Below are 111,974 nucleotides of genomic sequence, written 5' to 3' on the forward strand. Positions count from 1 at the left end.
CTGCAGCAGCGCCTTCGTCGCCGCGTCCACTGAATTCAGGGAACCGTTGATGAGGACGACAGGACTTCCGACCGCTCCGGCCGCCGCCGAAGCGGAGAGGGCGTCCGGGAATCCTGTCCCCGTCGCGACGTAGGCTGTTGCAGCGCCGGTCCCGCCGTTGTCCAGGAATGCGTATCTCACGACCAGACGGGCGGTCTCATACCTGTCCGCCCCGCCCAGCCGGATCGTCTTGCCCGGCGGCACGAGAGCGGAAAGCGCGGTGAACACGGCCGGCTTGATGACGCCGGTGCCCCCGACGACGACGATCTTGGCCGGGTTCAGCCGCTGAATCTCGGCCGTGACGATGGGGGTCAGTACGTTGCTGTCGGTCAGCAGCAGTGGGCCGCCCTCCTCGACGGCCGCTGGAGCAGCAGCGAGGGCGTCGGGATAGTTGGCGCCCTGCGCCACATAGACCACAGGGATTCCGGCGCCGGGCGTCGGAAACGCCTTCTTCGAGACCTCGACAGCGGTGGCGTACCGGTCGGCTCCGGCGATCCGCTGCGTGTCCGGCAGGCTGTTTCGCGTGACGGTGAGAACGGCACCTCCCCCTGACACTCCCGTGAAGTTCACGGAGAGACCGCCACTCGGCGTGTGGAACACGTCGCCTGCCTTCATGGCGAGCATTTTGACCGGGTCACCCGGCTGCTTCAGCAGGGCGAGTGCGACCGTGTGGTTCCCCGGCAATGTCCCGCGCAGCTTCAGAATGCGAACGCCGGGGCGCAGGCTCGCGACAATCGGTGGAGCTCCAGCGGGGAAGGACTTCGTGTAGAACGCCCCCGAATCCATTCCCGTACCGGCGCGATATTCGACGAAGTAGGTGTCGCCCGTGGTGGGGTCTGCCACCTGCACTCCGCGAATGCCGCTAGAGGCGGATGCCGGTGCCAGCGCCACGGACGTGCTGTGCGCCGTGACGACGCTGAGGTCGCCGGAGGGAAGGAAACCCAACTTCACCTTGTCTGTCACGTTGAGCGCTGCAAGCTGGTTCGTGTTGCCGATGCCCGGGTACTCGAATCCCATGGACATGACGTCGTACAGATCCTCGTACTCGTAATCCTTGCAACCCTGCGCTGACGTCCCCTCGACGAGCAGGTCGTTCGCGCACTCGTGCACGTCCGCGTGGCCGAGACCCAGATTGTGTCCGAACTCGTGGGCGATCGTCTGAAGGTCGATGGAATGCGCGATATTGGCGATGACGATGCCACCGCCGTTGACGCCACCGCCGACACTGCCGATGCCCTCACTGCAATAGTTGGTGGACGACGAGGGAGGGACGTTGGCGAGCACGATCAGGTGACGACCCGACGCACTGAAGTAGTCGCCGATCGTCTTCCCGAACTTGGCGGCAGCCTCGGCCCAAACGTCGTTCTGCCACTGCGAGTCGGACTGGCATGCGTCGAGGAATGGGGAGGTATAGCGCTGCACTGCGCCCGGCCGGGTCACACTCGTGATCGCACCGCTCGACTGCCCCGTCCAGAACGTATTGAGTCCTGCGACGTTCGTGTCGACATCGGTGTCGCTGAAGGCTGCGCCATTGAGGACGGCGACATCCACGGTGTGCGCCGCCGTACCGATCGAAATACTCGCCAGTGTGATGCTCGCCGTCACGACCTGAAGCGGTTCGGTCTCGGTCTGGGCGAGCACGAGAAGCTGTGATCCCTCGACGGCGGTGGCGCTGATCGGCGCGAGGGCCGAGCCCTTGATACGCGATTTCATCCACCCGGATGCCCGGTCGGTGAGCGAGGCTGGAAGCGCGACAGTACCGGTGAAGGTGCTACCACCGGTGAGCACGTCCACATCGCCGCCGATGCGGACGGTGCCCGATTCGGTGGCGACTGAGTATTCGGTGCGCGAGTCGGTCCCGCTGTCGATTGCGACAACCAGCACCGTCCCTTCGATACTGAGCTGTGGCTGGTCTGCGAGCGCCGGATTGCCGATGTGGATGACCTGCGGGGACTGTGCGGCCCATGGCGCGGGAACGTCCAGTGCATTCGCCGACTGCAGTCCCCCGAGAACGACCGAGAAGCTCGCGAGTAACGCCAATACCCCAAGGTGTGCGCGGCGCGTCCGCGCTGTCGCCTGTTTCATCATCATGAGTTCCCCCGAACGCCCACATCATTCTTAGCGGATCTGTGCCCGGATCGCGATCCCCCAACGGGGGATCCCGGCTACCGTGAACCGACCGACACCCCTACTGCGGGAGAAGGGGCCCCAAACCGGTCCACACCTCCGGCGCCAGCTCCTTCGCAAAAGTGGCGGTCAAGTGGTGGGAGTCCCGATAGACGAGTGTCGATCCGATGATCACGCCACACTGTTGTTGCGTGCACAGAAAGTCGTTCACATCGAGCACGGTGGCACCAGCGCTTTCCGACGCAGCTTTCTCGGCCGCAGCACGATTCTCATCGAGTGCGTCCGCGCGCGGTCTGGAACAGGCGTCGGCGTCATTCAAGTGCACGGACAAGCACAGGGCTGGCGTTCCGGTGAAGGCCGGCGTATCCGAGATCACGAGAATGTGCGAACTCGGCGGCAATGTGCGGACGGTCGTGGTCAACCCCGACGTCCAGAGTTCGGTGGCAATGCCGCCGGGTCCCTGGTCCGGATAATCACCGAGGTTCGACAACACGATCACGTCCGGCTGTTCAACCTTGAGGTGGTCGATAACGGCGGCGCGCCACTGGTCGCAGGCACTGTAGGGAACCCCATTCTCGAGAATTTCGACGGTGAACGATGGGCAGGATGATTTGGTATAGACCTCAAGTCGGAAACTGTGTTGCTGGGCGAGCTCGAGCAATGCGGGAAACCATTGTGCGGCGTGGGAGTCCCCGAACAGTGCAACTGTCGTAGTCGACTGAGAGTCCCCGTACACGCAATTCTGAACGGTGGTCTTCGAGACGTCGTAGTGACAGCCGTCGCCGTAGATGAGCGGGATGTCGGTGCTCGCCGCGGCGATTGACGGCACCATGTTCGTCGGTACGAAATCCGTGAATGTCGGATTCGCGATGAGCGAGGTTGGATCCTGAGCTTTCTGATCGGAGCTCGACGGGGCATTCCGCGCCGCCGCGCCGACACCCAAAGCGAGCACGACCGCAAACAGCGAGACACTGGCTGCCGCGAAGAGAGTGACTCGAGGTCTGCGTTTCGTGAGCGCCTTCGATTGGCGGAACGGATTCTCCACCCATCGGTACATCGCCCAGGCGAGCACGACGGCCAGTACCGCGAGGAACCCGGTCACAAACCACGGAAGCGTTACTGACTGTCCGCCCAGCTGAGTGGGAAGGATGAGCAACGGCCAGTGCACCAGATACAGGGAATAGGAGATCGTCCCAAGGAACTGCATGGGACGAGTGCTCAGGAGGACGCCCGGGCCCTGTCTACCAGCCTGCTCGCCGCACAAGACGGCGAGCCCAGCACCCGCGACGGGAAGGATCGCCGCGAATCCTGGGAACGCCGTCGTGGAGTTCAGAATGAATCCGCTCCCGACAATCGCCGCGAGTCCAATCCAACCCAGTATCGCCGCCGGCATCCCGCCCAGCCGCGCAAGGAGTCGCGGTCCCACGATGGCGACGAGTGCTCCCGTCCCGAGCTCCCAGGCACGGGAGGGCAGGGAGAAGAATGCCCACGGTTGGGATTGGTAGGTGAGAATGACGCCCAGCACCAACGACGCCACGACGAGAACGGAAACGCACCCGACGAGAACCTTCTTCGATCGGCGGGTGAGCAGCCACAGTGCGACGAGAGCGAGCGGCCAGAGGAGGTAGAACTGCTCCTCGACCCCGAGCGACCAATAGTGCTGGAACAGCGACGGTGCCGTCTCGGCGAGATAGTTCGTTCCGTCGATCGCGAAGAGGATGTTCGGAAAGTACAGTGCAGTGGCGATGGCGTCCCGGACCATCCCTGCGACGAGTGCGGGAGGAAGCAGAAAATGCGCGACGATGACCGTCAGGATCAACACCAGGAATGACGCCGGAAGGATCCGGCGGGCACGGCGCGCATAGAACCTCGCGAAGTCGAGGCGACCGGTTGCGGAGATCTCTGCGAGAAGGTGGTTGGTGATGAGGAAGCCGGAGATCACGAAGAACACGTCGACGCCGACGAACCCTCCTGGCACGGCGAAACCTGCGTGGTAGACGAGCACGAGAAGCACCGCAACGGCACGCAGGCCCTGGATGTCAGTGCGGAAGTGGGCCCGTGCGATGGTGGTCCCACGAGTCCGCACCGCCGTAGGCATCGCACGCTCCCGAACTCGTGGCTGATCCCATGGCCTAGACATCAGCCGGCGGCGCCCCCAGGAACCAACCGAGCACCTGCGCCGAGACGCGTCCATCATGAACGGCTTCCACGAAACGAATACCCGCCGCAGCCGTCTCGAGATAGGGCGCGGGAGCCGCGACGATGTCTCGGAGGACCGACTCGAGACTGTCCGCCGTTGCCTCGACAACGGGCAGATCAGCTCCCATCGCTCTGGCGACGTACTCGCGAACCTGCTCACTCACGTGGGAGACGACGATGCGGCCCGCCGCCATCGCTTCGCATGCGGCGACGCCGTAAATGCCCAGTCGCAATTGGTCAATCACGATGTCTGCATTGCGATAGACATCCGGCATGTCGCGTGACGCCACACCCTGGATGCGGCGGTAGCGCACAAGGCCTTCGTTCTCGAGCGCCTCGAGAACCGGGTCAATGAGATCGGAGCCTTTGAGGCTGGCGCGACTCGGTGCATGAGCGACGACGGGCGGACCGTCGTGGGCAAATGGCTGGGTCGGGGCACGCCACGCCGCGACTTCGACGACGACGGGAAGCCATTGAGCCTCCGGCAGGTCGACGAGCAGATCGGGAGTCGACACGAACACGGGAACCTTGAGCTTCTCTACCAACGTCGCGTTGACGAGTGCTCTGGCCTCAAGCACCGTCGTCGAAGAGTCGAGCCCGGCGACGAACGGTGACCACGCGACTCGCTCGGCGTGGCGGCTGGGAAGACGGATGTCGCTGCCGTGGAACAGCAGCGCCACTCCGAGTCCGCGTCGCTGGCAGAGTCGGATGTCGTCCGCGGCCGAACGGCCGAGAGCGTCGCCGAAGAGAGGGGTTCCAGATTCCACGATCACGTGAGTGTAGTTGTCGAGCACGGCCGAAAGCTGGGCGCGCCGCCAGCCGGTAGACCATCGGTACACGTAGAACGGAACGCGCTGGTCGACCTCGAAGGCGAACCCAGTGGCGCGTGGGCCGGACATCGACACTGCGCCGACGCCCACCAAAAATCGCTCCGCTGCGCGAGCCCAGCGAAAACCTTGTCCCGCCAGATTGCCAGGGCCGATGAACAGGCGCACCGGTGTCGACGGTGGAGATGGGTTGCGAGGAACGCTCCCGCGTTCATATCGTTCCGACCGCGGGACGATACGCCTTGCGATCTCTTCGGGAAGCGCTGCATACAGCGGGCGGACAACTCGCTTTGCCGTGGCCTTCGCCGCAGCCGCCAGTGAGGTCAACTGGACTCATCCTGATGGGTTGTTGGTTGCGGAGCCGTGACCAGGGCAACTTGTCGCGACAGCTCCGTGACGTCGTGCTCGAGGTTGCGGAAGCGCCGGTAGGTCGACGCGACGAACCCGAGGAAGGTGAGCACAAGGAAGTACAGAAGCAGGTCCGCACCGCGCCCGATGCCGATCAGGTGCGCGGCCCAGGTCCACACCTGCGGGAAAAATACCGACGATGCCGCCGCCACGATGAACAGCAGCATCAGGATGCGTCGGATGGCCTGGTGCCTGGCCCCGCCTCCCCGCAACATGAAGAAAGCTGCGATGAGGATGACCACGACGGCGAGGATTTGGAATATGAGCGTCACGGTGATCACCTGAAGAGAAGCTCGACGAGGATGTTGATCGAGTTCAGCACGGATTGGCCTTTCGCTTTGGAGTATTCACTGTAGACAATGTGGGTGGGATACTCCGCCCAGCGCGCATTGCTGCCGCCGATCTGGTCGATCAGCTCCGAAGCGTGCGCCATCCGGTTCTGATGCAAGTGGATGCGGGTCAGGAGGTCGCGACCCAGGACGCGCAAGCCGTTGTGCGCATCCGTGAGTGCGACGCCGGTCGTGGCGCGCGTGTACCAGGCAGCCAGTCGAAGTGTTCCACGCTTGAGCCGCGTCATCTGGGTACGGCCGTCGAGGAATCGCGACCCGATGACCACGTCGAGGCCATCCGACCGCAGCTGTGCAACCATGCCGACGGCATCCGCCACCTGGTGCTGCCCGTCGGCATCGAAAGTGACCACGTCGGTCATGAGCGGATCGAGGAGTGCGTAGTCGAAACCGGTCTGCAGGCTCGCCCCCTGGCCGAGGTTGATCGGATGGGTGACCACAACCGCGCCGGCGGCCCTGGCTGCGGCGACCGAGTCGTCGGCGGAACCGTCGTCGACGCACACGACGAACTCGAAGTGCTCGCGAAGCTCGGAGACGACCGAGCCGATCATGCTGCCCTCGTTGTACATCGGGACAATTACCCAGGTCCGGCCCATGACCCATAGTTTCTCACGGCGGCAAGTAATTTTCCCCCGAGCAGCCGCGGGCGTGATGGCGGGAGTGCCCGGCTAGGCTTGACTCGCCATGTCCAGCCAATCCAAGACCGCGCTATTGATCAGTTATTCCGATCTGTTCAGCGATCCGCGTGTACGGCTGCAGATCGAATGGCTCGCGTCCGACGGGTGGGCCGTCGACACGCTCGGATTGGGTCGGCATCCATCTCCATCCGTCAGGGAACACTTCGCACTCGGCCCTCTCGCCTCCTGGACGAAAAGCCTGTGGGGCCGACTGATCACCTACGGAGTCCTACCCCGGGCCGCCCGTTTTCGGCACCTCATGGCCGAACGGATTCCGCGCGAAGTCCTCGATCGCGTTGGCTCGTCGGAGTACGACTTGATTGTTTTCGAGGACTACGATTTCCTCCCGCTGCTCACGATGAGCCACATTTTTCCGCCCACGGCCCGGCGCGGTCGGATTCATCTCGACTTGCATGAGTACCGAGACCCGCGACTCCCCCTCGTGTCGATTCGCCGCGTTCTCGGCGACCGTTACTATCGCTGGCGGCGTTCGCTGATCGGACATCCCACGATCGATTCGAGGACCACCGTCGCGACACGGCTCGCGGACATGTACGCCCGAGATTTCGGCTTCACGCTTCCCGTCATCGTGCGCAACATCCCTCCGTTCATCGCGCAGAATCCTCGTCCCGTCGAGCCGGATCGGATTCGTCTGGTCTACCACGGCATGGCCAGCTGGAGCCGTGGTTTACGCCAGATCGTGGATGCCCTGCCTTCCATCGACGATCGATTCACGATGACCTTCATTCTCACGGACGTCCCCCACGTCGTCGCCGAGCTCACCGCCCTGACCGCGCCGTTGGAGGGGCGTGTGCAGATCCTTCCGGCCATTCCGATGACGGAGATCAGCGCGACGATCAACGAATACGACCTCGAGGTCATGTTCTTCCCACCGACGACGCCGAATCTCCGGTTCGCGTTGCCCAACAAGTTGTTCGAGGCGATACAGGGGCGGCTCGGACTGGTCATCGGCGACAGTCCCATGATGGCCGAGATCGTGCGCGAGTATGGTAACGGGGTCGTGATCGAGGGGTGGAGTGCCCAGGACCTGGCGCGAACGATCGGCGACCTCACCGTTGAGGACGTCACGCGTTTCAAGCAGGCCTCGGACCGGGCAGCGCATGACCTCAATGCCGAAGCGGAGGGCTCGATCTTTCTGGCTGCAATCTCGGCGGCCAGGCGAACCGGTCCACTGTGAACGACCGCACCCTGACCGGCGCGACGACTCCCCGCCGGGCGACCATCGCGACTCGTGTATACGAACCAGAGGCCGCGGCTGCCGCTTATCGGCTCGGTAATCTCACCCGCGCCCTCGAGCGCCTCGGCTACCGCGTGACGGTGCTCACAACGAAGTCACCAGGTGCTCGACGCAGTTCGACCCGGGTTCGCCGCTGGCCGGTTCTGCGTGATCGGTCCGGCGCTGTGCGCGGCTACCTGCAATACCTGAGTTTTGACGTCCCACTCCTGTTCCGGCTTCTCTTCGGCCCCCGCGCCGATGTAGTCGTCGCCGAGCCGCCGCCGACCACGGGCGTCGTCACCCGCATAGCCTGCGCGATGCGCCGTGTGCCCTACGTCTATTTCTCGGCCGACGTCATGTCCTCGGCGCTCACGGCGGTCAAGGTCAGCGGCATCGTGCGGCGCGCGGTCACGGCGATGGAGCGATGGGCCCTGCGGGGTGCCGCCGAGATTCTCGCCATCTCCGACGGAGTGCGGAACGAACTCGAACAGCTCGGAACCGACCCGGCAAAGATCTCGGTCATCGGCACTGGCATCGATACCGCACTGTTCAGTCCGGACGGCGAGGCCGAAGACGCCGAGCCGCCGTACTTCCTCTACGCCGGGACGATGTCGGAATTTCAGGGTGCCGCGGTGTTCGTCGACGCGTTCGAACTCGTGGCGGCGGAGCATCCGGATGCCCGACTCGTCATGTTCGGCGGCGGTGTCGACATCGACTTACTCACGGCCAAAGCCGCCCCTCTTGGCAACCGGGTGGCCTTTCCCGGCTTTGTCGACGCCGAGGTGGTCGCACGATGGACTCGGGGCGCGACCGCGAGCCTGGCCTCGGTGCGTCCGGGGCAGGGATATGACTTCGCGTTCCCCACCAAGACCCTCGCCAGTGTCAGCTGCGGGACTCCTGTCGTGTTCGCCGGAGTAGGGCCTCTGCGCGAACTCGTCACGGATCACAATCTCGGCTGGTCGGTAGATTGGGATGCCCGGCAGGTTGCCGGGGCCATGCTCGACGCGTTGCGGGCGCCCCGCCGCAGGCTCGGCCGCTCCACCCTCGACTGGCTCGACGCGAATTATTCTTTGCGCGGCGCTGCCGATCGCGGGGCTGCAGCGGTGGACGCAGTGGTCGGCCTCCGATCGACGGTGCCGAGCGACAACTAGACTGCTACGAGATTTCTCGACCAAACGGAGACGACCGGTGAACGCCATGTTGAAGCTCTACCGCGACGTCCTGACTCTCCTACCACCGGCCTCACAGCGCTTCCTCGTCATCTACTCGATGTCGCTGTCGTTGCTCTCGATCCTCGACGCATCCGCGCTCGGACTGCTCGCCGTCGTCATCACCCCGATCATCAGTGGGGCGCCGCTCGTCCTTCCCGTCTTCGGCCGAATCTCCGACCTCGGCCTCATCATCATGCTCGGGCTCGTCTGCCTGCTCATCATCGTCAAGGGAGTGCTCTCCGTCGCAGTCATCTGGAGGGCGACGCGTACCTTCGCGAGGTTCGAACTCGAGATCGGATCGCGCCTCTTCGACTCGTACATCGCCTCGAGCTGGGTGGAACGGCTCAAACGCAACTCTGCGGATGTCGTGCGTCTCACCGACAGCAGCGTCTCAGCAACAGTGTCGAGTTTCCTCCGCCCCCTCACGACGCTGCCCGGCGAGATCTTCAGCTTCGTCACCGTCGTCGCCGTTCTCGCGGTAGTACAACCGCTCGTAGCGCTCATGACGGTCGTCTACCTGGGGCTGCTCGGCGCCGTCATGTTCTTCTGGATCACCCGGCGATCGCGAGAGGCCGGGCGGGTGGCGCTTCGTTACTCGCTGCGAAGCTCCCGGCTCATCACCGAGATGGTCGGCGCACTGAAGGAAGTCACTCTCCGAAACAAGGCCGGGGAGGCGGCCGCCGTCGTCCGCCGGAATCGAACGCACACGACGCGGGCTCGATCCAACGCGCAGTTCCTCAATCAAGTGCCCCGATACGTCCTCGAATCGGGGCTCGTCGGCGGCTTCATCCTCGTCGGCATCACGGGGTACCTGGTTGGCAGCTTCGCCGGTGCCGCGACCGCCGTAGCCCTGTTCGGCCTCGCGGGCTTCCGGATGGCGCCCTCTGTCGTACGGATGCAGTCAATTGCCTCTCAGGTCGCTGTGAGTACGCCCGACGTGCGCAGGGTCCTCGATGAAATCCGGCGATCAGAGGAGTCGAGCGCAGAAAGCGTCGCTCGCGTGCAGCACCCGCTACCCGAGAACCCGCGCCGGATCACGGCCGAGAACCTCTGCTTCCGTTACCGGCCTGACGCTCCCGACGCCGTTCGAGGGGTGAATCTCTCGATCGAGTTCGGGTCGACAGTCTCGTTCGTGGGCGTCTCCGGTGCCGGGAAGTCGACCATGGTCGACATCCTCCTCGGTCTCGTCGAGCCCACCGAGGGAACGATCGAGATCGACGGGGTGCCGCTCGCCGATGTCTCGCGAGCGTGGCGTTCCCGCGTCGCCTATGTGCCCCAGGACGTTTCGCTTTTCGATGCATCCGTCGCGCAGAACGTCGCGCTCACCTGGGCCGACGGCTTCGATCCCGATCGCGTACGGCGGGCACTTGACAAGGCTCAGCTCCTCGACATCATCGAGGCGCGCGAGGGTGGAATCAACTCCCCCATCGGCGAGCGCGGCCTGTCCCTTTCCGGCGGGCAGCGCCAACGACTCGGAATCGCGCGCGCCCTCTACGCGGAGCCTCTCGTACTCGTCATGGATGAGGCGACAAGTGCGCTCGACACGGCAACCGAAGCCGCCGTCACCGACGCCATCCGCCACCTTCGCGGTTCGATGACAATCGTGACGGTGGCGCATCGCCTCGCCACCGTGAAGGCGTCGGATCAGATCTTCTTCATGCGCGACGCCGAGATCGCGGCGTCGGGCACCTTCGAGGAACTGATCAAGACGGTTCCCGACTTTGCCAACCAGGCGAAACTAGCCGGCCTCGCGGGCGACTGACTCAGGGCGCGTGGGCCAGCAGAGCGTCGACGACCTGCTCCGCCGCGTGGCCGTCCCCATACGGCGCCGCATCGGTCGGTGCGGGGGTTGAGCGCTCGGCGGTCTCTCGCAGCACGCTGAGATCCTCGCTCACGAGGCGATTCCACCCGAGTTCGACCGTCTCCACCCACTCGGTCTCCGGCCGAATCGTCGTGCAGGGAACCCGGAGCAGGAACGCCTCCTTCTGGAGCCCCCCCGAGTCGGTCACGACGCCTGCGCTCTGCAGCACCGCCGACACCAGGTCGGGATAGGCGAGCGGCGGGATCGGCCGGATCGATCCGGACTCCAGGGGGATGCCGTACTCGGCCGCGAGGTGCACGAGACGCGGATGCGCAGCGAGCAGCACGGGCATCTCGAGTGCGGCGAGTTGTTCGAGGATCTCAGAGAGCCGCTTTGGGTCATCGGTGTTGTCTGGGCGGTGCAGGGTCGCGACGTGGAATCGACCGCGTTCGACACCAGCGGGGAGCGGCGGCGGATCGGCGAGCACGCGCCCGCGAACGCGATAGAGGACATCCGTCATGACATCGCCGACGAGCACACTTCGCTCGGCGAGTCCCTCGGTTGCGAGGTGATCCATGGCGACTTTCGTCGGGGCAAGGAGCAGGTCTGCAGCATGGTCTGTGAGCACCCGATTGTGTTCTTCAGGCATCCGTCGATTGAACGAGCGCAGACCCGCCTCGAGGTGTGCCACCGGGACGTGAAGTTTGACGGCGGCGATGGCGGCGGCGAGCGTCGAGTTGGTGTCGCCGTAGACGAGCACCCAGTCCGGCTGGTACTGCTCGATCAACGGCTCCAGTCCGGCAAGCATCGCGCCGGTTTGCTGCCCATGCTTGCCCGAGCCGATGGCGAGGTTGGCGTCGGGATCGGGGATGCCCAGATCGCGAAAGAACACGTCCGACATGAGCTCGTCGTAGTGCTGGCCCGTATGCACCACCACGTGATCGATGCGACCGCTCATCGCCGTCGAGATCGGAGCCAGCTTCACGAACTGCGGGCGCGCGCCCACGACACTCAATACCAGCATGCTGCAATCCTAGGTGGCTGCCGATCTCCCCCGGCCGGAATCCCGGATGGCGTCGCCTAAACTGAAAGCGATGACCGATCTTCCCGTTGCGGCCGGCCTGCCGGACGCCCGCCCGCACGTTCTCTACGTCGCTTGGGGCTATCCGCCCTCGCGCGGCGCCGGAATGTATCGCGCTCTCGCGACCGCGAACGGCTTCGCGCGGGAAGGCTGGCGGGTGACCGTTCTCACGGCCACGCGGGAGACCTTCGAGCGCCTCAACGGCACCGATCCGGAGGCGGAGACCTCCATTCATCCGGACATCAAGGTTGTTCGCATCCCGTTCGACCCCGACCGCGGCGAGGGCGACCTCGCGAAGTGGTCCCGGCTGCGAATCTTCTCGCCGTTGCTGTGGAACGGGTTGCGCTGGCTGCGCGCGCTCGCAGGCTTTCCCGAGGTCGCGTACGGGTCATGGCGGAGACCACTCGCCGCCGCCGCCCAGTCGATCCACGAAGCCGATCCCGTGTCGCTCGTGGTCGGAACGGCCAATCCAAACGTGGACTTTGTGCCCGGCGATCACCTCTATCGCCGGTTCGGCGTGCCCTACGTGATGGATCACCGCGACGCATGGCATTTGAACGTCTACACCGGGAAGCGGGTCGGGTCACGGCGGAGTCGCTCCAATCGACTGGAACGACGGATGCTCGATCATGCGATCGAGGCCTGGTTCGTCAACGCGCCGATCCGCGACTGGCACGCCCAGAATCATCCGGAGCGTGCGAATCGCTTCCACGTGGTGGCGAACGGATTCGACCCGGCATTCCTCGATCGTTCGAAGATCGAGAAGCGCACGCGACCTGCCGACCTCACCGTCGGCTACCTGGGGACAATCTACGGCCCGATACCCCTCCGAGAAACGCTCGAAGGGTGGCGGCTCGCGAGGCAGCGGTCGTCGGTGCTCGCCTCGGCTTCCCTCGTCTTCCGCGGCCGACTCGGCCACTTCGCTGAACCGGATCCAGAGGCGGCCGCCCTGCTGGATGAGTTCCGGGACGATCGGGTGATCTATGCCGGCCCGGTCTCCAAGACCCAGGTGTCGGCGGTCTACAGCGAATTCGATCTTCTCCTCCTCATCATCAGCAGGAGTCGCTACGTGACGAGCGGAAAGGTGTTCGAGTATGCGGCCACCGGTCTTCCGATCGCGGCCCTGCATGACCCCATTTCCGCGGCGACGAGCGTGCTCGACGGTTACCCGTCACTCTTTGCCGCCGACGAGGTATCCGCTGAGGCGTTCGCGCACGCGATCGTCGCGGCGTCCGAATTCGCAGCCACCATGACGAACCACGAGATCCTGGCGGCCCAGGAGTGGGCGCAGCACCTGGCCCGCGATGAGCAGCTCCTACCGAGAATCACGGCGCTGAGCGAGCTCATCGGGAACGGAGTTGGAGCATGATCAGGTCGATCGTTGTCATCATCGGTTCGCGTCACGACGCCTCTCAGCTCTCGGCGCTCGCCGGCGAACCGTCCCGGCTTCAGCAACTCATCGAGTCGTCAACCGACGGTGTCTCGGTCACGCTCATCTCGAACGGCCTCGACCGTCCGATCCCCGGACTGGCCGCCCACGTCAACCTGGCAGCGACGCAGCCAAGTGCGATCGACCGAGTCCTGAGTCGCCTCGGGGCCACGGCGCTGTTTCGGCGACTCGCGACCTTCCCGATCGGGCGGCTCCTCAACTCGATGGGGCCCGTGGATGCCGGACGAGTCTTCTGGCGCACGGTGCGGGGTAGCCGGGACGCAATGGAAGCACTGGCTGCAGCCGACATCGCGATCGCCGCCGACATGCCGGCGGTGAGGACGGCCTGGAAGGCGCTCCGTGCCCAGAGAGTGACGGAGGCCTATTACGACCATCGCGCCACGTCGTTGGGGATCACCTTCGGGATTCCGACGGCCAGGAACTGACTCAGCGCAGGTATTCCGCGAGAATTCCAGCCGACCGGCGGCCGTCGTGTATCTCGGTCACGAAGTCGACAGCCTGTCTCGCGACCTCGCGGTACCGCTGCCGATCCGTCACAATACCGCGAACGACCTCGTCGAGCCGAGCCGCTGTCGCTTCGACGACCGGCACCTCGAACCCGGTGGCTCCGAGAACCTGAGAGCGTGCATGTGGACTCACATGGCTCACGACAACGCGCCCCGCTGCCATCGCTTCGAGCGCAACGACGCCGTAGTCGCCGAAACTGATCTGGTCGACGACGATGTCGGAGTCGGCGTACAAACCGGGCATCTCGGAGAATGGCACACCGAAGACGCGACGATAGCTGATCACTCCTTCGGCATCCAGCCTCGAAAGGATCGGATCGATCTGTTGGGAACCTTTCGTCGCCGCTGAGCTGGGGGCGTGAACGACGACGGGACGGGTCCGCTGCAACACTCCTGACGCGGTCGCCCAGCGCTCCGGCTCGATGATCGACGGAAGCCAGTGCGCGTACGGCACATCGAGGATGAGGTCGGGCGTCGTGACAAGCACGGGAAGCCCGAGTTCGTCGAGAAGCCTCCGATTGCGTGCGGCGACCCGTTCGAGTGACGGCGCCGCCTCGGCCAGCGAGCCCAGGAACGGTGAGTCAGGGTTCGCCGCCGCATGCCGGCTCGGAAGGCGGATGTCGGTTCCGTGACACAGCATGACGACCCCCACGCCATGACGAATCAAGCGCCGCACCTGGGACGACACTGTCTCGTCCAGGACGGCACCGAACGGATGCCGTTCGGCCTCGACGAGAACGTGCGTGAAGCCCCGCGAGACGATGTCTCGCTCGCGCCGCTGCCACCGGCGGGAGGCCGTGTAGAACCCGAGCGGGACCGAGTAGTCGGTCGGGTGCGCGAAGCCGTCGCCCGAACGCACCGCCATATTGACGGCCGCGGCATCCGGCACATGCTCGGTGATCGCGTGAGCCCATTGCCAACCCTGTCCGGCGAAGTTCGCCGGAGTGATGTAAAGCCTTCGAGGTGCCGCGGGGGCCTGCGGTGCGGGAGGCAGTTCCCTCGGATCGAACCGGTACGCACGCGGCAGCACCTGGCCGAGGAGTCGCTCAGGAACGAGCCTCATGATCCGCCCGCAAAGCCATCGCACCAGCCTCACCGCGTCACGACCGTCGCCACCTGACCAGTCTCTCCTATCCTCGGAGATTTCCGGAACGCCGATAGACTACTGATCCCCGTAACAACGGCCGATGGGACTGAGCGCAACGGTGAGAATCGCAGTCACGACAGGAGCTCTCAAGGTGCCGCCGACTTATTTCGTGGTCGATCACGCCCAGAGGCTTCGCACCGAGCACGAGTTCGAGGTCTTCGCCCTCGTCGCGGATGTATCCGATCCGGCGATCACCATTCCGGTACACGGCGTCGTCCCGCTGCGCGGCGCTTCGTTCGAACGACGGATGCCGGCCGCGCCGCTCGGGATTCCCCTCCTCGGGGGCAGGATTCGGCGCTTTCAGCCCGACCTTATCCATCAGCACTTCGCCACCTGGTCCGGCCCGGCGATCAGCGCGGGCAGGAAGGGAGCGAAGCCCATCTTGACGACGGTGCATGGCTACGACATCCTGCTGGCTCGGCGCAACAACCGGAGCCTTCGCGATCGGTGGAACCTCGCAAACGTCGCGAATGCTCGGGACCACAGCAACCGGGTGCTCGCGGTCAGCGAGTTCCTCGCTGGCGAAGCCGTTGCGGCCGGATTCGACCCGACCCGACTCGAGGTTCATTACCAGGGGGTGGACACCGAGTACTTCACTCCTCTGCCCGGTACCCAGCATGCGGATTCCGTCCCGGTCGTCGCATTCGTCGGGGCCCTTGCCGAGCGCAAGGGGATCATGGATCTGATCGCCGCTTCGAACGCGCTCATCGGTGCCGTCGACCACCGCCTCGTCATCATGGGCGGCGGGCCACTTGCCTCAGCGATTCAGGCTGAAGCCGCCCGAACGTCTCACATCGACGTGCTCGGAACACTGCCGCGCGCCGAGATCCGCGCGCAGTTGAGACGCGCCACTCTCATGGCCCTGCCCACTCAAGAGCACGACGGCTGGCGCGAGGCTGCAGGGCTCGTCCTGGTCGAGGCGCAGGCCTGCGGTACACCGGTCGTCGCCTACCGCAGCGGTGGAACGCCTGAAATGGTCGATGAAAATCGCAGCGGCCTGCTCGTAGCGGAGAAGGATGTCGCAGCACTCACCTCAGCGATCCGCGATGTACTCGCACTCGGTAGCGAGGACTATCTGCGAATGCGCCATGCAGCACGAGAATTCGCTCACGAGCATCGCAGCCTCGATCGCAGCTGTCGGGAACTCCTCGCGCACTACGCGGAGCTCACCTGACGGCCGGGCCAGGAGACTTCCCTCACAACGATGTAGACCGTTGCGGCAAACGCGAGCGAGCCGATCGCCCACACTGTCATGGGCGAGAACGGGATGTGCCACCACCACTCGGCACCGGCGTCCAGGTTCCATCCGGCCGCGTCGATACCGGTGACGTAGCGCCGGATGTTCATGTGCAGCGCAATCAGGTTCGCGATCGACAGGGTGGCGATGACGAGAATGAGTTGCGGCCGGCTCAGCGAATAGCCACGATCCTTCCGCGTGAGCATGACGAGCCCGATCAGAAGGAGGATGAGCGGCAGCATGTACCGCGGCTGCACCTGCTCGCCGACAATGTCGCCTCCTGCCGTGAGCACGTAGACGGGGAGAATCCAGAGCGTCGCCCCTGCGGCCAGCACGACGACGAGCTTCCTTCCCCACATGCTGCGCAGGGCAACGAATCCCACCGCGACAAGACTCGCGATCGTTCCGTACGACACGATGGCCGGCATCGACGTGTCGAGCCAACCGAGCCCCCACTGGCCAAAATTGCCGGCCCAGAGGAACGGGATATTCAGGAAGTTGTAGGCGAAGCGACCGAACCCGTTGAGATCGGCTGTCGCAGCCCCCGGCGCGAGCGAACCGCCGGTGCCTCCCGAGAATCCGCCCAACCCGGCTGCCGTCTGCCGTGCCGTGAGGAAGAGCAGGGCAGCAGCGATCACGAGGACAACAGGGAGGATGGCGTCCAGCGCATACCTCTTCCAGCCTCGCCTGCCCCGCGGAACAGTCAGGAGGAAGACCGCCCCGATCCCCATGATCGCGTACACTGCCGCATCCCCGCGTGAGCCCGCGGCAAGCACGGTGGCGATAGCCGCCACGCCGCCGAGGCTCCATTTTCGCCATCCGGATGTCTCGAGGTAGCCGAGCAAAGCGAGCCAGCCGGTGCCAACGCCCATGATCGCCCAGGCGCTCGGATTATTCGACGCGAGGAGGAACATGCCCATCGGAACCGAGCCGATCACCCACGGCCAGATGAGTGTTGGGCGTCGTTCGGGAGGAAGAAGAAGGAACAGCCCGGTGATCAGTCCCACGAAGATCAGGATGTTGACGAAGCGCATCACGAGCGCAGACACCTCAACGTCGTGCCCCACGAACGTGTGCATGACGGCGTAGTACACCGGTGGGTAGCCGCCGCTGAAGTTTCCGCGCTTTGTGACGGTGTTGGCGGTCCCGGTGAAGTCGATGCCGTCCTGGCAGGATGCGCTCACCTCCGGTTTCTGCGCGTAACAGATCGAATCGACGAGCGCTTCTGGAACGCTTCGGGTTGCCGCCGACGTGCCAGCTGCGCATTCCGTTCCGTCCACCACAGCGCACCACGTGCTCACGAGGTGGTAATCGTCATCCGGTGCTGCGCCGATGGGCGACGCGAACGCCCAGGCGAGCAGCGCGACGATCGCAAACGCCGGTGCGAAATGGATGGCTCTGAGCTTGCGCACTATCCCTCGCCCACCGATGTTTGATCGGATATAGCCGGCTCCTCGTCGAACGACATGAGCTTCACGTATTCGGCGACCATCGGAACGCTCTTTTGCACCGCCTTGAAGTCTCCGGAGGCGATGACGCGCCCGGCCTCGATGACGTGGACGACATCGGCATGCTGCACGGTGGAAAGCCGGTGGGCGATGACGATGACTGTTACGGTGCCCGCGAGCGCCCGGAGACTGTCCCCGATGATCGCCTCGGAGCTTGCATCGAGCCCGCTCGTCGCCTCATCGAGGATGAGAAGCCTCGGCCGCACATACAGTGCCCGCGCAAGACCGATGCGCTGCACTTGCCCTCCGCTCAGGGCATCCACTTGCTTGCCCACTGAGGTGTCGACTCCGTCGGGGAGGGTTTCGATGAAGTCGGTGAGGTAGGCAGACTTGATGACCTCGGCGAGGCGGACTTGGTCGATGTTCTCCGGTTCGACGCCGAGCGCGATGTTTTCAGCAATCGTTCCGGACACCATGCCGGGCTTCTGCGGGACGTAGGACACCATGCCCGGGGCGATCGTACGTAGGTCGTTGGGTTCAACTCCTCCGATCCGCACCCGACCGGAGTCGGGCCGGATGAGCCCAAGGATCAAGTCGACGAGCGTCGTCTTCCCCGAACCGGATGGGCCGATGATCGCGCTGTATCCCCCGGGGGAGAACTGCAGGCTGATGTCATCGATCGTGTCGTTCGAGTCGGACGAATACCGGTACCGCGCATCGCTGATGACGACCCCCAGGCCGCCATCCGTCACGCGATCCACGGTGTCGGTGGCTGGCTCCATTTCGTGCGGAAGCCGCGCCGGTAATTCGGCCAGGAGGTCGAGTGCAGAGCGGGATCTCTCCGCGTTGATCTTGAGCGCGGCCACCGCGGTCTGGAGCGGGAGGAGTGATCCCATGATTCGCACGCCGCCGGCAAGAAAAATTCCCAGCGTTGCGAGCCCTGAAGCGAGGTCGCCGCTTAACAGCTGCAGCCCGACGAAGACGACGACCCCAAGGATCAGAGCAGTCTCCACGACGTAGCGTGGCATCCCACCAAGGAACTGAAGAACTGCGCCACTTTTTGCAATGCGCCGCCGCGACAGGTGAATGCGGTTCAGGAACAGTTCTTGCCGGCCGAGGACCGAGATCTCGCGAAACGTGTCGAGCGTGTCGCTGATCGCATTCGTCGCATCGATCGTGCCATCTGCCGCATCGTTTCCAGCGCGCTTGAGGCTTCGGCCGATGAAGTACTGCATCCCAACGACGGTGATGCCGAAATAGGCGAGAGCAAACAGCGCAGCGATGGGGTCGACGACAAGAAACGCGATCGCGACGACAAGAAGCAGGAAGGACTCGGTGATGATTGCCGCAACGTTGTTCAGGATGCCGGTGAACGCCCAGTTCGAGCCCGCGGTGATCGCGTACTGAAACTCCGCTTTCGAGTAGCGTTTCGCATTCGCGAGCGACCCGCGCAGGAGGTAGTCGATGAGCCGGTCCGCGTTCCTCGCCTCAACGCGCGAAATGAACTTCGCAATCGACCAGCTGAGGAGGATGGCCAGAACTGCCTTGACGACGAAGACTGCGAGCACGCCGGAGACGAGGATCAACAGCCCGGTTGAGTCCAGTCGAGGGATCGTGAATCCGAGGAGAACGGTGTCCCCACCGTCGGGGTTCAGCTGAGTCGCCCCGATGCTCGCAATCAGGCCGACGAGGATGATGCCAAAGACGTCGAGGATGCCGATCAACGACCGCAACGCGACGAGGGAGAAATAGACCACCCGTTCGCGCTTCGACAGGAACGACAGCGACTGTCGTGCGGCGGCTAGCATTCGTCCAGAGTATCCTCTCGGCCCTCTCTCGCTCAGCGGCGACGAAACAGTCGGCGAGCGAGTTTTGCCATGGTTGCGCGCGGCCCTGAGTGCCGGAGGTGGTGCCACGCCATCGAGAGGTCGTGCCGAAATCCGTATGGTTTCGATCCGCCGGTGAGCGAGCGCGTGTTGAGCGAGCCGGTGTTCTTCCGGTTGGCCGGGTAATCCGCGGCGTGGTGCGGATCGCGGACGAACTCAGCGAGCGGCGCGAGCGTTCTTGCCCACGTGAATGTCTCGGCCACCCGTGCCAGATTCTTCCGCGCCGACTCGGCGAAACTTTCATCGAACAGCACGCGTTCCAACGCCTCGGACAGGGCCACGACGTCGCCGGCCGGCACGACAACCCCGAGATTCTCTCTCGCCACCAGTTCGGCGAAGCTGTCGCCATCGGTGACGACCATCGGCAAGTGCGCCCAGAGGTAGTCGAGGATGCGGGTGCGAAATGAGAACGTCGTCTCAATGTGCGCGAAATGCGTGCTCACTCCCGCATCCGCTTCAACGAGGAAGTTCTCGCGGTCCGCGTAGTCCACCCAGTCCGCATTGAAGAACACGGCTGAGTCGAGAACCCCCTCATCCCGCGCGAGGGCAACCGATTCGCCGACGATACCCATTGTGTCGACCCCCGGGTGCCTGGTTCCAAGGAAGTAGAGGCGCACACCATCCCTGCGCTTCACAAGATCCGCGACAGCCCGGATGAGAGTCTTCGGGTCGAACCAGTTGTAGAGCCCGCCGCCCCACAGAATGACCTTGTCTGTGACTGCAACACCCGGGACTACACCTTTGAGCGCCGGGTGACGGTGCTCGGGGGCCACAGCATTCAGGCCGAACGGCGCAACGGCGATCAACCGCTCCAAATCAGGATCGGTGTCGTACGTGCTCGGGTTGATTCGGCCGAGGGAAGCGAGTTGCCCGAGATAGAACATCCGCTGCCGCTCCGAGGCGCACAGGAAGAAGTCGGCGAAAGCCAATTGCTGGTTGAGCACGCGCGTTGCAGTGGACACTCGCATCTGCCACGTGGCGCGAGGCAGCTCTCGCCCCTGCTCGAGCATCTCGAGGTGCATCGGGTCGTAGATATCGGCAACGATGATGGTGCTCGTGGTGCGCAGGACCTCGAATTGGTCCATCGCGTGGCCCTGGAACACAATGACCTCGGCCCACCGCTCGAGTTCGTTGAACTGGGCGTTATCGCCCGGTGCGACACGGCGCACCTGAAACGGAGCCTCCACCGACTCGAGGTTCGTTGTCGTCAGGAGAACGACGTCATTGTCGGTGGCGAGGTGAAGCGCCATGTTCCAGGCCCGGATGGCCGGCCCAGCCATGCGCGCACCGATCGGGTCGCCGGTAATGATGAGGACGCGCGTCACACGCGATCCTCCAGTAGCCCGAGAAGGTAGGTGCCGTATCCGCTCTTCAGCAGCGGCTCGGCAACGGCGGCGAGTTGCGCGTCATCGATCCAGCCCGCGCGCCACGCGACCTCCTCGATGCAGCCGATCTTGAAACCCTGTCGATCCTCGACGACTCGAACGAACTCGGTCGCTTGCATCATCGAATTGAACGTTCCCGTGTCGAGCCACGCCGTGCCACGGTCGAGCACCTGCACTTGCAATCGTCTTTCAGCGAGGTAGTGCTCATTGACGGCCGAGATCTCCAGTTCGCCGCGCGCACTCGGCCGGATCGATTTCGCCACTTCGACGACCGAGTTGTCGTAGAAATACAGCCCCGGCACGGCATACCTGCTCTTCGGCTCCGCCGGCTTCTCCTCAATGGAGATTGCGCGGAACTCGGAATCGAACTCGACGACCCCGTACGCAGCCGGGTCGGCCACCTGATACGCGAAAATCAGTGCGCCATCGATGTCGTGCAACCGGCGCAGGCTCGCACCGAGCCCGGTCCCGTAAAAAATGTTGTCCCCGAGCACAAGAGCGACGCTGTCACCGGCGAGAAACTCTTCGCCGATGAGGAATGCCTGGGCGAGCCCCTCCGGGTGCGGCTGAACCGCATACTGCAACTCGATCCCCAGTGTGCTCCCGTCGCCCAGCAGTCGCTGGAACTGCGCCTGGTCGTCGGGGGTCGTGATGATGAGAATCTGCCGGATGCCGGCGCGCATGAGCGTCGACAGGGGGTAATAGATCATGGGCTTGTCGTAGACAGGCATGAGTTGCTTGGAGACGCCCTTGGTGATGGGCCAGAGCCGCGTGCCGGTGCCCCCGGCCAGGACAATGCCCTTCACCGTGACCCCGAGACCGCGTCGAGCGTCGCAGTGAACGCGAGGCAGTCCTCGTATGACGGGAGCAGCCCTTGCTCCATCGCCTCGGCCAACGTCGGTGCTACAGCATCCTTGTCCGAGAGGATCGGTTCTGGGGTCCCTTCGGGAAATACCAAGCCGATCGCGGGGTCGAGCGGGGTGATCCCGTGCTCGCTGCCCGGGCGATAAATGTCCGACACGAGGTAGCTCACCGTCGCGTCGAGGGTGAGCGCAAGAAACGCGTGTCCGAGGCCCTCTGAGAGGTAGATGGCGCGGTGATCAGTCGCATCCAGCAGCACGCTGTCCCACTCGCCGAATGTCGGTGACCCGGTACGGATGTCGACGACGAAGTCGAGGACTGCGCCGCTCGCCGCCGTGACGTATTTCGCCTGCCCGAGCGGGACATCCGCAAAGTGGATTCCCCTCAGGACTCCACGCTTCGACACGGAAAGATTTGCCTGGCGCAGCACGAGCGGATGACCGACGGTCTCTTCGAGCGCATCGAATCGGTACCACTCGAGGAATCGTCCTCGGTCGTCAGAGCGCACAACAGGCGTCACCTCAAAGGAGCCGGGGACCGAAAGTTCGCGGATCTGCACCGCCCCATCCTACCGTCGCGCTCTTGGCCCCCAGCGGAAGCCCCGAGCGTCAGCCGCCCGGCGTCACCGCGGCTGGAACAGGTCCCGCGGAATGTCGTATCGGGCTCTGCCATACCTCCCGTACCTGCCCGTTGCCGCCTCGAGAACGACTGGGCCAAGCCTCAGAAATCGGGATCGCGGATAACCGCTGCGCGCGTACTCGTGCGCGAGCTTCGCCTCGGCGCCCCTGACAAGTTCACGATCCACCCCGCCCATGGCTGCCAGCCGCCCGGCGAACGCGCGCGCACGCCCCAGCAACCGCTTGTTACGCGCCGTCCCCGGCTCCCGCAATCGCCCGACCAGCTCCGCGCCGCTCGGGCTGCCGGCACCGATGTGATTCTTCCCGTGCTGCCGGTAGTCCACGAGCGCGTCAGGGAGGAAATCGATGCGTCCCACAACGGCCGCCATGATCGCAAGCCACTCGTCGTGCACCCACTCCGCGGGAAAAGGTACTGCACTCTCCAGGAGAGACCGGCGGAATACTGTCGTCGCCCCGGTGACCACGTTCCGCCTCAACAGCGTGTCCAGGGCCCGGCCCCCGTGCACTTCCCGTTTCTCGCGAGCGCTGAACCCGATGGCCTCGAACAGGTTCTCGCCGAGCGGTTCACCCTCGGCATTCACGAGGCGGGCGTCGCTGAACAGCAACAGGAGGCCGGGTTCGGCCATGAATCGTGCGGTGGCTGCCGCGAGCCGCTCAGGCACCCATGAGTCGTCCTGATCGCACAGAGCGATGAATTCTCCAGTGCAGGCCAGAACTGCTTGCTCGAAATTGGCAGTCACGCCGAGGGGAGCAGCGTTCTCCAACAGGGTCAATGCGACCCCTTCTGTTGGTCGTTCTGCCCTGAATCGCGACATGATGTCTTTCACCGCTGAGACAGTTCCATCGCTAGACGCGTCATCCGACACCACGAGCTGCGCGGGCGGCTGCGACTGGTGAAGGATGCTGCGAAGTTGCTCGCGAACGAACGGCATCCCATTGTGCGTGCAGAGAGCAACGGAGACGGTGGGCGCTGGCACCCCTCCAGTGTAGGTATACCGACCCTTGCCTCAACCGGGCAAACTAGGATTGGGGGCCTATGGGTCCTCGGCAATCTACTCCCGGCTCGCCGCGCGTCGCGGCCGTGACGGTCAGTTATGGCTCCGAACGGGTGCTGCCCCCGTTTTTGGCGTCGGTGCCGGCATCGAGCAGCTCCCCCATCTCCGTCGTCATCGCGGACAACCGACCAGAATCGGGCACTGTTGCGCAGATCGCCGCGAGCGCTGGCGCCCAATACCTCGCAATGCCCCGCAACCTCGGTTACGGTTCGGCGATGAACGCCGGTGTCGCTGTGCTCCCCGCAACGGTCGAGTGGGTGCTGCTCAGCAATCCGGATGTCGTGCTCGCCCCCGGTGCTCTCGACCGCCTGGTTGCCGCGGGCGAGGCCGACTCCCGCATCGGATCCGTCGGCCCGGCCATCCTCAATTCCGATGGAAGCGTGTACCCTTCAGCGCGTGCCGTGCCGTCCCTGCGCACCGGAATCGGGCACGCCATGTTCGCCAACCTGTGGCCGAGCAACCCGTGGAGCCAGCGCTACCGCAACGACTCCACCGTGCCGGGGCGCGGACGAGACGCCGGATGGCTCTCCGGGGCATGCCTGCTCGTGCGGCGGAGTGCATTCGATGACGTGGGCGGCTTCGACGAATCGTTCTTCATGTACTTCGAAGACGTGGACCTGGGCTATCGCCTCGGAAAGAAGGGCTATCGCAACGTCTACGAGCCGGCCGCGCGCGCAGCACACGCTGGTGCCCACGCGACCACCACCGACTCGGTGAAGATGATCGCGGCCCATCACGAGAGTGCACGAAAGTTCCTGGCGAAGAAGTATTCCGGCGTCGCGCTGTGGCCGTTGCGCGCGATGCTCACCGTCGGCCTCAACATTCGCTCCGCTCTCGCAGCGAGACGCGTTACACAGCAAGGACACTGACCCATGAAGATCCTCGTCACCGGGGGCGCCGGTTTCATCGGCTCCAATTTTGTTCGCCGTACGATCGAAGACCGACTGCCTGGCCTCGAAGGGGCCGAGGTCATCGTGCTCGACGCACTTACTTACTCCGGCAATCTCGCGAACCTCGCCCCTATCGCCGCGTCGCCGCACTACCGCTTCGTGCACGGCGACATCCGGGATTCCGGCCTTCTCGACACACTCCTTCCGGACGTCGACGCCGTCGTGCATTTCGCGGCAGAGTCTCACGTCGACCGCTCGGTGCGGGATGCATCGGTATTCGTCGAGACGAACGTTCTCGGAACCCAGCGACTCCTCGACGCAGCGCTTCGCGCTAACCTGAATCGCTTCGTGCACGTTTCGACGGATGAGGTCTACGGGTCGATAGCACACGGCTCGTGGGACGAGTCCCGGCCGCTGGAGCCGAACTCACCATACTCCGCCTCGAAAGCCGGCAGCGACCTGCTCGCCCGAAGCTATTTCCGCACGCACGGCCTCAATGTCTCGGTCACCCGTTGCTCCAACAATTACGGCCCATACCATTTTCCGGAGAAGGTCATACCGCTCTTCGTCACGAACCTCATCGACGATCGGCACGTCCCGCTCTACGGTGACGGCAAGAACATCCGCGACTGGCTCCATGTCGACGACCACTGCCGAGGGATCGCGCTCGTCCTCACCGGAGGAAGGCCCGGCGAGATCTACAACATCGGTGGCGGGACAGAACTGACCAACCGTGAGCTCACCCAGATGCTGCTGGACGCGACCGGCCACGACTGGTCGTACGTCGATCCGGTCGAGGACCGCAAGGGCCACGACCTGCGGTACTCGGTCGACATCGGGAAGATCTCGGCAGAGCTCGGCTACGCGCCGCAGGTTCCCTTCGAGCAGGGGCTCGCGGATGTCGTGCAGTGGTACCGCGACAACCGCGCCTGGTGGGAGCCGTTGAAGCATCGGGCTGCGCTGTAGCCATACTGCTACACACTGCTACACTGGTGACATGTCCCTCGTCCCTGTGCGCGAACTGCGCAACAACACCGCCGCCGTCATCGAGCGTGCACGACGCGGTGAAGACGTCACGATCACCGTCAACGGGGTCGCGGCGGCGAGACTCGTCGCTGTCCCACCGCTTCAGCGCGAGTTCCTGACGATCGCGGATCTCAAGGCCATGGCGCCGCAGCCGGGACGCACCGCGCCGGAGTTCTGGGACCACGAGCTTGACGGCGATACCACCGACGACCTCGACTCCATCGAATGACCCCGGAACGCGGACTGCTCGACACGAGCGTCATGATCGCCGTCGAGACGGGGCGATCCGTCGACTACGGAGCAGTTCCCCTCCAGCAGTTCGTGTGCGCAATCTCACTGGGTGAGTTGTACTTCGGTGTCCACTCCGCGCCGACTGCGGAAACCCGCGCGGCGAGAATCGGCACACTCGAATCCATCGCCTCGCTTACCGCACTCCCCGTCAACGCCGCCGCTGCCGCGCACTGGGGCCGCTTGCGGCTCCGGCTGAAAGAGGAAGGGCGGCGTATCAACGTCAACGACCTGTGGATTGCCGCCGTCGCCCTTGCGCACGGCATGCCGGTCATCACCCAGGATGAGGACTTCACCATCCTGAGCGACCTCGGCGGCCCCGATGTGATCATGGTCTAGGAGAACGACAATGACCTATCTCATCACCGGAGCGGGCGGCATGCTCGGGCAAGACCTCCAGCAGGCGCTCGCCGGTCGGCCCGCGACCGCGCTCGGCCGCAGCGACCTCGATGTGACCGACGAGGATGCCGTGCTCGATGCGGTCGCCGGCCACAGCGTGGTCATCAACTGCGCCGCCTACACCCGGGTGGATGATGCGGAGACCGACGAGGATGCCGCCTTCGCCATCAACGCGACCGGCGCAGGCAACCTCGCGCGTGCTGCCGCCATCCACGGCGCCACACTCGTCCAGCTCTCCACCGACTACGTGTTCGATGGCAGCGCGACGACCCCCTACGCCGAGGATGCCCTGCGTCATCCGATGTCCGCCTATGGTCGAACGAAAGCCGAAGGCGAGCGACTGGCCCTCGAACTCAATCCCGGTGCGACCTACATCCTGCGAACGGCGTGGCTCTACGGTGCCCATGGGCCGAACTTCGCGAAGACGATGGTGCGCCTCGCGAGGGAACACGGAACCGCGAACGTGGTCAGCGATCAGCTGGGCCAGCCAACCTGGACCGTCGACGTCGCGCACCAGCTTCTCACCATGCTCGACAACGAGTTGCCGGCCGGCGTGTACCACGCCACCAGCAGCGGCGAGGCAAGCTGGTTCGACTTCGCGAGGGAGGTGTTCAGCCTCTCCGGATTCGACCCTGATAGTGTCAAGCCGATCTCGAGCGGCCAGTTCCTGCGGCCTGCCCCCAGGCCAGTGTTCTCGGTGCTCGGACACGAGCAATGGAAGCGGTTCGGACTGGATCCGATCCGCGACTGGCGGATCGCACTCGCCGAGGCAGCAGATCAGGGAGTCCTGGAGAACACATGACGACACTGAGCGTGATCGTCGATCCGATTGTTGATCCGGCGTCCTCGGGCATCCGCCGCTATACCGAAGAACTCACCCGCGAGCTCATCCACGTCGCGCCGCCGAATTGCGACGTGGTCGGGCTCGTAGCAGCCATGACGCCTGAGCAGGATGAGCAGCTCCGCCTGCTTCTGCCCGGGCTCGCGGAAATCCGACCCAGCAGGTGGTCCCGCACGGCACTCACCTCAGCCTGGCGATTCGGCCTCGGCGGGATCAACGGCAGAGGAATGGTGCACTCAACGAGTCTTGTCGCCCCCCTGAGTCGCCATGACCGGATGAACTACGAGTCAGACCAGATCGTCGTGACGATCCACGACGTGATCCCCTGGACGAACCCCGAAACTCTCAGCCGCAATCGCGTGTCTTTGCATAAGGCGATGACCCGACGCGCTCACCGGTTCGCGGATGCGGTGGTCGTTCCGAGCCACGCCGTCGCCGCCCGTCTCGGTGAGCTCTACGACTTCGGCGACCGCATCCGGGTGATCGGCGGAGCGGTGAGCCCAAAGCTTCAGGTCCCCGTCGACGCCGAGACTCGCGCACAGCGGCTCGGCCTGCCCGAGAAATACCTGCTGAGCGTGGGAACCCTCGAGCCGCGCAAGGGGTTGACGGCGCTCATCCGATCGCTTGCCGAGCCGGATGCCGTCGACCTTCCGCTTCTCATCGTCGGCCCAGACGGATGGGGCGGCGTCGACGTCAATGCCATCGCCGCTGAGGCCGGGCTGCCGGAGGGCAGGGTGCGAACTCTCGGTTTCCTCCCGGATGCCGACCTCGCCGTTGCGCTCGACCGTGCCACGGTTTTCGTCTTCCCGAGCATTGCCGAAGGGTTCGGCCTTCCCGTTGTCGAAGCGCTTCACTTCGGTACCCCCGTCGTCCACTCGGACGACCCCGCCGTGGTCGAAGTCGCTGCCGATGCCGGCATCGCCGTCGCCCTCGAGGACGCCGAAGGTTACCCTCGACGCCTCGCCGAAGCGATCGCCTCCGTCGTGAACGATCCTTCGCTGGCCGAACGCCTCCACTACAAGGGGCTGGACAGGGCCGGCGCGTTCAGCTGGCGCGACGCGGCGGAGAGGGTTTGGCAACTTCACGCCGACCTGTAGTGGTCAGGGCTGTGGGGTCGGCGTGCTCTTCGCTATTGCCGCCGCGACGGCCTGGGCGATCTTGTCGTAGTCCGGGTGCGCCGGGTTGAAGTCCGGCGGGACGAGTTCCAGTCGCGTCACCGGCAGTTTCCGCGACTTGGAGGCCAGGTCGACGAAAAGCCCAAGCATCACGGAGGGAATATCGGTCTTGACCACCTGCTTTCCCGCCTCCGCAACACCCTGGAATTTCAGCAGGACGTTCGCGGGCGTGAATTCGCGCAGGATCGCCTCCTGCACGTCACGTTGGCGGGACATCCGCGAATAATCAGTCGTGTTGAAGCGCGAACGCGCGTACCACAACGCGGTGTTTCCGCCGAGATGCTGCTTTCCCGCCTCCACCCAGGCGAACGGCTTGGCCCCCGGTACCTCTGCTGCAAGCGGTGTCCGCTCCGGCACGTCGATCGTGATCCCGCCGAGCGCGTCGATGAGGTCGGAGAAACCCTTCATGTCGATGAGCACGAAGTACTGAACCTTCAGGCCGAGAACCCCCTCTGCGGCGTCCCGCATGGCCTCAATTCCGGGCAGGCTGCCGTGCTTCTCGGCATCCGGGTAGAGGTCCGGATGTTCCTCGCCATAGGTGTACAGGTAGTTGATGAGACACGGATCGCCGCAGTTGTATCCCTGAGGGAACGGGCCATAGAGCGGAGAGCCCTTCACGAAACGGATCTGCTCGGAGTTGCGCGGGATGCCGATGAGCACCGTCGCGCCGGTTTGGGCGTCGACGCTGGCCACCGAGATGCTGTCGGGGCGCAGCCCGACGCGATCTGGCCCCGCGTCACCGCCCAGCAGCAGGATGTTGTACCGGCCGTCGACCGGTGGCGTGTACTCTCCGCTGTCGAAGATCGTCGTGATCGCCGACCGTGCCGACCCGGCGACGACGGCACCGTAACTCGCAACGCCCGCAGTTCCCACCAACCCGACCACTGCCAGAGCGGCCACGAAGGCGCGGGCAGTCGGGCGCACCTTCACGAGCCGGACGAGCCTCAGCGTGTCGAGCGTGAAGATGATCCAGATGACGACGAGGACCACCAGCACGACCTGAATGACCGCGAGCACCGTCGGATTCGCTGCCAGCGTGTACACGGCAACCGGCCAGAGCCAGTAGAGCAGCAGGCCGACCACGATGAGTCCCCACACGATGAAAGTGCAACTGACGCCGACCTTACCCAGCCGGCGGTTTCCCGCGATCAATTGCGCTGACCCGGGGATGAGGAGGTTCAGGGCGACAAGCCACCACGCTCGCCGTCTCATCACGTCGGGGGACGAACTATCCGGAAATCGAACCGGGCTGACTGCACTCACTGGGCGGCGCTCACTGGAAGGCATTCACTGGGCTGATCTCACTGCGCAGAGGAGAGTGCAGCGTTCTTCGCTGCGACCGAGGCTTCGAGGGATGCCGCGAAGTCGGTGAGCCTGGACGCGAGTTCCGGGTCGGTCATAGCGAGCATCCTCACCGCGAGGATCCCAGCATTGCGGCCACCGCCAATCGACACGGTCGCCACTGGGACACCGGCGGGCATCTGCACGATCGACAGCAGTGAGTCGAGCCCGTCGAGGTTCGCCAGCGGAACGGGCACGCCGATCACTGGCAATGTTGTGACCGCGGCCAGCATCCCCGGTAGGTGGGCGGCACCTCCCGCCCCCGCGATGATGCATCGGATGCCGCGTCCAGCCGCTTCCTTGCCGTAGGCGATCATCCGCTCCGGGGTTCGGTGTGCTGAGACCACTTGCACCTCGTGCTCGACGCCGAACTCTTTGAGCACCGCTGAAGCGTGAGCCATGACCGACCAGTCGGAATCGGAGCCCATGACGACGGCAACGAGGGGTGGGGGCATGGTGACAATGCTAAAGGCTAGTCTCCGAAGAGGGCCGCCATGGCGCGCGCCTCGTGCAGGACGGTGTCCAGATCATCCCCCATGGCCGTGACGTGCCCGACCTTCCGACCGGGCCGCGGATCCTTGCCGTAGTTGTGAATCTTGACGCCGGGGAACGCGGCGAAAGCGTTCTGGTACCGGTCCGCCATCGTGCCAGTGGTCGGGCCGCCGAGGATGTTCACCATGACGGTCCACCCCGCGACGGGAGCGGTGTCTCCGAGCGGAAGGTCGAGGACTGCCCTCAGGTGTTGCTCGAACTGGCTTGTGACCGACCCCTCAATACTCCAGTGACCAGAATTGTGAGGGCGCATAGCGAGCTCATTGACCAGGATGCGGCCATCCGCCGTCTCGAACAGTTCGACGGCGAGCACGCCGGTGACGTTGAGCGCTTCCGCAATCGCCGTCGCGATGTCGGCGGCGACGCGCGCGAGCTCCGGGTCGAGCCCAGGTGCCGGTGCGATCACCTCCGCGCACACGCCGTCACGCTGGATGCTCTCAACCGCAGACCAGGCGGCGACCTGCCCCGACGGCCTTCGCGCGACCGATTGCGCGAGTTCGCGCCGAAAGTCCACGAGCTCCTCGGCGAGAAGGGACCCGCCATTCCCATCTTCGGCGAGCGCGGCGAACCAGTCGTCGGCCTCGGTTGCCGCGCGAACGATCCTGACGCCCTTGCCGTCGTAGCCGCCACGCGCCGTCTTCACGACGGCGGCACCGTTGTTCTGCTCGAGGAATGTCGCGAGTTCAGCGGAGTCCGCGACGGCGGCCCAGCGGGGTACCGGAATTCCGAGCCCGGTGAGGGCAGCGCGCATGTGCAGCTTGTCCTGGGCGGCGAGAAGCGCATCCGGGCCGGGGTGGACAGCGAGCCCCGCGTCGACGAGCGCGTGCAGGACAGCCTGCGGTACATGCTCGTGATCGAAGGTCACCACATCCGCTGTTGAACAGAATTGAAGGACTTTGTCCACATTCCGGTAGTCGCCGACATCGGTTGCCGCCAGGTCGGCGGACATTCCTTCGCTTTCGGCCAGAACGCGAAGGTCGATGCCGAGATTGATCGCCGCCGGGACCATCATGCGCGCCAGCTGCCCACCACCGATGACGGCCACCCTCATTGAGTCTCCCTCAGCCATTCCCAGCAACGCCACTGATTCGGACGGTTAGAATTCGTACCGCCCGTGTCCATCTTTGCGTATCTTCCGTACGCCAGGCGGAGGTCTCGTGAAAGCCCTGATCCATCAGCTCCTGCGTTTCGCAGCGGTGGGCGGCGTCGGGCTCGTGGTGGATGTCGGGATCTTCAATCTGTTGCGTGTCACGGTTCTCTCCCCCGAGCACCTGCATGAGGGACCCGTCGTTGCGAAGGTCATCTCGACGTCCGTTGCGATCGCCGTGAACTGGCTGGGAAATCGCTATTGGACGTTCGGGCCGCACCGTCGCCCGCGAGCGTTCCGCGAGGGCATGGAATTCGCGCTCGTAAGCATCGGAGGCATGCTGATAGGTCTCGCCTGCCTGTGGATATCGCACTACGTGCTCGGATTCACCTCGCTGCTCGCCGACAACGTGTCCTCCAACGTCATTGGGCTTGCCCTCGGTACAGCCTTCCGCTTCTGGCTCTATCGCACCTGGGTCTTCAGGCCGCGCGTCAGCGCTCCCCCCACACGATCGTCTCGTCCGGTGGACTCGACGCCGCCGCCTGCCGTCGTGCCGCAATCGGATTGATGCTGCGCTCCATGAGGTCGTGGAGCGTGCCCTGCACGAGGTCCGCGTTCGGCACATCCTTGAGCACGACCGGATGGTCGAGGCCGGTGTTGATGCGCACGTCGCCGCTCCCGAACATGCTCTGCAGCGCGTTCTTGCGCACCGTGATGTCGTAGCCCCGGCTGTGGAGGAGTTCCTGTCGCACCCGGATGAAGAATCCCCGCCTCAGGACCAGCCGCCTCGTCGTGATCGTGTAGCGGCGTCCGAGCCAGTTCAGGAGCGGCAGCAACCACAGCAGGATGATCGCGAGTACACCGACGACGAGCACCGTGTTGTTCTGCCAGGCCTCTTCGAAATGGCCATAGAAATAGGCCGAACCCCCCACCGCGGCGATGAGGACGATCGTCGGCCAGAAGAGAGCACGTCCGTGCGAGCGCAGGGTGGCGACCCGATACTCTGCCTCCTGCGCCGCGCCCGTCTGACCCGTGGTGGACATGAATCATTCATACCGCAGATGCGTCACGTCACCGGCGGCGACAGTCTGCATGCTGCCATCGGAATGGACCCTCAGGCGAAGCCGGCCGGCGTCGTCGAGGTCGACAGCGGTCCCGACGAGGTGGCTGCCATCCGGCAGACTGACCTGCACGGAACGCCCGAGGCTGCTGCAGGCGGCGCCGAGGCCGGCGCGGAACCGGGCGAAGTCGGCATCCGACGTCGCGCTCGTGAACTCCTGCCATCCGCGTTTCAGTTCGTCGAGATAGCCGACGAGCGCGAGGTCGGCGAGCTCTTCCGCGGATGCCGTGGCGCCGTTGAGAAGGAGCGATGTCGCCGTCGGAACCGGCAGTGACTCGGTGGGGATCGTGAGGTTCACGCCCGCGCCGACCACGACCGACCTGGCATCCGGAAGCAGCTCGGAGAGCACACCGGCGACCTTCCTGCCCCCGATGAGGACGTCGTTGGGCCACTTGAGGGCGACGTCGCCAGAAGGGACGAGTCTCCCGACCGCCGTCGCCATGGCGCGCCCGGCCAGGAGCGGAATCCAGCCGTAGCGCTCGAGCGGCACGGCGCGCTCCCGGGGCCGAAGCAGAACGGACACGGCCAGGGATGTCCCGGGCGGGGCCGCCCAGGTGCGTCCCAGACGACCTCTCCCCGCCGTCTGGTTGAGCGATGCGATGACCGTGAACTCGTCGAGTGTCTGTGTCGCCGCACGGGCGACGAGCTCATCGTTCGTCGAGGGCACCTCGTCGAGAACGACCAGCAGCGCCACCCGATCCTGCGCGAGGGGAAGGTCCATGTCCCAAGGCTACGGCGCGTCGCGACACGGTCATAGACGGCCGCCGTCGAAACCCGCTAGCCTGTGTCCCACGGGCGCCCATCGCGTCCACGGTGTCATGACGAAACGGAGCCGGATTGCCTGGATAGGTCGACGCCGCCCGAGCGGCGCCCTGCGATACGCAGGTTGCGCAACTCGACTCCGTGGCCGAGACCCTTCACCCCCGCCAGACCGACGAACCCGTCCGGTCACCACTGGTGGAGTTGAACCCGTCCACAGTCCGTGACGATGTTCGGCCCGCCGCCACCGACAAGGAAAACTTCATGACCCAAGCGATCATCATGGACGTCGACACCGGCATCGATGATTCCCTCGCCCTTCTCTACCTCCTCGCAAGCCCCGAAGCCGAGATCCTCGCGATCACCTGCACGAGCGGGAACGTCCCCGCGAAACAGGTGGCCATCAACAATCTCGCCTGGCTCGAGTTGTGCGGTTCGCCCGACATCGAAGTGGCGCTCGGCTCTGAGGTGCCCGTCCTCGCGCCGCTCATGACGACGGAGGAGACCCACGGCCCGCAGGGCATCGGCTACGCGGAACTGCCCGCCCCCACGCGGACCGTCTCCGCGCGTCACGCCACCGAAGTGTGGATCGAGCTCGCACGAAGCCGCCCCGGCGAGATCGTCGGTCTCGTCACCGGCCCGCTCACGAACCTCGCCCTCGCCCTCCGGATCGAACCAGAGCTGCCGCGCCTGCTCAAGCGCCTCGTCGTCATGGGCGGCGCGTTCAACCACGCCGGCAACACGCTTCCGACCACGGAGTGGAACATCGCCGTCGACCCCGAGTCGGCCAAGATGGTCTTCGACGCGTTCTCCGGCCTGCCCGCTGACCGTCGGCCGATCATCTGCGCACTCGATGTCACGGAGCAGATAGAGATGAAGCCGGAGCACATCGCGGAGATCGGTCGCCGCGCCGGGAGCACGCCGGATGAGATCATCGCCGAGGCGGATGTCGACGGCACGCTCTCCACGGCATCCAACAGCGTCGTGCGGTACCTCACGGATGCCGTGCGCTTCTACATGGAATTCCACATCGCCCACAACCAGGGCTTCCTCGCTCACATGCACGATCCGTTCGCGGCGGCCATGGCCCTGCACCCGGAACTCGGCACGACGCGGGCGGCCACGGTAGACGTCGAGCTCGCGGGCTCTCTCACCCGCGGGCAGACGGTCGCGGACTGGGCGGGCATGTGGGGGCGGGAGCCCAACGCCGACATCGTGGTCGCCGTCGATCCGCCCCGATTCTTCGACCACCTCGTCGAAAGGGTCAGCGAATTCGCCCGTCGAGTCGGCTGACCCGCACCACCCCAGGTAAACGCAGTAGTACCAACGCCAATGAAGGAGAAAGTCATGAGTAGCACCGCAGCAACTCCTGCCGACTCGAAGAAGGTCCGAAACCGGATCTTCATCGCGGTCGGCACGATCATCATCATCGCGACGTACCTGTACCTCGTCGTCGGCCAGCCGACCGACATCGCACAGAGCTCGTTCAGCCAGTCGGGCCTCATCGCGATCGCCGGCTACGTGGTGGGCGCCATCCTGCTCGCCATCGGCGCCATCCACCGCCTCCCCACCGCCACCGTCGCGATGGTTCCGGTGGCGATCGCGCTCAACATCGTCGTTGGGCAGATCGTCTCGGTCATCGGCCTGCCGGTCTACCTCGACTCGATCGGTACTGTGCTCGTCTCGGCCCTTGCCGGCCCCGCCGCCGGTGTCGTCACCGGTATCCTCACGAACGTGATCTGGGGTCTCACTCTGAGCCCGATCGCGCTTCCGTACGCGGTCGTCCAGGTCATCATCGGCGTCATGGCCGGATACGCGGCCCGGCTCGGCATGTTCCGCCTGTTCTACCTGGCCCCCGTGGCCGGTGCGATCACCGGAATCGTCTGCGCCATCGTCTCCGCCCCCATCTCCGCCTTCGTCTTCGGTGGAGCGACGGGTGGTGGCACGGGCGCGATCGTCGGGGCATTCCAGGCCATGGGGCAATCGCTCCTTGGTGCGACAACGCTGCAGGGTCTGTTGTCCGACCCGCTCGACAAGGCGATCTCGTTCACGATCGTCGTGCTCATCCTCGCAGCACTGCCGAGCCGGTTCCGTCAGCGCTTCCCGTTCGTGCGCCAGTACAACGTGTTCGGTCGCAAGGCGCCCGCGCTGCAGCACCAGACCGCTGCTCCCGCGGCACCGGCCGCATCCGCAGTCCCGGCAGCGGATGTCACCGACGCGACGCCAGACAACTAGGAACCGATGTCGTCGACGCTCTTTGACAACCGCAAGTCGGTCATCCACCGACTGAACCCGGTGACGAAACTCATCGCACTGCTCGCGATCATCGTCACGGTGTTCGCCATCCCGCTCTGGTGGGTGGCGGGGTTGATCATCGTGCTCGTCGTCGTGCCTGCCGCCGTGATCTCCGGATCCGGCGGCAGGCTCCTCAGCCTCAGCCTCAGAATCCTCCTGCCGATCATGCTCGTCCTGTTCATCGTCCAGGGGCTCACGTTCCCCGGCGGCAAGACGATCATCTGGCAGTGGGGCATCATCGACGTGACCTCCGAGGGGCTCCTGTTCGCCCTCGGGATCGGCTCACGCATCATCGTCCTGGTCCTCGCCTCGATCCTGCTCGTGCTCACCACGCACCCCGGAGACCTCATGAGCGCCCTGACCGAGCGCGGGATGTCGCCGAAGTTCGCGTACATCATCAGTTCGACGCTGCAGCTCATCCCGGCATTCAAGGATCGCGCCGACAGCATCCTGCTCGCCCAGCAGGCGCGAGGTCTCAGCCTCAAGGGCAACCCGCTGCGCAGGATCAAGATCATGCTTCCGCTGCTCAGCCCCCTCGTGCTCGGGATGTTCACCGACGTGGAGGAGCGTTCGACCGCCATGGAGGCGCGCGCGTTCGGCTCGACCGCCCGGCGCACATCACTCATCCCCGTCGCCGACAGCATGGTCCAGCGGATCGCCCGGTGGCTGTTCATCGTCCTGGCTCTCGCGGCCGTCGCCACCCCGATCCTGTTAGGACTCCTGTGATTCAGCTCGACGACGTCTCGTACGCCTACCCCGACACGGACCATTTCGTCCTGTCGCACATGAACCTGTCGATCCCCGCGGGGTCGGTCACCGGCATCGTCGGAGCATCCGGCGCAGGGAAGACAACGCTCGCCAAGATCCTCTCGGGGTTCATCCCGCACGTCGACGGCGGGGAACTGAGCGGCACGGTCGTCGTCGACGGTGTGACGATCGCGGAGGCGTCGCTCGCCGACGCCGTCTCGCACGTGGGCCTCGTCATCCAGAGCCCGTTCAACCAGATCTCGGGCGCGAAGTTCACGGTGCGCGAAGAGCTCGCGTTCGGCCTCGAGAACCTCGGGGTGCCCCGCGACGAGATGGCGGTGCGGGTCGCAGAGGTCGCCGACCTGCTCGGCATCACCGGGCTTCTCGACCGCTCGCCCTACGCGCTCTCCGGCGGCCAGCAGCAGCTCGTCGCCATCGCCTCGATGATCATCATGCGCACCCCCGTGCTCGTCATGGACGAACCGACATCGCAGCTCGACCCTGGCGGCACGCGAATGGTCTTCGATGTCATGTCGAGCCTCCGCGACTCCGGCATCACGCTCGTCATCTTCGAGCACAAACTCGAACTCCTTCGGGAGCACGCGGATGTCGTGCACGTTCTCGCCGACCACCAGCTCATCGCGCACGGGCCGTCGCGCGCCATGCTCGCCGATCCGCGGATGGAGGAGTGGGGCATCGGCTCCACGCGATTCACCGCTGCGGCATCCGAGGCGCGAACCAAGAAGCTCCTGCCGGCGGATGTCGAACTGCCGGTCTCCATCGAGGACGCGGCGACGGTCTTCGCCTCCTTCGCGAGCTCGAAGGGAGCCTGACATGGACGTGAGTTTCAGCGGGGTCGGCTACACCTACCCCTCGGGTGTCGAAGCGGTCAAGGGAATCACCCTGGACGTGCCCTCCGGCCAGCGTTTCGCGATCGTCGGCCAGAACGGGGCCGGCAAGACGACTCTCGTCCGCCACCTCAACGGGATCTTCCAGCCCACGGTCGGCACGGTCCACGTGGGCGACTGGGCGACGACAGGACACACGATCGCAGAACTCTCGGCACGCGTCGGCTACGTGTTCCAGAACCCGGACGAACAGCTGTTCGCCCGCAAGGTGATCGACGACGTCGCGTTCGGGCCGAAGAACCTCGGGTTCGACGATGAGCGCGCGGCCGCGCTCGTCGCGGCAGCGCTCGAACAGACCGGGCTGAGTGCGGAGGCGGAGTCCCACCCGCATCACCTGTCACTGTCGGAACGCAAGCGCGTCGCCCTGGCGGCCGTGCTCGCCATGGACACGCCGGTCGTGGTGCTCGACGAACCGACGACCGGCCAGGACGAGCACGGGGTGCGGATGATCGCCTCCATCGTCGCGAGCCTGCAGGAACAGGGGCGCACAGTCATCGCGATCACCCACGACATGGACTTCTGCGCAGAAAACTTCGACCGCGTCGTGGCCATGGCTCACGGCGAGGTGCTCGCCGACGGTACGCCGACGGAGGTCTTCGCGAAGGATGATGTGCTCACGGAGGCGCGCGTCGAGGCGCCGCAGCTGGCTCGCCTCGCCGACGCACTCCACTGGGATCGCCGACCGCTCACCGTCGACGCCTTCGTCGAACAGCTTCCCCGCTCCGGAGCATGATGGGCGGCGCAGTGCTGGCCCTCGTGGCCAGCGTGCTGCTCGGGGTGTCCGACTTCCTCGGTGGGACTCTCTCGCGCAGGATTCCGCTCATCACCGTTCTGCTGCTCTCGCAGGTCGTCGCAACGCTCGCCATCCTGCCCAGGATGCTGCTGGAATCCCCCGCGACCAACTGGGAGCCGGCATTGTTCTGGGGCGTCGTCGGCGGCGTGGCGACGGCGGTCGCCGTCTCGAGCCTGTTCAAGGCGCTCGCGATCGGCACGATGGGTGTCGTCGCACCGATCACGTCCCTGAGTGTCCTCGTGCCCGTCATCGTCGGCCTGGCGACGGGTGACCAGCTCACCTGGATCCTCGGGGGTGGGCTCCTCGTCGCGATCATCGGCACGGTGCTCGCAAGCGGTCCCGAGGTGCGCACCCACACCCCCGGCCACGGGTCGAAGCCCATCGTCCTCGCGATCATCGCCGCCATCGGGTTCGGTGTCGCGAACCTCTCCGTCGCGCTCGGGAGCGCCTCGAACGTCACGACGACCCTCGTCTCCAACAGCGTCGTCGTGCTCCTGATCTACGGAGTCGGCGCGCTCATCCTGCGGCAGGTCCCGCGCGCCCCAGCGAAGGGCCTCGTCGGCATCGCCGCCATCGGATTCCTCGGCTTCGCCGCGAACCTGTGTTTCGCGCTGGCCAGCACGACGGCTCCGCTCACCGTGGTCGCGGTGCTCGCATCGCTCTACCCCGTCATCACGGTTCTGCTCGGCTGGCGCATCCTCGGCGAGCACCTTCAGCGCGTGCAGGTCCTCGGGGTGATTGCCGTTTTCGTCGGCGTCGCCGCCATCGCCGCGGCCACCTGACGGTAAAGTGACAGGCGTGACCGACGAGACGACCGATCCCGACCTGTACACGACAGCTGGCAAGCTCGCCGACCTGAAGCGCCGCTACCACGAGGCGGTGACCGCGAGCGGTGAGTCCGCGATCGACAAGCAGCACAAGCGCGGCAAGAAGACCGCGCGCGAGCGCATCGAGCAACTCCTCGACCACGGGTCGTTCGTGGAGCTCGACGAGTTCGTCCGCCACCGCACCCACGCGTTCGGCATGGACAAGTCCCGCCCCTACGGCGACTCGGTCGTCACCGGCACCGGCATGATCCACGGCCGCCAGGTCGCCGTCTACGCGCAGGACTTCACCATCTTCGGCGGCTCCCTGGGCGAGGTCGCCGGCGAGAAGATCATCAAGGTCATGGAACTCGCGATGAAGACGGGCGTGCCGATCATCGGGATGCTCGACTCCGGCGGAGCCCGCATCCAGGAGGGCGTCGTCGCGCTCGGGAAGTACGGCGAGATCTTTCGACTCAACACCCGCGCATCCGGGGTCATCCCGCAGATCTCCATCATCATGGGCCCGGCAGCAGGCGGGGCCGTGTACTCACCGGCCCTCACCGACTTCGTGATCATGGTCGACAAGACGAGTCAGATGTTCGTCACCGGCCCGGATGTCATCAAGACCGTCACTGGCGAAGACGTCGGCATGGAAGAGCTCGGCGGAGCCCTCACCCACAACCAGAAGTCCGGCGTCGCGCACTACCTCGCGAGCGACGAGGACGACGCCCTCGACTACGCACGCACGCTCCTCAGTTTCCTTCCGGACAACAACCTCGCCGACGTGCCCATCTACGAGAGCGAGGTCGAGCTCGAGATCACCGACGAGGACCGACGGCTCAACACCCTCATCCCCGACTCTCCGAACCAGCCCTACGACGTCAAGACCGTGATCGAGCACGTCGTCGACAACGGCGACTTCCTCGAGACGCAGCCGCTCTTCGCACCGAACATCGTCGTCGGCTTCGGCCGCGTAGAGGGCAGGTCCGTCGGCGTCATCGCGAACCAGCCGAACGCGATGGCCGGCACGCTCAACATCGAGGCCGGCGAGAAGGCAAGCCGGTTCGTGCGCTTCTGCGACGCGTTCTCGATCCCTATCCTCACCCTCGTCGACGTCCCCGGCTATCTTCCGGGCACCGACCAGGAGTGGACCGGCGTCATCCGCCGCGGGGCGAAGCTGCTCTACGCCTACGCCGAGGCCACGGTGCCGCTCGTGACGGTCATCACGCGCAAGGCCTATGGCGGCGCCTACATCGTGATGGGCTCCAAGCAGCTCGGCGCGGACCTCAACTACGCGTGGCCCACCGCCGAGATCGCCGTCATGGGCGGCCAGGGCGCCGTCAACATCCTGTTCCGCGGTGAGATCAAGGCCGCAGAGGATGCCGGCGAGGATGTCGCCGCCGTGCGAACGAAGCTCGCGAACGAGTACACCTACAACGTGGCGAGCCCGTTCCTCGCTGCGGAGCGCGGAGAACTGGACGGGATCATCGAGCCCGCTGCAACCCGCGTCGCCGTCATCAAGGGGCTCCGCGCCCTCCGCACGAAGCGCGCGAGCCTGCCACCGAAGAAGCACGGGAACATCCCGCTGTGATCGGCGACGACGAGATCAGGGTCGTCCGCGGAAACCCCACCGCGGATGAGCTTGCCGCCGTCGTCTCCGTGATCAAGGCCATGACCGCAGAACTCGAGGGAACGCGGGCGCAGTCGGAAGCACGAGCGGCGAGCGGATGGCGGCTCAGCCAGCGTCCGATCCGTACCCCGATCATCCCGGGAATCACCCGCTGGCGGGGTTTTTCCTGATTCGCCCCCGTTTTGGGGGCGAACTCGCATCTGCCTTTCGATGCATTCCGGGGACCACGAAATCCGTTGCGATTCCGGTCGATTCTGCGCCAATTCGACTGCGGATCCGTCGGAGACGCAGGAAATCCCCACCCTGTACCCCGCTGACTACGGGTATACCCTACCGGAATGCCGATATACCGGCTAAAATCAGTGTACATCGTCAAAAAATGTCCCCCGATTGTCCCCCAAAATGACGACTATGAGTTATGGTGAAGGCACCCCAGAATAGAAAGTGCTAGGTGTTCCTCTCTTCAGAGCAACATCACCAATCATTGGCCGACTAGGGTAAGCGGGCTAATGACTTGGGGGCGAGTCAGGGCGATATTCGGGTTATCGCCCTGACTCGAATCTTGAGAAAGGGCCGGAGGAATCTCCTCCGGCCCTTTCCTCTGCTCATGGCTTCACCGACCGAGCGCCGGGACGGCGCTCGGCGCCGGCACGGCTTCGCCTGCTGCGAGGGCCAGAAATGGCCTCCGCTCAACGCTCCAGCGCGCGGGGGATCTCCAGCCACAGGTCGACCTGGTCGTCCTCGTCGTCCTCCTCGGCGTGACCGAGTGCGCTCGCGTTCCCGCCGTCCGACGAATTCAGCCCGACCACCGTCACCGCGACATCCGAGCCCTCGGGGACGGTCCGCGCGATGAGCCGGTCCGTGTTCGAACTCTTCAACGCGTCGGCGAGGCTGTTCAGAACGCGCTCCAGTTCCGCGTCGGAGAGCTCGTCGATCCCGCCCTCATCGAGGAGCGTCACGATCGCGCCCCTCCTGCGCGCGCGCATCACCTGGTCCCGAACGCGGTTGTTGAGGAGCTTGCGTCCACGGATCTCGTCCCGGATGGCGGCCTCCAGGTAGACGCATTCCGAGCGCTGGGCGTCGGTGAGGTCCCCCTTGCGTGCGACGATCTGCCGGAGCATCGGCAGCGCCATCCGGTTGGTCTGGCGAAGGCGGAATTGCCGTTCGAACAGGTGCGCCTCCTGGGCCGCCTGCCAGTCCGCGGCCTCCCGCTCCGCGACGACGTATTGCTGCGCGTCCTTGCCGATCTTCGCGAGGGAGCGGGAGAGCACGTGCGACACCGCCACCCAGACGATGCTGCCGACCACCCCGAGCGTTGCGAGAGCCCCTACACCGGCCCAGATCGTCGTCTGCACGGCGAGGGACAGCACACCGACCCAGGCCAGGAAGTGCTGTTTTCGCGTCGACGTGATGACCATGAGCGTTCCGATCGCCGCCGGATACCAGGTCGAATAGTCGGAGCCGACCGACCCGTGGACGTCGAGCTGTGCGGTCACGAGGATCGGGAGTGCGATGCACACGGCAACGTTCATGATCGCCATCCAGAGCGGCATCCGGATGTCCTTCGACGGCCACAGGCTGATCGCCGTCGCGATCGCGTACATGATCATCGCCGCGATGAACGGGACCTTGTCGCGCGGAACGTTGATCGAGTAGACCGCGAGCAACAAGTGGTATCCGGAGAAGACCGCCGCGAGCGCGACGATGATGAAACGCGGAATGGAGATCACCATGACGTGCCCCTCTCCTCCTGCTCGGGGTCCGGCCAGCGGATGCTGACGACCGTGCCGTCGCCTGGGCTGGACGCGATCTCTGCCCGGCCGCCGGCGTTCGCCACGCGCTCGACGATCGAGACGCGCAGGCCCAGACGCTCGTTGGGCACCTCCGCGATGGAGAATCCGACACCGGTGTCCCCGATCTCGACCTCGAGCCCATCCGCCCCGACGCCGGTGATGCGCACCCACCTGTCGATGTCATTCGCGTGCCCGGCATGCTGCAGGCTGTTGACCATCGCCTGCACCGCTGCGGAGTACAGGGCGTCGGCGACCTGCACCGAGACGGTGCCCGCTCCGATGTCGAGCACCCGCACGGTGAACGGCGCCGAGAGCGTGTTCGTCGCCTCCGCGATGCGTTCGGCCACCTGCTCCACCGCCACCATCGACTCGTCGTCGGGGGATGCGGCCGCCGCCTCCTTGAGATGGCCGATCGCATTGCTCGCCATCGTCGCCGACAGCGCCATGGCATCCGGAGAGTATGCGCGCGCCGCCGAGATGAGCGTCGTCAGGACACTGTCGTGCACGATCGAATCCACCTGGACGCGCTCGACCTCCGTCGCATGCTGGCGGATGGCGTGGGAGTAGCGTGCGAGCGCTGTCGCCTGCGCCGAGTCGACGGATGCCGCGGCCCCGCGCAAGAGGGTGATGATCATGAGCACCGCCCCGCCGAGCAGGATCGCGTAGATCGTGTCGAGGGCGGCGAGATCCCAGTGCGCTCCACCGCCGGATGGCGTCAGGCGAATGACTCCATAGACGCTCGGCGCCAGGACGAGGTAGAGGGCGGCGCTCCAGGTCGAGAAGGCGATCGCGGCGGCCGCGGTCGCGACGGTGCACATGAACCAGAGCCACGGGCGTTCCTTCGCCACGGTGTCGGTGTCGAGGACGGCGAGCGGCCACGTGGCCATGGCGACGAGGTAGGACAGGGCGACCCAGGTGTTGACGGATCGAACGAACCGGCGGAGCATCGCCGCGACGACGCTGACCAGCAGGCCGCCGAGAATGGCGATGTTGTACCCCCAGAACCACACCGGCTGAAGCTGGACCACCTGGCCGAGCATCACGGGGAAGGTCTGCGCGCCGAACAGCAGCCCGAAGAACGCGACGGAGCGGGAGGCGACGACCTCCATCTGGGAGCGGCTGATCGGCCGCCTCTGCTGTCGAGGCGGAGACGCAGTCAGCTCAGTCGTCATCTCCGCCATCCGGGTCGAGCCCCGGGAGAATGCCATCCTCCACCGCGCGGCGCAGCAGGTCGACCTTGGTCGGAGCCGGCCTGCCGACCTCGACATATTTCACACGGATGCGGTCGAGGTATTCGCGCGCCGTCGCGTACCCGATGCCGAGCTTCTCGGCCGCGAGCTTGAGCGGGAGCCCCGACGCGTACAGGTGGAGGATTTCACGCTCGCGCCTGCCGAGCTGGGCCTTCGAGAAGTCACGGTCCGCGTCGATCGCGGTCGCCCACTCGAGGTTGTTGAGAACGTCGCCGCGCGCCACCGTCGCCACCGCCGACATGACCGTCTTCGTCGCGGACGACTTCGGGATGACGCCGGCAGCGCCGGCCGCAAGAGCCTCGCGGACGAGGGCGACCCGATCGGCAATGCTGTGAATGAGGACGGCACAGCCGGTCGCCTGCACCGACTTCACGTTCTCGGTCACCGTCGAACCGTCGCCGAGCGAGAGGTCGAGCACGACGACGTCGCACTCGCGACCACCGAGGTTCGCGACGAACTCCTTGACGGATGCCGCGGCCAGGACGAAATCGAACCCGGCGTCGATGAATGCCGCCTTGAGTCCGAGCCGCACCGATTCATGATCATCGACGACGCCGACCCTCACCCCCCGGCGTGACGCGTCCACAACGGTTTCGTTCTCCACCGTGAGTTGCATGGTCAGGTTCCTGTTCTCGCGGGTACTTCTGCCAGCTTAATGCCACCGCCGCGAAGCCAGACGATAGAGTCTGGACATGATTTCTCGAGTGGTGAAGTCTGCGCTGGCGATCGGGGTCGTCGCCCTGTCACTCGCGGGATGCTCCGGGCCGTGGAGCGGGCCGGAGGAACTCAGCCATTTCGACATCCGCTACACGATCGAGCCGGACGGCAGCGTGCACGTCGTCGAGACGATCGACTACGACTTCGGCTCGTCGGAAGACCGCCACGGGATCGATCGATACCTCATCTCACGGTTCTCCACCGCGACGCCGGGAACGGATCGCGTCTACCAGTACTCCAACATCGACGTGACGAGCCCGACCGGGGCGAGCGCACTCTTCTCGACGGCGCTCGACAACGCGCTTCAGATCCGGGTCGGAAACAAGAATGCGAACGTCAGCGGCAAGCAGACCTATGTCGTGTCCTACGACATCGACGGGGCCCTGAACCGTGCCCAGCAGCCGGATGGCAGCTTCCTCGACGAGTTCTACTGGAACGCGACCGGAAGCTACTGGGATCCGACGATCGTGAAGACGACGGTGACGGTGGATGGCCCGGCGCCTGTGGAGTGGGTGACCTGCTTCGCGGGCTACGACGGAACGCAGGACACGTGCGACAGCGCGACGAAGAGCGGCGCATCGGCGACGTTCTCCACGGCGGACCTCACGAGCAGGCAGGGCATGACGATCGACGTGGCGTGGCCGGACGGGACATTCGCCAACACCGAGCCGATCACCGCGGCGAGTCTCCCTGCATACTCCGAGCCGATCCGCACCGGTTCGAACGACGGACCTGACCCGTTCTGGAACCCGTGGAACTGGGGAACGGGTCTCGGCCTGCTCGTCGGCGTACCGCTCGCCTTCCAGCTGCTCGTCGTGGCGAGAAGGCGCGACCGCTCCTTCCTGGGCGTCACCCCCGGCCAGGTCCCGGACAACCCGTCGAGCGCCGAGGTCGGCCCCGCGCCGAAGGACGAGACGATCGTCGTGCAGTACCAGCCGCCGGCGGGACTCCCGGTGGGGGCTGCGGGCACCGTCCTCAACAAGAAGCGGAAGAACTCCGACATCACCGCCACCCTCGTCGACCTCGCCGTGAGGGGCTACCTGCGCATCGAAGAGGTCGAGGGCGGCAATCGCCGCAAGGCGAAGGACTACACCCTCGTCTCGACGCCGGAGCGTGCAGCGCAGAAGAGGGCGGCATCCCGCCCAGGCGGTCCGGATGCCGCAGAGCTGCTTCCGCACGAGACGCTCCTTCTCGGGAGGCTGTTCGGTCGTTCCCGGACGAGCGTGACGCTCTCCAAGCTGACCAACACCTTTGCCTCCGACATGCGGGCGATCATCAAGTCGCTGGACACCTGGATCGAGCACCAGGCGTACTTCATCGACAAGGTGAACGGAAGCCATCCGCTCATCAGCTGGGGGCTCACCCTCGGAGCGGTCGGGTTCTTCATCATGACCTTCGTCAACGGTGCGTGGTTCCTCATCCCGATCGGCCTCGCCGCCGGCTCCCTCGTGACCCTCGGTGCCGCGTCGAAGGCCGCCAGGCGCAGCGCGCTCGGGCACGCCGTCTTCGTGCAACTCGCCGGATTCAAGGAGTACATCGCGACCGCAGAGGCCGACCGCATCCGCTTCGACGAGGACGAGGACGTGTTCAGCCGATACATGCCGTGGGCCATGGTGTTCGGTGAGGCGGAGCGCTGGGCCAAGGTGTTCGCCGAGCTCGTCGCGCAGGGCAAAGTGCAGGCGACACCGGACTGGTACGTGGGCAATGCGGGCTTCCGGGCCGGATACCTGTCGAGCACCGTCGCCTCGATCTCCTCGATCGGGTCGGCCGTCAACACCTTCACGAGCATGGCGACGACCTCCTTCACGTCCACTCCCGGCTCCAGCGGTGGATCCGGGGGAGGGGGCGGCGGCGGCGGCGGAGGCGGCGGTGGAGGCGGCGGGAGCTGGTAGCCCCTCGCTGGTCGAATGCCGGGCGCAGCAGGGTGTTTCGAGGCCCCGAACCCGATCTGCTCCCGCGGGCCCGACCTACTCCCGAACGAGGCGTGCCACAGCTTCGACGTGGTGCGTGTTCGGAAACAGATCGAACGCCCGGATGCCGCCGGCCCCCGTCGTGTCGTCCTGGTTCGGGTTGAGCCGGTAGCCACTGCTCGCGAAGAGCGCGAGGTCCCTCGCGAGCGCGACCGGGTCGCACGCGACGTAGACGATCTGCGTCGGGTGCAGGGCTGCGAGCTGGCCGACGACGCCTTTTCCGGCCCCGGATCGCGGCGGATCCAGGATGACCGTCGCCCCATCCAGTCGCCTGCCGTCTGCGGTTGCGCGGGCGAGGAATCGATCCGCTCTCGCCGTGACCGCTCCCGCCGCGGCCCACTCCGCGAGGTTGGCCGTCGCGAACTCCGTCGCCCTCGCGTCGCTCTCGACGGTCGTGATGCGCGTCTCAGGGCCGAACCGGTCCCCGACTGCTGCAGCGAGGAGTCCGACCCCGCCGTAGAGGTCGAGGTTCTCGGCGAGCGGATCGAAGAGGTCGGCGTCGATCGCCTCCTGCACGGCGCCCGTGAGTGTTGCCGCAGCGTGGGTGTGAACCTGCCAGAATCCGCCCGCGGCCAGATGGAACTCGCGATCGCCGACCACCTCCGTGATCGAGTCGCCCTGGTTCCCGTCCAGCACGAGGGTGTCGCCTCGCGACGGAGCGACGATGTCGATGTGTCCGCCAGCGTTGTGCCGCGCGCGTCGTCCGAGGGGCGCGGCCGCCGCGATGGCCGGGGTCGCCAGAGGCAGGTCGGTGACCGGGATGACGCGGTGCGAACGCGCGGCGAACCCGCCGACGGTCCCGTCGTCGGCCACGTGCAGTCGGACGCGGGTGCGCCATCCGGTGCCGTCGACCGCGCCGGGCACAGGCTCGACGACGACGGGCGAGTCGACGCCGGCCATCCGGCTCACAGCGTCGGCGAGCACCCGCCGCTTGAGTTCACGCTGGTGCTCGATCGCGATGTGACCGAACTCTGCGCCGCCCACCCGCTCCAGCGGCGCCCTCGCGATCGACGCGGCAGACCAGACATGGTCCTGCCGGTGCGGGGATGCGTCGAGGATCTCCACGGCATCCGCGCGCCAGAACGCGGACTTCGCGTCATCCGTGATGACGGCGCGGACGGTCTCCCCCGGTATCGCGTCCGAGACGAAGACGACGCGTCCTTCGTGACGCGCGACCATCGCACCGCCGTGGGCTACGTTGGAAATCTCCAACTCCACGAGTTGGCCCAGATTTTCGCCCATCCCCCCAGCTTAGGAGCGGTCGTGTCGGAAGCCGGTGTGCGGCTCTATCTCGCCTCGACCTCTCCGGCGCGACTGGCGACCCTGCGCGCCGCGGGAATCGAACCGGTCGTTGCGCCGTCCCATGTCGACGAGGATGCCGCGGTGGCCGCTGCCGGCGCGATCTCCCCCGTCGAGACGGTGCTGCTGCTCGCCCGGCTGAAGGCGGAGGCGGTGGCCGAGTCCGGGGCGGGTGGCATCACCCCGGACGGCTTCATCCTCGGCGGCGACTCCGTCTTCGAACTCGCCGGCGTCGTGTACGGGAAGCCGCACACGGCATCCGTGGCCCGCGAGCGGTGGGTGCTTCAGCGGGGGCGCACCGGCATCCTGCACTCGGGGCACTGGCTCATCGACCACCGCGGCGGGCGGGTGAACGGCGCAGCGGGAGCCGTGTCGAGTGCGGGGGTGACCTTCGCCGAGGACATCACCGACGCGGAGCTCGACGCGTACGTCGCGACGGGCGAACCGCTCCACGTCGCGGGGGCGTTCACCATCGACTCCCTTGGCGCTCCGTTCATCACGCGTGTCGATGGCGATCCCCACGCGGTCGTCGGACTCTCGCTGTCCACACTGCGCGGTCTTCTGCGCGGCTTCGGCGTCGAATGGCACGTCTTCTCCGGCATGCAACCCGAAATACAAGGACGTCCAACTCTTTTTGTCAATCCTGGCCAATGATCGATGCGCGAAGCGCAATAGGCTAAACAACTATGCCCCGTATCTCCACAGTTCTGATTGCCAATCGCGGAGAGATCGCGGTCCGCGTCATCCGGGCGGCGAAGGACAGCGGAATCGCTTCGGTCGCGGTGTATGCGGACCAGGACCGGGATGCCCGGCACGTGAAGCTCGCGGATGAGGCGTATGCGCTCGAGGGGTCGACGAGCGCCGAGACCTACCTCTCCATCGACAAGATCCTCTCCATCGCGCGGCGCTCAGGGGCGGATGCCGTGCACCCCGGATACGGGTTCCTCGCCGAGAACGCGCAGTTCGCCCAGGCCGTCATCGACGCAGGACTCATCTGGATCGGACCGTCGCCGTCCGCGATCGAACAGCTCGGAGACAAGGTCTCCGCCCGGCACATCGCCGAGAAGGTCGGTGCGCCGCTCGCACCGGGGACGCTCAATCCGGTGGCGGACGCCGCCGAGGTGCTCGACTTCGTCGACACGCACGGACTCCCCGTGGCGATCAAGGCCGCGTTCGGAGGCGGCGGACGCGGGCTCAAGGTGGCGCGCACGCGCGAGGAGATCCCCGAGCTCTTCGAGTCGGCCACCCGCGAGGCCGTGGCGGCGTTCGGCCGAGGGGAATGCTTCGTCGAGAAGTACCTCGACAAGCCGCGCCACGTCGAGACGCAGTGCCTCGCCGATGCGGCAGGCAACGTCGTCGTCATCTCGACCCGCGACTGTTCCCTCCAGCGCCGGCACCAGAAGCTCGTGGAGGAGGCGCCGGCACCATTCCTCACCGAGGCGCAGACCGAGCAGCTCTACACCTCCTCGAAGGCGATCCTGCGCGAGGTCGGATATGTCGGTGCCGGCACGTGCGAGTTCCTCGTCGCCTCGGACGGGACCATCTCGTTCCTCGAGGTGAACACGCGGCTGCAGGTCGAGCATCCGGTGTCGGAGGAGGTCACCGGGATCGACCTCGTGCGCGAGCAGTTCCGGATCGCCGAGGGCGGACTCATCGACTACGAGGACCCCGCGCCGCAGGGACACTCGTTCGAATTCCGCATCAACGGCGAGGACCCAGGGCTGAACTTCATGCCGACGCCCGGTCCGGTGAGCGTGCTGCGGTTCCCCGGCGGCCCCGGGGTGCGCGTCGACAGCGGTGTCACGACCGGCGATGTCATCGGCGGCGCGTTCGACTCCCTGCTCGCCAAGCTCATCGTGACGGGTTCGAGCCGGGAGGACGCGCTGGAGCGTTCGCGTCGTGCGCTCGACGAGTTCGAAGTCGCCGGCCTGCCGACCGTGCTGCCGTTCCACCGGAAGATCGTGCGCGACCCCGCGTTCACATCCGCGCCCTTCTCCGTCTACACGCGGTGGATCGAGACCGACTTCGACAACGACATCGAACCGTGGAGCGGGTCGCTCGTGGAGGCGACTCCGCCCGCCTCGCGACAGAACGTCGTCGTCGAGGTCGGCGGCAAGCGCATCGAGGTGTCGTTGCCGAGCCCGATGCTGGGCGCAGCGGCATCGGCGCCGGCCGCCGTGCCTCCGCGCCGGAGTGCCGGGAGCGTGGTCGCCACCGCGACGGGCGACTCCGTGAAGGCACCCATGCAGGCGACCGTCGTGAAGCTCGCCGTGAACGACGGCGACCGCGTCGTGAAGGGCGACCTCGTGCTCGTCCTGGAGGCGATGAAGATGGAGCAGCCGCTCACCGCGCACAAAGACGGGGTGATCTCCGACATCAACGCCGTCGTCGGGGCGACCGTGTCATCCGGTCACCTTCTGCTGAACATCGTCGACTGACGCGGCCGTTCCGCTAGCCGGCACCGGCTCCCGCTCCGGCCCGCGACGATGCGGTGGTCTGTCCGCGATCCGGTTGTGTGAAACGGTGCATCGCAGACACGACACCGCATCGCGCGGCGAGGCCGGTCAGCGCACGATGTGCATCGCGCGGGCGGCATCCGTGATGCTGCCGGAGAGCGAGGGGTAGACGCTGAAGGCCTCCGCGAGTTCATCGACCGTCAGTCGGTGCTCGATCGCGAGCGCGATCGGCAGGATGAGCTCGGATGCCTTCGGCGACACGACGACGCCGCCGATGACCGTCCCGCTGCTCACGCTCGCGACGAGCTTCACGAAGCCATCCCGGATGCCGAGCATCTTCGCGCGCGGATTCTGCGAGAGGGGCAGTTTGTGGATCCGCCCGGGAACGACGCCGTCCTCGATCTGCTTCTGCGACCAGCCGACGGTCGCGATCTCCGGCTGCGTGAAGATGTTCGACGTCACGTTGCGCAGCTCTGTCGGGTTCACCTCGTCGCCCATCGCGTGGAACACCGCCGTGCGCCCCTGCATCGACGCGACGGATGCGAGCGGCAGGAAGTCGGAGCAGTCGCCTGCCGCGTAGATCGACGGCATCGACGTGCGGGCGACCCGGTTGACGCGAATGTGACCGGATTCGGTGAGCTGAACCCCGGCATCCTCGAGCCCGATGCCCACGGTGTTCGGCACCGACCCGACAGCCATGAGGCAGTGGCTGCCCTCGACCATGCGGCCGTCGGTGAGCGTCGCGAGAACGCCATCCGCGGTGCGCTCGATCGATTCCGCGCGCGACTTCGAGAGCACAGTCATCCCGTTGCGCTTGAACACCGTCTCGATGACCCTGGCGGCGTCGACATCCTCCCCAGGGAGGACGGTGTCGCGGCTGGAGATGAGTGTGACCTTCGCGCCGAGCGCGGTGTAGGCCGAAGCGAACTCCGCCCCGGTGACCCCGGAACCGACGACGATGAGATGATCGGGCACGGAGTCCAGGCTGTACAGCTGCGTCCAGGTGAGGATGCGCTCCCCGTCCGGCTTCGCGGTCGGCAGGATGCGGGGGCTCGCCCCCACCGATACGACGATCGTGTCCGCGTCGATCGACTCGAAGTCGGTGCGCTTCTTCCCCGATCCGGTGGACACGACGACGCGCTGCGGCCCGTCGAGGCGTCCATCCCCCTGGAGGATCGTGACCCCCGCGCGCTTGAGCGCCGATTTCATGTCCTCCGACTGGTCGCGCGCGAGCCCGAGAAGCCTCTTGTTGACGGCGGCGAGGTTGACCGCCACCTCCGGCTTCGTGGCGCGACCGCCATCCCGGGCGAAGAACTGCACGCCGAGGTCTGCCGCGTCCACGATCGCGTTCGCCGCCTCCGCCGTCGCGATGAGCGTCTTGGACGGGACCACATCGGTCAGCACGGCGGAGCCGCCGACTCCTGTGCGCTCGACGAGGGTCACCTCTGCACCCAGTTGCGCACCGGTCAATGCCGCCTCGTACCCGCCTGGGCCGCCGCCGATGATGGCGATGCGCTGCTTGCGCTCGAACTTGTAAGACATCCGCCCATTCTCCCCCAGCGCGGGTGCGGCCAGTGCAAATTAGAGTGGTGGCATGACGAACCACACCAACCCGCTCGACGACCCCGCGGCCGACCCGTTCGCCGTTGCGGCGAACGCCGCAGTACAGATCGCCGAGAAGACCGGCGTCCAGCGCCACGACATCGCCCTCACGCTCGGAAGCGGCTGGGCGAAGGCGGCCGACCTCATCGGTGAGACGACGGCGACGATTCCCGCGACGGAGATCGACGGCTTCAGCAAGCCGGCGCTGGAGGGACACACCGGGTCGCTGCGCTCGATCCTGCTGCCGAACGGAAAGCGCGCCCTCGTGATCGGCGCGCGCACCCACTATTACGAGGGCCACGGCGTCCGCAGGGTCGTGCACAGCGTGCGCACCGCGGCCGCCACGGGCGCGAAGATCATGATCCTCACGAACGGTGCCGGCGGCATCCGGGAGACCTGGAACCCGGGCACCCCCGTGCTCATCAGCGACCACATCAACCTCACGGCCACCTCCCCGCTCGAGGGCGCGACCTTCGTCGACCTGACCGACCTGTACTCCCGCCGCCTGCGCGACCTCGCCCGCACGATCGATGCGAGCCTCGACGACGGCGTCTACTGCCAGTTCCGCGGTCCGAACTATGAGACGCCGGCGGAGGTGCAGATGGCGAAGGCCATGGGCGGCCACATCGTCGGGATGTCCACGGCACTCGAGGCGATCGCCGCGCGCCAGTCCGGCATGGAGATTCTCGGGATGTCGCTCATCACGAACCTCGCCGCCGGCATCCAGAAGACCCCGCTCAGCCACGAGGAAGTCATCGACGCGGGCAAGGCGGCCGAACCGGTGATCAGTGCGCTGCTCGCGAAGATCGTTGCGGAGCTCTAGTGGGCGAGCCAGAAGTGGGCGGCCCAGAAATCGGAAGCACCGACACGAGCGTTCTGGATGCCGCGAAGACCTGGCGCGACCAGGATCCGGACGACGAGACGCGCACTGAACTCGACGCCATCATCTCCGAGGCCGAGACCGGCTCGGCATCCGCCCTGGCGGACCTGCACTCGCGCTTCGATCTCCGGCTCGAATTCGGCACCGCCGGACTGCGGGGAGAGCTCGCAGCCGGCCCCAACCGGATGAACCGGGTCCTGGTCGCGCAGGCGGCCGCAGGGCTCGCCGCGTTCCTCCTGGCGCGCGAGTCGAGCCCGAGCGTCGTGATCGGTTACGACGGACGCAAGAACTCGCACATCTTCGCGACCGACACGGCCGAGCTCATGGCCGGCGCCGGCGTTCGCGCGATCATCCTGCCTCGCCTCCTGCCGACCCCCGTGCTCGCCTTCGCGGTGCGGCACCTCGACGTGAGCGCCGGGGTGATGGTCACGGCGAGCCACAATCCGCCGAACGACAACGGCTACAAGGTGTACCTGGGCGGTACGGACAACGGCTCCCAGATCGTCCCGCCGTCGGATGCCGAGATCGAGGCGCAGATCGTCCGGGTCGCCGAAACCCGGCGGGTGCCCGACCTGCCGCGGTCGACCGACTACGAGACGGCAGGCGAAGACGTGCTCGACGAATACGTGCGGCAGACGGCGTCGCTCGTGAGCGCGCCGGCAGCTGCCCCGCGATTCGTCTACACGGCCATGCACGGGGTCGGCTGGGAAACCGCACGGCGCGTGTTCGCCGACTCCGGATTCGGAGTACCGGTAGTCGTTCCAGAGCAGATCGAACCGGATGCCGCGTTCCCCACCGTCGCGTTCCCGAACCCCGAGGAGCCCGGCGCTCTCGACCTCGCCTTCCGCACAGCGACGGAAGCCGGCGTCGACCTCATCGTCGCGAACGACCCGGATGCCGACCGTCTCGCAGTCGCCGTACCCGATGGGTCAGGTGGGTGGCGCCGCCTCTCCGGAAACGAGGTCGGCTGGCTTCTCGGCTGGCGGGCCGCCGAGAGGCTTCAGTCGGCCGGCGAATCGGTCGCGGCCGTCGGCGGCGACGCGGCGAGTTGCGTGAACGGGGCGCTCGCAGCGTCCATCGTCAGCTCTCCCGCACTCGCCGAGATCGCGCACCAGTACCACCTCGACTACGCGGACACCCTCACCGGATTCAAGTGGATCTCGCGCGTGCCCGACCTCGCCTTCGGCTATGAGGAGGCGCTCGGCTACCTCGTCGACCCGCGGAAGGTCCGCGACAAGGACGGCATCTCGGCCGCCGTGGAGTTCCTCTCCATCGTCGCCGAACTGAAAGCGGCCGGCCGCACGATCGACGACCACGAGCTCGACTTCGCCGCGCGTTTCGGCGCGTTCGCCTCGGGCCAGGTGTCGGTGCGCGTGATGGAGCTCGCCGATATCCCCCGGATCATGGCACGGTTGCGTGAGCACCCGCCGACCCATCTCGGCACTGTCGCCGTGACCGCGATCGACGACTTCGCGGAGGGCTTCGGCAGCTTCCCGCCGAGCGACATCCTGCGCATCCATCTCGAGGACGGCTCGCGGGTTATCGTGCGTCCGAGTGGTACCGAGCCCAAAGTCAAGGTCTATCTGGACGCCTCGAGCACCGACGGAACCGCAGTCGAACGGATCGCCGCCGCCCAGACGGCCGTCGACGCCCTCGACGCAGCTGTGAGACCGCTGCTGGGCTGACCCTCAGTCGCTGTGGTTATCATGCCAAGGCGAGGGAGGTTCCCATGCCGGAACGTGGAGCTCCGAAGGTTCGGAAGGTTTCACCGACGGTGCCAGAGGATGCGGTCATCGGCAGGGTGCTCGGCGGCCGCTACCGGGTCACCGCCCTGATCGGGCGTGGCGGAATGGCGCCCGTGTATCGCGCAGCCGACGAACAGCTCCCGCGCGAGGTCGCCGTCAAGCTCATGTTTCCCGGCACCGCCGACCCGGAAGAACTGGGTCGCCAGCGCAACGAGATCGACACGCTCGCCTCGCTCAACCACCCCGCGCTTGTCACCCTGCTCGACGCGGGTGTCGAACAGACGCCGGCCGGGGATCGGGCGTTCATCGTGATGGAACTCGTCGACGGCCCGAACCTGCGAGAGGCCGTCGCAGAGAACCTTACGCAGGAGCAGGTGGCGCATATCGGCGCCGACATCGCGGAAACCCTGCACTACATGCACGCAAGAGGTATCGTGCATCGCGACATCAAGCCGGCAAACATTCTCCTGGCACCCTCAGGGGTTCCGCATCGGCGGTTCCATGCCAAGCTCACGGATCTCGGGATCGCGAAACTGCTGGACGGCAATTCCCTGACATCGACGGGCCTCGTCGTCGGAACGGCCGACTACCTCAGCCCTGAGCAGGCGAGCGGCGCCACCGCCGGTGCGGCATCCGACATCTATTCCCTCGGCCTCGTGCTGCTGGAAACGCTGACCGGCGAAAAGGCGTTTCCCGGGACGACCGCTGAGACGTTGGGCGCGCGCCTCGTCACCCAGCCGACTGTTCCCGATTCGCTCGGGACTGCCTGGACCACCCTGCTCATGAGGATGACCGCGCTCGATCCCGAGGAGCGGGCAGACGCGCTCGAGGTCGCCCTCGCCGCGAGGAGCATCGCTGACGCGAAAGCCGATGACCCTGCGGAGGCGATGCTGGATCGCACCCTGGTGTACCCGGTGAGCCTCACCGCGACAACCGAGGTGATCGGCAGACCAGCCGTCACCGAACCTCCGATTGACGTCGGACCGGCACGCGAAAGCACAGCCGTGCCGCCGGGGAGTAAGAAGGATTCCCCGATCCGGGCCGCATCGCGGCGGGGCGCGCGGAACCGGCTCATCGGCGTCACCGTGGCAGTCGCGGTCGTCGCCGGCGTCGGCGCCGGCGTCGCGGGGATGCTCATGGCGACCGCAGAGCCACCGACGTCGACGCCCTCCTACCCACCCGTCGAGGGAGTCCTGGGCGAACATCTCCAGCAGCTCCAGGACAGCGTGGCGCCATGAGACGGGGGTCCATGGGACGAGGGTGCCTGAGTCGAGGGTGCCTGGGACGAGGGTGCCTGAGAGGAGGGTGGATGAGACGGGCGACCGCCGCAGGTGCAGCCCTGCTGCTCCTTGCCGGTGCGCTCAGCGGGTGCGCCCCTTCCGGCCAGCAGCTCGACGCGGGTTCCGCAAGGCAGTTACAGGCCTCCGTACTCGCCGTAACGACAGCAGCCGCCGCAGGGGACTACTCCGAGGCGATCGCCGCTCTCGATACGCTCGAGGAGCAGTTGACGGAGGGGACGGCATCCGGTGCCATCGACTCAGGCCGCAGCGCACGCATCCAGGCGTCGATCGACCTCGTGCGGGCGGACCTGGCCGCCGCTGAGCCGCAACCCAGCCCCACGCCGGACAAGCCGGGCAAAACGGATCCCGGGCCGAAGAAGGGCCCTCCCGGCAAGGACAAGCCGTAGCGCGGTCCCGATCCTCCGGCAGGAGAGAATGGTGACATGGTTCTTCCCACCACAGGCACCGTCGTCAGTTACCCGACCGGCTCGACAGAGGGCACCGGAACAGTCCTGCACGTCGAGCCCGTCGGCGAGCGATTCGCCGTGCTGCTGGATGTCACACCGTGCCACCCGGTCGATGCGGGGTGGCCTGACCAGGGCGCCGACCGCGCGACGCTCACCTGGAACGGCGGTTCCGCGGAGGTCGTGGACTGTGTCGTGGCGGCGACCGACGGCTCAGCGCTTCACCTCGGCCGCGACATCCCGGTGCGCAAGGGGACCGAGGGGTGGACCTTCGTCGTCGCCCACCTCGTCACCGAAGCCCCTCCGGTCGGCATCGTCGTCACGGTGGAGGTGGACGAGAAGTACCGCAAGGCGATCTCGCTCGGCCACACCGGATGCCACCTCGCGTCCCTCGCCCTGAACCGGGCCATGGCCGAGCGCTGGTCGAAGGAGGTCTCCCTCGACGCTCTCGGCTCGCCGAACTTCGACGCGGAGGCCAACGACGCGTCGCGCATCCTCGAACGCGGTTCCCTCGACACCTATCGGCTCGGCAAGTCCCTGCGCAAGAAGGGCTTCCGCGCGGATGGCCTCGGGGACGACCTCCCGGGGATCGAGGATGCCGTCAACGGCGAACTCGACGCCTGGATCTCGGAGGATGCGCCCGTTCGCATCGACTGCGACGGCGAGAGGCTCACCGACCGCCGGTCCTGGGTGTGCGACCTTGCCGACGGTGAAGCGCGCATTTCCTGCGGCGGCACCCATGCCACGCGGCTCGGCGAGCTGAAGTCGCTGCGGGCGACGCTCACCCTCGACGATGTCGATGGGACACCGGTCCTGACGATGCGCACCGCCCAGGCCTGACCGGCGCGCGAGGCCCGCGATCAAGGCGTGCCGGAACCCCAGGTGAACTCCGGCGGCCGCTTGCCGAGGAACGCCGCGACGCCGATCGCCCTGTCCCCGGATGGCGTGGCCAGCCAGCGCGCGACGGCCTCGGCGACACCGTCCCCGCCCGCCGCGACGGCATCCACGATCTCTTTCGTCGCCCGGATCGAGAACTGGGACCGGCTCACGATGAGGGAGGCGAACGCACCCACCGCATCCCAGAACCCCTCAGCCGGCAGGACCTTCGTCACGAGCCCCCAGGCCGCCGCGGTCTGCGGCGAGACGAGTTCGCCGGAGAACAGGAGGTGCTTCGCGACCGCCGGGCCGGCGATCGCGACGAGCCGCTCGATCCCGGAACGCGGGTAGACGATGCCGAGGCGGGATGGTGTGACACCGAACGTCGAGCGATCGGAGCAGATGCGCAGGTCGCACGCCCCTGCGAGCTCCCATCCGCCCCCGACGCAGTGCCCGTCGATCGCGGCGATCGTAGGCTTCGGGAACGCGGCGAGGGCATCCTCGGCCTCCGTCATCACTCCGCCGTCGGACTCGCCCGTGAGGATCGCGTCGAGGTCGCCGATGTCGGCCCCCGCGGAGAAGTCCGCGCCCGCACCGCGTACGACGAGCACGGTCACCCCGGGGTCGTCGGCGAGCTCGGCGAGAACCGGTGCGAACTGCGCCCACATCGCGGCCGTGAGCGCATTGCGCTTGCCTGCGTGGTCGATCGTGATCGTCGCGATATCGCCCGACCGTGAGACCGTGAGCCTGCCGCCCGCACTGTCCGCCTTCTGGTCCGGTTCGGTGTTCGCGGCAACCACGTCACGCCCCCGAGTCTTCGCGGGCGGAGACCACACCTGCATCCACGAGGCCCTGCACCTGGGCATCGGTGAGTCCGAGCTCCTCGAGGACGGCGCGCGTGTCCTCGCCGAGAGCGGGCGGTGCCTTGCGGATGCGCGGTGCGGCGCCGTCGATCGAGATGGGTCCCCGCAGCAGCGGCAGGTCGCTGCCATCCGCGCGGGTCACATGCTGGACCATGTCGAGGTGCTTGACCTGGGCATCCTCGAACACCTGCCCGAAGGTGTAGATCGGGCCGGTCGGGATGCGCGCCGCGCGGAACAACTCGACCCACTCGATGCCCTGCCGTGCCACCAGCAGCGCCTCCAGCCGATCCTTCAGTTGTCCGCGGTGCGCCGTGCGGAGCTTGCCGGTGGCCAGCTGCGGATCCTCGGCGAGCGACGCGTCGCCGACGAGCCCGCAGAGGTCGCGCCACTGCTTCTCATTGCCGACCGCGATGATGATCGGGATGTCCGCGGTCGCGAACACCCCGTATGGTGCGAGCACCGGGTGATCGTTGCCCTGCGGCTCCGGCACGACACCCGTGCTGAGGAAGCGCTGCCCCTGGAACACCGAGATCGCGAGCGCGGCCTCGAGCAGCGACGTGGCGACCGTGTGCCCGCGGCCGGTGCGCTCCCGGTCGAGGAGGGATGCGAGGATGCCGACCGTGGTGAACAGACCGGAAAAGATGTCGATCACCGGGATGCCGACGCGATACAGGTTGTCCGCATCCTTGCCGGTCACCGACATGAGGCCCGACATCCCCTGCGCCACCTGGTCGAGCCCGGCGGTCTGGCTGAGCGGCCCGGTCGCTCCGAAGCCGCTCACCGAGGCGACGACGAGTCCCGGCTTCTCGGCGAGCAGGGCATCCGGGTCGAGCCCGAGGTCGGCCATGACGCCGGGGCGGAAGTTCTCGATCACGACATCCGAGGCGAGCGCCATGCGCTTCAGCAGCGCCCGACCCTCCTCGCTGTAGAAGTCGACGGCGATCGAGGACTTCCCGCGGTTCGTGGAGTCGTAGTACAGGCTGTGGTCGCCGTCGAACGGCGGCCATCCGCGCGTGGAGTCACCGCCCTTGATCGACTCGACCTTCGTGATCGTCGCCCCGAGGTCGGAGAGGATCGCGGTCGCATACGGCCCCGCGAGAGCGCGGGTCAGATCGAGCACGGTGATCCCGGCGAGGGGAAGCGCCGACTCTGTCGCGTCGTGGGGCACGGTCAGGCCCGCAGCCGCACGTTGACCTGCTTGATCTGGGTGAAGCCCTCGAGCATCCCCTCGAGGGATGCCTCGCGCCCCATACCGGACTGCTTGTAGCCGCCGTACGACTGTCCGGCGACCTGTCCTCCACCCTGGTTCACCTGCACCCAACCGGCTTCGAGACGGTGGGCGGTATTGAGCGCGTTGTCGAGGTTGTGGCTCCAGACGAACGCGGCGAGACCGTAGTGGGAATCGTTGGCCATGCGCACGACGTCGTCGACATCCTTCCACGGGATGGCGACGAGCACCGGGCCGAAGATCTCCTCGCGCGCGAGGCGGAAATCGTTCCTGCCGCCCGAGAAGATCGTGGGCAGGTGGTAGTACCCCTCGGTGAGCGGGCCGTCGCTGGGGGCAGTGCCTCCGAGCGCAACGGTCATCTCCTTGTTCTCGCGGCCCTCGACGAGGTACCCGTCGATGGCATCGAACTGCTTCTGGTTGATGACGGCGCCCATGTCGGATGCCTCATCCAGCGGGTCGCCCACCGTGAGCGATCCGAGCTTGTCGACGAGAGAGCCGAGAACCTCGTCGTAGATGTCCTCGTGCAGGAACAGACGGGACCCTGCAGTGCAGCTCTGGCCCTGACGGGTGAACCGGCTCGCGAGCAGCAGGCCGTCGAGGAGCTGGTCGTCCACGCCGTCCGGGAACACGATGTTCGGGTTCTTGCCGCCGAGCTCGAGCGACATGTGGGCGAGGCGCTGCCCGGCCTGCCGCGCAACCGTACGGCCGACCTCCGTCGACCCGGTGAAGGAGACCTTGTCGACGTCCGGATGGTCGGCGAGGGCCGATCCGATGAGGCTCCCGCGCCCGGTGAGGGCGTTCAGGACGCCCTTCGGCAGGAACTGGTTGCAGACGGCGGCGAGCAGGAGGATCGTGAGCGGAGCGTCATCCGCCGCCTTCAGCACGACGGTGTTCCCCGCGGCGAGCGCTGCTGGGACCTTGAACCCGGCGATCATGAGCGGGGAGTTCCACGGGAGGATCGCGGCGACGACGCCGAGGGGCTCACGGCGCGTGTATTGCAGCTGGTTGTCGCCGGCCGGCAGCGTGACACCCTTGACCTCGCCCGCGACTCCGGCGAAGTAGCGGAACAGTGAGACGAGCGATGTGACCTCCGGCCGCGCCTGCGTGCGCAGCGCGTTGCCGGTGTCGAGCGAGGTGAGTCGCGCGAAATCGTCCGCGCGCGCCTCGATCTCATCGGCGATCTGAAGGAGGGCGCGGGCCCTCTCGGAGAAGTGCGTCGACCGCCAGGCCGGGAACGCCGCCTTCGCTGCGGCGACCGCGAGGTTGACATCCTCCACGCCGGATGCGGGAACGCGCGTGATGACCGTCCCTCGACGCGCAGGGTTCTGCACGTCACGCCACTCGCCCGTGACCGACGCGACCGGTTCTCCGTTGATCCACATGGGCTGGTCGGGGCCCGTGAAGGTTGAGTGAGTGTCAACGGCGCCGCTCTGCACGAATTCCATGCTGTGCGCCACTTCCTTTGCCATCGTCGTCCTATCGATTCTTGAATTCGGGATCGCGCTTCTCGACGAACGCGCTCATCCCCTCTTTCTGGTCCTCCGTCGCGAAGGTCGCATGGAAGACGCGCCGCTCGAACCGGATGCCGCTCTCCAGCATCGTCTCGTACGCCGCGTTCACGACTTCTTTCGCCATCATCGTGATCGGAAGTGACAGTGATCCAATCGTAGCCGCGGTGGACATCGCCTCATCGAGCACGGCGTCGGCGGGCACGACGCGGGAGACGAGTCCTGCGCGCTCCGCCTCCACGGCATCCATGGTGCGGCCGGTCAGGATGAGGTCCATCGCCCTGGCCTTCCCGATCGCCCGGGTGAGGCGCTGCGAGCCTCCCATTCCCGGGATCACGCCCAGCTTGATCTCCGGCTGGCCGAACTTCGCGGTGTCTCCGGCGATGATGATGTCGCACATCATCGCGAGCTCACATCCTCCCCCGAGTGCGTAGCCGGAGACGGCGGCGATGATCGGGGTGCGCACGGCGGTGAACCTGCTCCAGCCGGAGAACCAGTCCGCCGCGTACATCTCCACGTAGTCGTTGTCGACCATTTCCTTGATGTCCGCCCCGGCCGCGAACGCCTTGCCGGCGCCGGTGATGACGATCGCGCCGATTCCGGTGTCCGCATCCAGGTCGGATGCTGCGGCCACGAGTTCCCGCATGAGCTCGAGATTCAGGGCGTTGAGCGCATCCGGCCGGTTGAGCGTGATGAGCCCGACCCGATCACGGCGTTCCACGGTGATGGTCTTCCAGTCGGTCATGCGGATGCCCCCTCCTTCACGTTTGCCGAGCGCTCGCGGATGGTGTTGATGATGGCTGAGAAGTCGAGACCAGCGCCCCCCTCGTCCGCGAAGTGGCGGTAGAGGTCGGCGGCGAGCGTTCCCATGCGCGCATCCGTACCCGTCGACTCGAGGGCCGCGAGGGCGAGGCCGAGATCCTTCGCCATGAGCTGGCCCGCGAATCCGGGCTGGTAGTCGCGGTTTGCCGGGCTGTTCGGAACCGGGCCGGGCACAGGGCAGTTCGTGGTGAGCGCCCAGCACTGGCCGGATGCCGTGGACGATACGTCGAAGAGCGCCTGGTTGCTGAGGCCCAGCTTCTCACCGAGCACGAACGCCTCGCTCACCGCAATCATCGAGACGCCGAGGATCATGTTGTTGCAGATCTTCGCCGCCTGGCCTGCGCCGGACCCGCCGCAGTGCACGACCCTGCCGCCCATGACCTGCAGGAGCGGCTCGGCCTCGGCGAAGTCGGAGTCCTCCGCACCGACCATGAAGGTGAGCGTTCCGGCCTCCGCACCCATGACCCCGCCGGAGACGGGGGCGTCCATGCCCCTGTGCCCGGCGGCGAGTGCGAGTTCTCGGGCCGCACGCGCGCTGTCCACATCGATCGTCGACGAGTCGATGAAGAGGGTTCCCGGTTTCGCGGCGGCGAGAAGCCCCCCGCCGTAGACGTCGATGACCTGCTGGCCGTGCAGGAGCATCGTGATGACGATGTCCGCGTCCGCCGCCGCCGCAGGCCCGCTCGCCGCGACGGTGACCCCGTTGCCGCGGGCGGCATCCAGCGCCGGCGGCGCGACATCGAAACCGATGACCGTGTGCCCGGCCTTCACGAGGTTCGCGGCCATCGGGCCGCCCATGTGTCCGAGGCCGATGAAGGCGACTGTCGTCATGATCTACTCCTGTCCTGCGCGGGCCGAGAGCCCGAGTTCTTCTGCTCCGCGGTCTGCGAAGTAGACGTCGATGTCGGAACGCGACACCTCGGAGAGGCTCGCAGGATTCCAGCGCGGCATCCGATCCTTGTCGATGACCTGCGCCCGGATGCCCTCGATGAGCTCTGTGCCGGCCAGGAACGTCGTAGAGACGCGGTAGTCCTGGTCGAGCACGTTCTCGAGCGATGACATCCGGCCCGCGCGCCTCACCGCCTCGAGGGTCACGCTCACGCCGGTCGGCGACTTCGTGAGGATGACGGATGCCGCTGCGCGCGCATCCGGGTTCGTCGACGCCGACAACCGCTCGACGATCGACACCGGGTCGTCCGCCGAGTAGCAGTCGTCGATCCACTGTCGCTGCGCGAGAAGGGCGGATGCCGGGGGCTCCGTTGCGACCGCCGCGATCGCACTCGCCGCGGGCGTGGTCTCGAGCGCCGTCGCGAGTGCCGGGAGCCAGTCGGAGGGAACGTAATGATCGGCGAACCCGAGCGCGACGGCATCCGCCCCTGAGCCCATCCCGCCGGTGAGCCCCAGGTGAGTACCGAGTTCTCCCGGCGCGCGGGAAAGGAGCCATGCGCCGCCGACATCCGGGGCGAATCCGATGCCGACCTCCGGCATTCCGAAGCGCGTGCGCTCGGTGACGATGCGGGCGTTGCCGTGCGCGGACACGCCGATGCCGCCACCCAGCACGACCCCGTCCATGACCGCGACGTAGGGCTTCGGATAGCGCGCGATGCGGGCGTTGAGCCGGTATTCGTCCCGCCAGAACGCTCGGCTGCCATCTCCCCCGGCGAGCGCGTCGTGGTACATGCCGACGATGTCGCCGCCTGCGCACAGGCCGCGCTCCCCTGCGCCCGTGAGAAGCACCGTCTCCACGGAGTCGTCGTGCTCCCATTCGTCCAGCGCACGCGAGATCGTCAGGACCATGGTCCGGGTGAGGGCGTTCATCACCTGCGGTCGATTGAGCACGAGGTGTCCGAGTGCGCCTCGAACCTCGACAAGGACTTCGTCGTCCGCGTGCTCCATCACTCCTCCGGTCAACTCATGGGAGACATCCGTTGGTCCGCTTCGCCAGCGCCCAACGAGTCAGCGGCCGACGAGACTGCGACCCACGATGAGCCGCATGATCTCGTTCGTCCCCTCCAGGATCTGGTGCACCCGAAGGTCGCGAACGATGCGTTCGAGGCCGTACTCCGTGAGATAACCGTATCCCCCGTGCAATTGGATGGCACTGTTGGCGACCGCGAAGCCCGCGTCGGTCGCCACCCGCTTGGCCATCGCGCAGAGGCGAACCTTGTCGGCATCGTCGCTGTCGAGAGCGTTCGCCGCGCGCGCCAGCAGTGTGCGCGCCGACTCGAGCTGCGTGTCCATGTCGGCGAGCTCGAAGAGGATCGACTGCTGGGCGACGAGCGGTTTGCCGAACGCGACCCTGGTCTTCACATACTCGACGGCCTGGTCGAGCGCGGCCTGGCCACCGCCGATCGAGCATGCTCCGATGTTCAGGCGGCCGCCGTTGAGCCCGTTCATCGCGATGCCGAAGCCGTCGCCCTCTTCGGCGAGTCGGTTCGCGACGGGAACCCGGACATCCTCGAACACCACGGCGCGCGTCGGCTGCGCGTGCCAGCCCATCTTCTTCTCCGGTGGGCCGAAGGAGAGGCCCGGCGTGCCATCCGGGACGAGGATGGCCGTCACCCCGCCGCTTCCGGTGTCGGCTGTGCGCGTCATGACGACGTAGATGGCCGACGTGCCCGCGCCGGAGATGAACTGTTTCGTGCCGTTGATGACGTAGTCGTCACCATCGCGTACGGCGCGCGTGCTGAGCGCAGCGGCATCCGACCCTGCGCCGGGCTCGGTGAGGCAGTAGCTGCCTAGCCGTTCCATCGTGGCGAGGGAGGGAATCCATTCCTCGCGCTGGGCTGGGGTGCCGTAGGCGTCGATCATCCAGGCGACCATGTTGTGGATGGAGATGTACGCGGCGATCGTCGGGTCGCCCTTCGCGAGCTCCTCGAAGATGAGAATGGCGTCGGCTCGGCTGAGACCGGCACCGCCGAACTCCTCGCGCGAGTACATCGCACCCATGCCGAGTTCGCCGGCCTTCCTCAGCACCTCGACGGGGAAGTGATGGGTCTCGTCCCACTCCGCGGCCTTCGGGGCGAGGGACTCGGTCGAGAACTGCCGAACCATGTCGACCAGGGCCTGTTGGTCTTCGCTGATGGGGTACACGCAGAAACCTCTCGTCGCCGGGATGCGGAGAGCACGCTTCCGGCATCGTACAATTTAGTAGGACATCCAACTATATCGCCTTGTGGATACCGTCAAGAGAATCGCAGCTCCAGTGCAAACAATGGTGGAATGGTAGGCATGATCAAGATCGCAGTGCTCGTGAAGGAAGTGCCCGACACGTGGAGCGACCGGCGGATCGATCCGGGGACGAAGCGCGTGGACCGTGACGGCGACGTCGTGATCGATGAGATCAACGAGAAGGCGGTCGAGGCGGCGCTCCAGGTCAAGGAGTCCGGCGGTGGCGAGGTGACGGCGGTCACGATGGGTCCGAAGAACGCCCTGGATGCCGTGCGCAAGGCCCTCGCGATGGGCGCTGATGCGGGCATCCACATCATCGACGAAGCCCTCGGGGGTTCGGATGCCCTCCAGACCTCCGCCGCGCTGGCCGCTGCACTCGGATCCCGCGGCTTCGACCTCGTCATCGCCGGCAACGAGTCGACAGACGGCCGCACCGCCGCCGTCCCCGCCATGCTCGCCGAACGCCTCGGGCTCTCCCAGGCGACATTCCTGCGCACGCTCACGGTGAAGGATGGAACGGTGACGGGCGAGCGGATGACCGATGACGGCCACGTGGAGGTCCGCGCCTCGCTTCCTGCCCTCGTCTCGGTGACCGAGCAGATCGCCGAAGCGCGGTTCCCCAACTTCAAGGGCATCATGGCCGCGAAGAAGAAGCCGGTCGAGACACTCGGACTTGCGGAGCTGGGGATCGCTGCCGGTGACGCGGGCGGTGCGAACTCGTGGTCCGTCGTGGAGACGGTGGCCGCGAAACCGCCTCGCGAGGGCGGAACGATCATCAAGGACGACGGCACTGCGGGCCAGAAACTCGCCGACTACCTCGCCTCGGCGAAACTGATCTAGGGGAACTGACATGTCACAGGTACTCGTTCTCGTCGAACTGGCCGGGGGAAAGCCGGCCGAATCCACTCGCGAACTGCTCGCGGCGGCCGCGGTTCTCGGCGAGCCGGCCGCTGTCGTCGCGTCAGGCTCTGCCAAGGAGCTCGCCGCAGAGCTCGGCAGGCTCGGAGCCGAAACCGTCTACGCATCATCCGCCGAGGGGGCAGACTCGCTCCTGGTGACCCCTCAGGTCGCCGCACTCGCGGCCGCGGTCGAGGCCGCACAGCCGTCCGCCGTGATCGTGGGATCGAGCCCGGATTCCCGGGAGGCAGGAGCCCGCCTCGCTGTGCGCGTCGGCGGCGCATATCAGAGCGATGTCATCGGGCTCGAAGCGGATGGCACCGTCGCGCAGCAGGCGTTCGGCGGTGCGTTCAACATCACCGCGAGCGCGGCGAAGGGCATCCCGGTGATCTCGCTGCGGTCGAACTCGATCGACGGCGCTGCCGCGGCGGCATCCGGAACCCTCGTGCAACTGGATGTGTCCGGCGACACGGCGCCCACGACGGAGATCGTCTCGCGGCACCAGCAGACGGCCGCGTCGGAGCGGCCGAGCCTGAAGGCCGCGAACATCGTCGTCTCCGGTGGTCGCGGTCTCGGCTCGAAGGAGAAGTTCGTGCTCGTCGAAGAGCTCGCGGACCTGCTGGGCGCGGCGCTCGGCGCCTCGCGCGCCGCTGTGGATGCCGGCTACTGCGAGCACAACCTGCAGGTCGGCCAGACCGGAACGACCGTCTCACCGAACCTCTACATCGCGGTGGGGATCTCCGGCGCCATCCAGCACCTCGCCGGCATGCAGAGCTCGAAGACGATCGTGGCGATCAACAAGGACGAGAATTCTCCCATCTTCGACATCGCCGACTTCGGCATCGTCGGCGACCTGTTCACGGTTGTCCCGCAGTTCATGGATGCGGTCAAGGCAAGGAAGAACGGATGACGCTGGCTGCCTTCCGCGAGAGCCGCTGGTTCCGGCTGGTCTGGATCATCCCGGTACTCATCGTCCTGGCGGCGATCGTCGTCGGCATCGCGATGTGGCTTCGGAGCCTGTCCGGCATGCAGTCCTTCATGACCACCTATCCGGGGCGCAGCGACCTGCCGGAGGGGACGCCGGTGGGCTTCCCGGCCTGGCTCGCCTGGCAGCACTTCTTCAACGCGTTCTTCATCCTGTTCGTGATCCGCTCCGGATGGCTCATCCGCACGACGAAGCGGCCGGCCGCCTATTGGACCCGCAATAACACGGGGATCCTGCGCACGAAGGGCGAACCGCAGCGGATCAGCATCCACCAGTGGTTCCACATCAGCGTCGACGCGCTGTGGCTCGTCAACGGCATCGTGTTCTACGTGCTCATCTTCGTCACGGGGCAGTGGGCGCGCATCGTTCCGACGAGCTGGGACATCTTCCCGAACGCGCTCTCCGCGGGGATCCAGTACGCGTCACTGAACTGGCCACTCGAGATGGGCTGGGTCAACTACAACGCGCTTCAGGTGCTCACCTACTTCGTGACCGTGTTCATCGCAGCGCCGCTCGCCGTGATCACCGGTTTGCGGATGACGCCGGGGCTCGCCGCGCGCTGGAAGCCGTTCGAGCGGGTCTACCCCGTCCGGCTCGCGCGACTCCTCCACTTCCCGATCATGATCTACTTCGTGCTCTTCATCGTCGTACACGTGTTCCTCGTGCTCACGACAGGAGCGCTCAACAACCTCAACCACATGTACGCCGTGCGCGACGACCAGTCGTGGTGGGGCTTCGGCATCTTCGTGGCGTCGCTCGTGGTCATGGCTGTCGCATGGGTCGCCGCGAAGCCCTCGATCCTCGCCATGATCGCGGGGCTCAGCGGAAAGGTGCGGCGGTAGTCGCGCTCGCTTTTCGCGTCGGCGGTGCAGCCGCCGCGCCGATCAGCCCGCAGTGCTTCCCGCGGTACCGATGCTCACCATCCAGTGCGTGCCGAACCGGTCGGTGAGCATCCCAAACTGGTCGCCCCAGGGGGCCGTGTCCAGCGGCATGGTGATGTCTGCGCCATCCTGAAGCCGCTCCCAGTAGCCGCGAAGCTCGGCGTCGTCAGTGCTTCGTCCGCTGAGCGAGATCGAGATCGTGCTGCCCGGCTGGTAGTTCATCGTCTTCGTGGAGTCCGAGGCCATGATCGTCAGGCCGTTCGAGGTGTCGAGCTGGCTGTGCATCACGAGATCCTGCTCATCGACATCCTCACTCGCGTGGAAGTCGCCGAATGTGCTGACGCTGAGCTCGCCTCCGAAAACGGATTTATAGAACTCCATCGCCTCGCGAGCATTGTCTCGGAAGCTGAGGTAGGGGTTCAGAAGCGTGGTCATGGTGGATTCCTCCGTCCGTCGATCCCAACATTATGAGCCACAAACCTCCGGATTGGGCGGTCGATTTCCCGCTGACGGCTCAAGCGTTGCCGGGGGCGAGCCCGAGGTCGGCGAGGCTCTCCGCCGTGGCCTTGAGAAGCTCGGCGTTGGAGTGCGGTTCCCATCCGAGGAGCGACTTCGCCTTCGCATTCGACACCTCGCGGTGGTTGCCGAGCCTGCGGGCGATCTCGCGAAGCGACGGGTCAAACAGCGCGGCAGTCCTGACCATCCAGTTCGGCAGGACGAATGTCGACACCTTGCGGGCCGCCTCCCCCAGTTGGTCGCGGAGGATCTGCGCCAGCTGCGGCACCGTGAGCACCCCGTCGGATGTCGCGAGGAACCTCTCGCCCGCCGCCGCCGGATTCGTCATCGCGCGCACATGGAGGTCGGCGACATCCCGTACGTCCACGAACGCGAAGGTCACCTTCGGCAGTCCGGGGGTGGCACCGTTCAGCAGCCTGCGGACGAGTTCAATGGATGTCGAGAGGTCGGTGCCGTACACCGGCCCCAGGATGGCGGTCGGGTTCACGACGCTCAACTCCATCGATCCGCCCTCGCGGTCCATGAAGTCCCACGCGGCGCGCTCCGCGAGAGTCTTCGACTTCACGTAGGCGCTCACGTTCGCCGTCGCATCCGTCCAGTCGTCTTCGGTGTACGGGCGTGTGAGTTCCTTCGTCCCGTAGCCGATCGCCGCGAACGAGGACGTGAGGACGACGCGCTTCACGCCGGCATCCCGTGCGGCCTTCAGCACGCGCAGGGCCCCCTCCCTGGCCGGGCGGATGAGGTCGTCCTCGTCTTTCGGATCGCGACCGGGGAACGGGGACGCGACGTGCAGCACGTAGGTGCAGCCGTCTGCGGCGTCCGCCCAACCGGCGTCGCTCAGCAGGTCGGCGACCCGGAACTCGAGCGCCTCGCCCGGCGCATCGTTCATGGCGGCGCCGGCCTTCGCGAGCATCGCGCGCACCTCGTGATCGCGGTCGAGCGACCGCACCGTCGTGCGCACGCGATATCCGGCGTTCAGGAGCGCCTGGATGCAGTGCACCCCCACAAATCCGGAACCGCCGGTGACCAGAACCCGCTCGCCGCTCATGCATTTCTCCCGTCGATGTCTGCGAACTCCATCATGCGCCCGATTCCCGTCGCGGTTGGTACATGTGGTGGACTGAATTCATGCAGTTTCGCAGTTACGCCGCGATCGGCGACAGTTTCACCGAGGGTGTCGGCGACGAGTTGCCGGATGGCGTCGCGCGTGGCTGGGCGGACCTCGTGGCGCTCGGGCTCGCGCTTGCCGCGCGCGACGGCGACGGCGCGGCTTCTGCGGGGGGCGCTACTCCGTTCGGATACGCGAACCTCGCGATCCGGGGTCGCCTGCTCGGACCGATCATCGACGAGCAGCTGGATGCGGCGATCGCGCTCCGCCCCGACCTGCTGAGTCTCAACGGCGGTGGCAACGACATCATGCGTCCGAAGGTGTCGGTTGAGTCGGTCGCCGACCGGTTGGCGGCGGCAGCCGAGAAGGCCATGGCGGCCGGCATCCACGTGCTGCTGCTGAGTGGCGGCAACCCGACGAAACATATTCCACTCGGGGCACGTATCGAAGTGCGCGGCGAGCAGCTGGCGGCCGCGGTGCGGGCACGGGTGCCGGCATCCGGGACCATCACGTTCGTCGACAACTGGGCGGATGCCGAGCTCACCGACCTGCGCTACTGGTCGGTCGACAAGCTGCACCTGAACTCGCTTGGACACCGGCGGGTCGCCGGCAACGTTCTGACCGGCCTCGGCGCGCCCGTGCCGGACTGGGGCGACGAGCAGCTGGAGCTGAAACGCCCGGGAACGATCGAGTATTGGCGCGGATTCGTGCTGCCGTGGATCGGCCGGCGGCTCACGGGGAGGTCGTCGGGCGACGGACGGGAACCGAAGCGGCCCACGCTGCTGCCCGTGCAGCTGGCCTAGCGGGGTTCGTGGCCGGCTACCCGGTCGCCTGGATCCTGGCGAATGCTGCCGCTCACGACGAATGCGCCCGTGCGGGCGGGCGCATTCGTGTCGGCCGGCATCATTCGGCGCACAGGTCCGGACGGGTCGTAATGCCGGAAACCCGTTACCCCCAGCACACTTGACAGGCAAGTGACTACTTGCCTACGGTGTGTCCATGGGCGACGTGTACAAAGCTGTGGCGGATGAGACCCGCCGCATCATCCTCGACGAACTGCTCGAACGCGACGAGCAGACCCTGTTCGAGCTGTGCACCCGCCTCACGATGAAGCATGGCCTGAGCTCGACGCGGCAGGCGGTGTCCCAGCACCTCGAGGTGCTCGAGGATGCCGGGCTCGTCCACAGCGAGCGCCGGGGCCGCTACAAGATCCACACCATCGATACGCGCCCACTCGCGCAGATCGCAGACCGGTGGCCCGTGCGGCCGCCACGAGAGGACATCCCATGAGAATCACTGTGACGAGCGTGCTGGTCGACGACCAGGATCGAGCGCTCGCCTTCTACACCGAGAAGCTCGGCTTCGTCATCGTGCACGACATCCCGATGGGCGAGCACCGCTGGCTGGCGCTCGTCTCCCCCGAGGACCCGGATGGCACACAGCTCATCCTCGAACCCTCCGACCACCCTGCAGTCGCTCCCTTCAAGGCCGCACTCGTCGCCGACGGCATCCCCTTCACCTCGTTCGGGGTCGCGGATGCCGTGGCGGAGTACGAGCGCCTGCTCGCTCTGGGCGTCGAGTTCTCCCAGCCGCCCGTCGTCGGCGGACCGGTCACAACAGCGGTGTTCGACGACACCGTGGGCAACCTCATCCAGATCGCGAGTATGAACGGGTGAGCACGGTCACCTTGCCGCGTCGAAGCGGATGCCGGTGATGGTCTCGACCTCGATGCGCACGTAGTTCCACTTCTCGGTGGGCAGCGTCGACTGCAGGTCGAGGATGCCGGACTCCAGGATGTCGGCGTCGAACATCATGCGGCGCGCGACGCCGCGGGCGACGACGCTCCAGTGGATTCGCCCGCGATGGCCATCCGTCTGGAACGCCACGGTCGGCTGTTCGGTGAGGTCGATGAGTTTGCTGCCGGGTGCGGTTCGAAACAGGATGCGCTCCTGGAACACGTGGAAGTTGATCGGGAAGATGTCGGGCGTCACGTCGCCCGTGACCGGGTCGACGGTCGCGGTGGCGAGGCGGCCGACGCCATCCTTCTCGAGGAGGCTCCAGCATTCCGCCACCGTGAGTTGTTTCGTGACCGACACCGAATCATCCGCCATGGTTGCTCCCCTGCGCTCGGCAGCAAGCCTAGTTCGCCCGCGCCGGCACCGACTGGTCGTCGAGCAGAGGTCTCACTACTTCAGCAGGTCGGCGTGGTGGATCTCGGCGACGTTCGGGTGGGCCCGCAGCCGGTACCGCAAGGCGTTGTCGCCGTAGGTCTCCAGGATGGGGCTGTCGGTCGGGTCGACGGACAGCCCGCGGGCCTCCGCCCGCAGTGCAGGGTCGAGATCCAGCTGCGGCATGGTGGCATCGAGGGCCGGATTGAAGAAGAACGGGATGGAGATGCGGTCGGTGCCGACCTGCGGCGACACGACGCGGTGCAGCGTGGCCTTGAGGTAGCCGTCCGTCGCCAGCTCGAGCATCTCGCCGATGTTGACGATGAAAGCGCCGGGGATGGATGGCGCATCGATCCAGTCCCCATCGTGCTCGACCTGGAGTCCGCCCTTGTCCGGTTCGACGAGGAGCAGGGTGAGCACGCCGCCGTCGCGATGAGCGCCGACGCCCTGCTTGGCGACATCCGCCGACTCGCCCGGGTAGCGCACGATTTTGAGAAGTGAGAACGGATGGTCGGCGAACGCGGCGTCGAAGACGTGCTCGCCGGCGCCGAGTGCGAATGCCCAGGTGCGCAGGAGGCGGAGGGCCAGGGCATTGAGCTCGGCCGTCCAACGGGCCACGACGAGCTGGAGTTCCGGAAAGTTCGCCGGCCACAGGTTGGGGCCCTCGAGGCGCCAGTAGTCGGGCACGCCATCGCCGCGTTCGACGGCGTCGCGCTCTTCGCCGATGTCGATCTGTTCCCGCCAGTCCACGTCCCCGTGGGTGAGCTCGCGGCCGATCCGGGTATAACCGCGGAACTGCGGGCTGTGGATGTTCTCGATCGCGAGCTTCTCCTCTTCTGGAAGGTCGAAGAAACGGCGGGAGACCTCCAGGATGTCGTCGATCAGCGCAGGGTCGATGCCGTGGCCGACGAGGTAGAAGAACCCGACCTCATGGGTCGCACGGCGCAGTTCCTGGCGGAATCGCTCGGCCGCCTCCTCACTCTGGTCGAGCTGGGACATGTCGAGGATGGGAAGGGAATCTAGCACCCTTCAATCTTCACAGGTGGAGACGTTTCGCGCTGAAGGTTACGGCGGCCCCGAGAACCGGCCCACGATGTCGCAGTGCCCCTGGAGGGACTCGAACCCCCAACCGTTTCCTTAGGACGGAACTGCTCTTCCATTGAGCTACAGAGGCTGGCCCCCTGAGTTTAGCGAAGATGGCGCGCGGGAGTTCTCTTCGAGACGGCCTTCGGACTCTTCAGGGCGTGGGGCTCGCACCACCCGCGGCGTTACCCCGCTCTTCCTGGGTGAACTCGGTCCTCACGCCCTGGCGACTGTCCGCCATCTTGCGGCTCATCGCGGCACGCGATGCGCTCACGCCGGCCGCGCTCGCCGCGTAAGTCAGGGCGTCGCCGGGGGCGATGCCGATCTTCTGCGCCTCGAGCACGGCATCCTGGTTCGCGCCGAGGAAGGTGATGTCCCAACCGAACTTCTCCCGCTGGTGGGTGATCATCGTCTTGATGGTGTCCGCCGTGTACTCGTGCGAGGCGTTCTCGTGCCCGTCGGTGACGATCGCGACGAGCACCGTGCCGGGGCGTGCGTGCTCGGGCAGATCCGCGAGGGCCTTGCCGAAGGTGTTGAACGACCAGCCGACCGCGTCATACAGCGCGGTCGAGCCCCGGGGAACCAGTTCGACCTTCACATCCTGCGGCTGGGCGAACGCGTGGGTGTGCTCGATCAGCTCATCGAAGGTGACGATGTCGATGGTGAGCATTCCCGGTTGCTGCGCCTGATCGGCGATCAGCTGCTCGAGTCCGCCGACCATGTCGTCGCGGATGTCGCTCATGGAACCGGACCGGTCGAGGATGATGAGAAGTGCCGTGTAGTTGGAATCAGTCATGAGTTGAACCCTTCCGAACGGAAAGCTCGCTGAATCGCGGGTAGGTCACGGTAGCACGGAGTGAAGCTACGCCGCGACGGGCGCCAGGAACTCTTCCCACTCGGGTTCTGCACGCTCGACGCCGCGCACCATCCAGTTCGTGCCGTGCGGCGGCTGAGGGTGGAAACGAAGTGTCCAATGCATCTCGCCGGGAGTGCGGTCGCCCTTCGCATTGTTGCAGCGCAGGCAGCACGCGATCAGGTTCTCCCAGGTGTCCTTGCCTCCACGCGACTTGGGCAGCACGTGGTCGATCGTCGACGCAGAGCCGCCACAGTATCCGCAGCGCTGGGCATCACGCCGCAGCACCCCGCGCCGGCTCACCGGAATCGATCGACCGGTCGGGATCTTCACGTACCTGGTCAACAGGATGACCGACGGCCGATCGTATGCGCCGAATGCCGTATACACCGGATGCTCGTCATCCGCCGACAGGATCGTCGCCTTCTCGTTCATCACCAGCACGACCGCTCGTTTGAACGACACGACGGCGAGAGGCTCGAAGCCTGCGTTGAGGACCAGTGTGCGCATGTTCATCCTTCCGAAGGGTCCTGGACGGCTTCCAGGAATTCGACCCACCCTGCAGGCCGGCGAGAGGGGGCGAGGAGAACAAAAAAGCACCGCCGCGAGGCGCGGCAGTGCTCAGGCGTTCAGGGTAGGCCGACAGGCGTACCCGCTGCTCGTCCGTATCGAGAACCGTCGTACGAAAAGCAGCGCGCGCTCATCCACGGTTTGGATGGTGCGACCGCTCGTCATCAGACTCTCCCGAGCTTCTCTGCGGAACTGCAAGGACGATTCAGAGTAACCCAGGATGCGGCTGCGGCGCTGGAGAGGCGCGCGGCACGTTGCCGCGGCCACCGGTCAGTCGGCGAAGCGGCTCGTGCCGACGTAGATGTGCTGAGCGACCTCGACCGGCAGCTCGAGGCCCTCGCCGTCACGCCCGTCGACGCTCGCGAGCACGTAGTCGCCCCGAGACGCGAAGCTTCCCGCTGCGCCGGGCACGAGGCCTGCACCCTGCAACTGCTCGAGCAACTCGGGCTCGTACTGCACCGGCTCCCCGAGCCTCCGGATCACACCCTGCACCGGGCCGACCGCGCCGAGCACGAGGTTCACGAGGTTCACGACGCCATCCGAGAACTTCGCCGTCGCCGGATGCTCTCCCAGTCCATCGAGACCGGGGATCGGGTTGCCGTACGGCGAATGGGTCGGATGCTCGAGCAACTCGAGCAGGCGCCGCTCCACCTGCTCGCTCATCACGTGCTCCCACCGGCACGCCTCGTCGTGGACGAGCGCCCAGTCGAGCCCGATGACATCCGACAGCAACCGCTCGGCGAGCCGATGTTTGCGCATGACGTTGACGGCCTTGCTCCGTCCGGCGGGGGTCAGCCGCAGGTGGCGATCGTCCTCGACGACCACGAGACCGTCGCGCTCCATCCGCCCGATGGTCTGCGACACGGTCGGCCCTGAGTGCCCGAGGCGCTCGCTGATGCGCGCCCGCAGGGGGATGATGTTCTCCTCCTCGAGCTCGTAGATCGTGCGGAGGTACATCTCGGTGGTGTCGATCAGATCAGCCATCCGAGCCTCCTCCCGCAATAATCCGTAAAGGTTAGCCTAACCGTGAACGCCGGCCCGTTCCGGCGCCGCGGGCTGCGCTGCGGGCCGCTCTAGGATTGCAGCATGCCGGAGCCGACCATCCCCTCACACCTGCTTCCCGTCGACGGACGATTCGGATGCGGTCCCTCGAAGGTCCGCCCTGAGCAGCTCGCCCACGTGGCCGGGGAGGGCGCGGCGCTCATCGGCACGTCGCACCGCCAGGCACCCGTGAAGGACCTCGTCGGCCGGGTGCGCAACGGCATCGCGGACCTGTTCTCGATCCCGGACGGTTACGAGGTTGTGTTCGGCAACGGCGGCTCCACCGCGTTCTGGGACGCCGCCGCATTCGGGCTCATCCAGCGGCGAAGCCAGAACCTCGTGTTCGGCGAATTCGGCGGCAAGTTCGCCGCCGCATCCGCCGCACCATGGCTCGAAGCGCCGGATGTCCGCACCGCCGCTCCGGGATCCCGCGGCGAGTTCTCCCCCGAAGCCGGTATCGACGTGTACGCGTGGACGCACAACGAGACCTCCACCGGCGTCATGGCCCCGGTCTCCCGGGTCGCTGGGGATCCGGGCGCCCTCACCGTCATCGACGCGACGAGCGCGGCGGGCGGCGTCGCCTTCGACGCCGGCCAGGCCGACGTCTACTACTTCGCCCCGCAGAAGAACCTCGGCTCCGACGGCGGCCTGTGGTTCGCCCTCTTCTCCCCCGCCGCGATCGAACGCGTCGAGGCGATCGCCGCGAGCGACCGCTACATCCCCGAATTCCTGAGCATCAAGAATGCGGTCGACAACTCTCGCCTGAACCAGACCCTCAACACGCCCGCCATCACGACCCTCCTGCTGCTCGAAAGCCAGCTCGACTGGATCAACGGCAACGGCGGCCTCGCCTGGGCGGATGCCCGCACCGCCGAATCCAGCAGCGTGCTCTATGAGTGGGCGGAGCGCACGGAGTACGCGCATCCGTTCGTCGAAGAGCCGGCTCATCGCTCACAGGTCGTCGTCACCATCGACTTCGACGATGCGGTCGACGCGGCGGCGGTCGCCTCAGCACTGCGTGCGAACGGCATCGTCGACACCGAGCCATACCGCAAGCTCGGCCGCAATCAGTTGCGTGTCGCCACCTTCACGGCGATCGAGCCGGATGACGTGCGCGCGCTCGTCTCGTGCATCGAGTACGTGGTGAGTAACCTGTAGCAATGCGATTGTGGCTCAAGGATTCGGAGCGGCGCCCGGATCCCGAACCGGTGAAGACGGATGACCGCAAGGCCATGCTCGTCGGCCTCGGTCTGTGGCTACTCGCCCTCGTCGTGCTGCTGCTGTTTCTTGGCCCGCTGGTTGCGGCGGGGCTTCACTGGTGGCTGTGGACCTGCGTCGTCGGACTGGCTCTCGGGCTCCTCGGACTCATCGTCACCCACCGCCGGCAACGCTGACTCTGCGCCTGGGGAATTGACCGAGTCGTCGAGCGCATCGATGTCGATGCCGTCCATGTCGTCGTGGGCGTCAACGTCATCGTCGTCATCATCGTCGTCGTCGAAGTCGCTGTCGTCGTCGGAGCCGTCGTCGTCGGCACCGTCGTCAGAGTCATCCTCGTCGTCCGCGCCGTCCCGTTGGTGCGCCGCCAGCTCAGCCTGCGCCTCCTTGTAGTCGGCGAGTCTCTCCGACCACGGCACCCAGTCCGGCGACAGCAGGGCGCCGTCCCCCGGCGTGAGCTCCGTCTCGAGGACCGACGCCCCGAAACCCTCCACGTGGGCAAGGCTCACCGTCCACTTCCACCCGGGGTAACCGGCCATGGTGGTGTCGAAGTAGATCGTGAGCGACCCATCCTCTTCGACAGCCGACCCCGCCGGCGCCCCGATCGTGCCCGCGGGCGTGATGTCCAGCAGGGCGGCCCTGGCGAGTGTGAGGTCTTCCTCGGTCGGCGTCCTGTCGGCGGCGTCAGGCATCCAGTTCGTCCGCAACCTTGCGCAACATCGCCGCGATCTTGCGCGAGTGGCTGGCCTCGGGGTAGCGGCCCCGCTTCAGGTTCGACCCGATCCCGTCGAGTACCTTCACGAGGTCCTCGACGATCACCGCCATGTCATCGGCGGGCTTGCGCCCCATCCGCACGAGGCTCGGCGGAGCCTCGAGCACGCGCACCGAGAGCGCCTGGGCGCCTCGCTTGCCGTCGGCGATCCCGAACTCGAGCTTCGTCCCCGCCTTCACCGTCACTCCCGCCGGGAGTGCGGAGGCATGCAGGAACACCTCCTGGCCGTCATCGGAACTGATGAAGCCGAAGCCTTTGTCGTCGTCGTAGAACTTGACCTTGCCGGTGGGCATGGCACTACCTCTTCCTCGGTCGCTGCGCACTGGACGCACGTGCGATCTGTCCCGTCAAGCCTACGGGCAAACCCGCCACGCGTATCCTTGGAAGGGTGACCAAGAAAGCGCCCCCGCCCGTGCGAATCAATCGTACCGAACGCATCCTCGCCCTCGCGGTCGTTACGCTCGTAGCGCTCGCCCTCGCCTGCTTCATCGCGGTGATCGTCGCCACCTCGCTCGGTGCGGGAGCGAACGACGGATTCGGCCACGGGATCTGGCCGTCGGTGTTCTTCATCCAGTACTACGGGCTGCCTCTCGCCTTCCTCCTCATCATCGCTCTCCTCGTCTCCAACGCCGTCCGGCGCTCGCGCGCGGCGAATGGGCGCGGACACGGGAGCGCATGAGCAGAACGGCGGAACTCGCAGCCCAACTGAAGGCGGCAGACGATGCCGACCTCGTCGCTGCGCTGGATCGGCGAGAACTCGCCACCGCCGGCATCCGGGACTTCTTCGACCTCGCCGACGCACTGCTGGATGCCGACTCCCTCCAGCCCTGTCTCGCCAGGCTCGATCGTGATGCGCTCGCCGCGCTCTACGCGCTCGAAGCCGGACAGACGCCACGACGAGGACCGGATGTCGATGCGGCCCTTCCACGGTTGCGGGCTCTGCTCCTGATCCGCGATCGCCCTGACGGCCCGGAGCCCTGGCCCGAGGTCATCGCGCAGCTCGACACGTGGCCGTCGCTCGGCCTCCCCGACCCGCGCGAGGACGCCCCAGAGCCGCCGACCCATCGCGTCACCGCATCCGGCCGCGAACACGCCGACCGCGCCGCGGCCGAACGCGCGTTCACTGCGGTCACGGCGACGGCAGAACTGCTCTTCGAGGTGGAACGGGAACCACTGCGACTGCTGGCCCGCGGGACGATCGGAAACCCGGAGACCCGCAGGCTGGCGGAGGCGATGGGTGTCGAGGAGCCGTCGGTCCCGGTACTCGTCGACGCCGCGGAAGACGCGGGGCTCCTCACCAGGATCGGTTCGACACTCGTGGCATCCGACGAGCACGCCGACTGGCTCGGCCGTCCGATGGCGGAACGCTGGGCGACCATCTCCGATGCGTGGTCGGTTGCGCTCCCGCCGGAACTGCGCCATCATCTCGCCGAGCATGCCGACACCCTCTGGGGGTCAGGACTGCGCGCGTGGCTCGCCTGGCAGTACCCCGGAGGCCGCGAATGGCTCGCCGAGCGAGTGGATGCCCGGCTGGGTGAAGCGGAACGCCTCGGCATCACTGCCGGCGAGGTGGTCGGGACCGCGGGCGCCGCACTTCTGGCCGGCGACCGAGAACGCGCCCTCGCCGCATTCGATTCGCTCCTGCCCACCCCCGTCGAGCGCCTCTACCTGCAACAGGACCTCACGGCCGTCGCACCCGGCCCGCTCGCTCCCGCGATCGACGCGCGGCTTCGCACCATGGCGGATGCCGACGGTCGCGCGATCGCGTCCCGCTACCGGTTCACCACCGCGAGCGTCGGCCGCGCCGTTGCCGGTGGCGAGTCTGCGGCGACGATCCTCGCGTTCCTGGCCGGGATCTCCCTCAGCGGCATTCCGCAGCCCCTCGAGTATCTCGTGACGGAGGCGGCCGCTCGACACGGACTCCTGCGGGTGGGGGCTCTTCCCTCCGGCGACCCCGAAGCGGTCAGCTACCTCAGCTCCACTGACCGCGCGCTGCTCAGCACCGTGCTCGTGGACCGGGCACTCATCGCCCTCGGCCTGCGCCCGACGGACGCGGGACAGCTGGTCAGCAGACGCGACCGCGGGCAGGTCTACTGGATGCTCCACGACGCACGCTATCCCATTGCGGCGGAGGACTCCCGAGGACGCATCGTCGAATTGCGCAGGCCGTCGTCGGCGCGATCCGTCGTGGAGCCGGCACCGCAACCTCACCGGGCACTCGTCGAACGGCTGAGACTCGCCGACGCCGGGCGCGCGGAGGATTCCGGCCAGGCCTGGCTCGCCCGGCAACTGGATGCCGCCATCCGGAATCGCCGTGCTGTCACCGTGAGCGTGCGGATGCCGAATGGTTCGATCGTCGACTACCGGCTCGAGCCGGCGAGCGTCGCCGGTGGCCGCCTGAGAGCCCGTGACCCCCTGTCGGAGATCGAGCGCACCCTACCTCTCTCGAGCATCACCGCCGTCACGACCGACTGAACGGCGACGGGGGCCTTCGCGCCGGGCCCGTGCCCGCCTAGACTGGAACGTTATGTCTGATGGCCCACTCATCGTCCAGAGCGACCGCACCGTGCTGCTCGAGGTCGCGCATCCGGACGCCGAGGATGCGCGCCACGACCTCGCCGTGTTCGCGGAGCTCGAGCGGGCGCCGGAGCACATCCACACCTACCGCATCACGCGGCTCGGACTGTGGAACGCCCGCGCGGCCGGCCACGACGCCGAGAGCATGCTCGCGACGCTCGAGCAGTACTCCAAGTTCCCCGTGCCGCAATCCGTCGCGGTCGACCTGCGCGAGACCGTCGGCCGTTACGGGCGGCTCGTGATCGATCGCACGGATACCGGCGAGCTCGAACTGCGTTCGACGGATGCCGCGGTTCTCGCCGAGGTCGCCCGCGCCAAGCGCATCGCGCCCTTGCTCACCGCGCCGCTCTCCCCGCACCCGGATGGCAGCGCCCGGTTCGGCGTGCTGCCCTGGGCACGCGGCCAGCTCAAACAGGAGCTCGTGAAACTCGGCTGGCCGGCCGAGGACCTCGCCGGCTACACCCCCGGCACCCCGCACGAGATCGACCTCGACACCGCGGACTGGCACCTGCGCCCGTACCAGACCCAGGCGATCGACAACTTCTTCACCGGAGGCTCCGGCGTCGTCGTGCTGCCCTGCGGCGCCGGTAAGACCCTCGTCGGCGCGGGGGCGATGGCCGAGGCGAAGACGACGACACTCGTGCTCGTCACCAACACGGTCTCCGCACGCCAGTGGCGCAGCGAGCTGCTGCGACGCACCTCCCTCACCGAGGAGGAGATCGGAGAGTATTCGGGCCAGGTGAAGGAGATCCGGCCCGTGACGATCGCCACGTACCAGATCCTTACCGCGAAGCGGAAGGGCGAGTACGGCCACCTCTCCCTGCTGGACGCCATGGACTGGGGTCTCGTCATCTACGACGAGGTGCACCTGCTGCCCGCACCCGTCTTCAAACTCACCGCGGAGCTGCAGGCGCGCCGGCGACTCGGCCTCACCGCGACGCTCGTGCGCGAGGACGGCCGCGAGGGCGACGTCTTCAGCCTCATCGGCCCCAAGCGATTCGACGCCCCGTGGAAGGAGATCGAGGCGCAGGGATTCATCTCCCCGGCATCCTGTTTCGAGGTGCGCATCGACCTGCCGCAGCAGGAGCGTCTCGAGTACGCGGCGAGCGCAGACGACGAACGGTACCGGCTGGCGGCGACCGCGCCGGAGAAGCTGCGGGTCGTGCGCCGACTCGTGAAGCAGCACGATGGCGAGCGCATCCTCGTCATCGGCCAGTACCTCGACCAGATCGACCAGCTCGCGGATGCCCTGAACGCCCCGAAGCTGACCGGCGCCACCCCGGTGGACGAGCGCGAGCGGCTCTACCAGGAGTTTCGGGACGGGGTGACGAAGGTGCTCGTGGTGTCGAAGGTCGCGAACTTCTCGGTCGACCTGCCGGAGGCGACGGTCGCGATCCAGGTGTCCGGCTCGTTCGGTTCGCGCCAGGAGGAGGCCCAGCGTCTCGGTCGGCTGCTGCGACCCAAGGAGTCCGGCCTGCCCGCGAACTTCTACACGCTCGTGGCGCGCGACACGGTCGACCAGGACTTCGCCCAGAACCGACAGCGGTTCCTCGCGGAGCAGGGCTACAGCTACACGATCCTCGATGCGCAGGCGGGATGAGCTGGAGGGCGCGAGGAGTCAGGCGAGGCGGTAGCGCAGCAGCAGGGTCGAACCGGACGAGAGGATGCCGACCAGGGTCATTCGCGCCGGCTCGACGAGGTCTCCGGCCGTGATGCGTATGGCGTCGCCCGCCTCGAGGCTGGGACTCACCGTGAGGAAGAGCTCGTCGACGGCGCGGTCCGCGAGCAGTGTGCCGAACAGGTGCGGGCCGCCCTCGCACAGGATCGAGGTCAAACCGCGCTGTCGCAGGGCCGCGACGATGGTCGGCCCGTGAACCGTCAGCGCGGCATCGCCGGTGTCGGCGTCCCCGATCGCGGGATCGTCGGTCGCGGGCGCGCCAGGATCCGTTCCATCCGTCGCCTGCCGCGTCGCGACCACGACATCCGCCGCCGACTCGAACAGGGTTGCTCGCCGCGCACCCCGCGAGGAGGTGAACAGGATGGGGCGCACCGGCGCGTCCGTGAAGATCTCGGAGGCGGGATCGAGGTCCAGGGATCCGGACACGATCGCGAACACCGGATGTTCGGTGAGCCCGTTCGCCAGGCGCCACTGTGCAGACTCCCCGCTCACGCGCATCGCGCCATAGCCCTCGTCGCGCACCGTGCCTGCCCCGACGAGCACGACGTCGCACACGCGGCGCAGCAGTTCGAAGTGCCGCTTGTCGGCATCATCCGAAAGCCCGCCGGAGCGGCCGTCGTGCGATACGGCACCGTCGACGCTCGAGACGAAGTTCACCCGCAGAACGGGGGTGTCGGTGGCGAGTGAGGCGACGATGTCGTCGTCGCTCAGTTCTCCGGATTGCTCAGGCCACAGCCTGCGCATCGACCCGGCCGAGGAAGAACCCATGCTTCATTGTGCAATGATCCGCCCCGATTCACGAACCTTGTCGCTACGGGGCAGGCTTGTCCTCCGCCTGCACGGCCGCAAGGACACGCCGAAGCGTGCTGTCGCGGTATGCCGTGAGCTCGCGCGCGCGCACCGCGTCGTACTCGCTGATCCCGGCGCCGGTGCTCACACCGAGCCTGCCCTCGGAGACGAGACGATCCAGGATGGCCGGCGTCGAGAATCGTTCGCCGAGCTGCCCGGTGAGGAAGTCGAGGATCGAGCGGTAGGTGCCGAGGCCGCCGAAGTCCGCATGGGCCAGGGGCCCGAGCACGGCCAGGCGCATCCCGAACGACGAACTCACGATGGCATCGATGTCCTCGGCCGTTGCGAGCCCCTCCTCGAGGCAGAGCAGCGCTTCGCGCACGAGAGCGAACTGGATGCGGTTGGCGACGAACCCCGGAGAATTCTTCACGACGACCGGCTGCTTCCCCGCCCGCGCCAAAAGCTCCACCACGGCGTCCACGACCGTCTGGGATGTCTCCGCGCCCCGCACGACCTCGACGCACGGGATGACGTTCGCAGGATTGAACCAGTGCGTCCCGATCACCCGTTCGCGGTGCGGTACTCGAGCGGCGATGGCGTCGATGTCGAGGGCGGAGGTGTTCGTCGCGAGTATCGCCGTCGGGCTGCTCGATTGCCCGAGCCTGGTCCAGATCGGCTCCTTGATGGCCAGCTGTTCCGGCACCGCCTCGATGACCAGGTCCGCGGATGCGACCGCCGCCTCGAGTTCGGGTGCAAGCACCACCCGCGACAGGGCGGCCAGACGCGACTCCGGGGACAGCTCCGGCGTGGCCAGCGCCGCGGCCTCGATCCGCTCCGCGAGGGCGTCCGCCGCCGCGGTATCCGACTCGACGACGGACACCGCATGGCCGGCGGTCGCGAGGGCGAGTGCAATGCCCCGCCCCATGATGCCGCCGCCGATGACGGCGACGGACAACGGGTCGATCGTCTCTTCTGTGGACTTCTCTGTGGATCTCATCCCATATTGTGCAGCGTCCAGGCCGGCTCCCGCCAACCGAGAATCGCCTCCGTCATACGCACGGCGGCAACGCTCGCCGGCACATCGTGCATCCGGATGATGCGCGCGCCCTCGACGATGCAGAACACCGCCGCCGCGAGCGAACCCTCGAGTCGTGCGCCCTGTTCGCGGTCGATCGTCTCCCCGATGAAATCCTTGTTGGACACGGCGGCGAGCGTCGGATAGCCGAGCGCGACGATCTCGTGGAGACGCCGCGTCAGCTCGAGCGAGTGGTACGTGTTCTTGTTGAGGTCGTGCCCCGGATCGACGATGATGCGTTCGTCCGGGATGCCGGCCGCCTGCGCACGTTCGATGCGGTCGCGCAGAAACGCGATGACGTCGTGAACGACATCGACGTATTCGGGCTTCGGCGGCTCCGCCCGCGGAGGCGACATGCTGTGGGTGAGCACGAGCGTCGCGCCGGTCGCGGCGACGGCGGATGCCATGTCCGGGTCGTACAGGCCGCTCGTGTCGTTGATGACGGCCGCCCCGGCCGCGATCGCCGCCGATGCCACCGCCGCGCTGAAGGTGTCGACCGAGATCACGACATCCGAGGCCGCGGCGATTGCCGCGACGACGGGCACGACCCTCTCGAGCTCCTCGTCGCGGGAGACGACAGGGCCGCGCCCGAACGGGACCCCGCCCACGTCGACCCAGTCCGCGCCATCCTTCACCGCCTGCAGGGACGCCGCCACCGCCTTGTCGAGCGCGAACGTCGAGCCTTTGTCGAAGAACGAGTCCGGTGTGCGGTTGATGACCGCCATGACGGCGACCTCACGGTCGAAGTCGAAGGTCCGGGCGCCGATGCGGCGCACCTGGTTTTCTCTGGCCGGTGTCGCCATGGCCGAATCTGCAAAGCCCATGGGCCGAATCTATCGCGACTTTCCCGAAACTTCTTGACGTCAAATGTGGAGCGGGTCTACGCTCCACAAGGTTCAGAACTGAACTTTTCTTCTCCTCTGCCGACAATTCACGGGGGCCGACCGTCTCATGATCCGTCGAATCAACATGGGCGGACGTTTCGCTGCCCTCGCCGTCATCGCCGCGCTCCTGCTCACCGGATGTGTGCCAGGGCCGAACGCCAACGACGTCCACTCCGACACCAGCCTGTTCCTCGGGTCCCTCCCTGCTCCCGCTACCCTTCCGGATGCGCCCGACATCCCACCGTTCCCAACCCAGCCGGAGAACACCTCCAACACCAAGGCGATGACCGCCTACAACAAGGCGATGGACGATTACCAAAAGGCGTTCCAGGCGAACCAGGCCAAGGCGGATGCCCAGAAGGCCGCCGTCACGAAACTTGCGAAGACGGCCATGGCGGGAGGCGAGAAAGGTGTCGCCGCCTGGGAGTCCCTCCTCGTGACGGCAGGAATCTCCGTGCTCGGCGGCGACGGGAAGCCGCTGACAGTGGGCGGCCAGACGGGGATGGGCTCGCCCATGACGGACGCCGACCTCCGGTTGCAGGCGCTCCTGGCCGCCACTCCAGGCGGACTCAGGCTCACCGACCTCGCCGACACCCTGAGCGTCGCCTTCGGCATGACCGGAGCAGACCTGACGCCGATCCTCTACACGGAGCTCAACAACATCCCCGATCTCGGCTTCCGCCTTGTCCTCTGGTCCGTCGGGCCCGGGCTGATCGATGGAAATAAGTTCCTTCCCGTCGACCAGGTCGAGTTGTCCTGGGCGCAGGTGGGATTGATCGTGCACCGGTTGGCAGATGAGATCCTCATGTCCACGGTCATCACCGCGGGCGCCGCCGGTGACGAATCAATCCCCAGCGCGGATGCCGCAGTTCTACAGGTGGACACTGCGTCGTTCCACCATTCCCTCCCGGCGGCGGTCTCACACCGGCCGTGCGAGAACACGGATGACCCGATGAAGCAGGAGGTCCTGAATCAAAAGATCAAGGAAGTGAATTTCGGTTTCGACCAGATCCTGGAAACCGTGAGCAAGTGGGAGGATTCCGCCGCCGCCACCGGAGCGGAGATCCTTGGCAAGACGCTCAACATCGTCCGCACTCTGACCTCGTACGCGAACCTGCTCGCCAAGATGTCCTCGATCCACGCCAGGTTCTCGCTCTCCGACCCGCCGCTCGTTCGCACCAAGGAGATGGTTCCGGGAGAGATCAGCGATCTCACGATCACGTACAGCTATGACGACGACAGTTGGGGCAAGATTCGCGAATGCATCAACAGCTCCTTGAAGTATGCGGGGCTGGAGATTCCAGGTAAACCCCTCGATGCACCCTCCGGTATCGACGTGCAGCTCTCCACGACGGACCCCTCCGTGCTGCGGGTCGGCGACGGAAAGGGTGGGAACAAACCTGTCAACGCCGATGAGACGGACAGCAATGGTGTCGCCCGGTTCAAGCTCTCCGGTGCGCCGCAGAAGGACCGCATCCCGGACCGGGCGAAGCCGAAGAACCTCTCGATCGACGTCCATGCCCTGTCGGATCTCAAGTCGAGCGATTTCTTCAAGGACGTCACGTCGGTTCCCTGGGATGCCGTGGACGCGTTCGGCACCGGCGGGCTCAGCCTGATTCCCGAGATGCTCGGTCGCACGAAGTTCATCACCTTCACGGAGTCGATCCCGGTTCAGGATTGGGACCTCATCGCCCAATTCCAGGCGTCGGCGAAGGGCAAGATCACCGTCCATCGTGCGAGCAACGTGGACTGGCAGGGATGTGGTGGATATTCGCTCATCAACCGTTCGACCGACGCCACGTCGACGTTCACGACGCCGGAGACGGCGGTTACGGCAGCACTACTCAGCAACGACTTCGGGGACTACGGCGACCAGGCGTTCGTGTTCTACCCAAAGGGCGCGAGCTTTTCAGCGTTCGACTTCGGGAATGGGGACGGGTTGCAGATGTTCGGCCTGCTGGCCGAGTACTCGACCAACAAGACCACTGCCGCGCCGGCCACGGGAGATCAGCCGGAGCGGAAATTGGAAGACTGTGACGGTGCCGGTGGCGGCGGTGGCCAGCACTCCGATCCGGAACCGCAGGACTGCGGTGTCCGCACCTATGCGATGGACCTCAACGTCACCATGCCCTCCCCGCGCCACCTTTTCGTCTCGGGTCAACAGTCCGACGAACACGGCCTGTGGAAGAACTGCGGAGACGGCCTCGTCCCCAACGACCCGACCGTAGCGCCCAGCATGCAATCGTGCGCCGCCCCACAATCCAAGGGTGGGAAGGTTCCATCGATCGACGACCTCTTCGATCCATCGAAGACGAAGTTCACGATCACCGGCTCCTACAGCTGCATTCGAAATGACCCGGGGCAGCTCGACCAGGTGTACTACAACTGGACGCTCACCCTGTGTCGGATCGTGGACGGGAAACCGCAGTGCTAGTCAGCTCATCGCGCTGACGTTCACAGTGTCTCGAGAGGAACCGACTCGTCGGCGAGGCGCGCCTCGTCCATGACCTTGCCCTCGCGGATGATCCGCTGCACCTGCTCGTTGACATCCCAGACGTTCACGTTCATGCCGGCGACGACGCGGTCGTCCTTGAGCCAGAACGCCACGAACTCGCGCTTGTCGCGGTCGCCGCGGTAGACGATCTTCGCTCCCCTGGTCATCGGGCCGTAGCCCGAATACTCCATGCCCAGGTCGTACTGGTCGGTGTAGAAGTACGGGATGTCCTCGAAGCTCTCGTCCTGTCCGAGCATCCCCCGCGCGGCGGCCGGCCCCTCGTTGAGGGCGTTCGCCCAGTGCTCGCTGCGCAGCCGCATGTTGGCGAGCGGATGGAACGCGTTCGCGACATCCCCCGCAGCGTAGATGTCGGGGTTGCTGGTCTGCATCGACTGGTCGACGACGATGCCGTTCTCCGTCATGATCCCCGCGTCGTCCGCGAGCGCGACGTTCGGCACCGCGCCGACGCCGATGAGGACGATGTCCCCCGGGATGACCTCGCCGGTGTTGAGCTGCACACCGGAGACCTTCCCGTGGCTGCCGAGGATCTTGTCGACGACGACGGACATCCGCAGGTTCACGCCGTGCTCCTTGTGCAGCTCGGCGAACATCGTGCCCAGCTCGTCGCCCAGTGCGCCCGCGAGCGGGATGGGAACCTGCTCGAGGATCGTCACCTCGTTTCCGAGCGTGCGCGCCGTGGCGCCGACCTCCATGCCGATCCACCCGGAGCCGATGAGCACGAGGTTCCGCCCGCCGCCGGCGAGCTCCTTGTGGAGTGCCCTCGAATCATCGAGCGTGCGAAGGTAGTGCACGCCGCCCAGCTCTGCGCCATCGATTGTGAGCAACCGCGGCGAGGAACCGGTCGCCAGCAGGAGCTTGTCGTAGTGAAGCGGCTTGCCGCCGGAGATCGTGACCTCGTGGGCCAGGGAGTTCACGCCGTAGGCCTTCGTGCCCGTCATCAAGTCGATGTTGTTCTCCGCGTACCACTCCTCGGGGTGCACGTAGACGGCATCCAGCCCGTCGGAGCCGTTCAGGTAACCCTTGGACAGCGGTGGCCGGATGTAGGGTGCGTGAGCCTCCTTCGCGATGAGCTGGATCGTCCCGGTGAACCCCTGCTTCCGCAGCTCCTCAGCAGCGGAGACACCGGCGAGACCGCCGCCGATGATGATGAAGTTCTTCGTGTCCGACGTCGTATCCGTGTTCGTCATGCCTGTCGTCATCTTCTCTCAGTGATGGATGTCGTACTCACGCCGTGAGGTCCCCGGCGAGCCTGAACTGGCGTCGCATCGGGTTGTCCTTCGACAGTACGCCGGTGAATGATGTGGTCGTCGTCATGGCCCCCGCAGCCTGCGCGCCGCGCATGGTCATGCACAGGTGCTCGGCCTCCAGCACGACCCCGACGCCGCGCGGGGCGAGTTGTTCGGTGAGGTATGCCGAGATCTGCTGCGTGAGCCTCTCCTGCACCTGCAGGTCGCGCGAGAACAGTTCGACGACGCGCGCGAGCTTGGAGAGCCCGACGATGCGATCGCCTGGGACGTATCCGATGTGGGCGACGCCGCGGAACGGCAGCAGGTGGTGCTCGCACAGCGAGTGGAAGGGGATATCCCGAACGATCACGAGCTCCTCGTAGCCTTCGTCGTTCGGGAAAGTCGTCATGGTGAAGTCGCGGGGCGTGAGCATCTCCAGGAGGCTCGCAGCGACACGGCGAGGCGTCTCGACGAGGTGCGCGCTCGTCACGTCCCGCCCGAGGGCGGAGAGCAGTTCTGCGACGGCGTTCTCAGCCCGCACCTGCTGATCGTTGATGTCGATCGCGTGGAGCGGCGCCGGCATCCGCTCGTCGTCGTTCGCCTCGTGCAACGTCGCCTGGCTCATGACCGCTCCTCTTCTTCGCCTCTGTCTCTGAGATTACGACCCGGCGAATTCTTTTGTCAAGTTTTACTGTTTTAGAAGTATGATGGTGGCATGAACGATTCGAGAACCGAGCAGATCTCCGCCGTCGCCGCGATCAGCGATCCGCAACGCCGCGCCCTGCTCGAATTCGTCAGCCGAAACGGCGACGCCGTCACGAGGGATGAAGCAGCCACTGCTACCGGGATGCCGCGCAGCACCGCCGCATTCCACCTCGACCGGCTCGTGAGCGAGGGTGTGCTGGAGGCCGACTTCAAGCGTCTCAGCGGCAAGACCGGTCCGGGGTCCGGTCGACCCTCGAAGCTCTACCGGCGAGCGGGAGGAGAGATCAACGTCTCCATTCCCGCTCGCCGGTACGAGCTCGCCGGCGACATGCTCGCTGCGGCTGTCGAGGAGTCCGACCGCACGGGCGCGCCGGTGCGCACGGTCCTCGCGACGATCTCCTCGGCGACAGGACGGGAGATCGGCGCTGCGGCCGGGTCCCTGGATGCTGCGCTCGAGTCCTGCGGCTACGAACCGCGCGACGACGGCGAAGGCGGCCTCGTACTCACGAACTGCCCTTTCCACAAGCTCGCCACCAACCACACCGACGTCATCTGCAGCGCGAACGTGGCGTTGCTCCAGGGAGTCGCCGATGGCGCCGCTGAAGGCGAGCGCTCCGTCGAATTCGTCCAACCCAGCAACGGATGCTGCTGCGTGCGCATCACGGCCCCCTAGGCGGCCACCACCGCCGCGCCGCAGCGCCAGCAGGTGGCCGGCAACGCGCCATCGATGAGCGCTCCGCACTCGTCGCACACGTGCTCGAGCCAGCAGACCGGGTCGCCGGTGGACGTGAATTCCTCGCCATCCATGACTCCATTGTGCACCCGGCCCGCCGGACCAGGCACTCAGGAATCATTCAGCGAACGCGCAGATACTGTAGGGCATGAGCGACGGACCGAAGATTCTCATTGTCGATGACGAGCCCAACATCCGGGACCTGCTGACCACGAGCCTGCGCTTCGCGAAGTTCGCGGTGCGGGCTGTCGGTAACGGTGCCCAGGCGATCTCCGCCGTGCTGGAGGAGGAGCCGGATCTCATCATCCTCGACGTCATGCTTCCGGACATGAACGGATTCGGCGTCACCAAAAGGTTGCGCGCAAGCGGGTACACCGCCCCCATCCTGTTCCTCACCGCGAAGGATGACACGGAGGACAAGATCACCGGCCTCACCGTCGGCGGTGACGACTACGTGACGAAGCCGTTCAGCCTCGACGAGATCGTCGCCCGCATCAAGGCGATCCTGCGCCGCACGATGGCGGACGAAGAGGACGCGATCATCCGCTCCGGCGATCTCACGATGGACCAGGACACGCACGAGGTCACGATCGGCGACACCCAGGTGGAGCTCAGCCCGACCGAGTTCAAACTGCTGCGGTACCTCATGCTGAACCCCAACCGGGTCCTCAGCAAGGCGCAGATCCTCGATCACGTGTGGGAGTACGACTTCAACGGGGATGCGGGGATCGTCGAGTCCTACATCTCCTACCTTCGCCGCAAGCTCGACCAGTACTCTGACGAGCCGGTCATCCAGACGAAGCGCGGCTTCGGATACATGCTCAAAGCGACGAAGGCCTGACCTGCCCTCACGGGCGCTTCGCGGTGATACCGGTTAGCCTGATCTCCTGATGCACGATCAGCTTTCCCAGTGGTGGGGCAGAGTCTCTCTGCGCACGAAGACAACGGCGGTCACCGTCCTGCTGCTCACGGTCGGCCTGCTCGTCGCGGGCGTCGGCACCATGACCGTGCTGCGCAACTACCTCGTCGGCGAGGTCGATCGGAAGGTCTCGGCGACAGCGCTCGATCTCCGCGCACTCGATCTCAGCATCCAGGACACCTGTGACCGGGCCGCAGGGCCGAGCCAGTTCTTCGTCGCGATCCTCACACAGGATGGCACGCTCCTGTGCCAGAATCGCGACGCCGGCCAGGCCCGACCGGTCATCCAGGGCCTCGATTTCGACCTCGTGAAGCAGCAGCAGGGAGTGCCGCTCACCGTGTGGAACGCGGATCGTACCGGCCAGTGGCGTGTCGTCTCCGCCCCGTACCAGGACGATTCGACCGGTGCCTTCGTGACTCTCGCCGTCGGCGCGAGCCTCGCGGACATCAATGCCACGATCTCCCAATACACTGCCGTGTTCCTCGGATTCGGCCTGTCCGTCGTCGTCCTCGGGGGAGCGATCACGAGGCTTCTCGTCACCGCGACGTTCACCCCCTTACGGGAAGTGGAGGCGACGGCCGCAGCGATCGCGAACGGGGACTTCAGCCAGCGCCTTCCCGGAGCGACCCCCAACACCGAGGTCGGCCGCCTCAACCGCTCGCTCAACACCATGCTCAACCGCATCGACCGCGCCTTCGCCGACCGTGCGCAGACGATCGACCAGATGAGGCGGTTCGTCGGCGATGCGAGCCACGAGCTCCGCACCCCGCTCGTCACGGTGCGCGGGTACGCGGAGCTCTATCGCATGGGCGCACTCCAGACCCCCGAAGAGGTCGGCCAGGCGATGGACCGCATCGAGAAGGAGGCGGTGCGCATGGGCGGACTCGTCGAGGACCTCCTCGAACTCGCCAGGCTCGACGAGGCGAAGCCGTTGCAACTCGCACCCGTCGACCTGATCCCGCTCGCGCGTGATGCTGCACTGGACGCGATGGCATCGGCGCCGGATCGCACGGTCACGGTGATCGTCGCTGAGCCGGATGCCGCGGCACCGGTCGAAGAGCCCCCGGCGGCGCCGTCGCGTCCGCGCCGCCGCCCGGGTCCCGTGGCAAGCCGTCAGGTCTCGACGGCGACCGGCCCGATCGCGTTCGCGGGTGCCACGATCGCCCGATTGCGCTCGCGCCGCGCGCGCGCGATGCCCACGGCGATGGCATCCGGCTACAACGAGGCGGTGGAGCTCGAGTTGCCTGCGGTCGTGCTCGCTGAGGAGAACAAGATCCGCCAGGTGATCACGAACCTTCTCGGCAACGCCATGCGGTTCACGCCGAACGGAAGCCCGCTCGAACTCGTCGTGCACGTCGACCCCGCGCGCAAGGTCGGCATGCTCGACATCGTCGACCATGGCGACGGCATCCCGCCCCAGATCCGGGACAAGATCTTCCAGCGCTTCTGGCGTGCAGACACCTCGCGGACGCGGGCGACAGGCGGCAGCGGTCTGGGGCTCGCGATCGTGTCGGGCATCATCGCCGCGCACAAGGGGTCAGTCGATGTGCTCGAGACCCCGGGCGGCGGGGCGACGTTCCGCGTCGCCCTTCCACTCCTCCCCATCGGGTACACGGCGACGTCTTCGTCAGCCTGACGGCCATTCGTGCTCTGCGCTCGCCGGCACACCTAACCTGCTCGCAACGGGGATTCGCCCCGTACACCGAGGAGGACGCATGACCAGTTTCCGCGTGGACAGTGAAGCAGTGCTCAATGCGCATGGTGCCATCCAGAACACGATGTCGAGGATCGAATCGGAAGCGGCGAGCCTCAAGTCCCAGCTCGTCGCCCTTCAGGGCGCGTGGAGCGGCCAGGCGGCGATGGCCTTCCAGTCGGTAGTCGGCGATTGGACGGCCACCCAGCTGCGCGTCGAACAGAGCCTCGGCGCGATCGCCCAGGCTCTCGGGCAGGCCGGTCGCCAGTATGCGGATGTCGAGCTCGCCAATGCGCGCATGTTCACCGGATAACGTTCATCGACAGACCGGTGCACATGCACGAAGGGCGGCCCCTTTCGGGACCGCCCTTCTGCGTGCTGGTCGGACTTAGAAGTCCATTCCGCCCGACGGGTCACCCATCGGAGCAGCAGAGGCCTTCTCCGGCTTGTCGGCGACGACGGCCTCCGTGGTGAGGAACAGGCCGGCGATGGACGCCGCGTTCTGCAGCGCGGAACGCGTGACCTTCACCGGGTCGTTGATGCCCGCGGCGAGCATGTCGCCGTACTCGCCCGACGCGGCGTTGAGACCGTGTCCGGTCGGCAGGCTCCGCACCTTCTCGGCGACCACGCCGGGCTCCAGGCCCGCGTTGAGCGCGATCTGCTTGAGCGGGGCGTCGACAGCCACGCGCACGATGTTCGCGCCGGTCGCCTCGTCGCCCTTGAGCGCCTTGAGCGCCTTCGTCTCGAATGCGGTCGCACCGGCCTGGATGAGCGCGACGCCACCACCGGCGACGATGCCCTCTTCGACGGCGGCCTTCGCGTTGCGGACGGCGTCCTCGATGCGGTGCTTGCGCTCCTTGAGCTCGACCTCGGTGGCGGCACCTGCCTTGATGACCGCAACTCCGCCGGCGAGCTTCGCCAGACGCTCCTGCAGCTTCTCACGGTCGTAGTCGCTGTCCGTGTTCTCGATCTCGGAACGGATCTGCTTCACGCGGCCGGCAATGGCATCCGCCTCGCCTGCGCCTTCGACGATCGTGGTCTCATCCTTCGTGACGATGACCTTGCGTGCCTGACCGAGCAGGTCGAGGGTGGCGTTCTCGAGCTTGAGTCCGACCTCCTCGCTGATGACCTGGCCGCCGGTGAGGATCGCGATGTCCTGCAGCTGGGCCTTGCGGCGGTCGCCGAAGCCGGGAGCCTTGACGGCAACCGACTTGAAGATTCCGCGGATCTTGTTCACGACGAGCGTCGCGAGCGCCTCCCCGTCGACATCCTCGGCGATGATGAGCAGCTGCTTGCCGCTCTGGATCACCTTGTCGACGATGGGGAGAAGGTCCTTGATGTTGGAGATCTTGGAGTTGACGATGAGGATGTAGGCGTCCTCGAACACCGTCTCCTGGCGCTCCGGGTCCGTGACGAAGTACGCCGACAGGAAGCCCTTGTCGAAGCGCATGCCCTCGGTCAGCTCGAGTTCGGTGCCGAACGTGTTCGACTCCTCGACCGTGACGACGCCTTCCTTGCCCACCTTGTCGATGGCCTCGGCGATGAGCGCACCGATCTCGGTGTCTCCGGCGGAGATGGATGCGGTGGCCGCGATCTCTTCCTTGGTCTCGATCTCCTTGGCACCCGCGACGAGCGCGGCGATGACCTCGGCCACGGCCTTCTCGATTCCGCGCTTCAGGCTGATCGGGTCGGCACCCGCGGCGACGTTGCGAAGTCCTTCGCGGACGAGGGCCTGGGCGAGAACGACCGAGGTGGTCGTGCCGTCGCCGGCAACGTCATCCGTCTTCTTGGCGACCTCTTTGACGAGCTCCGCGCCGATCTTCTCGTACGGGTCGTCGAGCTCGATCTCCTTGGCGATCGAAACACCGTCGTTCGTGATGGTGGGCGCGCCCCACTTCTTCTCGAGGACGACGTTGCGGCCGCGCGGGCCCAGCGTCACCTTGACGGCGTCGGCCAGAATGTTGAGGCCGCGCTCAAGGCCGCGACGGGCCTCTTCGTTGAAAGCAATGATCTTTGCCATGTGTGTTTCTCGTCCCTCCCGGACGTCGTGAAAAGTGCAACACCTTTGGCACTCGGACTAAGAGAGTGCTAAATGATTCTGGCACTCCATGGCAGAGAGTGCAAGCGGGCTCACGGCCCGGATGGGGTGGTGAACGACACGGAGCCCGCCGGCGGAATCAACTCGAACCAGGTGTTGCCCGCTGCGAGGCGGATCGTGACGCCGTTCGTGTCGACCAGCCGGATGGGTGAGGTCGGGGACGACTTCGACCAGGTGCCCTCGATCATGGCGCCGCCGCTGGAGATCCAGGCCTTGCCCTTGCCCGAGAGGAGCGTTTTCGGCACTCCACGATCGTTGACGACGTTGACGCGCAGCGCGACCACGTTCGCCGCGGTGAGCTGCTTCCCCGTGCTGTCCTTGTCGACCTTGTCCTGCTGGATGCGCAGCCACAACTGGCGCGCAGCATCCCACTTCCAGCTCCCCCAGTACGACGAGGAGAAGCGATACTTCATCGTCGTGACGGTCACGCCGTCCTTCGCCGCCGAGGAGGATTCGCCATCGAGCGAGTAGGCGAACTGCTGCTGGGGTGCAGCGATCGTGGTGTGCTGCCCCAACAACTTCTGCGCCCGCACGAGCACGTTGTGGGGCGCTGACTTCGTGTTCGTCCGGAAGAAGGTGGACTCGGTGTCGGCCTGCCCGTGGATCGCGTTGTAAACGGGTGTCTGACGCATGAGGTTCACGAAGCGCTGCTGTCCGCCCGAGTAGCAGATGATCCCGCCGAACGGTGAAACGATGTCAGGGTCCATCGGCCGGATCGACCGCACCGGCCCGAGCAGCTCAGGGATCTCGGACTGCCAGATGGCGACGTAGCGCGTGATCCCGCCCTCGACCAGTTCCTCGAACACGATGTCGGTGGTCTCGAGACCAACCTGCGGCCGGGCATCCCAGTGGTTGTCGATCTTCGCGGCGATGGATGCGTGGTCGAGAGAGCCGGCCGGAACGGTCGTCCCTCGAAGCGGTGCGATGGCCGTCGGCTCGGGCGTCTGATAGGTGGAGACGTAGGGCGGCGACGGGGACCCCGTCGGTGTGCGGTCAGCCTCCGGAGCGCAGCCGACGAGCGCGAGCATCGTCATCACAGCGATGGCCGGGACCGCGATCGTCCCGCGGCGTCCGAGGAACCGATGGAACGTCACTGCCACAGACTAGCGCCGCCCGCTTCGACGGACGGCGTTAGCCAGGGCGAGCCCGACAATTCAGCGTCGGCTCACGTCGTGACGAGACGAACCGACTCCGCCTGCGGTCCCTTCGTCCCGGTTCCCACGTCGAAGACCACGTGCTGGCCTTCTTCGAGGACCTTGTAGCCTCCCATGTCGATGGCAGAGTAGTGGACGAAGACATCCTGTCCACCATCATCCATCGTGATGAAGCCGTAGCCCTTTTCAGCGTTGAACCACTTCACGGTTCCGTTCGCCATGCGGTACTCCCTGTGTGTTCCTTTCGGCGCGTGCGAGGTGCCTGAGCCGGATCACAACCAGATAGTAATGATTCGCCGCCGGATGCGGGAGTGCAATTTGCAGATTCGGCGCCCTGACGGCCCCAGAACGCCAGAATCTCCGCCGTACGTTATGCAAATGAGATTCTTGTCCTGGCGGCCAACTACTCGACGGGCTTGTAATCCGATCCGATCACGATCGTGATCTCCGATCCGGGGAAGTCGGTTGAGAGTCGGATCTCGCCGACTCCGAGCGCGAGGACCAGCGCCCGGGCTGCACCCTCCAGCTCCGGTGTCGCGTAGTACACGACGGTCTCGTCGATGTCCCGCGACGACGAGTTCGCCCTGCTCCCGACCCCCTGCTTCGCGCCGTTCCAGCCCTGCTTGACGAGGGCATCCCCGACCTGGTTCGCAAGCCCGACCGTCGGCGTGCCGTTCAGAATCGTGAGGGGCACCTTGGGGTCGAGCGTGGGCTCCGCGGTCGGCGTCTGGGTGGGGGTCTCAACGTCATCGTTCGCCGCGTTCGGGAAGAAGTCGAAGTTGATGTTGTTGTTGATCGCGGCGAGTCCGAACAGACCGCCCGTGGTCAGGATGACCGTGGCGACGACGGCCCATGCGAACCCGATCCAGCCGCGACCCTTCCGCTTCGGCCCACGGTGGGCTCCGACCCGTTGCAGGTCTGAGGGCAGGTCGTCAAAACGATCCTTCGGAAAGTTGGCCATGTGGTCTCTCGGTTGTTCGGATCAACTGGTGCTGGACAAGTCGGTCCCATGCCGCAGCAGAGTGCGCGCACTGGTTCTGGCATCCCTCATTCGCTGAAGTCGTCGCACCAGCATGGGGTCGTAGACGATTGCGGCCGGAGAGTCGATGACAGCGTTCAGGACTTGATAATACCGGGCGGCCGAGAGGTTGAACTCCGCGCGCACGGCTTCCTCCTTCGCTCCCGCGTGGCGAGTCCACTCCCGTTCGAAGTCGAGGATGCGGCGATCGCGCATCGAGAGAGGCGCGGGCGAGGCTGCGGGGTCGTCGGCCGCGGAGTCGCCCGCCGCAAGGCCGCGCGTTGACACCACTCGTACTCCGCTCCGCTTGTGTGATTGACATCGTAGTTTGTGCCGTCCGCATGTTTCCTGAGGCGCTCCGCGGCCGTGATTCGGCCTGCGTGGGGCCACGACGGACTTCAGGGCGCCCGGTTCGCGGATGCCGGGCCGATCCACTCGACGAACTGTCCGTGAGGGCCGACGTCGGCGAGGGGTTCGCCGTCGATCGAGAGCGTGAACCGTCCGCGTTGCGGCGACGGATGCCGGGCGTCGACGTCGGGAAGAACTCCGACGCCATCGAGAGAGACCCAGTGGGCGTCCAGGCGGCGAATGGCGTCGACGAGTCGCATGCGCTGGAGGTACGGGACGTAGACGAGCATCGCGCTCGTCACGACGACGAGGGTCGTGCCGGTGGGACGGGTCGCTGCGACATCCTCGAGCCGGTCGAGTGCATCCCCGCGGAAGAGTGTGGGCGGATTCTCACGCACGATGGCGATGGCCGCCCGGATGCGCGCCAGCCGCTCCTCCTGTTCCGGCCAGACGAGGGTCTCGAGCCAGCACACATCCTCGTCGTCGCGCACGTCGAGCGGGTGCAGGTCGATGCCGGCGCGCCACGCGATGCCAGGCAGCTCATGGGGAATCCAGTGCGCCGTGTCGGCCCGCTCCAGCGTTTCGCCGGTTGAGCCGCTGAGAGCCGTCTCGATCGTGACGGTGGACGGCCCGGAGGCCGGGTGCAGCCAGTCCCCGTCTCCGTAACGGTAGCTGTATCGGTCCGGGTAGAGGCAGAGCCCGGCGCTCGCGCCGAGTTCGAGGAGCGCGAGGGGCCCGTCGAGGCGCGCCAGGGCGGGGAGCAGGGCGGCGCACCGGCGGGGTTCGTTGGTCTGCGTCATCCGGCGCTCTGCCTCGAACGCGACCGCGGGCCAGTTGGCTGAGAGCCAGGCGCGGAATGCCGGGTATCCGCCGATCGGGGATCCGAGCAGACGCGCAGCCGCGAACACGAGGTTCGGCTGGCGCTTCTGCAGTGGGAGCTCGTCGATGAGTGCGACGATCCCCGGATCGCCGGCGACGCCGAGAGCCCACTCCTCGAAGACGGGTGACTGGCCACGGGCCTCGATCACTCCGAAATCGCGGTATCTCTGTGCCGTCGAACGTTCGATCGCCATTCCAGCATCCTCGCACCACCATCCGGAACAAGGGAGTGCGTCACTCGGTTGAATAATGGTGGAGGAGCCCCACACGGCTCCCGGAAGGATGACCATGAACTACAAGGTGACGAAGAGCGACGAGGAGTGGCGCCAGCAGTTGAGCCCGGAGGAGTTCGCCGTGTTGCGCCAGGCGGCCACCGAGCGGCCATGGACGGGCGAGCTTCTCGATGAGAAGCGCGAAGGCGTGTTCCGCTGCAAGGCGTGCGGTGCCGAACTGTTCCGAAGCGATGCGAAGTTCGATTCGCACTGCGGATGGCCGAGCTTCTACATCCCGACCGAGAAGGACGCCGTTGTGCTCCTGAAGGACAAGAGTCTGGGTATGGAGCGCGTCGAGGTTCGCTGCGCGAACTGCGGATCCCACCTCGGCCACGTCTTCGACGATGCGCCGCAGACCCCGACGGGTGACCGGTTCTGCATGAACTCCGTCTCGCTCAGCTTCGAGCCGACGAACAACTGACGCGTGGCCTCCCCACTACTATTGGGGAGGTCATTCGCCTCCTTAGCTCAGTTGGCCAGAGCACCGCTCTTGTAAAGCGGGGGTCGTCGGTTCGAATCCGACAGGGGGCTCCAGCACCCTACTTCGACGGCGACGCGGACGGGCTCGGCGACGGCGTCGAGTTGTCGGAGAAGTTCGCGCCGAGGACCTTCGTCAGGAACGCGGCGAACTCGGCCGGGTCGAACGCCCCGGTCGTGCTGTCGAACGTGTACTGGTACAGCTGGCCGTTCACGAAGATCGTCGGCGTACCGTGCTGCTGCGGCTGCGTCGCAACGTTCGGGAACGGGTTCGTGTTGAACCGGTCGGTCGCCGATGCCACCCAGTTCTTGAACGTCTGGTCCTTGATACAGCTCGAGACGTTCGTGAACTTGGAAACGCCGGCCTCCTTGGCGAGCCCGATGATCGTGTCATCGTCGAGCCCGGTCGAGTTCTCCTCCGGCTGGTTCTTGAACAGCAGTGCACTGAAGTCGAAGAAGTTGTCGGGTGCGAAGTTCGCGACGCACGCCGCGGCGTTCGCCGCCCTCGTCGAATACTTGGTCCCCATCGACGCACGGTCGAGAATCGCCACCGGGTGGATCTCGAGCGTCGCAGCGCCATCCTGAACGAGCTTCTTGATCTGGTCGGCGTTCGCCTTCTCGAAGTTCCCGCAGATCGGGCACAGGTAGTCGACGTAGACCCGGATGTCGAGCACAGAGGACGGGCTGTTGGACGCGGAGGGCACCGGGTCGTCATTGGGAAGCAGGGACGGGGTCCTCTCGGCGTGGAAGCCCTCGCCGATCTTGATACCGTCGCTGATCATGTTGAGCGGCCCGGGCGCCGGCGGTCGAATCGTGCTCGTGATGACGAAGATCACCGCGGCGACGATCGCCAGGATGACGACGATGAGGCTTCCCTGCAGGATGAACTTGTTCCTGCGCTCCTTCTTCTTCTGCTCCTCGCGCAGCGCCCGCGCCTTCTCCCGCGCGGCATCCCGCCGCTGGTTCTTGCTCGGTCGCGAATCGCCGGTTCCCATACTCACATCAACCTCTTACTCACCAGGGAAGTCGTGGTGGCCGCTCGGCCATACCGGGACATGCTAGACCCCGTTCTCTGGGAACTGTCAGCATGATCCCTGTACAGCCTAATCAGATCACGGACCCTGAGGTTCGCGTGCGCCCAGAACGGGTGGCATAATGGCGATGCGCGGGCTTCGACTCGGAACCCGCCGATTCCATTCACTACGGATCGTCCGGCACGTACCTGCCGGTGAAGGAGAAGCACGACCATGGCATCAGTCACCTTTGACAAGGCAAGCCGAATCTATCCGGGCCAGGCGCGACCAGCGGTCGACAAGCTCGACCTGGATGTCGCCGATGGCGAGTTCCTCGTTCTCGTCGGGCCATCCGGATGCGGGAAGTCCACGTCGCTCCGCATGCTCGCCGGCCTCGAAGAGGTCAACGAGGGCAGCATCCGCATCGGCGACCGCGACGTCACCGACGTTCCGCCGAAGGACCGCGACATCGCCATGGTCTTCCAGAACTACGCGCTCTACCCGCACATGACGGTCGCGGAGAACATGGGCTTCGCGCTCAAGATCGCCGGCGTCAACAAGGAGGAGCGCGCCTCCCGCGTGCTCGAGGCCGCGAAACTCCTCGACCTCGAGGACTACCTCGGCCGCAAGCCGAAGGCGCTCTCCGGCGGCCAGCGTCAGCGCGTCGCCATGGGCCGCGCGATCGTCCGCAGCCCCCAGGTCTTCCTCATGGATGAGCCGCTCTCCAACCTCGACGCGAAGCTGCGCGTGCAGACGCGTACCCAGATCGCATCCCTCACCCGCCGCCTCGGCGTCACCACGGTCTATGTCACCCACGACCAGACCGAGGCGCTCACGATGGGCGACCGGATCGCGGTGCTCAAGGACGGCATCCTCCAGCAGGTGGGAACCCCGCGTGACCTGTATGCGAAGCCGGAGAACGTCTTCGTGGCCGGGTTCATCGGCTCGCCTGCCATGAACCTGTTCGACGCCGACATCGTCGACGGCGGCCTCAAGTTCGGAACCGCCACCGCCAAGGTCGATCGCGAGACTCTCGCGGGAGCCTCGGGCAAGAAGGTCACCATCGGGGTTCGTCCAGAGGATGTCGTGGTCGCCAAGAGCGGAGAGGGCCTCCCGGTCGACGTCGACATCGTCGAGGAGCTCGGCGCAGACGGCTATCTCTACGGCCACACCGATGTGGACGGCAACCGCGTCGACATCGTCGTGCGCGTCGACGGCCGCGTTCACCCGAACGCCGGCGACAAGGTCGTCATCACGCCCCAGCCGGACCACATCCACGTGTTCGACCTCGAGTCGGGCGAGCGACTGAGCAAGAAGGCCGTCGAGACGAGCAAGTGACCGGGAGCGGCTCCCTCAACATCACCTCGGCGATAGTCGATCCTGCACTACTCGACCTGCCGTGGAACCTGCCGCTCGACACCTGGCCGGACGACTCGATCGCCACCCTGCCGAAGGGGATCTCGCGACACCTCGTGAGGTTCGCGCACCTGGGCGGTTACGTCGTCGCGATCAAGGAGACCTCGGCCGATATCGCGCGCAGGGAGTACGAGCTGCTGCGCACGCTTCAGCGCATCGACGTGCCCTGCGTCGAGCCCGTCGCCGTCATCACGAATCGAACCGATGACGACGGCAACGGGCTCGACTCGGTTCTCGTCACCCGCCACCTGAAGTTCTCGCTCCCCTACCGGGCACTGTATTCGCAGACTCTCCGCCCCGACACGGCGACGAGGCTCGTCGACGCGCTGGCGGTGCTTCTCGTCCGCCTCCACATCGTCGGCTTCTTCTGGGGAGACGTCTCCCTGTCCAACACGCTGTTCCGGCGGGATGCGGGGGCGTTCGCCGCATACCTCGTTGACGCCGAGACCGGGAGCATCTACGAGACCCTCTCCGACGGGCAGCGCGAACACGACCTGGAGATCGCGCGGGTCAACATCGCCGGTGAGCTCCTCGACCTCGCCGCCGGTGGACGCCTCGACGAGGACACCGACCCGATCGATGTGAGCAACGGCATCATCGCCGCGTATCGCACGCTGTGGACCGAACTCACCGGGTCCCAGTCGTTCGCGTCCACAGAGCGGTGGCGCATCGCCGAACGCGTCGAACGTCTCAACGAGCTGGGTTTCGACATCGAAGAGCTCGCGATCAAGACGGATGACGGCGGAAGCCAGGTGCGCATCCAGCCGAAGGTGGTGGACGCCGGTCACCACCAGCGCCGGCTGCTGCGGCTCACCGGCCTCGACGCGGAGGAGAACCAGGCCCGCCGCCTGCTCAACGACCTCGACGCATACCGGTCGACCCACGTCGACGGCGAGGTCGATGAGGAGCTCGCGGCGCACGAGTGGCTGGCGACCGTGTTCGAGCCGGTCGTTCGGGCCATCCCGCGCGAACTGAAGGGCAAGCTCGAGCCGGCAGAGGTGTTCCACCAGATGCTCGAGCATCGCTGGTTCCTGTCTCAGAACGAGAGTCGGGATGTCCCTCTCGCGGAGGCCGTGAGCTCCTACATCGACACGGTGCTCCGACACCGCCGGGACGAGGCGACCGTGATCGACCCGCCCACCGGCGCGTTCACCCTGCCGATCGCGATCGTCGACGAGGACGACTGGCGCGACAGGGTCTGAGCCAGGAGAACGAACTGCCGCTGCCCACTCGCGTAGGGATTCGCGTCACGCCGACACGTCCCCCGCCGGTTCGAACAGTTCGATGATGATGCCACTCGGATCGCGAACGTATGCGCTCAGCCCACCGGCGTTCACGCCACTGTCAATGAGAATCGGACGGCTGACCGGGTCAAAGCCGCTTCCGACGATCGCGTCGAAGATGCCCTGGAGCCCGACGACCACAAAACAGATGTGAGGGTTTCCTATCATTCGCGGCTCGAGGGAGACTTCGAGCGGATGCGGTTCCAGGTACTGAAAGAGCTCGATCACGAGTTCGCTGTTCGGTGCCCGGAGTTGCGCCTGCAGGATGCGGACGCTCGGGTACCCGACGATATCGGCGAGGTACGACGACTCGTTTTCGCGTTCCCAGATGACGTGACAGCCGAGGATTCGCTCATAGAAGGCGATCGATGCCTCGAGGTTTCGAACGGTCAGGCCCACGTGATGGACACCACTGATACTGGACAAGGTCCCGCCTCTCTTCATACATCGTCAATGGCGCGGAGCGAACTCGACCGCTGAGGTGGTTCGCCATCGACCGGTTGGCTGGTCAGCCCACCGTCGATCGTGACGACCGTGCCGTTGATATACGCCGCCGCATCCGAACACAGATAGACCGCGAGTGCGCCGACCTCGTCAGGTTCTCCGAGCCGTCCCGCCGGAATGGACGCTACCGTCATCTCGTGGTCGACCAACCCGGCCGCCACATCCTGATCCCACATGGGCGTCCGCAGGGGGCCGGGCGCAATCGCGTTGCATCTCACACCATATGGAGCCCACTCAGCGGCTGCGACCCGCGTCATCATGATGACCGCGGATTTCGAAGCACAATACGCGATCCGACCGGGTCGCGAACTCAGGCCCCGGATGGAAGACACGTTGACACAGGCGCCAGAACCCTGTCTCAGGAAGTGACGCCCCGCCGCGCGCATGCCATAGAAGACTCCCGACTGCATCACCGATATTCCGCGGTGCCAATCCTCGTCCGAGGTGTCCACGATCATCGGGCCCAGTGTGGAGAGCCCCGCGTTGTTCACGAGGACATCGATACGGCCGAAATCGCGAACGACAGAGGCCACCACCGAGTCGAAGCTGGAACTGCTCGACACGTCGAGACCATACGTCGCGCTCTGTCCACCTCCGCTCCTGTCGACGGACGCCAATGCCGCCTCATTGATGTCCGCGTAGGCGACCCGAAAGCCGGCTTCAGCAAAACTGTTCGCGATGGAGAGCCCAAGCCCTTGAGCAGCGCCCGTGACCAACGCGACGCGGTCATTCATGGAGTTCATCGTCATTCACCGATTCCTTGTCAATTCGCGTGAAGCACCGCATTCAAGAATTCCTTCGTGCGATCATCCTTCGGGTTCTCGAAGAGCGAAGTAGGCGTACCGCTTTCGACAACCCGGCCATCCGCCATGAAGACGATGCGCGTCCCCACGTGCTTGGCAAACCCCATCTCGTGGGTGACGACCACCATCGTCGTGCCATTGAGCGCGATGTCCTTCATGACGGCGAGCACCTCCGCCGTCATCTGAGGATCCAGCGCGGAAGTGACCTCGTCGAAGAGAAGCAGCTGAGGAGACATCGCGAGGGTCCTGGCAATCGCGACGCGCTGTTGCTGGCCTCCGGACAACTCGTGGGACTTGAAGTCGACGCGGCTTCCAAGGCCGACCATCTCCAGAAGCTCTTTCGCTCGGGCATTCGCCACATCCCGATCCACCTTCAGGACGTGGACGGGAGCGAGCGCGACATTTTGAATTGCGGTCAGGTGGGGGAAGAGGTTGTACTGCTGGAACACGATTCCGATCTGTGTGCGCAGTTTCTGCTTCTCCGACGCCGAGATCGAGAAGTTCGGCTGGTCCGGCATCGATCGTCTGTGAATGAGTTGACCGCGGAAGCCGATCTCCCCGGATGTGATGCCTTCTGCCAGAGCGAGGCAGCGCAGGAGAGTCGTCTTTCCCGACCCACTCTGCCCGAGGAGCACAAGAACCTCTCCCTTCTCAACGGAAAGGTCGACGTCGTCGAGAACAGGCGTCTCGTTAAACGTCTTCGTCAGATTCCTGACATGCATCACGGAGTCTGCCGGCATTTCGCTTACCTGGGACACATCCTTCTTCGCCATTATTTCTGTCCCGCCATTCCGTCCGACATGAATAGTTGCCTACGTGTCTTCGCCAGCCGTTTCGACGTGGACTGCCCTCCATCGGGCGACAGACGCTTCTCCAACCGTCTGGCGAGCCAGGCCCAGGGATAGCAGACACAGAAGTAGAGGATGGCGACTTCCGTGAAGATGATGAAGTATTGGAAGGTCATCGACCCGATCAGGAGGCCCGTGAACATGAGTTCCTGAATCGTGATGATCGACAGGAGCGAGGTGTCCTTGAACAGACTCAGGAGGTAGTTCACGGTCGGCGGCAATGCCACTCGCGTCGCCTGAGGCATGATGACCAGTCGGAACGACTGGACCTTGGAGAGTCCGAGACTGTCTGCCGCCTCCTGCTGAACGAGCGGAACAGAGCCGATGGCAGCGCGGAACACCTCGCTAAGGTAAGCGGCGTATCCGATCGTCAGCCCGATGACTCCGGCCAACACGGCGGGAAGCGTGACACCGACCAGAGGCAGGACGTAGAACACGTAGTAGAGGTGAACCAGTGTCGGAGTGCCGCGAACGAACTCGACATAGGCCGTGAGCGGTCCCCTCACCAAGGCGAATCGCGACATCCTGCCAATGGCGACGAGCAGGCCGAGGGCCGTGGCAAGCACCATGACGATCAACGTCACCACTACGGTAAGCACCAGACCCTGCAGTAGCTGAGGGAGATACTCGATTGCCTGTTCCATCTTGACCCCATCGACTCGATTGTTGAGTAGTACGCGAAATGGTGGAGTTCGCCCCCTCATCGGCCCGCATACGGCACCTCAGAGGGGGCAAACTCCTGCAGCGGAGCGACTAGCCGTCGGCCTCCACCATGTTGGATTCTCCGAAGCCATAAGCCTCGAGGATCTCAAGCATCTTCCCTGAGCTCTTGAGTTCAGCGATGTACTTGTCGATCTGTTCTTTCAGACGAGTGTCCTCCAGCCGCATCACCACGCCGTTGTTGAACCAGATCTTCCCCTCCCAGTCGTGAAGGACCGTGAAGCCGGGGATCGGATTCAACTTGAACGAGTAGGACGCTTCGCCCTCATCCATCTCAATCGCGTCGATGCGGTCTGCCTTGAGGTCTGCGTACATATCGCCGGCGGTCTTGTAGACCACTGCCTCTGCTCCGGGGACGGACTTGATGTCATCGACCTCGGAACCACCGAGCACCGCTCCGATCCGCTTCCCGGAGAACTGAGCGTGTCCCTTGATGTCGCTTCCGTCCTTGACGATCAGAACAGAACCTGCACGGTACACGGGGTCGGAGAACAGGACGACCTTTGCCCGGTCGGGCCGGATGTTCATTCCGATCGACATGAGGTCCCAGCGCTTGGCGACCAGTCCCGGGATGAGTGCGCTCCAGTCCGCGACGGTGTAGTCCCAGGTGTGGACACCGATCTCGGGAAGAATGGCCTCGATGATGTCGACGTCCATCCCGTGCCACTTGCCGCCCTCGAACCAACCGTGGGCGAGCTGGTTGTACGAACCCAATGTCGCGTAATCGGCCTTCTGAATCTTTGCGAGCGTGTCTTGAGGCGCACCGTCGCTCCCTGTTGAAGGGGAACTGGCGCATCCGCCCATGACAAGCGGGACAACCAGCGACACTGCGAGCAGTGGCAGGCTTCGAGTGCGCCACTTTTTTTGACGCGTGGTGTTCTTGGCGTTCATCTTTCTCCCTCTTTGATTTCGGTTGTGATTGCTACCCTCTGGATCAGTGAGAGTTGCGTGCTTGAACACAGGTTGTCCAAGCACTTCGGCGGTCCGAAGGAACCACCAAAGCCCAGGTGCGGAGTTCGTTTCACCTCGTCGACGCGACGCATCATCAACTCCCGCCGTCACGAACGAACAGGTTCGGATGCCCAGCCGAGCATCTGTCGGATCGACCGGACTATGGCATCCGCTGTTGGTACGATGGCCGCCTGCAGAGCTGGGGAGGCCGGAATTCGCGAGTCCAGGGCCCCCAGCCGCTTGACCGGCATCGCCAGCTCGGTGAAGTGCGCGGACTGGATTCGAGCGGCGACCTCTCCGCCCACACCTCCCGTGACATTCGCTTCGTGAGCCACCAGGACTCTTCCTCCGCTGACCTTCACTGCTTCTGCGAGAAGCGCATCATCGATCGGACTGACCCAGCGTAGGTTGTGCACGGAGACCTCGATCCCTTCTTGAGCGAGTCTGCTTGCAGCTTCGAGCGCCGTGCCGACCATGCTTCCCCACGAAATGATTGCTGGGCCATCTCCCTGTCTGACGGTTCGACCGCCGGCCGCCGGCTCCAGCGGACCGTCGAGGAATACGTCACCCTCTTCCTGGTACTGCGCACGTGATTCGAACAGGATGCACGGATCGTCGTCGGCTATCGCAGCTCGCAACATCGAATAGGCGTCCGTTGCGTTCGCCACCATTCCCACCTTGAGACCCGGGATGTGCGCGAGCAGCGCTTCGAGGCTCTGGCTGTGTTGCGGACTTGACCCCGGGGTGGCACCTTGTTGCGTCCTGACCACCATCGGCGCCGACGTCATCCCTGAACTCACGTATCGCGCGTTGGCCGCCTGATTGATCAGCTGGTCGAGCGCAACAAGAAGGAAGTCCGCCCACATGATCTCCACGACCGGTCGCATACCGGATATCGCCGCACCAAAGGCGGAGCCCAGGATGGCGTTTTCCGCAATGGGAGTGTCGAACACTCTTTGATCCCCGAACCGCTTCTGAAGTCCCCGCGTCACACCAAACACTCCACCGGGCTGAGCGATGTCTTCCCCGTAGACGAGAAGGTTCGGACGGTTCTCAAGCTCCTTCGCCAGGGCTGCGTTGGCGGCACGCTGATACGTCAATCGCGTAGACACCCCGATCGCCATGTCTGCGTCTTGAGTTGGAGTCGGTACCGCCGTCGAGACCACATGCGTCGTTGCGGATCGCGCATCTGGCGTGGGCATCAGCATGACCTGCGCGGCAATCTCCTCGATCTGGGCTCGAACCGATTCGTCGATTGCCTCGAGAGCTGCGACATCGGTACTGCCAGAGTCGACCAGTTTCTGAAGTTCTACGTTCAGCGGATCGTTCGCATCGGCAAGCTCCTTGTCCCCGCTCGGACGGTAGTGCTCGATGTCCTTGTTATAGTGACCCCACAGCCGGGACACCTTGCATTCCAGGAATACCGGTCCGCCTCCGCTTCGCGCCACTTCCAGAGCCCACGCGGCGTTCGTGGCGACATCATGCGGATCCCGCCCATCGACGATCCGGTGGGTGATTCCGAGGCCCGCGGCGCGATCGACGAGGTTCTCACCACGCATCATGGTCGACGTCGGAGTCATCTCAGCCCAGCCGTTGTTCTCGCACACGACCACGAGAGGCAGGTTCCGTGTGGAAGCAAAGACGAGCGCCTCGGTCACCGAGCCTTGATTCATGGCCCCGTCACCGATCGAGACGACCGCCACACCACCAGTCGACTTGCTGACCGCCGCCAGCGCCGCACCAGCCGCGATCGAAACGGCTGCACCGACAATCGAATTCTCGCCTTTGAACTTTCCCGAAGACGGCGAGAGGAATGCCGAACCTGCACGGCCGGCATTCGTGCCTGACCCCCGGTGACAGATCTCAGCCAAAAGCGAGGTCGGCGAAACTCCGGCCGCCATGGCCCAGCCGTGACCGCGATACGTGGCAAAGACCGAATCGTGGTCCTGCAGGACACCTGCGAAGCCAACGGGGATCGCCTCCTGGCCGGCACACAGGTGAATCGAACCTTCGATCACGCCTTCACGACTGAGCTCGAGGCACTTTGCTTCGAACTCGCGTATCCAGCGCATGTGCACGTAGTAGTCGACTGCCTCAGGCATGTGGCTCTCAATCCGTCAAGGTTGTTCGTCCGCCCAGTCTGAGAGGGCCCGCCAAGTTTTGTCAATATCTGTGAATCATTTAATTTATCGACAATCGAACACAGAGTCTGTTATTGTTTGCGGATGACGATGAGCATCCCAAAACGGGTGACGCTTCAGACGGCTGAGCGCGCACTCGGGTTTCTTGAGGCATTGGCGAATGCAGGGGAGCCCCTGCGCGTCAAGGATGTGTCTGCCCAGCTCGGTGTCAATCTGACAACGGCCTACCACCTGCTGAACACACTTCAGAGCAGGGACTACGTCTCGCGAAACGGTGACGGCACATTGTCCCTCGGCCCGCAGGTGCTCACGCTCTACTATGCGTTCCAGAACCAGTTCCCGATGGCGAAGGAGCTCTACTCACGGGTAGAGCGACTGTCCAACCAGACGAATGAGACGGCGTACCTCGGCCGCCTGGTGACAAACGGTGTACTGGTCGAGATTCAAATCGAGAGCCCCCAGCCGTTGAGGGTGAGCGGGCTCGGCATTGGATTTGTTGGCAAGGAGCACATCCGTGCATCGGGCAAGGCCGTCCTGGCCTTCATGGATGCCGACCATCGCGATGCCCTCTTCGACCTGGTTTTTCGGTCCGACCCCGCCAATGACAACCCTCGCTTCCGGGCGCAATTGATGCGAGAACTCGAAGCAATCAGAGGGCAGGGTTGGGCGATGGACCAGGAGGAGTACCAGGCCGGAGTGACTTGCGTCGCTGCACCGTACTTCTCGGCGGACGGGAGCGTCCAGGGAGCGGTCGGTATCTCGGCTCCCTCCGCACGACTGATTTCGAGTGAAGATGTCTTCAAATCCGCCGTCATCGATGCCGCCGCGGAGATTACACGAGGATCGCGAGGCACAGATGCCTCACGATGAGCCCATGGAATTCCTGGTGCGCATGAAGGTCGCGTTTCCCGGGGAAATGCCCGAGTCCGACCGAGCAGAGTTGAGAAAACGGGAAGCCGAACGAGCCTCGGAGTTGGCTTCGGTGGGCGTTCTCGTCCGCCTGTGGCGGGTACCCGGTGAAAGTGCAAACTGGGGGATCTGGGCCGCCGCAGACGCCACGGCGCTTCACGAATCCCTGACCTCCCTGCCCATGTTTCCCTACATCAGTGCGAAGGTGTACCCCTTGGCCAGGCATCCGAACGACCCGTTGCCCGGAGAACCTGCGGACGGTGCGGCGACCTCCGGCTCATAGATCAGGCGAGCAGCTGCTCGATCCCGCGCCCCGCCACATGGTCGAAAATGAGATTCGTCTCGGTGTGCGCGACCGCCGGATGTCCGGCGAGATGTTCGAGCACGAAGTCGCGCAGCTCTGACGCGTCGCGCGCGGCCACGTGCAGCAGGAAGTCGTCGACGCCGGCCATGTGGAAGAGACCGAGCACCCCCGGCCAGTTCGGCGCCTCATCGCGGAAGCTCTCCACATCCTCACGGATGATCGACACCAGTCGGATGGAGATGAGGGCCTGGACGGTGATGCCCAGCGCCGCGAGATCGATGTCCGCGTGCGCTCCGCGCAGGAACCCGTCCTGCTGCAGTCGCCTCAGGCGAAGGGACACGGTGGACTCCCCGACGCCGAGCACCGCCGCGAGAGCCGCCCCGGACATCCGGGCGTTCGAGGAGAGGACACGGAGGATTCTGCGATCGGTATCGTCCATGGCATCGATTCTCGCAGAGAGTGTTCCCAGCATGGCACCAGACCACAGAATCTTGCTCTCACCTTGCAGTCGGTCGCGGATTCTGTTTCAGTCGAGTCATGCAGCCATCGAAGCCCCACCTGGAAACCCGCGCCGTCCACGGAGGTATGGAAGGGCTGGTGGAGTCCGGCTCCCACGTACCCACCATCGACCTCTCCACCACGAACCCGCTCCCGAGCGTCGAACTGGGCGGCGACTCCTATGAGAATCTCGCGACCGGTGGAACCCTCCAGCCGGGCCAGTCCGCCGTGTACCAGCGCCTGTGGCAGCCAGGGGTCGCACGGTTCGAGGAGTCGCTCGCCGACCTCGAGGGGGCGGAATCCGCCGTCGCATTCTCGACCGGGATGGCCGCCCTCGCGGCGTGCCTCCTCGCCACGGTCAACGCCGGAAAGCCGCACGTCGTCGCGCTCCGCCCGCTCTACGGCGGCACGGACCACGTGCTCGACCACGGCATGATGGGGACATCCGTGACCTGGGCGCACAGCGTCGACGAGATCGCCGCGGCGATCCAACCGGACACCGGACTCGTCATCATCGAGACCCCCGCGAACCCCACACTCGAACTCGTGAACATCGCACGCGCCGTCGCCGCAGCGGGCGATGTGCCCGTCCTCGTCGACAACACGTTCGCGACCCCGGTGCTGCAGCGACCGATCGAGCACGGCGCGACGCTGGTCCTGCACAGCGCCACCAAGTACATCGGCGGCCACGGGGATGCCATGGGCGGCATCGTCGCGACGAACGACGAGTGGGCCGCCCGCATCCGCTCGGTCCGCGCTCTCACCGGCGGGCTGCTGCACGCCTTCGCGGCGTACCTCCTGCACCGGGGTCTCCGCACGATGCCCCTCCGCGTGCGCGCCCAGCAGGCCACCGCCCAGGAGCTCGCTGAGCGGCTGAACGGGCACGCGGCCCTCGCCAGGGTCATCTTCCCCTCACTGCCCGGCTGCGACCCCGAAGGTCTCATCGGAACGCAATCCGAGGGGCCCGGTTCCATGCTTGCTCTCGACATCGCCGGCGGGTACCACGCGGCGACGAAGTTCATCGAGTCGCTGAAACTCGTCGGCCACGCGGTATCACTCGGCGGAGTCGACACGCTCGCCCAGCATCCGGCGTCGCTCACCCACCGTCCGGTGGCTGCGGAGGCGAAGCCGGGCGGTGGGATCGTGCGGATCTCGGTCGGCCTCGAACACGTCGATGACCTCTACGAGGACATCGCGCAGGCGCTCGAGGCCGCTGCCGGCTGATCGCTGGGCAGACCGACTCCCGAGACGGGCTTCGGCGCCGGCGGGGCCCCGCCTGCGGCGAGGGCCAGAAGTGGCCTCCGCTCTAAGCTCCAGCGCGCTGCTTCGCGATCTCGTAGAGCGTGACGCTCGCCGCGATTCCCGCATTGAGCGACTCCGTCGACGAGGAGATCGGGATTGACACGACCGCGTCGCAGGTCTCGGTGACGAGGCGGGAGAGGCCCTTGCCCTCGCTGCCGACCACGACGACGATCGGCGACTTCGCCCAGCTGAGTCCGGGAAGGGACACCTCGCCGCCACCGTCCAGTCCGAGAACGAACACGCCGCGCTCTTTGAGTGCCTTGAGCGTCTGCGTGAGGTTGCTCGCCATGGCGACCGGCGTGCGCGCTGCAGCCCCCGCCGACGTCTTCCACGCCGCCGCCGTCATCCCGACCGACCGGCGCTGCGGCACGATGACGCCCTGGCCGCCGAACGCGGCGACCGACCGGATGATCGCCCCGAGGTTCCGCGGGTCGGTCACGCCGTCGAGGGCGACGAGCAGCGGCACCTTACCCTGCGAGACGACGCGGTCGAGCAGCTCGAGCGGGTGGGCGTACTCGTAGGGCGGCACCTTGAGCGCGAGCCCCTGGTGCACGGAGTCGAAGCCCGCCATGCGATCGAGCTCCGGGCGCATGACCTCGAGGATCGGAAGGCCGCGCTTGGTGGCGATGCCCATGACCTCCTTCACCCGGTCGTCGTATTCGATCCGCGAGGCGATGTAGAGCGTCGTCGCGGGGATCGACGCGCGCAGGGCCTCGAGCACAGAGTTCCTGCCGGTCACGAACTCCGACTCGTCGGATGTCTTCGGGCGTCGCTGCTGCCGCTGGCGTTCGCCGGATGCCGACGGCGGTCGCTTCCCCCCTGCGGCCTCGAATCGGTCGGCTGCAGCCTTCCGTTTCCCCGCCGGATGGTACGGGCGGTCCTCGGCTTTCGGCGTCGGCTTCTTGCCCTCCAGCGCCTGTCGTCCCTGGCCGCCCGATCCGACCTGCGGCCCGCGGCTCTTCTTGCGGACGGCGCCGGGTCGTCCGTGCTTCGGTGCTGGATTCTTCACGCGAGGCTCCACTGTGTTCCGTTGGGGGTGTCTTCCAGCTGGATGCCGGCACCGGTCAATTCGTCCCGGATGCGGTCGGCCGCGGCGAAGTCCTTCGCGGCGCGTGCCGACTCGCGGTCGTCGATCAGCCGTTCGACGAGGCGGGAGAGTGCCGGAGCCGCCGCATCCGCCGACGCGGTGTTCCAGGGCTCCTCGAGCGGATTGATCCCGAGGACATTCGTCATGGCGAAGACCTCCCCGCGCACGCGGGCGGCCGTCTCGATGTCGTCTGCGTCGAGAGCGGCGTTGCCTTCGCGAAGGCGCTCGTGCAGTACGGCGAGCGCCTGGGGGACGGCCAGGTCGTCGTCCATCGCCGCGGCGAACGCATCCGGGACCACGGGCACGCCGCTTCCGGCGAACGGTGTTCCGTCGAGTCTGCGGTCGACGCGTGAAAGGAAGCCCTCGATGCGTTCGAGAGCGGCCTCCGCCTCGACGAGCGCTCCGTCGTGGTAGTCGATCGTCGATCGGTAGTGCGCGGAACCGAGGTAGTAGCGTACGACGAGCGGCCGGGCCTGGCCGAGGAAGTCGGCCGCGTAGATCGAGTTCCCGAGAGACTTCGACATCTTCTGCCCGCCGATGTTCACGAGGCCGTTGTGCACCCAGTGGTTCGCGAAGTCGTCGCCGGCAGCAGTCGACTGCGCGAGTTCGTTCTCATGGTGCGGGAAGCGGAGATCGAGCCCTCCGCCGTGGATGTCGAACCGGGCGCCGAGATACCGCGACGACATCGCCGAGCACTCGAGGTGCCATCCCGGCCTGCCGTCTCCCCACGGTGACGGCCAGTTCGCCGACTCCGGTTCGTCCGGCTTGTGGCCCTTCCACAGCGCGAAGTCGCGCGGGTCGCGCTTGCCCCGAGGGTCGGCATCCGCGGCCGGGGCCATGTCCTCCGGCTTCTGCCTCGTGAGTTCGCCGTACGTCGGCCACGATGCGGTGTCGAAGTACACGTCTCCGGAGCCGTCG

The 111,974-nt window shown here is 66.1% G+C and carries 110 protein-coding genes, 2 tRNA genes and 2 pseudogenes (2 of these 114 running past the window's edge); 52 read left to right on the forward strand and 62 right to left on the reverse strand.

From position 1 onward, the window contains the following. The 5 genes from BKA04_RS04495 to BKA04_RS04515 form a co-directional block, all read right to left on the reverse strand. On the reverse strand, positions 1-2,079 hold the 5' portion of the coding sequence (locus BKA04_RS04495) for a cell wall-binding repeat-containing protein (RefSeq protein WP_167309668.1). It extends 375 nt beyond the left edge of the window; 2,079 of the gene's 2,454 nt are visible here — the first part of the coding sequence; the start codon lies at positions 2,077-2,079; its stop codon lies off the left edge, out of view. A gap of 148 nt (positions 2,080-2,227) precedes the next feature. Continuing rightward, positions 2,228-4,264 (reverse strand): acyltransferase family protein, encoded by a 2,037-nt coding sequence (locus BKA04_RS04500; RefSeq protein WP_104095339.1) that lies wholly within the window; start codon positions 4,262-4,264, stop codon positions 2,228-2,230. Between the two features lie 34 nt (positions 4,265-4,298). Next, positions 4,299-5,285, reverse strand: coding sequence for a glycosyltransferase family protein (locus BKA04_RS04505; protein ID WP_104095340.1), 987 nt, complete (start codon positions 5,283-5,285; stop codon positions 4,299-4,301). Positions 5,286-5,515: 230 nt separating this feature from the next. Beyond that, a complete protein-coding gene (locus BKA04_RS04510; protein WP_104095341.1) occupies positions 5,516-5,872 on the reverse strand; it encodes a DUF2304 domain-containing protein in 357 nt (118 codons plus the stop codon). A 5-nt stretch (positions 5,873-5,877) separates the two neighbouring features. After that, on the reverse strand, positions 5,878-6,516 hold the full coding sequence (locus BKA04_RS04515; RefSeq protein WP_232842182.1) for a glycosyltransferase family 2 protein: 639 nt from the start codon (positions 6,514-6,516) through the stop codon (positions 5,878-5,880). 115 nt (positions 6,517-6,631) lie between these two features. Here BKA04_RS04515 and BKA04_RS04520 point away from each other — a divergent pair, with 115 nt between their 5' ends. Genes BKA04_RS04520 through BKA04_RS04530 form a run of 3 tightly spaced genes read left to right on the forward strand, consistent with a single transcriptional unit; the run spans position 6,632 to position 10,834 of the window. Next, a complete protein-coding gene (locus tag BKA04_RS04520; RefSeq protein WP_134542237.1) occupies positions 6,632-7,822 on the forward strand; it encodes a glycosyltransferase family 1 protein in 1,191 nt (396 codons plus the stop codon). Next, positions 7,819-9,012 carry a glycosyltransferase family 4 protein gene (locus BKA04_RS04525; protein ID WP_232841958.1) on the forward strand — a complete coding sequence of 398 codons (1,194 nt, stop codon included), beginning with the start codon at positions 7,819-7,821 and terminating at the stop codon, positions 9,010-9,012. Before BKA04_RS04520 ends, BKA04_RS04525 begins: the two co-directional genes overlap by 4 nt. Positions 9,013-9,058: 46 nt before the next feature. Next, positions 9,059-10,834 (forward strand): ABC transporter ATP-binding protein, encoded by a 1,776-nt coding sequence (locus tag BKA04_RS04530; protein WP_221234036.1) that lies wholly within the window; start codon positions 9,059-9,061, stop codon positions 10,832-10,834. Position 10,835: 1 nt separating this feature from the next. Here the strand turns inward: BKA04_RS04530 and wecB are convergent, their stop codons facing one another. Beyond that, positions 10,836-11,897 (reverse strand): non-hydrolyzing UDP-N-acetylglucosamine 2-epimerase, encoded by a 1,062-nt coding sequence (gene wecB, locus BKA04_RS04535; RefSeq protein ID WP_104095345.1) that lies wholly within the window; start codon positions 11,895-11,897, stop codon positions 10,836-10,838. 70 nt (positions 11,898-11,967) lie between these two features. Here wecB and BKA04_RS04540 point away from each other — a divergent pair, with 70 nt between their 5' ends. Both BKA04_RS04540 and BKA04_RS04545 read left to right on the forward strand, forming a co-directional pair. Next, complete coding sequence (locus tag BKA04_RS04540; protein WP_167309669.1) at positions 11,968-13,323, forward strand: glycosyltransferase family 4 protein; 1,356 nt, start codon at positions 11,968-11,970, stop codon at positions 13,321-13,323. Beyond that, positions 13,320-13,829 carry a hypothetical protein gene (locus tag BKA04_RS04545; protein ID WP_104095347.1) on the forward strand — a complete coding sequence of 170 codons (510 nt, stop codon included), beginning with the start codon at positions 13,320-13,322 and terminating at the stop codon, positions 13,827-13,829. Before BKA04_RS04540 ends, BKA04_RS04545 begins: the two co-directional genes overlap by 4 nt. 1 nt (position 13,830) lies before the next feature. On the opposite strand, the gene BKA04_RS04550 is transcribed toward BKA04_RS04545, so the two are convergent. Continuing rightward, positions 13,831-14,973, reverse strand: a complete 1,143-nt coding sequence (locus BKA04_RS04550) for a glycosyltransferase (RefSeq protein ID WP_104095348.1) — start codon at positions 14,971-14,973, stop codon at positions 13,831-13,833. Between the two features lie 142 nt (positions 14,974-15,115). On the opposite strand from BKA04_RS04550, the gene BKA04_RS04555 reads away from it, so the two are divergent. Continuing rightward, positions 15,116-16,231 carry a glycosyltransferase gene (locus BKA04_RS04555; RefSeq protein WP_167309670.1) on the forward strand — a complete coding sequence of 372 codons (1,116 nt, stop codon included), beginning with the start codon at positions 15,116-15,118 and terminating at the stop codon, positions 16,229-16,231. Here BKA04_RS04555 and BKA04_RS04560 read toward each other — a convergent pair. The 6 genes from BKA04_RS04560 to BKA04_RS04585 all read right to left on the reverse strand — a co-directional run bounded on the left by BKA04_RS04560 (position 16,213) and on the right by BKA04_RS04585 (position 23,489). Further along, complete coding sequence (locus BKA04_RS04560) at positions 16,213-17,706, reverse strand: DUF2142 domain-containing protein (RefSeq protein ID WP_198413291.1); 1,494 nt, start codon at positions 17,704-17,706, stop codon at positions 16,213-16,215. The genes BKA04_RS04555 and BKA04_RS04560 overlap by 19 nt on opposite strands. After that, a complete protein-coding gene (locus tag BKA04_RS04565; protein ID WP_104095351.1) occupies positions 17,706-19,550 on the reverse strand; it encodes an ABC transporter ATP-binding protein in 1,845 nt (614 codons plus the stop codon). The genes BKA04_RS04560 and BKA04_RS04565 overlap by 1 nt, the downstream gene beginning before the upstream one ends. A gap of 32 nt (positions 19,551-19,582) precedes the next feature. Further along, a complete protein-coding gene (locus BKA04_RS04570) occupies positions 19,583-20,953 on the reverse strand; it encodes a glycosyltransferase family 4 protein (RefSeq protein WP_232841959.1) in 1,371 nt (456 codons plus the stop codon). Further along, complete coding sequence (gene rfbA / locus BKA04_RS04575; protein WP_104095352.1) at positions 20,950-21,819, reverse strand: glucose-1-phosphate thymidylyltransferase RfbA; 870 nt, start codon at positions 21,817-21,819, stop codon at positions 20,950-20,952. The genes BKA04_RS04570 and rfbA overlap by 4 nt, the downstream gene beginning before the upstream one ends. Then, positions 21,816-22,433 carry a dTDP-4-dehydrorhamnose 3,5-epimerase family protein gene (locus BKA04_RS04580; protein ID WP_104095353.1) on the reverse strand — a complete coding sequence of 206 codons (618 nt, stop codon included), beginning with the start codon at positions 22,431-22,433 and terminating at the stop codon, positions 21,816-21,818. The genes rfbA and BKA04_RS04580 overlap by 4 nt, the downstream gene beginning before the upstream one ends. A 63-nt stretch (positions 22,434-22,496) precedes the next feature. Continuing rightward, positions 22,497-23,489: a glycosyltransferase family 2 protein gene (locus tag BKA04_RS04585; RefSeq protein WP_267898936.1), complete on the reverse strand. Its 993-nt coding sequence runs from the start codon at positions 23,487-23,489 to the stop codon at positions 22,497-22,499. Between the two features lie 59 nt (positions 23,490-23,548). On the opposite strand from BKA04_RS04585, the gene BKA04_RS04590 reads away from it, so the two are divergent. Genes BKA04_RS04590 through BKA04_RS04615 form a run of 6 tightly spaced genes read left to right on the forward strand, consistent with a single transcriptional unit; the run spans position 23,549 to position 28,108 of the window. Next, a complete protein-coding gene (locus BKA04_RS04590; protein ID WP_104095354.1) occupies positions 23,549-24,436 on the forward strand; it encodes a glycosyltransferase family 2 protein in 888 nt (295 codons plus the stop codon). Positions 24,437-24,439: 3 nt separating this feature from the next. Then, entirely contained in the window at positions 24,440-25,423 is a 984-nt protein-coding gene (gene rfbB, locus BKA04_RS04595) for a dTDP-glucose 4,6-dehydratase (RefSeq protein WP_104095355.1), read from the forward strand. Between the two features lie 31 nt (positions 25,424-25,454). After that, on the forward strand, positions 25,455-25,712 hold the full coding sequence (locus BKA04_RS04600; protein WP_104095356.1) for a type II toxin-antitoxin system Phd/YefM family antitoxin: 258 nt from the start codon (positions 25,455-25,457) through the stop codon (positions 25,710-25,712). Next, positions 25,709-26,110, forward strand: coding sequence for a type II toxin-antitoxin system VapC family toxin (locus tag BKA04_RS04605; protein ID WP_104095357.1), 402 nt, complete (start codon positions 25,709-25,711; stop codon positions 26,108-26,110). Before BKA04_RS04600 ends, BKA04_RS04605 begins: the two co-directional genes overlap by 4 nt. A 10-nt stretch (positions 26,111-26,120) precedes the next feature. Continuing rightward, positions 26,121-26,972, forward strand: a complete 852-nt coding sequence (gene rfbD, locus BKA04_RS04610; RefSeq protein WP_104095358.1) for a dTDP-4-dehydrorhamnose reductase — start codon at positions 26,121-26,123, stop codon at positions 26,970-26,972. Further along, the gene (locus BKA04_RS04615) at positions 26,969-28,108 is read left to right on the forward strand and encodes a glycosyltransferase family 4 protein (RefSeq protein ID WP_104095359.1); all 1,140 of its coding nucleotides are present in this window, start codon (positions 26,969-26,971) and stop codon (positions 28,106-28,108) included. The genes rfbD and BKA04_RS04615 overlap by 4 nt, the downstream gene beginning before the upstream one ends. A 3-nt stretch (positions 28,109-28,111) precedes the next feature. On the opposite strand, the gene BKA04_RS04620 is transcribed toward BKA04_RS04615, so the two are convergent. The 3 genes from BKA04_RS04620 to BKA04_RS04630 form a co-directional block, all read right to left on the reverse strand. Then, complete coding sequence (locus BKA04_RS04620; RefSeq protein ID WP_221234288.1) at positions 28,112-29,398, reverse strand: LCP family protein; 1,287 nt, start codon at positions 29,396-29,398, stop codon at positions 28,112-28,114. A gap of 89 nt (positions 29,399-29,487) precedes the next feature. Next, a complete protein-coding gene (purE, locus tag BKA04_RS04625; RefSeq protein ID WP_174719814.1) occupies positions 29,488-29,982 on the reverse strand; it encodes a 5-(carboxyamino)imidazole ribonucleotide mutase in 495 nt (164 codons plus the stop codon). Between the two features lie 17 nt (positions 29,983-29,999). After that, the gene (locus BKA04_RS04630; RefSeq protein WP_232841961.1) at positions 30,000-31,130 is read right to left on the reverse strand and encodes a 5-(carboxyamino)imidazole ribonucleotide synthase; all 1,131 of its coding nucleotides are present in this window, start codon (positions 31,128-31,130) and stop codon (positions 30,000-30,002) included. Positions 31,131-31,236: 106 nt separating this feature from the next. Between BKA04_RS04630 and BKA04_RS04635 the strand changes: the two genes are divergently transcribed. Continuing rightward, entirely contained in the window at positions 31,237-31,734 is a 498-nt protein-coding gene (locus tag BKA04_RS04635) for a GtrA family protein (RefSeq protein ID WP_104095363.1), read from the forward strand. On the opposite strand, the gene BKA04_RS04640 is transcribed toward BKA04_RS04635, so the two are convergent. Further along, on the reverse strand, positions 31,658-32,209 hold the full coding sequence (locus BKA04_RS04640) for a PH domain-containing protein (RefSeq protein WP_104095364.1): 552 nt from the start codon (positions 32,207-32,209) through the stop codon (positions 31,658-31,660). The two genes, BKA04_RS04635 and BKA04_RS04640, sit on opposite strands and share 77 nt — an antisense overlap. A gap of 3 nt (positions 32,210-32,212) precedes the next feature. Further along, a complete protein-coding gene (locus BKA04_RS04645) occupies positions 32,213-33,007 on the reverse strand; it encodes a biotin--[acetyl-CoA-carboxylase] ligase (protein ID WP_104095365.1) in 795 nt (264 codons plus the stop codon). A 302-nt stretch (positions 33,008-33,309) separates the two neighbouring features. Between BKA04_RS04645 and BKA04_RS04650 the strand changes: the two genes are divergently transcribed. The 8 genes from BKA04_RS04650 to BKA04_RS11980 are packed head-to-tail and all read left to right on the forward strand — an operon-like array spanning position 33,310 to position 40,394. Beyond that, positions 33,310-34,338: a nucleoside hydrolase gene (locus BKA04_RS04650; protein ID WP_104095366.1), complete on the forward strand. Its 1,029-nt coding sequence runs from the start codon at positions 33,310-33,312 to the stop codon at positions 34,336-34,338. A gap of 54 nt (positions 34,339-34,392) precedes the next feature. Next, on the forward strand, positions 34,393-35,280 hold the full coding sequence (locus BKA04_RS04655) for an ECF transporter S component (RefSeq protein WP_198413292.1): 888 nt from the start codon (positions 34,393-34,395) through the stop codon (positions 35,278-35,280). Positions 35,281-35,286: 6 nt separating this feature from the next. Beyond that, positions 35,287-36,066: an energy-coupling factor transporter transmembrane component T family protein gene (locus tag BKA04_RS04660; RefSeq protein WP_104095367.1), complete on the forward strand. Its 780-nt coding sequence runs from the start codon at positions 35,287-35,289 to the stop codon at positions 36,064-36,066. Beyond that, positions 36,063-36,920, forward strand: a complete 858-nt coding sequence (locus BKA04_RS04665; RefSeq protein WP_104095368.1) for an energy-coupling factor ABC transporter ATP-binding protein — start codon at positions 36,063-36,065, stop codon at positions 36,918-36,920. The genes BKA04_RS04660 and BKA04_RS04665 overlap by 4 nt, the downstream gene beginning before the upstream one ends. 1 nt (position 36,921) lies before the next feature. Continuing rightward, entirely contained in the window at positions 36,922-37,728 is an 807-nt protein-coding gene (locus tag BKA04_RS04670; RefSeq protein WP_104095369.1) for an energy-coupling factor ABC transporter ATP-binding protein, read from the forward strand. Continuing rightward, positions 37,725-38,570: a DMT family transporter gene (locus BKA04_RS04675; RefSeq protein ID WP_104095370.1), complete on the forward strand. Its 846-nt coding sequence runs from the start codon at positions 37,725-37,727 to the stop codon at positions 38,568-38,570. Before BKA04_RS04670 ends, BKA04_RS04675 begins: the two co-directional genes overlap by 4 nt. A gap of 16 nt (positions 38,571-38,586) precedes the next feature. Further along, on the forward strand, positions 38,587-40,185 hold the full coding sequence (locus BKA04_RS04680) for an acyl-CoA carboxylase subunit beta (protein ID WP_104095371.1): 1,599 nt from the start codon (positions 38,587-38,589) through the stop codon (positions 40,183-40,185). Next, positions 40,182-40,394, forward strand: coding sequence for an acyl-CoA carboxylase subunit epsilon (locus BKA04_RS11980; RefSeq protein WP_104095372.1), 213 nt, complete (start codon positions 40,182-40,184; stop codon positions 40,392-40,394). Before BKA04_RS04680 ends, BKA04_RS11980 begins: the two co-directional genes overlap by 4 nt. A gap of 519 nt (positions 40,395-40,913) precedes the next feature. Here the strand turns inward: BKA04_RS11980 and BKA04_RS04690 are convergent. From BKA04_RS04690 to BKA04_RS04700, 3 genes are read right to left on the reverse strand one after another with little or no spacing between them, the layout of a single operon-like run. Continuing rightward, on the reverse strand, positions 40,914-41,957 hold the full coding sequence (locus tag BKA04_RS04690) for a hypothetical protein (RefSeq protein ID WP_221234038.1): 1,044 nt from the start codon (positions 41,955-41,957) through the stop codon (positions 40,914-40,916). Then, the gene (locus tag BKA04_RS04695) at positions 41,951-43,189 is read right to left on the reverse strand and encodes a sensor histidine kinase (protein WP_104096630.1); all 1,239 of its coding nucleotides are present in this window, start codon (positions 43,187-43,189) and stop codon (positions 41,951-41,953) included. The genes BKA04_RS04690 and BKA04_RS04695 overlap by 7 nt, the downstream gene beginning before the upstream one ends. Continuing rightward, a complete protein-coding gene (locus BKA04_RS04700) occupies positions 43,179-43,883 on the reverse strand; it encodes a response regulator transcription factor (protein ID WP_104095373.1) in 705 nt (234 codons plus the stop codon). Before BKA04_RS04700 ends, BKA04_RS04695 begins: the two co-directional genes overlap by 11 nt. Before the next feature lie 76 nt (positions 43,884-43,959). Between BKA04_RS04700 and BKA04_RS04705 the strand changes: the two genes are divergently transcribed. After that, entirely contained in the window at positions 43,960-45,876 is a 1,917-nt protein-coding gene (locus BKA04_RS04705; protein WP_167309672.1) for a DUF2207 domain-containing protein, read from the forward strand. Between the two features lie 75 nt (positions 45,877-45,951). On the opposite strand, the gene BKA04_RS04710 is transcribed toward BKA04_RS04705, so the two are convergent. Then, on the reverse strand, positions 45,952-47,196 hold the full coding sequence (locus BKA04_RS04710) for a class I SAM-dependent RNA methyltransferase (RefSeq protein ID WP_104095374.1): 1,245 nt from the start codon (positions 47,194-47,196) through the stop codon (positions 45,952-45,954). A gap of 21 nt (positions 47,197-47,217) precedes the next feature. On the opposite strand from BKA04_RS04710, the gene BKA04_RS04715 reads away from it, so the two are divergent. Further along, a complete protein-coding gene (locus BKA04_RS04715) occupies positions 47,218-47,907 on the forward strand; it encodes a Maf family protein (protein ID WP_408646441.1) in 690 nt (229 codons plus the stop codon). Positions 47,908-47,939: 32 nt separating this feature from the next. Continuing rightward, complete coding sequence (locus BKA04_RS04720; protein ID WP_104095375.1) at positions 47,940-49,691, forward strand: acetyl/propionyl/methylcrotonyl-CoA carboxylase subunit alpha; 1,752 nt, start codon at positions 47,940-47,942, stop codon at positions 49,689-49,691. 126 nt (positions 49,692-49,817) lie between these two features. On the opposite strand, the gene BKA04_RS04725 is transcribed toward BKA04_RS04720, so the two are convergent. Then, complete coding sequence (locus tag BKA04_RS04725; RefSeq protein ID WP_104095376.1) at positions 49,818-51,251, reverse strand: NAD(P)H-quinone dehydrogenase; 1,434 nt, start codon at positions 51,249-51,251, stop codon at positions 49,818-49,820. Positions 51,252-51,303: 52 nt separating this feature from the next. On the opposite strand from BKA04_RS04725, the gene BKA04_RS04730 reads away from it, so the two are divergent. The 5 genes from BKA04_RS04730 to BKA04_RS04750 all read left to right on the forward strand — a co-directional run bounded on the left by BKA04_RS04730 (position 51,304) and on the right by BKA04_RS04750 (position 56,520). Continuing rightward, positions 51,304-52,134, forward strand: a complete 831-nt coding sequence (locus tag BKA04_RS04730; protein ID WP_104095377.1) for a purine-nucleoside phosphorylase — start codon at positions 51,304-51,306, stop codon at positions 52,132-52,134. Next, positions 52,134-53,876 carry a phospho-sugar mutase gene (locus tag BKA04_RS04735; RefSeq protein WP_232841962.1) on the forward strand — a complete coding sequence of 581 codons (1,743 nt, stop codon included), beginning with the start codon at positions 52,134-52,136 and terminating at the stop codon, positions 53,874-53,876. Before BKA04_RS04730 ends, BKA04_RS04735 begins: the two co-directional genes overlap by 1 nt. Positions 53,877-53,920: 44 nt before the next feature. After that, entirely contained in the window at positions 53,921-55,174 is a 1,254-nt protein-coding gene (locus BKA04_RS04740) for a serine/threonine-protein kinase (RefSeq protein ID WP_104095378.1), read from the forward strand. Positions 55,175-55,245: 71 nt separating this feature from the next. Next, positions 55,246-55,623 (forward strand): hypothetical protein, encoded by a 378-nt coding sequence (locus BKA04_RS04745; RefSeq protein WP_104095379.1) that lies wholly within the window; start codon positions 55,246-55,248, stop codon positions 55,621-55,623. Positions 55,624-55,659: 36 nt separating this feature from the next. Next, entirely contained in the window at positions 55,660-56,520 is an 861-nt protein-coding gene (locus BKA04_RS04750) for an alanyl-tRNA editing protein (RefSeq protein ID WP_104095380.1), read from the forward strand. A gap of 20 nt (positions 56,521-56,540) precedes the next feature. On the opposite strand, the gene BKA04_RS04755 is transcribed toward BKA04_RS04750, so the two are convergent. From BKA04_RS04755 to BKA04_RS04785, 7 genes are all read right to left on the reverse strand, one after another. Further along, the gene (locus tag BKA04_RS04755) at positions 56,541-57,356 is read right to left on the reverse strand and encodes an enoyl-CoA hydratase/isomerase family protein (protein WP_198413293.1); all 816 of its coding nucleotides are present in this window, start codon (positions 57,354-57,356) and stop codon (positions 56,541-56,543) included. A 1-nt stretch (position 57,357) separates the two neighbouring features. Then, entirely contained in the window at positions 57,358-58,587 is a 1,230-nt protein-coding gene (locus BKA04_RS04760) for a CaiB/BaiF CoA transferase family protein (protein WP_104095382.1), read from the reverse strand. A gap of 2 nt (positions 58,588-58,589) precedes the next feature. Further along, a complete protein-coding gene (locus BKA04_RS04765) occupies positions 58,590-60,029 on the reverse strand; it encodes an aldehyde dehydrogenase family protein (protein WP_198413333.1) in 1,440 nt (479 codons plus the stop codon). Positions 60,030-60,123: 94 nt separating this feature from the next. Next, positions 60,124-60,900 (reverse strand): enoyl-CoA hydratase, encoded by a 777-nt coding sequence (locus BKA04_RS04770; RefSeq protein WP_104095384.1) that lies wholly within the window; start codon positions 60,898-60,900, stop codon positions 60,124-60,126. Beyond that, entirely contained in the window at positions 60,897-61,808 is a 912-nt protein-coding gene (mmsB, locus tag BKA04_RS04775; RefSeq protein ID WP_104095385.1) for a 3-hydroxyisobutyrate dehydrogenase, read from the reverse strand. The genes BKA04_RS04770 and mmsB overlap by 4 nt, the downstream gene beginning before the upstream one ends. A 3-nt stretch (positions 61,809-61,811) precedes the next feature. Beyond that, positions 61,812-62,873: an enoyl-CoA hydratase/isomerase family protein gene (locus tag BKA04_RS04780; protein ID WP_104095386.1), complete on the reverse strand. Its 1,062-nt coding sequence runs from the start codon at positions 62,871-62,873 to the stop codon at positions 61,812-61,814. 60 nt (positions 62,874-62,933) lie between these two features. Beyond that, positions 62,934-64,070 carry an acyl-CoA dehydrogenase family protein gene (locus BKA04_RS04785; RefSeq protein ID WP_104095387.1) on the reverse strand — a complete coding sequence of 379 codons (1,137 nt, stop codon included), beginning with the start codon at positions 64,068-64,070 and terminating at the stop codon, positions 62,934-62,936. Between the two features lie 129 nt (positions 64,071-64,199). On the opposite strand from BKA04_RS04785, the gene BKA04_RS04790 reads away from it, so the two are divergent. Genes BKA04_RS04790 through BKA04_RS04800 form a run of 3 tightly spaced genes read left to right on the forward strand, consistent with a single transcriptional unit; the run spans position 64,200 to position 66,872 of the window. Continuing rightward, entirely contained in the window at positions 64,200-64,988 is a 789-nt protein-coding gene (locus BKA04_RS04790) for an electron transfer flavoprotein subunit beta/FixA family protein (protein ID WP_267898937.1), read from the forward strand. A gap of 10 nt (positions 64,989-64,998) precedes the next feature. Beyond that, on the forward strand, positions 64,999-65,955 hold the full coding sequence (locus BKA04_RS04795; RefSeq protein WP_104095389.1) for an electron transfer flavoprotein subunit alpha/FixB family protein: 957 nt from the start codon (positions 64,999-65,001) through the stop codon (positions 65,953-65,955). Then, positions 65,952-66,872, forward strand: coding sequence for a cytochrome b/b6 domain-containing protein (locus BKA04_RS04800; RefSeq protein ID WP_104095390.1), 921 nt, complete (start codon positions 65,952-65,954; stop codon positions 66,870-66,872). Before BKA04_RS04795 ends, BKA04_RS04800 begins: the two co-directional genes overlap by 4 nt. Positions 66,873-66,914: 42 nt before the next feature. Here the strand turns inward: BKA04_RS04800 and BKA04_RS04805 are convergent, their stop codons facing one another. Together BKA04_RS04805 and BKA04_RS04810 are read right to left on the reverse strand one after the other, a co-directional pair. After that, entirely contained in the window at positions 66,915-67,346 is a 432-nt protein-coding gene (locus tag BKA04_RS04805) for a VOC family protein (RefSeq protein ID WP_104095391.1), read from the reverse strand. A gap of 79 nt (positions 67,347-67,425) precedes the next feature. Beyond that, positions 67,426-68,475 carry an SDR family oxidoreductase gene (locus BKA04_RS04810; protein WP_104095392.1) on the reverse strand — a complete coding sequence of 350 codons (1,050 nt, stop codon included), beginning with the start codon at positions 68,473-68,475 and terminating at the stop codon, positions 67,426-67,428. An 80-nt stretch (positions 68,476-68,555) separates the two neighbouring features. Between BKA04_RS04810 and BKA04_RS04815 the strand changes: the two genes are divergently transcribed. The 3 genes from BKA04_RS04815 (at position 68,556) to BKA04_RS04825 (ending at position 70,211) form a co-directional block, all read left to right on the forward strand. Next, the gene (locus BKA04_RS04815) at positions 68,556-69,338 is read left to right on the forward strand and encodes an SGNH/GDSL hydrolase family protein (RefSeq protein WP_104095393.1); all 783 of its coding nucleotides are present in this window, start codon (positions 68,556-68,558) and stop codon (positions 69,336-69,338) included. 196 nt (positions 69,339-69,534) lie between these two features. Then, positions 69,535-69,825, forward strand: a complete 291-nt coding sequence (locus tag BKA04_RS04820) for an ArsR/SmtB family transcription factor (RefSeq protein WP_104095394.1) — start codon at positions 69,535-69,537, stop codon at positions 69,823-69,825. Continuing rightward, positions 69,822-70,211, forward strand: coding sequence for a VOC family protein (locus BKA04_RS04825; RefSeq protein WP_104095395.1), 390 nt, complete (start codon positions 69,822-69,824; stop codon positions 70,209-70,211). The genes BKA04_RS04820 and BKA04_RS04825 overlap by 4 nt, the downstream gene beginning before the upstream one ends. 6 nt (positions 70,212-70,217) lie before the next feature. On the opposite strand, the gene BKA04_RS04830 is transcribed toward BKA04_RS04825, so the two are convergent. The 6 genes from BKA04_RS04830 to BKA04_RS04855 form a co-directional block, all read right to left on the reverse strand. Continuing rightward, on the reverse strand, positions 70,218-70,646 hold the full coding sequence (locus tag BKA04_RS04830; protein ID WP_104095396.1) for a pyridoxamine 5'-phosphate oxidase family protein: 429 nt from the start codon (positions 70,644-70,646) through the stop codon (positions 70,218-70,220). Positions 70,647-70,721: 75 nt separating this feature from the next. After that, positions 70,722-71,729 (reverse strand): isopenicillin N synthase family dioxygenase, encoded by a 1,008-nt coding sequence (locus tag BKA04_RS04835; protein WP_232841964.1) that lies wholly within the window; start codon positions 71,727-71,729, stop codon positions 70,722-70,724. A 76-nt stretch (positions 71,730-71,805) separates the two neighbouring features. Continuing rightward, positions 71,806-71,877 (reverse strand) — tRNA-Arg (locus BKA04_RS04840). Positions 71,878-71,940: 63 nt separating this feature from the next. Further along, on the reverse strand, positions 71,941-72,582 hold the full coding sequence (locus BKA04_RS04845) for a vWA domain-containing protein (RefSeq protein ID WP_104095398.1): 642 nt from the start codon (positions 72,580-72,582) through the stop codon (positions 71,941-71,943). A 66-nt stretch (positions 72,583-72,648) separates the two neighbouring features. Continuing rightward, positions 72,649-73,149, reverse strand: a complete 501-nt coding sequence (locus BKA04_RS04850) for an HNH endonuclease (RefSeq protein ID WP_104096633.1) — start codon at positions 73,147-73,149, stop codon at positions 72,649-72,651. Between the two features lie 330 nt (positions 73,150-73,479). Further along, positions 73,480-74,193: a metal-dependent transcriptional regulator gene (locus tag BKA04_RS04855; RefSeq protein WP_104095399.1), complete on the reverse strand. Its 714-nt coding sequence runs from the start codon at positions 74,191-74,193 to the stop codon at positions 73,480-73,482. Between the two features lie 102 nt (positions 74,194-74,295). Between BKA04_RS04855 and serC the strand changes: the two genes are divergently transcribed. Next, positions 74,296-75,408: a phosphoserine transaminase gene (serC, locus tag BKA04_RS04860; RefSeq protein WP_104095400.1), complete on the forward strand. Its 1,113-nt coding sequence runs from the start codon at positions 74,296-74,298 to the stop codon at positions 75,406-75,408. Positions 75,409-75,410: 2 nt separating this feature from the next. Further along, positions 75,411-75,566 (forward strand): annotated as a pseudogene (locus BKA04_RS12235) (DUF2530 domain-containing protein); the annotation flags it as partial. On the opposite strand, the gene BKA04_RS12240 reads toward BKA04_RS12235, so the two are convergent. Together BKA04_RS12240 and BKA04_RS04875 are read right to left on the reverse strand one after the other, a co-directional pair. Next, complete coding sequence (locus BKA04_RS12240; RefSeq protein ID WP_198413294.1) at positions 75,507-76,157, reverse strand: DUF3027 domain-containing protein; 651 nt, start codon at positions 76,155-76,157, stop codon at positions 75,507-75,509. The pseudogene BKA04_RS12235 and the gene BKA04_RS12240 sit on opposite strands and share 60 nt — an antisense overlap. Further along, positions 76,150-76,530: a cold-shock protein gene (locus BKA04_RS04875; protein ID WP_104095402.1), complete on the reverse strand. Its 381-nt coding sequence runs from the start codon at positions 76,528-76,530 to the stop codon at positions 76,150-76,152. Before BKA04_RS04875 ends, BKA04_RS12240 begins: the two co-directional genes overlap by 8 nt. Positions 76,531-76,625: 95 nt before the next feature. On the opposite strand from BKA04_RS04875, the gene BKA04_RS04880 reads away from it, so the two are divergent. Genes BKA04_RS04880 through BKA04_RS04890 form a run of 3 tightly spaced genes read left to right on the forward strand, consistent with a single transcriptional unit; the run spans position 76,626 to position 80,414 of the window. Beyond that, positions 76,626-76,916: a hypothetical protein gene (locus BKA04_RS04880; protein ID WP_221234040.1), complete on the forward strand. Its 291-nt coding sequence runs from the start codon at positions 76,626-76,628 to the stop codon at positions 76,914-76,916. After that, entirely contained in the window at positions 76,913-78,712 is a 1,800-nt protein-coding gene (locus tag BKA04_RS04885; RefSeq protein ID WP_104095404.1) for a helicase-associated domain-containing protein, read from the forward strand. The genes BKA04_RS04880 and BKA04_RS04885 overlap by 4 nt, the downstream gene beginning before the upstream one ends. Before the next feature lie 52 nt (positions 78,713-78,764). After that, entirely contained in the window at positions 78,765-80,414 is a 1,650-nt protein-coding gene (locus BKA04_RS04890) for a DNA repair helicase XPB (protein WP_104095405.1), read from the forward strand. Between the two features lie 18 nt (positions 80,415-80,432). Here BKA04_RS04890 and BKA04_RS04895 read toward each other — a convergent pair whose 3' ends face one another. The 3 genes from BKA04_RS04895 to folP are packed head-to-tail and all read right to left on the reverse strand — an operon-like array spanning position 80,433 to position 83,180. Further along, entirely contained in the window at positions 80,433-81,260 is an 828-nt protein-coding gene (locus BKA04_RS04895; protein WP_104095406.1) for a pyrimidine reductase family protein, read from the reverse strand. Positions 81,261-81,303: 43 nt separating this feature from the next. Next, positions 81,304-82,278 (reverse strand): 3-hydroxyacyl-CoA dehydrogenase family protein, encoded by a 975-nt coding sequence (locus BKA04_RS04900; protein WP_104095407.1) that lies wholly within the window; start codon positions 82,276-82,278, stop codon positions 81,304-81,306. Beyond that, complete coding sequence (folP, locus tag BKA04_RS04905) at positions 82,275-83,180, reverse strand: dihydropteroate synthase (RefSeq protein WP_104095408.1); 906 nt, start codon at positions 83,178-83,180, stop codon at positions 82,275-82,277. Before folP ends, BKA04_RS04900 begins: the two co-directional genes overlap by 4 nt. Positions 83,181-83,307: 127 nt before the next feature. On the opposite strand from folP, the gene BKA04_RS04910 reads away from it, so the two are divergent. Further along, the gene (locus BKA04_RS04910) at positions 83,308-85,674 is read left to right on the forward strand and encodes a hypothetical protein (RefSeq protein WP_134542239.1); all 2,367 of its coding nucleotides are present in this window, start codon (positions 83,308-83,310) and stop codon (positions 85,672-85,674) included. 20 nt (positions 85,675-85,694) lie between these two features. Here BKA04_RS04910 and BKA04_RS04915 read toward each other — a convergent pair whose 3' ends face one another. Both BKA04_RS04915 and folE read right to left on the reverse strand, forming a co-directional pair. Then, positions 85,695-86,942, reverse strand: a complete 1,248-nt coding sequence (locus BKA04_RS04915) for an NAD(P)/FAD-dependent oxidoreductase (RefSeq protein ID WP_104095410.1) — start codon at positions 86,940-86,942, stop codon at positions 85,695-85,697. Between the two features lie 37 nt (positions 86,943-86,979). Next, positions 86,980-87,606 (reverse strand): GTP cyclohydrolase I FolE, encoded by a 627-nt coding sequence (gene folE / locus BKA04_RS04920; protein WP_219818122.1) that lies wholly within the window; start codon positions 87,604-87,606, stop codon positions 86,980-86,982. A 90-nt stretch (positions 87,607-87,696) separates the two neighbouring features. On the opposite strand from folE, the gene BKA04_RS04925 reads away from it, so the two are divergent. Continuing rightward, positions 87,697-88,359, forward strand: coding sequence for a helix-turn-helix transcriptional regulator (locus BKA04_RS04925; protein ID WP_104095411.1), 663 nt, complete (start codon positions 87,697-87,699; stop codon positions 88,357-88,359). On the opposite strand, the gene BKA04_RS04930 is transcribed toward BKA04_RS04925, so the two are convergent. Beyond that, positions 88,356-88,529 (reverse strand): hypothetical protein, encoded by a 174-nt coding sequence (locus tag BKA04_RS04930; RefSeq protein ID WP_167309617.1) that lies wholly within the window; start codon positions 88,527-88,529, stop codon positions 88,356-88,358. The genes BKA04_RS04925 and BKA04_RS04930 overlap by 4 nt on opposite strands. Before the next feature lie 38 nt (positions 88,530-88,567). On the opposite strand from BKA04_RS04930, the gene BKA04_RS04935 reads away from it, so the two are divergent. The 3 genes from BKA04_RS04935 (at position 88,568) to BKA04_RS04945 (ending at position 91,344) form a co-directional block, all read left to right on the forward strand. Beyond that, on the forward strand, positions 88,568-89,260 hold the full coding sequence (locus tag BKA04_RS04935; RefSeq protein ID WP_104095412.1) for a response regulator transcription factor: 693 nt from the start codon (positions 88,568-88,570) through the stop codon (positions 89,258-89,260). Positions 89,261-89,309: 49 nt separating this feature from the next. Next, positions 89,310-90,974, forward strand: a complete 1,665-nt coding sequence (locus tag BKA04_RS04940; RefSeq protein WP_104095413.1) for a sensor histidine kinase — start codon at positions 89,310-89,312, stop codon at positions 90,972-90,974. 79 nt (positions 90,975-91,053) lie between these two features. Next, positions 91,054-91,344 (forward strand): WXG100 family type VII secretion target, encoded by a 291-nt coding sequence (locus BKA04_RS04945; RefSeq protein ID WP_104095414.1) that lies wholly within the window; start codon positions 91,054-91,056, stop codon positions 91,342-91,344. Positions 91,345-91,419: 75 nt separating this feature from the next. Here BKA04_RS04945 and groL read toward each other — a convergent pair whose 3' ends face one another. From groL to BKA04_RS04975, 6 genes and pseudogenes are all read right to left on the reverse strand, one after another. Beyond that, complete coding sequence (groL, locus tag BKA04_RS04950) at positions 91,420-93,051, reverse strand: chaperonin GroEL (RefSeq protein WP_104095415.1); 1,632 nt, start codon at positions 93,049-93,051, stop codon at positions 91,420-91,422. 110 nt (positions 93,052-93,161) lie between these two features. Beyond that, entirely contained in the window at positions 93,162-94,223 is a 1,062-nt protein-coding gene (locus BKA04_RS04955; RefSeq protein ID WP_104095416.1) for a DUF3048 domain-containing protein, read from the reverse strand. Positions 94,224-94,294: 71 nt separating this feature from the next. After that, positions 94,295-94,507 (reverse strand): annotated as a pseudogene (locus tag BKA04_RS04960) (cold-shock protein); the annotation flags it as partial. Between the two features lie 179 nt (positions 94,508-94,686). After that, entirely contained in the window at positions 94,687-95,244 is a 558-nt protein-coding gene (locus BKA04_RS04965; RefSeq protein ID WP_104095418.1) for a LytR C-terminal domain-containing protein, read from the reverse strand. Between the two features lie 21 nt (positions 95,245-95,265). Continuing rightward, the gene (locus BKA04_RS04970; protein ID WP_408646443.1) at positions 95,266-95,592 is read right to left on the reverse strand and encodes a DUF3263 domain-containing protein; all 327 of its coding nucleotides are present in this window, start codon (positions 95,590-95,592) and stop codon (positions 95,266-95,268) included. 107 nt (positions 95,593-95,699) lie between these two features. After that, on the reverse strand, positions 95,700-96,722 hold the full coding sequence (locus BKA04_RS04975; protein WP_104095419.1) for a DUF2332 domain-containing protein: 1,023 nt from the start codon (positions 96,720-96,722) through the stop codon (positions 95,700-95,702). Between the two features lie 94 nt (positions 96,723-96,816). On the opposite strand from BKA04_RS04975, the gene msrB reads away from it, so the two are divergent. Further along, entirely contained in the window at positions 96,817-97,221 is a 405-nt protein-coding gene (msrB, locus tag BKA04_RS04980; protein ID WP_104096636.1) for a peptide-methionine (R)-S-oxide reductase MsrB, read from the forward strand. A 36-nt stretch (positions 97,222-97,257) separates the two neighbouring features. Continuing rightward, positions 97,258-97,334: transfer RNA gene (locus BKA04_RS04985), tRNA-Thr, on the forward strand. A gap of 5 nt (positions 97,335-97,339) precedes the next feature. Here the strand turns inward: BKA04_RS04985 and BKA04_RS04990 are convergent. Beyond that, positions 97,340-98,272 (reverse strand): DsbA family protein, encoded by a 933-nt coding sequence (locus BKA04_RS04990; RefSeq protein WP_104095420.1) that lies wholly within the window; start codon positions 98,270-98,272, stop codon positions 97,340-97,342. Positions 98,273-98,524: 252 nt separating this feature from the next. On the opposite strand from BKA04_RS04990, the gene BKA04_RS04995 reads away from it, so the two are divergent. Continuing rightward, a complete protein-coding gene (locus BKA04_RS04995; RefSeq protein WP_104095421.1) occupies positions 98,525-99,628 on the forward strand; it encodes an ABC transporter ATP-binding protein in 1,104 nt (367 codons plus the stop codon). Next, positions 99,625-100,908: a DUF4032 domain-containing protein gene (locus BKA04_RS05000; RefSeq protein WP_104095422.1), complete on the forward strand. Its 1,284-nt coding sequence runs from the start codon at positions 99,625-99,627 to the stop codon at positions 100,906-100,908. The genes BKA04_RS04995 and BKA04_RS05000 overlap by 4 nt, the downstream gene beginning before the upstream one ends. Positions 100,909-100,953: 45 nt before the next feature. Here the strand turns inward: BKA04_RS05000 and BKA04_RS05005 are convergent, their stop codons facing one another. From BKA04_RS05005 to BKA04_RS05030, 6 genes are all read right to left on the reverse strand, one after another. After that, complete coding sequence (locus BKA04_RS05005; RefSeq protein WP_181024759.1) at positions 100,954-101,415, reverse strand: VOC family protein; 462 nt, start codon at positions 101,413-101,415, stop codon at positions 100,954-100,956. Between the two features lie 14 nt (positions 101,416-101,429). After that, positions 101,430-102,242: an SDR family NAD(P)-dependent oxidoreductase gene (locus BKA04_RS05010; RefSeq protein ID WP_104095424.1), complete on the reverse strand. Its 813-nt coding sequence runs from the start codon at positions 102,240-102,242 to the stop codon at positions 101,430-101,432. Between the two features lie 14 nt (positions 102,243-102,256). Then, positions 102,257-103,069, reverse strand: a complete 813-nt coding sequence (locus BKA04_RS05015) for an amino acid ABC transporter ATP-binding protein (protein WP_325052425.1) — start codon at positions 103,067-103,069, stop codon at positions 102,257-102,259. Beyond that, positions 103,069-103,848 (reverse strand): amino acid ABC transporter permease, encoded by a 780-nt coding sequence (locus BKA04_RS05020; protein WP_325052426.1) that lies wholly within the window; start codon positions 103,846-103,848, stop codon positions 103,069-103,071. The genes BKA04_RS05015 and BKA04_RS05020 overlap by 1 nt, the downstream gene beginning before the upstream one ends. A 49-nt stretch (positions 103,849-103,897) precedes the next feature. After that, positions 103,898-104,578 carry a substrate-binding periplasmic protein gene (locus tag BKA04_RS05025; protein ID WP_167309674.1) on the reverse strand — a complete coding sequence of 227 codons (681 nt, stop codon included), beginning with the start codon at positions 104,576-104,578 and terminating at the stop codon, positions 103,898-103,900. Between the two features lie 344 nt (positions 104,579-104,922). Continuing rightward, entirely contained in the window at positions 104,923-106,917 is a 1,995-nt protein-coding gene (locus BKA04_RS05030; RefSeq protein WP_104095427.1) for an alpha-ketoacid dehydrogenase subunit alpha/beta, read from the reverse strand. A gap of 123 nt (positions 106,918-107,040) precedes the next feature. On the opposite strand from BKA04_RS05030, the gene BKA04_RS05035 reads away from it, so the two are divergent. Further along, the gene (locus tag BKA04_RS05035) at positions 107,041-107,826 is read left to right on the forward strand and encodes an IclR family transcriptional regulator (protein WP_104095428.1); all 786 of its coding nucleotides are present in this window, start codon (positions 107,041-107,043) and stop codon (positions 107,824-107,826) included. Positions 107,827-107,830: 4 nt separating this feature from the next. Next, positions 107,831-108,148, forward strand: a complete 318-nt coding sequence (locus BKA04_RS05040) for a muconolactone Delta-isomerase (protein WP_104096638.1) — start codon at positions 107,831-107,833, stop codon at positions 108,146-108,148. Position 108,149: 1 nt separating this feature from the next. Here the strand turns inward: BKA04_RS05040 and BKA04_RS05045 are convergent, their stop codons facing one another. Continuing rightward, positions 108,150-108,608, reverse strand: a complete 459-nt coding sequence (locus tag BKA04_RS05045) for an Lrp/AsnC family transcriptional regulator (RefSeq protein ID WP_104096639.1) — start codon at positions 108,606-108,608, stop codon at positions 108,150-108,152. 98 nt (positions 108,609-108,706) lie between these two features. On the opposite strand from BKA04_RS05045, the gene BKA04_RS05050 reads away from it, so the two are divergent. After that, positions 108,707-109,891 carry a trans-sulfuration enzyme family protein gene (locus BKA04_RS05050; protein WP_104095429.1) on the forward strand — a complete coding sequence of 395 codons (1,185 nt, stop codon included), beginning with the start codon at positions 108,707-108,709 and terminating at the stop codon, positions 109,889-109,891. An 82-nt stretch (positions 109,892-109,973) separates the two neighbouring features. Here BKA04_RS05050 and rlmB read toward each other — a convergent pair whose 3' ends face one another. Continuing rightward, positions 109,974-110,978: a 23S rRNA (guanosine(2251)-2'-O)-methyltransferase RlmB gene (gene rlmB, locus BKA04_RS05055; RefSeq protein ID WP_104096640.1), complete on the reverse strand. Its 1,005-nt coding sequence runs from the start codon at positions 110,976-110,978 to the stop codon at positions 109,974-109,976. After that, positions 110,975-111,974, reverse strand: the 3' portion of a protein-coding gene (cysS, locus tag BKA04_RS05060; RefSeq protein ID WP_104095430.1) for a cysteine--tRNA ligase. Its footprint extends 422 nt past the window's final position; the window shows 1,000 of its 1,422 coding nt (coding positions 423-1,422); its start codon lies beyond the right edge, outside the window; its stop codon occupies positions 110,975-110,977. The genes rlmB and cysS overlap by 4 nt, the downstream gene beginning before the upstream one ends.

Origin of the sequence: Terrimesophilobacter mesophilus, assembly GCF_014200375.1 — a bacterium.
Lineage (GTDB): Bacteria > Actinomycetota > Actinomycetes > Actinomycetales > Microbacteriaceae > Terrimesophilobacter > Terrimesophilobacter mesophilus.

Excerpts from the sequence above, each read along its gene's own strand:
- BKA04_RS04500 (WP_104095339.1), bottom strand. The coding sequence starts at position 4,264 with ATGCCTACGGCGGTGCGGACTCGTGGGACCACCATCGCACGGGCCCAC.
- BKA04_RS04515 (WP_232842182.1), bottom strand. The coding sequence starts at position 6,516 with ATGTACAACGAGGGCAGCATGATCGGCTCGGTCGTCTCCGAGCTTCGC.
- BKA04_RS04520 (WP_134542237.1), top strand. The coding sequence starts at position 6,632 with ATGTCCAGCCAATCCAAGACCGCGCTATTGATCAGTTATTCCGATCTG.
- BKA04_RS04530 (WP_221234036.1), top strand. The coding sequence starts at position 9,059 with ATGTTGAAGCTCTACCGCGACGTCCTGACTCTCCTACCACCGGCCTCA.
- wecB (WP_104095345.1), bottom strand. The coding sequence starts at position 11,897 with ATGCTGGTATTGAGTGTCGTGGGCGCGCGCCCGCAGTTCGTGAAGCTG.
- BKA04_RS04540 (WP_167309669.1), top strand. The coding sequence starts at position 11,968 with ATGACCGATCTTCCCGTTGCGGCCGGCCTGCCGGACGCCCGCCCGCAC.
- BKA04_RS04545 (WP_104095347.1), top strand. The coding sequence starts at position 13,320 with ATGATCAGGTCGATCGTTGTCATCATCGGTTCGCGTCACGACGCCTCT.
- BKA04_RS04550 (WP_104095348.1), bottom strand. The coding sequence starts at position 14,973 with ATGAGGCTCGTTCCTGAGCGACTCCTCGGCCAGGTGCTGCCGCGTGCG.
- BKA04_RS04565 (WP_104095351.1), bottom strand. The coding sequence starts at position 19,550 with ATGCTAGCCGCCGCACGACAGTCGCTGTCGTTCCTGTCGAAGCGCGAA.
- BKA04_RS04590 (WP_104095354.1), top strand. The coding sequence starts at position 23,549 with ATGGGTCCTCGGCAATCTACTCCCGGCTCGCCGCGCGTCGCGGCCGTG.
- rfbB (WP_104095355.1), top strand. The coding sequence starts at position 24,440 with ATGAAGATCCTCGTCACCGGGGGCGCCGGTTTCATCGGCTCCAATTTT.
- BKA04_RS04600 (WP_104095356.1), top strand. The coding sequence starts at position 25,455 with ATGTCCCTCGTCCCTGTGCGCGAACTGCGCAACAACACCGCCGCCGTC.
- BKA04_RS04605 (WP_104095357.1), top strand. The coding sequence starts at position 25,709 with ATGACCCCGGAACGCGGACTGCTCGACACGAGCGTCATGATCGCCGTC.
- rfbD (WP_104095358.1), top strand. The coding sequence starts at position 26,121 with ATGACCTATCTCATCACCGGAGCGGGCGGCATGCTCGGGCAAGACCTC.
- BKA04_RS04615 (WP_104095359.1), top strand. The coding sequence starts at position 26,969 with ATGACGACACTGAGCGTGATCGTCGATCCGATTGTTGATCCGGCGTCC.
- BKA04_RS04620 (WP_221234288.1), bottom strand. The coding sequence starts at position 29,398 with ATGAGACGGCGAGCGTGGTGGCTTGTCGCCCTGAACCTCCTCATCCCC.
- purE (WP_174719814.1), bottom strand. The coding sequence starts at position 29,982 with ATGCCCCCACCCCTCGTTGCCGTCGTCATGGGCTCCGATTCCGACTGG.
- BKA04_RS04630 (WP_232841961.1), bottom strand. The coding sequence starts at position 31,130 with ATGAGGGTGGCCGTCATCGGTGGTGGGCAGCTGGCGCGCATGATGGTC.
- BKA04_RS04640 (WP_104095364.1), bottom strand. The coding sequence starts at position 32,209 with ATGTCCACCACGGGTCAGACGGGCGCGGCGCAGGAGGCAGAGTATCGG.
- BKA04_RS04645 (WP_104095365.1), bottom strand. The coding sequence starts at position 33,007 with ATGGACCTTCCCCTCGCGCAGGATCGGGTGGCGCTGCTGGTCGTTCTC.
- BKA04_RS04650 (WP_104095366.1), top strand. The coding sequence starts at position 33,310 with ATGACCCAAGCGATCATCATGGACGTCGACACCGGCATCGATGATTCC.
- BKA04_RS04655 (WP_198413292.1), top strand. The coding sequence starts at position 34,393 with ATGAGTAGCACCGCAGCAACTCCTGCCGACTCGAAGAAGGTCCGAAAC.
- BKA04_RS04660 (WP_104095367.1), top strand. The coding sequence starts at position 35,287 with ATGTCGTCGACGCTCTTTGACAACCGCAAGTCGGTCATCCACCGACTG.
- BKA04_RS04670 (WP_104095369.1), top strand. The coding sequence starts at position 36,922 with ATGGACGTGAGTTTCAGCGGGGTCGGCTACACCTACCCCTCGGGTGTC.
- BKA04_RS04675 (WP_104095370.1), top strand. The coding sequence starts at position 37,725 with ATGATGGGCGGCGCAGTGCTGGCCCTCGTGGCCAGCGTGCTGCTCGGG.
- BKA04_RS04690 (WP_221234038.1), bottom strand. The coding sequence starts at position 41,957 with ATGGTGATCTCCATTCCGCGTTTCATCATCGTCGCGCTCGCGGCGGTC.
- BKA04_RS04695 (WP_104096630.1), bottom strand. The coding sequence starts at position 43,189 with ATGACGACTGAGCTGACTGCGTCTCCGCCTCGACAGCAGAGGCGGCCG.
- BKA04_RS04700 (WP_104095373.1), bottom strand. The coding sequence starts at position 43,883 with ATGCAACTCACGGTGGAGAACGAAACCGTTGTGGACGCGTCACGCCGG.
- BKA04_RS04705 (WP_167309672.1), top strand. The coding sequence starts at position 43,960 with ATGATTTCTCGAGTGGTGAAGTCTGCGCTGGCGATCGGGGTCGTCGCC.
- BKA04_RS04710 (WP_104095374.1), bottom strand. The coding sequence starts at position 47,196 with ATGGGCGAAAATCTGGGCCAACTCGTGGAGTTGGAGATTTCCAACGTA.
- BKA04_RS04720 (WP_104095375.1), top strand. The coding sequence starts at position 47,940 with ATGCCCCGTATCTCCACAGTTCTGATTGCCAATCGCGGAGAGATCGCG.
- BKA04_RS04725 (WP_104095376.1), bottom strand. The coding sequence starts at position 51,251 with ATGTCTTACAAGTTCGAGCGCAAGCAGCGCATCGCCATCATCGGCGGC.
- BKA04_RS04730 (WP_104095377.1), top strand. The coding sequence starts at position 51,304 with ATGACGAACCACACCAACCCGCTCGACGACCCCGCGGCCGACCCGTTC.
- BKA04_RS04740 (WP_104095378.1), top strand. The coding sequence starts at position 53,921 with ATGCCGGAACGTGGAGCTCCGAAGGTTCGGAAGGTTTCACCGACGGTG.
- BKA04_RS04745 (WP_104095379.1), top strand. The coding sequence starts at position 55,246 with ATGAGACGGGCGACCGCCGCAGGTGCAGCCCTGCTGCTCCTTGCCGGT.
- BKA04_RS04750 (WP_104095380.1), top strand. The coding sequence starts at position 55,660 with ATGGTTCTTCCCACCACAGGCACCGTCGTCAGTTACCCGACCGGCTCG.
- BKA04_RS04765 (WP_198413333.1), bottom strand. The coding sequence starts at position 60,029 with ATGTGGATCAACGGAGAACCGGTCGCGTCGGTCACGGGCGAGTGGCGT.
- BKA04_RS04770 (WP_104095384.1), bottom strand. The coding sequence starts at position 60,900 with ATGACCGACTGGAAGACCATCACCGTGGAACGCCGTGATCGGGTCGGG.
- mmsB (WP_104095385.1), bottom strand. The coding sequence starts at position 61,808 with ATGACGACAGTCGCCTTCATCGGCCTCGGACACATGGGCGGCCCGATG.
- BKA04_RS04780 (WP_104095386.1), bottom strand. The coding sequence starts at position 62,873 with ATGGAGCACGCGGACGACGAAGTCCTTGTCGAGGTTCGAGGCGCACTC.
- BKA04_RS04790 (WP_267898937.1), top strand. The coding sequence starts at position 64,200 with ATGGTAGGCATGATCAAGATCGCAGTGCTCGTGAAGGAAGTGCCCGAC.
- BKA04_RS04795 (WP_104095389.1), top strand. The coding sequence starts at position 64,999 with ATGTCACAGGTACTCGTTCTCGTCGAACTGGCCGGGGGAAAGCCGGCC.
- BKA04_RS04800 (WP_104095390.1), top strand. The coding sequence starts at position 65,952 with ATGACGCTGGCTGCCTTCCGCGAGAGCCGCTGGTTCCGGCTGGTCTGG.
- BKA04_RS04805 (WP_104095391.1), bottom strand. The coding sequence starts at position 67,346 with ATGACCACGCTTCTGAACCCCTACCTCAGCTTCCGAGACAATGCTCGC.
- BKA04_RS04810 (WP_104095392.1), bottom strand. The coding sequence starts at position 68,475 with ATGAGCGGCGAGCGGGTTCTGGTCACCGGCGGTTCCGGATTTGTGGGG.
- BKA04_RS04815 (WP_104095393.1), top strand. The coding sequence starts at position 68,556 with ATGCAGTTTCGCAGTTACGCCGCGATCGGCGACAGTTTCACCGAGGGT.
- BKA04_RS04820 (WP_104095394.1), top strand. The coding sequence starts at position 69,535 with ATGGGCGACGTGTACAAAGCTGTGGCGGATGAGACCCGCCGCATCATC.
- BKA04_RS04825 (WP_104095395.1), top strand. The coding sequence starts at position 69,822 with ATGAGAATCACTGTGACGAGCGTGCTGGTCGACGACCAGGATCGAGCG.
- BKA04_RS04830 (WP_104095396.1), bottom strand. The coding sequence starts at position 70,646 with ATGGCGGATGATTCGGTGTCGGTCACGAAACAACTCACGGTGGCGGAA.
- BKA04_RS04845 (WP_104095398.1), bottom strand. The coding sequence starts at position 72,582 with ATGACTGATTCCAACTACACGGCACTTCTCATCATCCTCGACCGGTCC.
- BKA04_RS04850 (WP_104096633.1), bottom strand. The coding sequence starts at position 73,149 with ATGCGCACACTGGTCCTCAACGCAGGCTTCGAGCCTCTCGCCGTCGTG.
- BKA04_RS04855 (WP_104095399.1), bottom strand. The coding sequence starts at position 74,193 with ATGGCTGATCTGATCGACACCACCGAGATGTACCTCCGCACGATCTAC.
- serC (WP_104095400.1), top strand. The coding sequence starts at position 74,296 with ATGCCGGAGCCGACCATCCCCTCACACCTGCTTCCCGTCGACGGACGA.
- BKA04_RS12240 (WP_198413294.1), bottom strand. The coding sequence starts at position 76,157 with ATGCCTGACGCCGCCGACAGGACGCCGACCGAGGAAGACCTCACACTC.
- BKA04_RS04875 (WP_104095402.1), bottom strand. The coding sequence starts at position 76,530 with ATGCCCACCGGCAAGGTCAAGTTCTACGACGACGACAAAGGCTTCGGC.
- BKA04_RS04885 (WP_104095404.1), top strand. The coding sequence starts at position 76,913 with ATGAGCAGAACGGCGGAACTCGCAGCCCAACTGAAGGCGGCAGACGAT.
- BKA04_RS04890 (WP_104095405.1), top strand. The coding sequence starts at position 78,765 with ATGTCTGATGGCCCACTCATCGTCCAGAGCGACCGCACCGTGCTGCTC.
- BKA04_RS04895 (WP_104095406.1), bottom strand. The coding sequence starts at position 81,260 with ATGGGTTCTTCCTCGGCCGGGTCGATGCGCAGGCTGTGGCCTGAGCAA.
- BKA04_RS04900 (WP_104095407.1), bottom strand. The coding sequence starts at position 82,278 with ATGAGATCCACAGAGAAGTCCACAGAAGAGACGATCGACCCGTTGTCC.
- folP (WP_104095408.1), bottom strand. The coding sequence starts at position 83,180 with ATGGGCTTTGCAGATTCGGCCATGGCGACACCGGCCAGAGAAAACCAG.
- BKA04_RS04910 (WP_134542239.1), top strand. The coding sequence starts at position 83,308 with ATGATCCGTCGAATCAACATGGGCGGACGTTTCGCTGCCCTCGCCGTC.
- BKA04_RS04915 (WP_104095410.1), bottom strand. The coding sequence starts at position 86,942 with ATGACGAACACGGATACGACGTCGGACACGAAGAACTTCATCATCATC.
- folE (WP_219818122.1), bottom strand. The coding sequence starts at position 87,606 with ATGAGCCAGGCGACGTTGCACGAGGCGAACGACGACGAGCGGATGCCG.
- BKA04_RS04925 (WP_104095411.1), top strand. The coding sequence starts at position 87,697 with ATGAACGATTCGAGAACCGAGCAGATCTCCGCCGTCGCCGCGATCAGC.
- BKA04_RS04935 (WP_104095412.1), top strand. The coding sequence starts at position 88,568 with ATGAGCGACGGACCGAAGATTCTCATTGTCGATGACGAGCCCAACATC.
- BKA04_RS04940 (WP_104095413.1), top strand. The coding sequence starts at position 89,310 with ATGCACGATCAGCTTTCCCAGTGGTGGGGCAGAGTCTCTCTGCGCACG.
- BKA04_RS04945 (WP_104095414.1), top strand. The coding sequence starts at position 91,054 with ATGACCAGTTTCCGCGTGGACAGTGAAGCAGTGCTCAATGCGCATGGT.
- groL (WP_104095415.1), bottom strand. The coding sequence starts at position 93,051 with ATGGCAAAGATCATTGCTTTCAACGAAGAGGCCCGTCGCGGCCTTGAG.
- BKA04_RS04965 (WP_104095418.1), bottom strand. The coding sequence starts at position 95,244 with ATGGCCAACTTTCCGAAGGATCGTTTTGACGACCTGCCCTCAGACCTG.
- BKA04_RS04975 (WP_104095419.1), bottom strand. The coding sequence starts at position 96,722 with ATGGCGATCGAACGTTCGACGGCACAGAGATACCGCGATTTCGGAGTG.
- msrB (WP_104096636.1), top strand. The coding sequence starts at position 96,817 with ATGAACTACAAGGTGACGAAGAGCGACGAGGAGTGGCGCCAGCAGTTG.
- BKA04_RS04990 (WP_104095420.1), bottom strand. The coding sequence starts at position 98,272 with ATGGGAACCGGCGATTCGCGACCGAGCAAGAACCAGCGGCGGGATGCC.
- BKA04_RS04995 (WP_104095421.1), top strand. The coding sequence starts at position 98,525 with ATGGCATCAGTCACCTTTGACAAGGCAAGCCGAATCTATCCGGGCCAG.
- BKA04_RS05010 (WP_104095424.1), bottom strand. The coding sequence starts at position 102,242 with ATGACGATGAACTCCATGAATGACCGCGTCGCGTTGGTCACGGGCGCT.
- BKA04_RS05015 (WP_325052425.1), bottom strand. The coding sequence starts at position 103,069 with ATGGCGAAGAAGGATGTGTCCCAGGTAAGCGAAATGCCGGCAGACTCC.
- BKA04_RS05020 (WP_325052426.1), bottom strand. The coding sequence starts at position 103,848 with ATGAGGGGGCGAACTCCACCATTTCGCGTACTACTCAACAATCGAGTC.
- BKA04_RS05030 (WP_104095427.1), bottom strand. The coding sequence starts at position 106,917 with ATGCCTGAGGCAGTCGACTACTACGTGCACATGCGCTGGATACGCGAG.
- BKA04_RS05035 (WP_104095428.1), top strand. The coding sequence starts at position 107,041 with ATGACGATGAGCATCCCAAAACGGGTGACGCTTCAGACGGCTGAGCGC.
- BKA04_RS05040 (WP_104096638.1), top strand. The coding sequence starts at position 107,831 with ATGGAATTCCTGGTGCGCATGAAGGTCGCGTTTCCCGGGGAAATGCCC.
- BKA04_RS05045 (WP_104096639.1), bottom strand. The coding sequence starts at position 108,608 with ATGGACGATACCGATCGCAGAATCCTCCGTGTCCTCTCCTCGAACGCC.
- BKA04_RS05050 (WP_104095429.1), top strand. The coding sequence starts at position 108,707 with ATGCAGCCATCGAAGCCCCACCTGGAAACCCGCGCCGTCCACGGAGGT.